Raw genomic sequence first — 111,699 nt, 5'->3', positions numbered from 1 at the left:
GGGTCGACCGCGTGCGGGGTGGGGGCGGTCGTCGTCGAGGTCATCGGCGCAGTCCTTCCGGGCGCCGGGCGGCGCCGAGGGTGGGGGAGCGGGGGAGGGCGGCGGGAGCCGTCAGAGGGCAGTCATGTCCTGGGGGCCCCAGATCGCGCGCATGGAGGTGATCCGGGCCTGCTCGTCGAAGGTCATGACGTCGATCGGGGTGAACTCCATGCCGCCGTCGGGGGTGGTGATCCGGACGGTGAACGCGAAGGCGGCGGTGTCGCCGGCGATCCGCAGCCGCTGCAGCGAGGTGGCCCGCTGCGGCGCGGCGGCGACCGTCGCGTAGAAGGCCTCGATCTCGGCGCGGCCGTTCTTCACCGGGCTGCCCACTGGGTCCTCGACCGTGGCGTCCTCGGCGTACAGGACGGCGATGTCGGCGGCCGTGCCGCCGGCGACACCGGCCAGGTAGGCCTCGACGGTCGCCCGGATCTCCTCGGTGGACGGCATGGGTCTCCTCCCCTCGTGCCCGCACCCGGCCGGTGGGGACCGTCCGACGCTAGGGAGACCGGGGGTCCGGCGCGCCGCCGGTTCCCGGACAGCGGGAGGACCGGCCGCGTCGACGGAGCACCGGGTCATTGCTCGGTAGTTCGAATAGGTATAGTTTCGCACGGAGCAGCCGACAGGTGGAAGCACCGGTCAGCTCGCCGGTCACACCGCCGTGGCCGACGCGCCGTCCCCGGGAGAACACATGACGACGACGTTCCCGCAACCCCCGCCCCGACCCGCCGCCGCACCGCGGCCCCGGCCCTCCGAGGCCGAACGGCCGACCACCGCGATCGACCGCGTCGCCACGCTGCTGGACGCCTTCGAGGGCCCGGGCCGGCTCACCCTCGCCCAGATCACCCGCCGCACGGGGCTGCCGCGCTCGTCGGCCCACCGCATGCTCGAGCAGCTCGTCGCCCACCGGTGGCTGCGCCGTACCGACCGCACCTACGAACTCGGCACCCGCCTGCTGGAGCTGGGCTCGCTGGCGGTGCACCAGGACCGGCTGCACCAGGCGGCGCTGCCGGTGCTGCACGAGCTGCAGGACGTGACCGGCCTGGTCGTGCACCTGGCCGTCCTCGACGGTCCCGACGTCATCTACCTGGAGAAGATCGGCGGCCGGTTCGCCACCCGGCTGCCCTCGCGCGTGGGCGGCCGCCAGCCGGCGCACTGCACCAGCGTGGGCAAGGTGCTGCTCGGGTTCGGTCCGCACGGCACCGTCCGCCGGGTGCTCGACGGGCAGCTGCCGCAGCGCACCACCCGCAGCATCACCTCGGTCGCCGTCCTCGAGCGGGAGCTGGCGAAGGTGCGCGAGTACGGCGTCGCCTACGACAAGGAGGAGGCGCTGCCGGGCGTGGGCTGTGTGGCGGCCCCCATCGTCTCCGGTGGTCACGCGGTGGCCGCCGTGTCGGTCTCCGGACCCATCGAGGATCTCAAGCTCGGCCCGCTGTCCAGCCCGGTCCGCATGGCGGCGCTGGGCATCATGCGCAACTCCCGGTGCAGCCCGATGCCGCTTCGCCGGGCCGCCCGCTGACCTCGCCGCACCTCGCGTGCGCGTGCAGCGGCGCCACCGAGGGGTAGCCCCTCCCCGTGCCCCCGCCGGACAAGCCGCTGCCCGACGTGATCGCCCCCGGCCTGGACGTGCTGTTCTGCGGCATCAACCCCTCGCTGATGTCGGCCGAGCGCGGGCACCACTTCGCCCGGCCGGGCAACCGGTTCTGGCCGGCGCTGCACCTGGCCGGCCTGACGCCGCGGCGGCTGACCCCCGACGAGGACCGCGAGCTGCTGCGGTACGGCATGGGCATCACCAACGTCGCCGACCGGCCGACCCGGACCGCGGCGGAGCTGACCGCCGAGGAACTGCGCGCCGGCGGGCTCGCGCTGGCCGCGCTGGTGGCGCGGTACCGCCCGCGGGTGCTGGCCGTCTGCGGCATCACCGCCTGGCGGACGGCGTTCGACCGGCCCCGGGCGGTGCTCGGCCGCCAGCCCGAGCGGATCGGCGGCGCGGACGTGTGGGTGGTGCCCAACCCCAGCGGGCTCAACGCCCACGTCCAGCTGCCCGACCTCGCGCGGCACTTCGCGCAGTTGCGGCCCGCGCCGCCGGCCTGACCGCCGGTGCGGCAGGATCGCCGCGTGCCCCGGCTGCTCGTCGTCCACCACACGCCGTCGCCGGCGCTGCAGGCGGTGCTGGAGGCGGTGCGCGAGGGCGCGGCCATGGTGGACGACGTCGAGCTCGTCGTCCGCCCCGCGCTGTCGGCCGGCGCGGCCGACCTGCTCGCCGCCGACGGCGTCCTGCTCGGCACGCCGGCCAACATCGGGTACATGTCCGGCGCGCTCAAGCACTTCTTCGACACCGTGTACTACCCGTGCCTGGACGCCACCGTGGGCCGCCCCTACGGGGTCTACGTGCACGGCAACGACGACACCGCCGGGGCGCTGGCCAGCATCGAGCGGATCACCGGCGCGCTGCGGTGGAAGCAGGTGGCCGCGCCGCTGTCGCTCACCGGCGCTCCCGGCCGGGACGACCTCGAGGCGGTGCGCGAGCTGGCGGCGACCGTCGCGGTCAGCCTGTAGCCACGGCGGTGCCGGCCTCGGCCAGGGCCTTCAGCCGGGCCACGTCACCGGCCAGGGTGCGGCGCAGCAGCGCGGCCAGCGGCCGGCGGAACAGCCGCTCGGCGCCGCGCGGCGTCACCGTCAGCTCGCAGGTCACCCGGCACCGCCGCTCGTCCAGCGGCTCCACCGTGCGCGCGCCGCGGGCCGGCGCGCCGGAGGTGGTCCGCCAGGTGAACCGCCGGCCGGGGTCGACGGTGAGCACCTCGCCGGCGTTGCGCAGCGTCCGGCCGCCGAACCGCAGCACCTCGGCGGTCGTCGTGCCGGGGACCACCGGCCCCGCGGTGCTGGGCGCCATGGTGACCACGCCGGCCCGCCACTCCGGGTCCCGGCCGTAGTCGGCGACCAGCGCCCACACCACCGCGGCGGGCCGGTCGACCACCACGTCCTCGCGCAGCCGCACCGCGCCGTCCTGCTCGTTGCCGTCCACGTCGTCCTCCCTCGGTCCGATCCGGTGCCTGCGAGCCTGGCGCGGGACCGGCGGGGCGGGCGTGGACGGAGCTGCTGCGGTAGTGGACGGACCTGCTCAGCCGGCGGCGTCGCGCAGCGCGGCCGGGGTGCGGCCGGTGGCGCGGCGCAGCACGCGGGTGAGGTGGCTGGCGTCGGCGAACCCGCAGGCCGCGGCGACCGCGGACACCGGCCGCGCCGATCCGGTCAGCAGCTCGCGGGCGCGCTCCACCCGCCGGTCGAGGACGTAGCGGTGCGGGCTGGTGCCGGTCGCGGCCCGGAACTGCCGGCTGAAGTGGAACTCGCTGACGTGCGCGACCGCGGCGAGCTCGGCCACCGGCAGCGGCCCGGCCAGCCCCTCCTCGACGTGCCGGAGGACGCGCGCCAGTTGCGCCCGCGACAGCCCCCGGGCCGGCGGGGGAGGAGGCGGCCGCCCGGCGCCGTGGTCGCGGGCCAGCGCCGCCACCAGTGCCAGGCCCAGCGACTCCACGGCCAGCCGGCCGAGGTCGCTGCGGTCGGCCAGCCCCCGCGACAGCAGGCCGGCCAGCGCCGCGACGTCCGGCGACCGGGCACCGGCCACCGGCAGCAGCTCCGCGGGCGCACGGGCGCCGGCCGCGTCGGCCAGCTCGGCGAGCACCTCCGGGGCGGCCGCGACCACCAGCGTGGCGACGTCCTGCGGCGTGCCGTCGGCCGAGCGGACGGCGAAGGGCGTGCCGGCCGGCACGACGGCGACGTCCCCGGGCCGTCCCGGGGTGGCGGCGCAGGTGTCGCCGAGGGTCTCGACCAGCCGGTAGGGGCGCCCGACGTTCACGAACACCCGGTGCTCGCCGGCCGGCGGCACGAGCGCCTCGGTCAGCGGCCCGCGCCGGGGGAGCAGCGTCAGCCCCGGCCGCAGCACCAGCGGTCCGGTCACGCGGCACCTCCCGGGGGACGTGCCCGGATCGTCCTCCCGCGGGAGCCGGCCGTCGAGGGGTCAGCCGGTCACGCGCAGCGCCAGCAGCGCGACGTCGTCGCTGGCGTCGGGCACCATGCCGGCGAGCAGGCCGTCGCAGACCTCCTCGGCGGTGCGGCCGGCCAGCCGCCCGCCGGTGTCCAGCAGCCGCGCCAGGCCGTCGTCGAGGGTGGCGTCGCGCCGCTCGACCAGCCCGTCGGTGTAGAGGACGACGGTCGACCCGACGGGCAGCGGCTGCGTGTGGTCGCTGCGCCCGGTCTCGGCGTCCACCCCGAGCAGCAGCTCGCGCGGGCGCCAGAGCAGCTCGGCGGTGCCGTCGGGGGCCAGCAGCAGCGGCGGCGGATGGCCGGCGTTGGACCAGCGCAGCTCCCACGCCCCGCGGGCGTCACGGGAGACCTGCCCGAGCACGCCGGTGACCAGCGTGGTCATGCCGAGGTCGCGCAGCGCGCAGTCCAGCGCACCCAGCACCCGCGACGGCGTGCCGTCGACGGCCATCGCGATCCCGCGCAGCATGTTGCGCACCTGGCCCATCCGGGCCGCGGCACGGCGGTCGTGGCCGGTGACGTCGCCGATCACCAGCGTGGTGGCGCGCCGGTCGGGCGTGCGGAAGGCGTCGAACCAGTCGCCGCCGACCTGCGCCTCGCGCGCCGCGGGCCGGTACCGGGCGGCGATCTGCAGCCCCGCGACGCGCGGGGGCTCGGTGAGCAGGGAGCGCTGCAGGGTCTCGGCCAGCGTGCGGGTGGCGTGCGCCGCCCGGCGCTCGGCCTCCAGCCGGGCGACCCGGTCGACGGCCTGCCCGCACTGGGCGGCGAACGCCTCGAGCACCTGGACGTCGTCCGCGTGCAGGTCGTGCGGGCGGGCCCAGCCGACGGTCAGCGAGCCCACCAGCCGCCCGCCGGCGCGCATCGGCAGCGCGACCCACGCGACCGCGCCGGGGAGGACGGCGTCGGGTGCGGCGGTGGCCGGATCCGCGACCAGCACCCGCCGGCCGCGGGCGGCGACCGCCATCGGCAGCGGGGAGGTGGCCGGCAGCCGGCGCTCGCGCTCGGCCGCGTCCGGCCCCGGGGCGCCGCTGACGGCGAGGTCCCCCTCCGGCGTGCGCAGCGCCACGGCGAGCAGGTCGGCGTCCAGCGCCGTCCGGCCCCGCTCGAACAGCACGCGGAGCAGGTCGGTGCGGTTCTCCGTGGCGGCCAGCGCCGACGCGGTGGCGGCCAGCCCGGCCAGTGCCCGTGCCGTGCGCCGCTCCCGCTCGCCGGAGGCGCGCAGTTCCCCGGCGACCTGCTCCAGCTCCCGGGTGCGCGCCAGCAGGTCGGCCTGCACCTCGGTGACCTGCTCGCGCCAGTCCCCGACGCCGGCCGCACCCTCGGCGTCCTGCCGCAGCCGCACGTAGTCGGTGACGTCGTCGGAGCGGTGCAGGAGCAGCACCACGCGGCCGTCGTCGTCGAGCACCGGGACGTTGCGCGGGCTCCAGAACCGCTCGACGAAGGTGCCGTCGGGCATCCGGATGTCGTACTTGAGGATCGGCATCGTCTCGGCCCGGCCGGAGTCGCGCACGCGGTACAGGGAGTCGCGCACCGCCTCCATCCCGTCGGCGGTGCCCTCCTCGGGGTTGATCGGGAAGACGTCGAACAGCGGCCGCCCGACCTGCTCCTCCAGCGTGGTGGCCGTGGCCTCCAGGCGGGCCTCGTTGGCGTGCACGATGACTAGGTCGGGGGTGAGCAGGAGGAACGGCGCCGGGGCGACGTCGAACACCCTCGCCCAGTCCGGCTCCGGCAACTGCTGCGCCACGATCTCCTGCTCAGGCCCGCCGCGACCGTCGGGCGCGGATGGGGTCCATCCTCCACTCAGGCCGGGCGCCACCCGAGGAGGGGTCCCAGTCGCGTCGCGATGTCGGTGAGGATCTGCTCGTAGTCGGCCGGCCGGAAGGTGAACGGCAGCGCGAAGGCCACCTCCTCGACCTCGCGGAACCCGGCGTGGGCGTACAGCGCCGCGGCGATCTCCTCGCTGCTGCCCAGCAGGTCGGGGGCGAACATCATCCGCGCCGGCCCCTGGGGGGCGGTGGTCCGCGGCGTCCGCGCCGCGACGTAGGCGGCGTAGCGCTCGCGCTGGTCGGCGGTGGCGCCGTCGGTCGGGATGACCACCAGCCCCTGGGAGACGCGGGCCTGCGCGCCGGCCGGGTGGGCGGCGCGGAAGGCCCGGACCTGCGCCTGCTGCACGTGGGCGAAGTCCTCGGACTCCTCGGCCTTGACCACGCTGCTGGTCAGCAGGTTCATCCCGTTCTCCCCGGCCCAGCGCGCCGAGCGCAGGCTGCCCGCGCCGTACCAGAGCCGGGCGCGCAGCCCGGGCGAGTGCGGCTGCACGCGGTCGGAGAACTCCTCGATGCCCTGCCGCCCGGAGAACGTGCTGGCCGGGGCGCCCTCGACCAGGCGCAGCAGGCGGGTGACGCGGCCGTGGGAGAGGTCCTCGACCTCGGCGGTGTCGGGGTAGAGCGCGGCCTTGACGTCGTCCCAGTGCATCGGCGGGCCGATGCTGACGCCGGGGTTGAGCCGGCCGCCGGAGAGGACGTCGACGGTGGCGAGGTCCTCGGCCAGGCGCAGCGGGTTCTCCCAGGCCAGCGGCGTCACCGCGGTGCCCAGCTCGATCCGGCGGGTGCGCTGGCTGGCCGCGGCGAGGACGGCGACCGGCGAGGAGATGCCGTACTGCAGGTGCCGGTGGCGGACCCAGGCGCTGTCGAAGCCGAGGCGCTCGCCCAGCTCGATCACCTGCAGCGTCGCCTCGTGGCCCGGACCGGGATCGGCCGGGTCGAAGGTGCCGATGGTCAGAAAACCCAGCTTCTGCAACGGGGTGCCGGGGGCGGGCATGCGCGAGATCCTGCCGGACCCGCCGATGAGTTCCGCGGCCGGCTGCGGTCACTGCACGGACGGATCACGACCTCGGGAGGGCACGTGGAGCGAGCGGTCTCGGCGGACGGCACGGCGCTGGCCTACGACGCGGTGGGCGACGGCCCGGTCGTGGTCGTCGTCGGCGGAGCGTTCAACGACCGCCGCACCTGGGCGCCGCTGGCCGCGGCGCTGGCGGGGGAGGGCTTCCGCGCGGTGAGCTACGACCGCCGCGGCCGCGGTGACAGCGGCGACACCGCGCCCTACGCGGTCGAGCGCGAGGTCGAGGACCTCGCGGCGGTGCTCGCGGCCGAGGCCGGCGACGGGCCGGCGTACGCCCACGGCGTCTCCTCGGGCGGGGCGCTGCTCCTGCGCGCACTGGCCGAGGGCGTCCCGGTCCGGCGGGCCTCGGTGCTGGAACCGCCCTACCGGGTGCCCGGCGCGTCGCCGCCACCGGAGCGCTACGTCGAGACCCTGGAGGCCTACGTCCGCGCGGACGACCGCTCCGGGCTCGTCGAGTACTTCCAGACCGCGGTGATCGGGTTGCCGGCCGAGATGGTCCGGTCGTTCCGGGCGACGCCGACGTGGTCGGTGCTGGCCGCCCTGGCGCCCACGCTGGTGTACGACGCACACGCCCTGGGCGGCGACGACCACGCGCTGCCGGCCGGCCTGCTCGCCCGCGTGCCGGTGCCGGTGCTGGCCGTGACCAGCACGGGCACGGCGATGCCGTGGATGGGCGCGGCGGCCGAGGCGGTCGCCGCCGCCGTCCCCGACGGCCGGTTCGCGCGGCTGGAGGGCGGCTTCCACGAGGTGCCGGCCGACGTGCTGGCCCCGGCCCTGGCCGCCTTCTACCGGGGCGGCTGAACGGGCAGGCGCGCCCGGCCCGCCGCGGTTAGGGTCGGGCCTCGTCGGACGGGCGCGGCGGACGGGGGGCCATGAACCTCGAGAAGGTCGTGTTCGGCTTCTTCGTCCTGCTGGCGGCGACGCTGAACTTCGGCTTCTTCATCGGTGACATGGACGACCCGGTGCTGCACAACGAGTACGAGCTGTTCGCCGCCGTGGTGGTCAACCTCATCGCCACGGTGCTCAAGTTCGGCGACCGGACGCAGATCGGCGCGGTGCACCTGGCCACCAGCCTGGTGGCCGACCTGCAGCTGATCGCGGCCACGATCGTCTGGGTGTCCGCGGCGCACATCTCCACCGCCGGCCTCACCCCGGGGGCGACGGCCAGCGTGGTGTCGCTGTCCGGCGGTGCGCTCCTGGCCAACGTGGTCTCGCTGGTGCTGCTGGTGGTTGAGACCGTCTCCTTCCAGCGGCGCTGACTCCCTGTCGCCCGTGCGCCGGCTGCTGAGCGTCTTCTGGCACCTGCTCACCGGGTCCGGCGGGCCGCCGCCGCGGCGGGTGCGCCGGCGCCGGGTGGCCACGACTCCCCAGGAGTCGGGCACGGTCTTCGTGATCCTGCGCCGGATGCGGGCGCCGCTGATCACGCTGGTGCTGGTCTTCGCCGTCAGCGTGCTCGGCCTGACGCTCATCCCGGGCCAGGACGCCGAGGGCCGCACGACGCCGATGAGCTTCTTCGACGCCTTCTACGTCATGAGCTACACCGCCACGACCATCGGCTTCGGCGAGCTGCCCACCCCCTTCACCCCCGCCCAGCGGCTGTGGGTCACCTTCTCGATCTACCTCAGCGTGATCGCCTGGGCCTACGCCATCGGTGCGCTGCTGGCCCTGCTCCGGGACCGGGCCTTCCGCCGCGCGCTGTCGCTGCAGCGCTTCACCCGCCAGGTCGCGCGGCTGCGCGAGCCCTTCCTGCTGATCGCCGGGTACGGGCAGACCGGCGAGGCGCTGGGCCGGTCGCTGGACGAGCTGGGCCGGCGGTTCACCGTGGTCGACCTGCTCGAGACCCGGCTGGACGCCCTGGAGCTCAACACCCACCGGGCCGACGTCCCGGGGCTGGTGGGGGACGCGCGCGATCCGCACACCCTGGCGATCGCCGGGCTGCGCCACCCGTGGTGCGACGGCGTCCTCGCGCTGACCAACGACGACGAGGCCAACCTCGCCGTCGTCATGACCGCGGCGCTGATCCGGCCGGAGCTGCCGGTGATCGGGCGCACCACCTCCGCGGTGGTGGCCGGCCGGATGCGCGCTTTCGGCACCCCCACCGTCGTCAACCCCTTCGACCGGTTCGGCGACCACCTGCGGCTGGCCCTGCGCGCGCCGTCGTCCTACCAGCTGATGAGCTGGCTGGAGGCCGGCCCGGGGGCCGAGCTGCCCGAGCGCCGCTCGGCGCCCGCGCCGGGGCGGTGGGTGGTGGCCGGGTACGGCCGGTTCGGCCGGCACTTCGCCGCCGACCTCGCCGCCGAGGGACTCGAGGTGACCACGGTCGACCCGCTCCCCGGCGACGACGACAGCGAGCTGCCGGACGTCGTCGGCGACGCCTCCCACCCGGCGGTGCTCGACCGGGTGGACCTGCCGGGCGCGGTCGGCTTCGTCGCCGGCACCGACAACGACACAACCAACCTGTCGCTGGTCGCCGAGGCGCGGCGGCGCAACCCCGGGCTGTTCGTGGCCGCCCGGCAGAACCAGCCGGCCAGCGCCGCGCTGTTCGCCGCCATGGAGGTCGACGCCCTGCTGGTGCCCTCGGCGGTGGTCGTGCACGACGCCTACGCGCAGCTGTCCACCCCGCTGCTGTGGCGCTTCCTGCGCACCTTCCCGGAGCGCGGCGACGCGTGGGCCGCGGAGGTGGTGCAGCGGCTGACCGAGACCTGCGGGCGGCACCTCGAGGCGCTGTGGCGGATCTGCCTGGACGACGACGGCGCGCCCTCGCTCGGTCCCTGGCTGGCCCGCGGCACCGTCACCCTGGGCGACCTGGTGCGCAATCCGGTGGACCGGGACGAGCGGCTGGCCGCGGTGGTGCTGCTGGTGCTGCGGGACGAGGAGTGCGTGCTCGCGCCGGCCGACGACCTCGTCCTGCGCCGGGGCGACCACCTGCTGTTCGCGGGCGAGCCGCGGGTGCGCCGGGCGGTCGAGGCGAGCCTGCTCGACGAGGCGGCGCCGGCCTACCTGGTGGAGGGCCGGCGGGTGCCGGCCGGCTGGCTGTGGCGGCGGCTGAGCCGCAGCTCGCCCGAGCCGACCACCTGATCCGCCCCCGCGCTGGCACACTGCGCCGGTGGCCGAGCTGACCCACTCCGACTCCGTCGTCGTCGCCGCGTCCCCGGAGGCGGTGTACGACCTCGTGTCCGACGTCCCGCGCACCGGCGAGTGGAGCCCGGTCTGCCGGGCCTGCTGGTGGGACGAGGGCGACGGCCCGCGGGTCGGCGCCTGGTTCACCGGTCGCAACGAGACCCCGGAGCGCACGTGGGAGACCCGTTCCCAGGTGGTCACCGCCGACCGGGGCCGGGAGTTCGCCTGGCTGGTCGGCGACGGCTACGTGTGGTGGTCGTTCTCGATGCGCCCGGTGGACGGCGGCACCGAGCTCACCGAGTCGTGGCGGGTCCTGCCCGCCGGGGTCGAGTTCTTCGCGCGGCGCTACGGCGACGCGGCCGGCGAGCAGCTCGCCGAGCGGACCCGCGCCGCGCACGCCGGCATCCCGGCCACGCTGGCCGCGGTGAAGAGGATCGCCGAGGGCGGCTGACCCGCGCAGGATGGGCGGATGGACGACGACGCGGACGGAAGCCCGGTGCCCGGCTCCGGGCTGGAGCCGGACATGGTGCCCCACCTCGACGAGTTCCTGCTGGCCCGGATCGCCGAGGACGAGCGCATGGCGCGGGACGCCGCCACCGCCGGCGGGCGTGCGGACTGGGACGCCGGCCGCCTGGGTGACCGGGCGCCCGAGGGGGCGGCGGTGCACGTCGCCCGGCACGACCCCGCCCGCGTGCTGGCCGACTGCGCGGCCCGCCGCCGGCTGGTGCTCGCCTGCCGCGACAGCCGGCCGGACCTGGCCTTCCTCGGCGCCCGGCCCCCGGGCATGGCCGGGTTCCCGCTGAGCCCCGGCGACCGGCACCAGCTGGCCGCGCTGGCCCTCGCCCTGCTCGCCGCGCCCTACGCCGGCCATCCCGACTACCGCCCCGAGTGGCGCCAGTGACGGCCGGGACGCGCCCACAGGGGGTTCCCAGCCGGCGCCCAGCCCGGTCCGGGGGGAGCGGCCGAGGCTGAGCGGCACCTGCCCCCCAGCACCCCGGAGCACCCGTGACGCCCGACCCGATCCCGTCCGCCGCCACCTACGAGGGCCGGCCGCTGCCGCGACCGGACGAGGAACTCGTCGACCAGGGCCTGGCCTTCGACGTCGGCACGCTGCTCAGCCGCCGGCGGCTGCTGGCGCTGCTCGGCCTGGGGGCCGCCACCGCGGGGCTGGCCGCCTGCGGCGGGAGCAGCGGGAGCAGCGCGGCCGCGTCGTCGTCGGCGTCGTCCTCCGGCGCCGGGACGGCACTCGGGGAGATCCCCGACGAGACCGCCGGGCCCTATCCCGGCGACGGCTCCAACGGCCCGGACGTGCTGGAGCAGAGCGGCATCGTGCGCCGCGACCTGCGCTCCAGCTTCGGCGAGTACAGCGGCACCGCCGAGGGCGTGCCGATGACCCTGGAGCTGACCGTCACCGACCTGGCCGGGGGCGGGGTGCCCTTCGAGGGCGTGGCCGTCTACGTGTGGCACTGCACCCGCGAGGGCGGCTACTCGCTGTACTCCGCGGGGATCACCGACCAGAACTACCTGCGCGGGGTGCAGGTGGCCGGCGCCGACGGCACGGTCATTTTCACCAGCGTGTTCCCGGCCTGCTACGACGGGCGGTGGCCGCACATCCACGTCGAGGTCTATCCCGACCAGGCCTCGATCACCGACTCGACGGCGGCGATCGCCACCTCGCAGGTGGCCCTGCCCCAGGACGTCTGCGAGACCGTCTACGCCACCGCCGGCTACGAGGCGTCGGTGGCCAATCTGTCGCGGGTGTCCCTCGACGGCGACAACGTCTTCGGCGACGACGGCGGCGCGAGCCAGCTGGCCACCGTGACCGGCAGCGCCGGCAGCGGCTACACCGTCCGCCTGGCCGTCGGGGTGGACACCGGCACGACGCCGTCCGGCGGGGGCGCTCCCGGCGGCGGCGTGCCGCCGGCGCCGCCGGCGAACTGACCGCGGAACCGGTCCAGGTGTAGCCCGCGGCCGGAGTGGGGACCCCTGGAGGACGGCCGGCGACGGCGCGTCGAAGCAGGGGGACGGACACCGGTGACTGCCGTCGAGGACGGATCCCTGGTCCTGGGGGACCGCTACGAGCTGCAGCAGCTCATCGCCACCGGGGGCATGGGACAGGTCTGGCGGGGCCACGACCGGCTGCTCGACCGCGCGGTGGCGGTCAAGGTGCTGCGCAGCGAGTACGCGGTCGACCCCACCTTCGCCGCCCGCTTCCGGGCCGAGGCGCAGCACGCCGCGGCGCTGCACCACCCCAACATCGCCGCCGTCCTCGACTACGGGGAGACCACCGCGGCGGACACCGGCGAGACCGTCGCCTTCCTCGTGATGGAGCTGGTCGAGGGCTCGTCGCTGTCGGCGCTGCTGTCGGCCGAGGGACGGCTGGCGCCCGACGCGGCGCTGTCGGTGCTCTCCCAGGCCGCCGCGGCGCTCGCCGAGGCGCACCGCTCCGGCCTGGTCCACCGGGACGTGAAGCCGGCGAACATCCTGGTCCGCCCGGACGGCGGGGTGAAGCTCACCGACTTCGGCATCGCCTGGTCGGCGGCGAGCGTGCCGCTGACCCGCACCGGCCAGGTGATCGGCACGCCGCAGTACATGTCGCCGGAGCAGGCGGAGGGCCACGGCGTCAGCCCCGCCAGCGACGTCTACGCCCTCGGCCTGGTCGGCTACGAGACCCTCGCCGGGCACGCCGCCTTCGACGGGGACAACCCGGTCACCGTGGCGCTCAAGCAGGTGCGCGAGCAGCCCGAGCCGCTCCCGGCCGACCTGCCGGCCCCGGTGCGCTCGCTGATCGAGTCGGCCCTCACCAAGGACCCGCACGAGCGCATCCCCGACGGGCGCGCCTTCCTCGACGCGATCGAGGAGACCATCGACCGCCCCCGGGGCGCGGCGGGACCGGCGCCCCGGCCCGGGCCCGCCCCCCCCCCCCCCGGCGGGCCGCCCCCGCCCCCCCCCCCCCCCCCCCCCCCCCCCACGGCGCTGGTCGTGCTGGCCGCCGTCCTCGCCGTGCTGGTCGTCGCCGGGCTCGGTGCGGCACTGCTGGACCGCTCGCCCGCTCCATCGGAGGGCACGGCGACCGCCGAGGAGCCCGCCGCGGCCACCGGCATCGTCCTGGACGTCGCCGATCACGTCGGCCGGCCGGCCGAGGACGTCGTCGCGCAGCTCACCGCGCTGGGTCTGGTCGTCACCACGCGGGAGCGCACCACGGCCGACCGGCCGGCCGGCACCGTCGTCGACGTCGGCCCCGCCGGCGTCCGGCTGGAGGAGGGCGACGCGGTCGTGGTGACCGTCGCGGTCGCTCCGTCCGCACCGGCGGAGGAGCCGGCCGCGCCGGCCCCGGTCGACGTCCCGGCGGTCGAGGTGGACGACGCGCAGCCGGCCCCCGCACCGGAGCCCGTCGCGGAGCCGGGGACGAGCGCACCCGCGAGCGACACCCCGCCGGCGACGGTGCCGCCGCCGACCGATGCGACGACTCCGGAGCCGGGCACCACCGCTCCCGGCACGACCGACCCGGGCACGACCGACCCGGGTACGACCGGTCCCGGCACGACCGGTCCCGGTACGACCGACCCCGGCACGACCGACCCCGGTACGACCGACCCGGGCACCACCGACCCCGGTACGACCGACCCGGGCACCACCGACCCCGGTACGACCGACCCCGGCACGACCGACCCCGGCACCAGCGCGCCGGCCGGCACCACCCCGGCACCGGGCGACCCCGCGGCTGGTTGACTGCGCGTCGGCGGCGGTGCCGCCGACGGACCCCGGGAGGACGGCCGTGCACCTCGGCGTCGACAGCTTCGTGGCGGCGGTGACCGACCCGGCGACCGGCGAGGTCGTCGGCGCGCAACAGCGGATGGCCCACCTGCTGGAGGAGATCGCCCTCGCCGACGAGGTGGGGCTGTACTCCTTCGGCATCGGGGAGCACCACCGCGAGGAGTACTACGACTCCGCGCCGCCGGTGATCCTCGCCGCGGCCGCCGCGCGGACCTCCCGCATCCGGCTGGGCAGCGCGGTGACCGTGCTGAGCGCGGCCGACCCGGTGCGGGTGTTCCAGCAGTTCGCCACGCTCGACCTGATCTCCGGCGGGCGGATCGACCTGGTCGTCGGCCGCGGCTCGTTCACCGAGGCCTTTCCGTTGTTCGGCCTGTCGCTGGCCAACTACGACGAGCTGTTCGAGGAGAAGCTGGACCTGCTGCTGCGGATCCGCGAGTCCCCGACGGTCACCTGGTCCGGCCGGCACCGCCCCGCGCTGACCGGGCAGGGCGTCTATCCGCGGCCGGTGCAGGACCCGCTGCCGATCTGGGTCGGCGTGGGCGGCTCGCCGGAGTCCTTCGTGCGTGCCGGGCTGCTCGGGCTGCCGCTGATGGTGGCGATCATCGGCGGTGAGCCGCGCCAGTTCGCCGGGCTCGTCGACCTCTACCGCCGGGCCGGCGCGCACGCCGGGCACCCGCCCGAGGCGCTGCAGGTGGGCCTGCACGTCTTCGGGTTCGTCGCGGAGACCACGCAGGCCGCGGCCGACACCATCTATCCCGGCTGGCACGAGATGTTCACGAAGGTCTCCCGCGAGCGCGGGTTCCGGCCGCCGTCCCGGGCGCAGTTCGACGCCACCAGCGGGCCGGACGGCGCGTTCTTCATGGGCGATCCGGAGACCGTCGCGGCCAAGCTGGTGCGGATCTCCGGTCAGCTCGGCGGCGTCGACCGCGTCTCGATGCAGATGACCAACCCGCGCCTGGCGCACGCCGACCTGCTGCGCGGCATCGAGCTGCTGGGCACCGAGGTCGCGCTGCGGGTGGCCGGCGCCTGACCGGTCAGACGACGACCCAGTCGGCGTGCTTGCCGGCCCGCTGGTCGCCCGACGACCGCCGGCGCAGCCGCCGCTGCACCCACGGCAGCACGTGCTCGCGGTAGTAGCGCACCTCGGTGCGCAGCCGCCGCGGCGGCTCCGGCGCCGGGTCGACCACGTGCGCGGCCACGTCGGCGCCGAGGGCGCGCAGCACCAGCCCGGCGACCCGGCGGTGCCCGGCCTCGGCCAGGTGCAGCCGGTCGGCCGACCAGTAGCCGGGACGGCGGATCTCCTCGTCGGAGAAGCAGTCGACGAAGGTCAGCCCGTAGCGGTCGGCGAGCACGCCGATCCGGCGGGTCAGCGTGGCCGCCCGGCGGTGCACGGTGCGCCCGAACGGTAGCCGCTGCGACGGGTCGGGACCGGCCAGCAGGACCAGCTCCACGCCGGCCTCGGCGCAGCGGAGCACCGCCCGCTCGGTCAGCTCCACCAGCCGGGCCTCGTCGACGCCCGGCCGCAGCATGTCGTTGCCCCCGCCGTTGAGCGTGATGAGCGTGGGCGGCGGGTCCAGCGCCAGCGCGGTCTCCAGCTGGCCGGTCACGATCGGCTCGAGCAGCCGGCCGCGGACGGCGAGGTTGGCGTAGCGCACGTCCTCGCCGGTGGTCGCCGCCAGCCCCGCCGCGACGAGGTCGGCCCAGCCCCGGACGCTGCCGTCGGGGAGCTCGTCGCCGACCCCCTCGGTGAAGCTGTCGCCGATCGCCACGTACCGCACGGTGCTGCTCTCCTGACTGGTCCCGGGTCGCCCCCGCGAGGATAGGTGGGGCCGGGGGTTCGTCCCGCCCCGGGAGCGGGCACCACCCGACCGACGGTTTCCGACGGCACGGGAGGCAGGGCGATGACCGAGCAGCGCAGCGGGACGACGGGCGGCCCGCAGGACGAGGAGGGCTCGCACGCCAGCGTCGGCGGCGGGGTCGAGCAGGCCGGCGGCGGCCGCACCGACGCCGAGGTCGGCGTCGACGAGGCGATCGGGCAGGAGCCGGCCGACCCCGCGTGAGCCGCGGTTCCCGGTCCGGCCGGCCGCCGCACGCCCGTCCCATGTCGCGCACGGTCGTCACGGCGGCGTAACCGGCCGGCAGCGCGCCCTCCCCAGGATGGCGGGACCACCCGCCGTCCCGGAGGAGCCCCGTGACCGTCCCCGACCTGACCGCCTTCACCGACCTCGGCGTGCACACCCCCGCCGACGGGGTGGACGCCGCCGCCGCGTTCTACCGCCGCTGGGGCTTCGTCGTGCTGCGCGACGTGCTGCCCCCGGAGCTGGTCGACGCGATGGAGCGCGAGTGCGTCGCCGCGCAGCAGGGGGTGCTCGCGGGCGAGCTGGACCCCCGGTACGGCTCCACGCGCTACCTCGACGACGCCGGCAAGGCCGAGCGGTTCGTCAACTACGTCGAGTACGTGGAGGAGCTGGCGCCCAGCATCGGCCGGGCGCTGGCCACGCCGGCCCTCGCCGGGCTGGTGACCGCGCTGCTCGGCGAGGGGTTCTGGCCCAGCCGCAACGGCGTCGTCTACCAGGACGCCCGGCCCGGCCGCGAGTCCGGCTACACGCGGATCGGCTGGCACGCCGACTGGCAGGCGGTGCCGCACCTGGACATCTGGCCGGGCACCGCGTTCACCGTGCACATCGACGGCACCAGCCCGGCCAACGGCTTCCTCCGCGTGGTGCCGGGCAGCCACCTGTGGGCCACGCCGTCGCCGTTCGAGAACGTCAACGGCGCCGTCGTCCCCGAGGGGGCGCCGGCCGCCCGCGGCTACACCGACACGCCCCCGCCGCAGCCGATGCCGCTGGGCTTCGAGGCCATCCGGGGCGAGCTGCCGGTGTACGTCGAGCGCGGGGACGTGATCCTGCACGACGCCTACCTGTGGCACTCCGCGGCCCGCGCCACCGACGACGACACGATGCGCCGGCACGTCCGCGGTGGCTGGCACGGCGGCGACCCGGCGCTGCGCGACGTCGAGACCGGGTTCGTCAAGAACGCCGCGCGCTGAGCGGTCCGCCCGGCTCCCGACGGCGAGGAGCCGGGCGGCGCCCGGTCAGCGGGGGAGCGCGGCGTCGACCTCGTCGAGGAAACGCTGGCGCAGCGAGGCCGGCAGCCACGCCGTCTCGAAGGCGTTGCGGGCCAGCGTGGCGACCTCCTCCACGGTGAGCGGCGTCTCGGCGTGCACCCGCTCGTAGCACTCGCCGATGTAGCCCTCGAAGTAGGCGGGGTCGTCGGAGTGCACGCTGACCCGCACGCCGGCGTCCAGCAGCCGCTTGGTCGCGCCCTCCCACGCCGAGCCGCGCACGAAGCCGTTGGAGATGGGGCAGACGGTGAGCCCGATGCCGCGCTCGACGACCTCGGCCAGCAGTGCCGGGTCCTCCAGCACGTTGACGCCGTGGTCGATCCGGTCCACGCCGATGACGTCGAGCGCCTGGCGGATGTGGTCCAGCGTGCCCGGCTGGTCCAGGTCGCAGTGCATGGTGAGCAGGTAGCCCTCGGCGCGGGCCCGGGCGAAGACGGCCGAGAACTTCACCGGCGGGTTGCCGCGCTCGTCGGAGTCCAGGCCGACGCCGATGATCCAGTCCTTGTAGGGCAGCGACTCCATGAGCGTGGCCATGGCGTACTCGGCGGAGAAGTCGCGCAGGAAGCACATGATCAGCTCGGCGTGCAGGTCGAGGGTCCGGCGGGCGTCGACGACCGCCCGCCGCAGCCCGCGGACGACGGTGCCGAACGGCACGCCGCGCGAGGTGTGCGCCTGCGGATCGAAGAAGATCTCCGCGTAGCGGACATTCTGCGCCGCTGCACGGGTGAAGTACGCCGTCGCCAGGTCGTAGAAGTCCTGCTCGGTCTGCAGCACCTGCATGTTGCGGTAGTAGCCCACCAGGAAGCTGGCCAGGTCGGAGAACGGGCTCTCGCGGCGCATCTGCTCGGCGTCGGCGAACGGCAGCTCGATGCCGTTGCGCCGGGCCAGCTCGAACACCTGCTCGCCCTCGAGGGTGCCCTCGATGTGCAGGTGCAGCTCGCACTTGGGCACGGCCGCGACGAACGCCGACACGTCGGATCCGGAAGTCATGACGCGGAGTCTCCCGCCTGCCCGTTTCCCGGCTGTTGCCGTGCGGCCGCGACGACCTCGCGCAGCGTCTCGCCGTCCCGGGCCACCCAGGCCCGCCCGTCGTCGCCCAGCACGATCGGCCGCTGGATCAGCCGCGGATGCCCGGCCAGCACGCGGATCCACACCTCGGCATCCCGCGGCAGGTCGCGCAGGCCGAGCTCACGGGCCAGCGGCTCGGACATCCGGGTGATGTCCCAGGGCTGCAGGCCCAGCGCGGTGAGGGCGTCGCGCAGCTCGGCCTCGGTGGGCGGGTCGTCCAGGTAGCGGCGCAGGGTGACCGCGACGCCGGCCCCGGCCAGCTCGTCGCGGGCGGTGCGGCACTTGGAGCACGAGGGGTTGAACCAGACCTCCACGCCCCGACCCTAGGCGGCGCCCCGGCGGGGTAGGGAGCCGCCGTGGAGTGGCTCTCGGACCCGGGCTCCTGGGCGAGCCGGCTCGTGCTGACCCGCGGCCTGGCGCTGGTCTACCTGGTCGCCTTCGTCGCCGCGCTGCGCCAGTTCCGGCCGCTGATCGGCACCGACGGCATGCTGCCGGTGCCCCGCTTCCTCGCCCGGACCACGTTCCGGCGGGCACCCAGCCTGTTCCACCTGTACTGGTCCGACCGGTTCTTCGCCGCCGTCTGCTGGACCGGCATCGCCGGCTCGGCGGCGGCGCTGGCCGGGCTGGTCGACCGGTTGCCGCCGGCCGGGTGGATGGCGGTGTGGGCGCTGCTGTGGGCGCTCTACCTGTCGATCGTCAACGTCGGGCAGATCTGGTACGGCTTCGGCTGGGAGTCGCTGCTGGTGGAGGCGGGCTTCCTGGCCATCTTCCTCGGCCCGGCCGACGTCGCCCCGCCGGTGCTGGTGCTCTGGCTGGTCTGCTGGCTGCTGTTCCGGCTGGAGTTCGGCGCCGGGCTGATCAAGCTGCGCGGCGATCCGTGCTGGCGCGACCTGACCTGCCTGCGCTACCACCACGAGACCCAGCCGATGCCCGGCCCGCTCAGCCGGTGGTTCCACCTCCTCCCGCCGCGGCTGCACACCGTTGAGGCGCTGGCCAACCACGCCACGCAGCTGGTGGTCGTCTGGGCGCTGTTCGCGCCGCAGCCGGTGGCGACCGGCGCGGCCGCCGTGGTCCTCGTGACCCAGGGCTACCTGGTCATCAGCGGCAACTTCGCCTGGCTGAACTGGCTGACCCTCGTGCTGGCCACCGGGGTGGTCGACGGCCGGGTCTGGGAGGCGCTGCTCGGCCTGGATCCGCCGGCCCGGCTGTCCGCGCCGGCCTGGCACACCTGGCTGGTCGTCGTGGTCACCGCCGGGCTGCTGGTGCTCGGCTGGCGGCCGACCCGCAACCTGTTCTCGCGGCGGCAGGTGATGAACGCCAGCTTCGACCCGCTGCGCCTGGTCAACACCTACGGCGCCTTCGGCTCGGTCACCCGGGTGCGGCACGAGGTGGTCGTCGAGGGCACCGACGACCCGCGGCCCGGGCCCGACCGGGTCTGGCGGGAGTACGAGTTCCGCGGCAAGCCCGGTGACGTGCGCCGCCGTCCGCCGCAGGTCGCGCCCTACCACCTGCGGCTGGACTGGCTGATGTGGTTCGTGGCCATCGACCCCGGCTACGGAGGGCGCTGGCTGCGGCCGTTCCTCGAACGGCTGCTGGCCGGCGACCGCGCCACCCTGCGGCTGCTGCGCTCCTCGCCGTTCCCGCCCGAGGCCCCGCCGGTGGCCGTGCGGGTGTCGCTGTACCGCTACCGGTTCACCACCCGCGCCGAGAAGCGGGCCACCGGGGCGATCTGGTCGCGCACCCCGGAGGGCGTGCTGGTGGACCCGGTCACCATGGCCGACCTCCGCCCGCCGCACCGCTGAGGCCTCCCGCGCCCCACGGGTGACACGGGAGGGCAACGCGGCCGTGGCACTGTGGGTCCGTGTCGAACGCAGCGCCCGGCGCCGACCCCCTCACCGCGCCGCCCGGTCCCCAGGACGCCACCGCGCCCCGCAGCGCCGAGCACGCCCGCCTGGCCGAGTCGTCGGACATGTCCGCGCCGTGGCGCACCTGGGGCCCCTACCTCGCCGGCCGGCAGTGGGGCACCGTCCGCGAGGACTACTCCGAGGACGGCGACGCCTGGGCCTCCTTCCCGTTCGACCACGCCCACGCCCGCGCCTACCGCTGGGGTGAGGACGGCCTGGGCGGCATCTGCGACCGCTGGGGGTTCCTCAACTTCTCCGTCGCGCTGTGGAACGGCCGGGACCCGCTGCTCAAGGAGCGGCTGTTCGGGCTGACCAACGCCGAGGGCAACCACGGCGAGGACGCCAAGGAGTACTGGTGGGCCCTCGACGGCACGCCCACGCACTCCTGGATGCAGTGGCTGTACCGCTATCCCCAGGCGGAGTTCCCCTACCGGCAGCTGCGCGAGGAGAACGCCCGGCGCACGCGGCTGGACCGCGAGTACGAGCTGGCCGACACCGGCGTGCTGGACGAGGACCGCTTCTTCGACGTCCAGGTCACCTACGCCAAGGCCGCGCCGGACGACGTCTGCATCGTCGTCTCCGCCACCAACCACGGCCCCGACCCCGCGCCGCTGCACCTGCTGCCGCAGGTCTGGTTCCGCAACACCTGGTCGTGGGGCCGCGAGCACCGGCAGGGCCTGCTCACCCAGCTGCAGCCGCCGACCCTCACCGTCGGCGGCCTGGAGGCCGTCGAGGCCGAGCACGGCTTCCTCGGCCGCTACGTGCTCACCGCCGAGGGCGCGCCGCGGGTGCTGTGCTGCGAGAACGAGACCAACGCCGTCGCCCTGTTCGGCGCCGAGCGCAACGCCAGCCCCTATCCCAAGGACGGCATCAACCGCCGCGTCGTCCACGGGGACCGCTCGGCGGTCAACCCGTCGGACTCGGGCACCAAGGCCGCGTTCTGGTATCGGTGGGACGCCGTCGCGCCGGGGGAGACGGTCAGCGTGCGGCTCCGGCTGCGCCGCTCGGACCCCGACGACGATCTGTTCGGGGCGGAGTTCGACGCCGTCCTCGCCGCGCGCAAGGCCGAGGCCGACGACTTCTACGCCTCGGTCATCCACCCGAGCCTCTCCGACGAGGACCGGCACGTGGCCCGGCGGGCCTACGCCGGGCTGCTGTGGACCAAGCAGCTCTACCGCTACGACGTGTCCCAGTGGCTGGACGGCGACCCGGCCTCGCCCGCCCCGGAGGCCCGGCGCGCCCGCGGCCGGCGCAACACCGGCTGGCGCCACCTGGCCCTGGCCGACGTCATCTCCATGCCCGACGAGTGGGAGTACCCGTGGTTCGCCGCGTGGGACACCGCCTTCCACTGCATCCCGCTGGCGCACGTCGACCCGGACTTCGCCAAGGAGCAGCTCGTCCTCATGTGCCGCGAGTGGGCCATGCACCCCAACGGGCAGCTGCCGGCCTACGAGTGGGCCTTCGGCGACGTCAACCCGCCGGTGCACGCGTGGGCGGCCTGGCACGTGTACCGGATCGACGGCTACCGCGACCAGCAGTTCCTCATCCGGGTCTTCACCAAGCTGCTGATGAACTTCTCGTGGTGGGTCAACCGCAAGGACTCCGACGGCTCCAACCTCTTCGAGGGCGGGTTCCTCGGGATGGACAACATCGCGCTGTTCGACCGCTCGGCGCCGCTGCCGCCCGGACACCGGCTGGAGCAGTCCGACGCGACCAGCTGGATGGCGTTCTACTGCCAGCAGATGGCCAAGATCGCCCTCGAGCTGTCGCGTTTCGACCAGGCCTGGGACGGCACGGCGACGAAGTTCTTCGAGCACTTCCTCTCGATCGCCCAGGCGATGAACGCGTTCGGCTCGCACGAGGTGTCGCTCTGGCACGAGGACGACGGCTTCTTCTACGACGTCCTGGTCACCCCGGAGGGGACCGCGCACCCGCTGCGGATCCGCTCGATGGTCGGGCTCCTGCCGATCCTCGGCGTCACCGAGGTGCCCTCCTGGATCGGCCGGGACGTGCCGGACCTGGCCAACCAGCTGCGCTGGCTGCAGCGCCGCCGGCCGCACCTGATCGGGCCGCTGCGCAGCCGGTCGGCGCCCGAGGGCCGCAAGATGATCCTCTCCCTGGTCAGCAAGGAGCGGCTGGAGCGGATCCTGGAGCGGATGTTCGACCCGGGGGAGTTCCTCTCGCCCTACGGCATCCGCTCGCTGTCGAAGGCCACCGGCCAGGTGGTCGCGCGCTTCGGCGACCGCGAGTTCGGCATCGAGTACGAGCCGGGGGAGTCGCGCACCGGCCTGTTCGGCGGCAACTCCAACTGGCGCGGGCCGATCTGGTTCCCCGTCAACGTGCTGCTGGCCGACAAGCTGCGCACGCTCGGCCGGTTCTACGGCGACGAGTTCACCATCGAGATCCCCACCGGGTCCGGTAACCGCCGCACCCTCGTGGAGGCCGCGGACCTCATCGACGCCAGCCTCACCGCGCTGTTCCGCCCCGTCGACGGCCGGCGGCCGGCCGACGGGCAGCGGATCGAGGCCAGCGACTCGCCGCTGTGGCGCGAGCACCCCACGTTCTGCGAGTACTTCGACGGCGACACCGGCGAAGGACTGGGCGCCACCCACCAGACCGGCTGGACCGCGCTGGTCGCCCACCTGCTCAACCCGCGGCTGCCCCCGGACCCGCGGTTCTCCTGAGCGGGAGTCGAGCCGGCCCCGCGGCCGGAATCGCGCTCCTGGCACCTGACCGGGGGATACGAGCCGCGCTCGGCTCAAGACCGGGCTCCGGGTTCCCGATGGTCGATGGGGCCGCTCCCCGCGGCCGACCGATCCGAGGAGTACACCCCCATGCGTTCCCTGTCCCGCACCGCCGCCACGGTGGCCGTCGCCGCCACCACCGTCCTGGGCCTGTCGGCCTGTGGCGGCGGTTCCGTCGAGGAGTTCTGCGCGGTGTACGCCGCCATCGAAGACGCCGACGAGGCCCGGGCGCCGGAGCTGCTGGACGACCTCGCCGACGCCGCGCCGACCGACGAGCTCGAGGAGGCCGCGGAGACCCTCAAGGAGATCTACGAGGAGAGCGACGGCGGCGAGGAGGACGTGCCGGAGAGCCGGCAGGGCGAGTTCCTCGCCGCGCTCGGCACGATCGGCAACTACGCCGACGAGAACTGCGAGGGCGGCAGCGAGGAGTGAGGTCCGGGCGCCGCGCCCCCGATCCGGGGTGCGGCGCGCGGCCGAGCAGCAGGGCCCGGACACGACGGAGCCCCCGCGGTCGCCGACCGCGGGGGCTCCGTCGCGTTCCGGTGGCTGCCGGTCAGCGCAGGCCGGTCACTCCGACTTCTCCAGGGCCTCGGCGACCCGGCGGTGCGCCGTCCAGATCTCCTCCGGCAGGCCGGCGAAGGCCGAGAGGTGCTCCTCGCGGTGCGCCATCTCCTGCCGCCACCGCGCCACGTCGATCGTCAGCAGCTTCTCCAGGTCGCCGGGCCGCAGGTCGACGCCGTCCAGCTGGAGCTCCTCCGGCGTCGGCACGATCCCGACCGGGGTCTGCGTGCCGCTGACCTCGCCCGCCTTGAGCTGCATGAGCCACAGCAGGGCGCGCAGGTTGTCGCGGTACCCCGGCCACAGGAAGTGGCCGTCCTGCGGGTCGCGCTGGAACCAGTTCACGTGGGCGAACAGCGGCTTCTCGGTCGCCGCGCCGATGATCTTCAGCCAGAGCTCGGCGTAGCGGCCCTCCGGCACGGCCATGAACGGCCGCATCGACATCGGGTCGTAGCGCAGGACGCCCTCGGTGCCCTCGGCGGCGAAGGTGGCCTCCGCGCCCAGGGTGAGGCCGTCGTAGACGCCCTCGGGCACGTCGGTGATCGCGCGGATCAGCGGCTCGCGGTCCCGGGTGCGGCCGCCGAAGATGATCGCGTCGATCGGCACGCCCTTGGGGTTCTCGTAGTCCGGCGCGATGTTCGGCACGTTGGCCAGGGTCGTGGTGAACCGGCTGTTCGGGTGGGCCCACGGGGCACCCTGCTCGCCGGCCGGCCGCTCGCTGATGAGCGCGCCGGTCCAGTCCCGCCAGCCGTCGGTGTCGGCCGGCGGCTCGGGGGACTTGCCCTCCCACCAGACGTCCTGGGTCTTCTCGTTGTAGGCGACGTTGGTGAAGATCGTGCCGGTACCGGGGGCGATCGCCGCGACGGCGGTGGGGTTGGTCGCCTCGTTGGTGTCCTTGGCGACGCCGAAGACGCCGAACTCCGGGTTGATCGCGTAGATCTTCCCGTCCTCGGGGTCGACCCGCAGCCAGGCGATGTCGTCGCCGTAGAACTTCACGTGGTACCGGTCGCCGAGGGCGTCGGGCGCCAGCGTCATCGCCAGGTTGGTCTTGCCCGAGGCGCTCGGCATGCCGCCGCAGACGTGGTACGTGTGGCCGGTCTCCTTGTCCTCGATGCCCAGCAGCAGGAACTGCTCGGCGAGGAACTCCCCGGACCGCCAGCCGTCGTAGGCGCCCTGCCGCAGGCCGTGGGCGATCTTGCCGAGCAGCGCGTTGCCGCCGTAGGACGAGCCGTAGTGCAGGATCGTCCGCTCGTCGGCGACGGTGACGAAGTAGCGCTGGTCGTCCGGGGTGCCCTGGCCCAGGCTGTCGAGGTCGCCGGTGACGTGCACGCCGCGGACGAAGCTGTCGGGGTCGGCCAGGTCGTTGACGTACTCCACGCCGACCCGCGCCATGCGGATCATGTGCAGGACGACGGTGCGGGCGTCGGTGAGCTCCACGCCGGTGGCGTAGCCCTGCAGCGGGGAACCGGGCGGCGCCATCAGGTAGGGGACGACGTACATCGTCTTGCCCTCGGAGGCGCCGCGCATGCGCTCCTCCTGGATCGCGCGCATCTCGTCGGCCGGCCGCCAGTTGTTGTAGACGCCCTTGTCGGCGGGGTCGCTGGTGGCGACCACGGTGCGCTCCTCGGAGCGCGCGGTGTCCTTGGGGTGGCTGCGCGAGTAGTAGCGCCCCTCGCCGGCCGGGAGGATCTCGCCGGCCTGCAGCGCCTCCTGGACCAGTCGGGCGTCGTCGGAGGCGTTGACCACCTCGACCCGGGCGGCACCGGTGTGCTCGGCCCACTGCCGGACGAAGTCGCGCACGCGACCGTTCGTCAGTCCTGCTTCGTCGAGCACGGCGTCAACGGCGGCCACGACCCACCCTCTTCCTCGCGGGTTCCTCCTGCCACCGCGCCTCCCGGCGTGCGCGGTGCGGCCCGCTGGAGGGGGAACCTACCGAGTCGGCCGCGGGCGCATCGCACCCGAGGGGTCAGCGGGCCGTGCCCGCTCCGGAGGCCGGTCCCGACAGGGCCCGTCCGATGCCCCGGGCGGCGGCCATCAGCACCGGCACGGTGGCCGCCGCGCGGCCGTCGTTGGGCACGATGACCGACAGCGCGGCCACGACCTCCGACAGCCCGTTGCGCACCGGGACGGCGACCCCGGTGGCCTCCTCGTGGACGTGCCCGGCCAGCAGCGCGTAACCGCGCCGGCGGGCCTCGGCCAGCGCCGTCCGGACCTCTCCGGAGGTGGTCAGCGTGGCCGGGGTGCAGCGCTCCATGGGCCGGGTGAGCACCCTGTCGACGAGGTCGTCGGCAGCGGCGGCCAGCAGGACGTGCCCCGAGGAGGAGAGGTGGGCCGGCAGTCGCCCGGCGATCCGCGAGTAGTTGACCACCGCGTCGCGGGCGGTCAGCCGCTCGATGAACAGCACCTCCTCGCCGTCGAGGACGCCGAGCTGGGCGGAGTGGCCGACGACGGCGTGCACGTCCTCGAGGTAGGGCATCGCCGCGTCGCGCAGCGACAGCGTGGGCGAGGCCCGGGAGGCCAGCTCCCACAACCGCACGCCGACCCGCACCTCCCGGTCGGGGCCGCGCTCCAGCAGCCCGTGGGAGGCCAGCTCGGCGACCAGGCGGGACGCCGTGGCGATGGGCAGGCCGGTGCGCCGGCCGATCTCGGCGACGCCGAGCGTGGTGTCCTCCGGCGTGAAGGCCGCGACGATGCGCACGGCGCGGGCGATGGAGGTCTCCCCGGTGGCGGTGCGCGGCACGGGGGAAGTGTGCCAGCGGCTGTGGGCAGGGTCACCGGGGAACTCTCGTCCATTGGAACTCCGCTTCGCCGGTCCGGTGACCGGGCCCACGCTCCTGGCATGACGTACACCCTGACCGCCGCAGCCGGCCTGCTCCCGGCCGCCGGCCCGGCGGCGGCCGCGACGCTGCGGGTCGCCGGCAAGCAGCAGGTCGCCGAGGACGTGCTCACCCTGGAGCTCGCCTCGCCCTCCGGCGGCCGGTTGCGCGACTGGGCGCCCGGCGCGCACGTCGACCTCGCGCTGCCCAACGGCCTGACCCGGCAGTACTCGCTGTGCGGCGACCGGTTCGACCCGACGGTCTACCGGGTCGGGGTGCTCCGGGAGGCCGCTGGACGCGGCGGGTCGGCCTACGTGCACGACGAGCTGCAGGTCGGCGACCTCGTCGGCGTCGGCGGTCCGCGCAACAACTTCCCGCTGGTGCCGTCGGACTCCTACCTGTTCGTCGCCGGAGGGATCGGCATCACGCCGCTGCTGCCGATGCTGCGCCAGGCCGACCTGCTGGGTGCCGACTGGCGGCTGCTGTACGGCGGCCAGCGGCGGGCGTCGATGGCCTTCCTGGACGAGCTGGCCGGCCACGGCGACCGGGTGCAGGTGGTGCCGCAGGACGAGCAGGGGCTGCTCGACCTGCCCGCCTTCCTGGGCCCGCCCCGCGAGGGGGTGCGGATCTACTCCTGCGGGCCCGCCCCGCTGCTGGCCGCCATGGAGGCCGCCTGCGCCGGCTGGCCGCCGTACACGCTGCGCACCGAGCGCTTCGTCGCCGGCGAGCTGGGTGCCCCGGCCCGGACGACGCCGTTCGAGGTGGAGCTGGCCCGCAGCGGCCGCACCGTGACCGTGCCGCCGGAGCGGACCGTCCTCGAGGCGCTCGGCGCCGCCGGCGTCGAGGTGCTGTCCTCCTGCCGGCAGGGCACCTGCGGCACCTGCGAGACCACCGTCCTGGCCGGCGAGCCCGACCACCGGGACGCGCTGCTCGACGACGCCGGGCGCGCCGCCGACGACTGCATGTACGTCTGCGTCTCCCGGGCGCGCAGCGACCGGCTCGTCCTGGATCTCTGAGACGCCCACACGCGAACCCCCGACGTCCCCGACCGGGAAGGCACGCCCGTGACCACCACCGCCCCGTCCGCCCCTCCGCTGCCCGTCGACGACAGCGACCCGTTCGCCCACGACGTGCTGGAGGACCCCCTCCCGCTGCACGCCGCGCTGCGCGACGCCGGCCCGCTGGTCTACCTCTCCCGGTACGACGTGCACGCCCTGGCCCGCCACGCGGAGGTGCACGCCGCCCTCGTGGACTGGCAGGCGTTCTCCTCGGCCGCGGGGGTCGGGCTGGCCAACTTCCGCTTCGAGGAGCCCTGGCGGCCGCCGTCCCTCCTGCTGGAGGCCGACCCGCCCCGGCACGACGCGCCCCGCCGGGTGCTGACCTCGGTGCTCGGCCCGCGGGCGCTGCGCCGGCTGCGGGAGCGCTGGCTGGCCGACGCCGAGGACCTGGTGGACACCGTGCTGGCGGCCGGCGACGAGTTCGACGGCGTCCCCGCGCTGGCCGAGGCCTTCCCACTGCGGGTCTTCCCCGACGCCGTCGGGCTGCCGCAGGAGGGGCGGGAGAACCTGCTGCCCTACGGCGACCACGCGTTCAACGCGTTCGGCCCGCCCAACGACCTGGTCGCCAAGGGCGCGCCGCGCGTGGCCGAGCTGTCGGGCTGGGTCGCCGCCCAGTGCGCCCGCGAGGTGCTCGCCGAGGACGGCTTCGGCGCGCAGATCTGGGCCGCCGCCGACCGCGGCGAGATCACCCACGCGCAGGCGCCGCTGGTCGTCCGCTCGCTGCTCACCGCCGGCGTCGACACCACCGTGCACGGCATCTCCGCCTGCCTGTACGCCTTCGCCACGCACCCCGACCAGTGGCAGCGGCTGCGCGCCGAGCCGGCCCTGGCCCGGGTCGCCTTCGACGAGGCGGTGCGCTGGGAGTCGCCGGTGCAGACCTTCTTCCGGACGGCGACCCGCGACGTCCGGATCGGCGACCACGTGGTGCCGGACGGCGGCAAGATCCTGATGTTCCTGGCCGCGGCCAACCGCGATCCGCGCCGGTGGGCCGACCCCGACGCCTTCGACCTGTCCCGCGACCCCTCCGGCCACGTCGGCTTCGGCATGGGGCTGCACCAGTGCGTGGGCCAGCACGTGGCCCGGCTGGAGGCCGAGGCGGTGCTCACCGCGCTCGCCCGCCGGGTCGAGTCGCTCGAGCTCGCCGGGCCGACCCGGCGGCATCACAACAACACCCTGCGGGCCTGGGAGAGCATCCCGGTGCGGCTGCGGGTCGCCTGACCCCCGGGGCTGCCAGCATGCGGGCATGACCGCGCCGCACCCGTCCCCGGCCGACACCGCCTTCCCCTGGGCGGACTCGCAGCAGGCGTTCGCCGACGCCGCGGGCGCCTTCGTCCGCGCCGTCGGGTCGGTCGGGGACCGCTGGTCGGCGCCAGGGCTGGGGGAGTGGGACGTGCGGGCCCTCGTGGGGCACACCAGCCGCTCGCTGCTGACCGTCGAGGAGTACCTCGGCCGGCCGGCGGCCGCGGTCGAGGTCGGCTCCGCCGCCGGATACGTGCGGGCCACCCGCGTGATGGCGGCCGGTCCCGGGGTGGCCGACCGCGGCCGGCAGGCCGGGACGGCGCTGGGGGCCGACCCCGCGGCCGCGGTGGCCGGGCTCGCGGCCCGGGTGCTGCCGCTGGTGGCGGCCGCGGACGGCGGGCAGCTGCTGACCACCGTCGCCGGCGGCATGCGGCTGGCCGACTACCTGCCCACCCGCACCCTCGAGCTGGTCGTGCACACCGCGGATCTCGCCACGGCGCTCGGCCGGCCGGCGCAGCTGCCCCCGGCAGCGGCGCGCCAGGCGCTCGCGGTCGTCGCCGACCTGGCGGTGGACGGCGAGCAGGCCGCACCGCTCCTGCTCGCCGCCACCGGCCGCGCCGGACTGCCGGCGGGCTTCTCCGTGCTCTGAGACCGGCTCAGCCGCGCTTCAGCTCCGCGAAGGTGTCGGCCACCCAGTCGGCGATCCAGGTGCTGACGAAGGGCAGGTGGTCCAGGCCGATGTGCTCGGTCGCGCCCTCCTCGGGCGTGAACACGCGCAGCTCGCGCTTGGGGGAGTTGACCGCCTGGTCGTAGGAGCGGTGGGCGTACTCCAGCGGGATCTGCCGGTCGTTGGCGCCGTGCGCGATGAGGAAGGGCACGGTGATGTTCTCGACGACGCCGTCCAGGTGCACCTGGTCGGCGAAGTCGAGGAAGGCGTCGAGGTCGTTCTCGTCGCCGGGCTGGCCCCACACCCACAGCACGTGCGACCAGTAGTGCGGCACCGGGCGCTCGCCCTCGCGCTCCTTGCGGCGGCGCTGCACCGCGCCCCAGTTGTGGTTGGCACCCCAGGCCACGCACAGCGCCAGGCGCTTCTCGAACGCCGCGGCGCGGGGGGAGTAGTAGCCGCCCAGGGACCAGCCGACGATGCCGATGCGCGCGGCGTCGACGTCGTCCCGCGTCTCCAGGTAGTCGACGCACGCGCCGGCCCAGACCTCGGTGTCGACGCGGGCGGGCAGGCCCTGCAGCCGCAGCGCCTCGCCGGTGCCGGGCTGGTCGAGCATCAGGCAGGAGATGCCGCGGGCGGCCAGCTCCGCCCAGTGGTTCGACGCGTACATGTGCTCCTTGGTGGAGTCCAGGCCGTTGACCAGGATCACCACCGGAGCGGGGCCGTCGGCGGTGGCCGGGGCCTGGGAGAAGTAGGCCGGCAGGGTGGTGCCCTCGTAGGGCACCGCGACCCGGGAGACGTCCGGGCTGTGCAGGTCGAACGCCTTCTGGGTCAGCTCGAGCAGCCGCTTGTAGGTGGGGATCCGGTTCGGATCGGAGTGGGCCAGCATCCGCTCGGCCTGGGCCAGGTAGTTGCTGGCGCGGAAGTACAGCTGGCCGGCGGTGCGGGTGTGCCCCGCCTTCTCCGCCTCCTCGGCCTGCCCGACCAGCTGGTCGGTCAGCGCCGTCCACGCGCGCAGGAACGCCGGGGTACCGGCGTCCTCGGCGCCGGCACCCCCGCCGGCCAGCGCCTCCTTGATCGGCCGGCAGGCCCGGTCGACCTCGTCGATCAGGCCACCGCTGTTGAGCGTGGCCACCACGCTGAGGTTGTAGGTGTAGGGGCCGTCGGGGAAGTACTCGAACACTGCAGGGTTCCTCTCGCGGTGGATCTCTAGGGAGCGGCGCGGACGGCGTCGCTGATGCTCTTCACGCCCCCGTGGGCGGTCATGCCGCCGTCGACGGGGATCTCGGCGCCGCTGATGAACGACGCCTCGTCGCTGACGAGGAAGACGACCAGCGGCGCCACCTCCTCGACCGTCCCGGTGCGGCCCAGCGGCGTCTCGGCGACGTTGGCGGCGCGGAACGCCGGTGCCGCCGAGGCGGTCATCGGCGTCTCGATGTAGCCGGGGTGGATCGTGTTGACCCGGATGCCGCGCGGGCCGAGCTCCAGGCAGGCGGCCTTGGCCAGGCCGCGCAGCGCCCACTTGGACGCCGTGTAGGCGACCGGGTAGTGGCCGGTCAGCGCGGCGACCGAGCCGACGACGACGACCGACCCGCCGCCGGTCATCAGCGGGGTGAGCGCCTGGATGCCCAGCAGGGTGCCGGTCACGTTGACCTCGGTGGTACGGGCGAGGTCGGCGGGATCGAGGTCGGCCAACCGGGCCCGCCAGGTGATCCCGGCGTTGGCCACGAGCCCGTCCAGCCGTCCGTGCCGCTCGCGCAGGTCGGCGGCGATCCGGGCCCAGCCGGCGGCGTCGGTGACGTCCAGACGGCAGTACTCGACCCCGGGGAGGGCCTCGGCGGGCTCCTCCCCGAGGTCGAGGGCCACCACGGTCGCGCCCTCGGCGGCCAGCAGCCGCGCCTCGGCGGCACCCTGACCCCGGCCGGCGCCGGTGACGACGACGACCTTGCCGCGGACGCGAGCCATCAGCGGGCGCGGGTACGGGCGCGCGACCGCTTGCGTGCCGGCAGGACCGGCGGCAGCTCCCGGCCGGGCACGACGCGGTTGCGGATCGTGCCGATGCCCTCGACGGTCATCTCGACCACGTCGCCGGGCTGCAGCGGAGGCGGCGCGGACCCGCCCCGGGTGTTCCAGAGCTCGGCGAGGCAGCCGCCGTTGCCGCAGGTGCCCGAGCCCAGCACGTCGCCGGCGCGGACCTCGGTGCCGCGGGAGGCGTAGGAGATCAGCTCCTCGAACGGCCAGCCCATGTTGGACAGCAGGTCGCGCCCGACCTCCGTGCCGTTCACGCTCACGCTGAGCTCGAGACCCAGGAACCCCTCGTCGTCGCGGTAGGGCTCGAGCTCGTCGGCGGTCACCAGCCACGGGCCCAGCGTGGTGGCGGAGTCCTTGCCCTTCGCCGGGCCGAGCCGGACGGCCATCTCCCGCCACTGCAGGTCGCGGGCGGACCAGTCGTTGAGCACGGTGTAGCCGAAGACGTGGTCGCGGGCCTGCTCCGGCGTCAGCGAGGCGCCGTCCTTCCCGACGACGACGGCGACCTCGAGCTCGAAGTCGAACCGCTGCGACCCCGGGGGGACGGCGACGTCGTCGTGCGCGCCGAGCAGCGCGTAGGGGTTGGTGAAGTAGAACGTCGGTGCCTCGTACCACTCCGGCGCCACGCCCTCGCCGCTCGGCGCGACCATGGCCTCGACGTGCTCCTCGAACGCGACGAAGTCGCGCACCGTCGGCGCCGCCAGCGGCGGCAGCAGCCGCACCGACTCCACCGGCACCGCGGGCCCGCTCAGCGCCCCGGCGCCGGCCTCCAGCGCGGCGGGCAGGCCTGCGCGCACGAGGTCGAGCACCGTCGTCCCCTCCGGGAGGGCGTGCAGGCCGGTGTCGCTGACGACGCCGGCCCGCACCGCGCCCCCGGACTCCCAGGTGGCGAACCGCATCAGACCGGCGGGGCCACGAACAGGCCCTTGTCCGGGTCGTTGAATGAGCGGCTGGCCACGAACTCGTTCATCGCGTTGGCGGTGCCCCACTGGTCGGAGACCTCGGGCTGGGTGAAGTCGTACACGTGCGGGTGCCAGGTGTCCTCGTCGAGGACCTCCAGCTCGGTCGTGTACTCGACGGTGTTGCCGTGCGGGTCGAGGAAGTAGCTGAAGGTGTTGTTGCCGGCCATGTGCCGGCCCGGGCCCCAGATCTTCTCGACGCCGGCGCGCAGCAGCCGGCCGGTGCCGCGCATGTACTCGTCGATGCCGCGCATCTCGAAGCTGGCGTGGTGCAGCGACGGGTGCGGACCCCGGGCGATCGCCAGGCTGTGGTGCCAGCTGTTGATCCGCATGAACCACATCATGTTGCCCATGCGGGGGTGCATCAGCGTGTCCGACAGGGCGAAGGCCAGGTGCTTCTCGTAGAAGGCCCGGGTGCCCTCGGGGTCGGCCGAGTTGATCACCACGTGCGACAGCCGCACGGGGATCGACTCGCCCTCCTCGATGGTGCGGTGCTGCCGGACGGCGACGTCCGAGCTGATCTCGACGGTGCGGCCCTCGTTGTCGAAGAACCGGAAGCCGTAGCCGCCGCCGGGGGTCTGCAGGTCGCCGGGCTCGCTGACCAGCTGCACGCCGTCCGCGGCCAGCTGTCCGGCCAGGGTGTCGACGTCGGCGGCGTCCTTCGCGCCGAAGGCGATCAGGTCGATCCGCTTGTCGGTGGCCTCGCGCAGCCGGACGACGTACTGCTCCGGGCTGCCCTCGGCGGCGAGGAAGGCCAGGCCCGAGTCGCTGTGCTCGGCCGTGAGGCCCCAGGTGCCGGTGTAGAAGTCGAGCTGCTTGCCGAAGTCGGGCACCGCGAGGTCGACGTGCCGCAGGTGGGTGATCAGGCGCTGAGGGGGCATGGTCGTCTCCTTGGTCCTACGCGGGCTGGCTGGTGAGCATGGCGATCGAGCGCATGAGGCTCGGGATGTCGCCCTGGACGTGGTCGAGCTGCCACTGGGCGAGCTGGTTGGAGGCCTCGACGACGGTCCTGGCCCGCTCGTAGCGGCGGGTGTGGAAGGCCTGCCAGAGGTCGTCGTCGAGGACGTCGCGCTCGGTGAGCAGCTCGGTGAGGACGACGGCGTCCTCCAGGGCCATGGCGCCGCCCTGGGCGATGGTGGGCGGGCAGGTGTGCGCGGCGTCACCGATGAGCACGACCCGGCCCCGGTTCCAGGGCTGGTCGAGCACGTGGGTCTCGAACCAGGTGTAGTTGACGCGGGAGGGGTCGGTCAGGGTCTCGCGGATCTCGTCCCACGGGCCGTGGTAGGCCTGCGACAGGTCCCGCATCGTGGCCAGCTGCTCCTCGGGGGACAGGCCGCTGCGGTCCTGGGCGTCCTCGACGATGTAGGCGTAGAGCGAGTCCTCGCCGGTGGGGCAGTAGCCGGCGATGTAGGACGGGCCGCCGTAGTAGAGGTCGGTGCGGGTGACGCTGGCCGGGCGGGGGCCGAAGGCCCGCCAGATGCCCATGCCGACCGACCGCGTCTCGAGGTTGACGCCCAGCGCCCGCCGCGTCCACGACCGGACGCCGTCGGCGCCGACCACCAGGTCGTAGCGACCGGTCGAGCCGTCGGAGAAGGTGACGTCGACGCCGGCCTCGTCCTGCGCCAGCTCGGTGAACGTGGTGCCCAGGCGCACCTTGACGCCGACCGCGGTGGCCCGGTCGACGAGGATGCGGGCCAGCTCGGGACGGGGCATGCCCATCGCGGCGGGGAGGTCCGGGCCGCCGGTCTTGGCGTCCGGGATCTCGGCGACGACGCTGCCGTGCGGGTCCGGCGCCCGGATGCCGGTGACGTCGAAGGCGTAGCCGGCCGCCTGCACCTGGTCCCAGACGCCGAGGGAGCGCAGCTCGCGCAGCGCGTTGCCCTGCAGCGTGATGCCCGAGCCGAGCGCGGCGACCTCGGGCTTGATCTCGACCAGGTCGACGGCCACGCCACGGGCGGCGAGGTGGATGGCGGTGGCGGCGCCGGCGAGGCCGGCCCCCACCACCAGGACGCTGTTCACTGCGGGCATCGGTGGCTCCTTCGTCACTTGACCGCGAGGGGGTTGACCGGGGCGCCGACGGCGCCGGTCACGGGGAGGGGGGCCGCGGCGAGGAAGAACTCGTAGCGCCCGTCGGCCGCGCAGTCGGCGGCCAGGGCGTCGAGGTCCCACATCTCGCCGATGAACAGGCCCATGTTGGGGATGGCGACCTGGTGCAGGGGCTGGAAGGCGACGTCGAACTCGTTGGGCCGCACCTCGAAGCCCCAGGTGTCGGTGGCGATGCCGGCGATCTCGCTGCGGTGCAGCCAGTCGGCGGTGGTGAACGACAGGCCGGGGGAGTGGCCGCCGGCGTAGTCGCCCCAGCCGCGGCCCTCGGCGATGTCCCGGCGGGCGCGGGTGAGCCGGCCGGTGCGCACGACGACGAGGTCGCCGCGGCCGACGTGGGAGGTGCCGCCCTGGGCGGCGATCGTGGCGTCGAGGTGCTCGGCGGTGATGGCGAAGCCGTCGGGGAGCTCGCCGTCGGTGCCGATCGCCCGGCCGACGTCGAGCAGCACGCCGCGGCCGGCGAAGCGCGCGGCGGTGGTCTCGATGCCGGTGACCTTGTCGCCGTCGCTGGTCACCACGTCGCCGGCGCGGCGGCCGTTCCAGGCCATGCCGTGGTCGAAGATGTGGCCGAGGCCGTCCCACTGGGTCGAGGCCTGCAGCGGCATGGCGATGACGTCGTCGGCGCCGCCGAGGCCGTGCGGGAAGCCCTGCACGCCGCGCTCGGCGTCGGTGCCGGTGTCCAGCATCGTGTGCACCGGGTTGGTCCGCCGCCGCCAGCCCTTCTGCGGGCCGTCCATGTCGAAGGACTGCGACAGCGAGAAGCTCACCCCGCGCCGGATGCAGGCCGCGCCCTCGAGGCGCTTGGCCTCGTCGAGGAAGTTCAGCGTGCCCAGCACGTCGTCGGCACCCCAGCGGCCCCAGTTCGAGCACCGCTGCGCGGCGGCGGCGATGGCGCCCTCCGGATCGGAGCGGTCGAGCCGGTCGGCGGCGGGCCGGGATGGAGCAGGCAGCACGTCGGGTCCTCCTCGAAGCGACGTGCACCACAGTCCCGGGCGGTGGCCTATCACGGAAGAGGCAATCGATGATGGGTGTCATCAATGCCGTCGATACCCTCGGCCGGTGAACCTGAGCAACCTCGACCTCAACCTGCTGGTCTCCCTCGACGCCCTGCTCGAGCAGCGCAGCGTCACCCGGGCGGCGCAGCAGCTAGGGCTCAGCCAGCCCGCGCTGTCGGCGTCGCTGGCGAGGTTGCGCCGGCACTTCGGGGACGAGCTGCTCTCCCGGGTCGGCAACGCCTACCGGCTCACCCCGCTGGCGGCCCAGCTCCGCCCGCGCGTCCGGCTGGCGCTGGACGGGGTGGAGCGGGTGTTCACCGCGCAGCCGGACTTCGACCCCGCCGAGTCGACGCGCGAGTTCTCCGTCCTGCTCAGCGACTACGGCTGCGCCGTCCTCGGCGACACGCTGGCCCAGCTGCTGGCCGAGGAGGCCCCCGGCGCCCGGCTGCGCCTCCTGCACAACACGCCCGATGCCGTCGACCAGGTGCAGGAGACGCTGCTCAACCGCGACCTCCTGGTGCTCCCGCACGGCTTCATCAGCGACCTGCCGCACGCCGACCTGCACCAGGACCGGTGGGTGCTCGTCGTGTCCGCCGACAACCCGGTGGTGGGAGAGGAGGTGACCGTCGAGCACCTGGAGTCGCTCCCGTGGGTCGCCACCTACCACGGGCCGACGGCCTCCACGCCCGCCGCCCGGCAGATGCGGATGCTCGGCATCGAGCCGCGGGTCCAGGTGGTCACCGAGAGCTTCCTCACGGTGCCCGGTCTGGTCGCCGGCAGCGGCCGCATCGCCTTGCTCCAGGAGCGGCTGGTGCGGTCGCTGCCGCTGGACGCCGGCGTGCGGGCGCTGCCCCTCCCGTTCGACGCCGGACCGCTGATGGAGGCGATGTGGTGGCACCCGGTGCACGACGGCGACCCCGAGCACCGGTTCTTCCGCGACCTCGTCACGCGGGCCGCGCGGCAGGCGACCGAGCCGCTCGCACCCTGACCCCGGATACACCGCCCGCCCGCGCGGCGACCGCCGCGACACGCATCACGCTGACGAAACGCCGGTCTCCGATTGTCACGAGTCCATAACGACGACTACCGTGTCGGCGTCCGACCGGTCGTCACGACCCCTGCCGGGGGAGTCCGGGCGGACGCCGCCGAGTCGCCCTCCGGGGCGAGCCGGGGACCCACCGCACCACTGGGGTGAATCCCGCGTCGCAGGACCTCGCGTCCCGCGCCGGGTAGGGCTGCTTCCCGCCCGAACCCGTCAGCTGACTCGGTAGGCGGCCTTCTGGGAGAAACGGAGAGCCGCCCGATGGCGCGCCCTGCCACTGCTGCACGTCCTCGATCGACCCGGCACTGCCGGCCCCTGGTGCGCCCGCGGATCTGACCGCCGGCCGGGCCCGTCCCCGCCGCCGCCGTCCCCGCACCCATCCCACGGCCCCCGCGCCCCTGGCGCCGCCGTGCCCGCACCGCTCGGAGCACCCCCCTCGATGGATCCCCGTACGACCACGTCCGGCCACGCCGCCGGCCGCCGCACCCGCACCGCCCGCCGCCGCGTCCTCGCCGGCCGCCGTCCCGGTCTCCTGCTGGGGGTCGCCGTCGCCGGCGCCGTCCTCGGCAACGTCGTCCTCGGCGTCGACCCCGGAGCGCAGGCCGAGGCCGGCGCGTCGGAGACCGTGAGCGTCGCCCAAGCCCTCGGCCTCAGCGCCCAGAGCGGTCCCGTCGACGTCACCGAGAACCTCCAGCCGCTGGAGGACCTCGCGGCCAGCCGCAGCACCCGCGAGGCCGAGGAGGCCGCCGCGCAGCAGGCGCAGGCCGCCGCCGACCAGGCCGCCCTCGACGCACAGCGGGCCGCGGCCGAGGCCGCCGCCCGCGCCGAGGCGGAGGCCGCCGCGGCTGCGGCCGCGGCCGCGGAGGCCGCCGCGGCGGCCGAGGCGGCCGCCGAGGAGGAGTCCTCCTCCGGCGGCTCCGGCTCCTCTGGCGGCTCCGGCGGCGGCGGGGCGTCGGCCAGCACCGCGGCCACCTCGGTCGCGCAGATCCGCAACACCGCCGGACCGGTGTCGTCGCGGGTGCAGGCGGCCGCCGACGCCGTGGTGAGCAACGTGCCCGGCGCCGGGGGCATCACCCTCGGCGGCACCCGCGCCAGCGCCACCGACCCGGACGGGCACCCGTCGGGGAACGCGCTGGACTACATGGTCATGTCCGACGCCGCGCTCGGCGACGCGATCGTGGCGTACCACATCGCGCACTGGGACGAGCTCGGCGTGGCCTACATCATCTGGGAGCAGCGGATCCTCCAGTCCCCGGGCGGCTCCTGGTCGACCATGGAGGACAGGGGCGGCGTGACCGCGAACCACTTCGACCACGTCCACGTCAACTACCGGTGAGCGCGGGCGGTCCGGGCCGCCGTAGCGTCAGCGGCGTGGCACGCGAGTACGACGACGGCGAGGACGACCGCGCTCGGGACGGCGCACCGCCGGCCCCGGAGATCCCCTCCCTGGCCTCCCTGCGGTCGCCGGCCCGCCGTTCGGCGCTCGACCTGCTGGTGCCCGAGCGGCCGGCCGGCCCGCCGGCGCGACCGGCGCGGCCGGCGCCCCGGCCGCCGGAGTACGCCGACCTGCTGCTGCTCGGCCGCGTGGTCGTCCGCTCGCTCGCCGGGCTGCCCGGCCGCTGCCTCCGGCGGCTGCTGACCCGCTGACGGTCCGCCCGTCCCGCTCCTCCTCGGCCCGACCCGCGCCTCCCGGCGCCGGTCGGGCCGAGTGCTGTCCGGGCACCGCGCGCCGCGATCCGGCCCGCCACCTCGGCGATCAGGTAACAGAACGGTCAGCGTCGTTGACGCCGCTCTCGTGATCCACCTAACATCCGGCGGCAACCAAGCACTTGCTTGGGAGCACGCCGGCTGCCTTCCAGACGGCGGTTCCGCACGCGTACGGGCACCACCCCCATCCGACCGGCCACACCCCGAGGAAGTGGTATGCGGACATCCCGGACCCGAATCGCCGCCGTGACGGCGGCCGCCTCGCTCGCCCTGGCGACCGCCGCCTGCGGCGGTGGCGACGACGAGCCCAACCGCCCCGAGGCCAACGCCGAGCTGACCGGGGAGCCGATCATCATCGGCCTCGACGAGGACAGCACCGGCCCCGGCGCCTCCTACAGCGTCATCGCCGGCAACGCGATCCGTGCGGCGATCGACCAGCTCAACGCCACCGACGGCATCCTCGGCCGCCCGGTCGAGCTCGTGGTGGAGAACGACGAGAGCGACCCCACCAAGACGCCCTCGATCGTGCGCAAGCTGATCGACCAGAACCCGGCGTTCCTCATCCTGCAGAGCTCCGGCGCGGCGATCGCTCAGGCCAAGCCGGTCGTCCAGCAGGCCGGGATCCCGGCGATCGCGCCGACGTCGATCTCCCAGTCGGTCGCGCTGCCGCCCGACGCGGACTTCACCTACACCCTGGCCAATCCGCTCAACGACTTCGTCGAGACCTACTGCGGCGCCTTCGAGGAGGCCGGCATCGAGACCCTCGCCGTCCTTTCCGACGCCTCGCCGACGATCGACGGCGTCAACGGCCTGCTGCTGCCCGGTCTCGGCGAGTGCGTGGAGTTGATCGCCGAGGAGGAGGCGCCGGTCGACACGTCCGACCTCAGCGCCCAGGTCGCCCGGATCGAGGACGCCGGCCCCGACGCGGTGCTGGTCTCCAGCGTCGGCGGCAACTTCGAGGTGCTCGCACACAACACGCTGTTCGAGCAGCTGCCCGACGTCCAGCGGTTCTCGCTGGCCTCGATCGGCAACCAGGCTGCGTCGTGGGAGCTGGCCAACCCCGGCGCTCTCGAGGGTCTGGTCTTCATGGGTTCGCTGGATCCCGACAACGAGCGGACGGCGGAGCTGCAGGAGACCCTGCGCGAGGCCTACGGCGACGACGAGTTCCAGGTGTCGGCCTACGACGCGAACGGCTGGGACACCGTCATGCTGATCAAGCAGGCCATCGAGGCCGCGGGCACGGACGAGCCGCTCGCCGTCCGCGACGCGCTGAACCAGATCACCGGGTACGAGGCGTCGTTCGGCCAGCCGGGCTTCACGCTGTCCTTCGCCCCGGACAAGCACCTCGGTGCCGACGGACTCTGCGGGCTGGTCCTCACCGTGTTCGGCGAGGACAACCGCCCGGCCGGTGCGTGGGAGACCTACCAGCCCCCGTGCGACTGACCTCGTCGTCCGACCGACCGGGTCGGGCCGTCCGCGGCCCGGCCCGGTCCCCGAGGGGAGAACGATGAGCGACCCCCAGCTCTGGCTGTCGGCACTGGAGATCGGCTGCTTCTTCGGCCTGATCGCGCTGGGATACCAGCTGATCCTCGTCGGCGCCGGCTTCTTCAACTTCGCGCTCGGGCCCTACGCCATGGTGGCGGGCCTGGGCACCTCCTACCTCGTCATCCGCGAGGACATGGACGTCTGGCTCGGCGTGCTCTGCGGCCTGCTGATGGCCGTGGGCCTGGCCGTGGTCACCGAGCTGCTGATCGTGCGTCCGGTGCAGGCCAAGTCCGGGTCCGGCGAACTGCCGGCCCTGGTCGCCGTCGCCGCGGTGCTCTTCGCCATCCAGCAGGCGGCGGGTGCGGTGTTCGGCCGCGTCTCGCTGCCCGGCCAGCGGCTGCTCGACGTCCCGCCGTGGCGGTTCGGGGAGGTCGTGCTCAACGGCTCGACCGCCCTGCTGCTGGGCACGACCGTCGTGGTGTTCGTCCTGGTCGGGCTGTGGGTGAAGCTCACGGTGACCGGCCGGCTGCTGCGCGCCGTCGGCGACAACCCGCGCGCGGCCGGCCTGCTCGGGCTGCCCGTCGGGCGGGTGCGCCTGGTGGCGTTCATCCTGGGCGGCCTGATCGCGGGCATCGCCGGCATCCTGTTCGCGCCCAAGGCCGGGGTGAGCTTCACCAGCGGCCTGAGCTGGACGCTGGTCGGCTTCCTGGCCCTCGTCATCGGCGGCACCGGCCGGATCTGGGCCCCGCTGGTCGGCGGCCTGGTGCTCGGCGCGGTGCAGGTCTTCACGCCCTTCTACCTCGCCGAGCTGGGCCCGCAGACGGTCATCCTGGTGCTCGGCCTGGTCTTCTTCGCCTTCAAGCCCGAGGGCATCTTCGTCCGGAGGGTGCGCGCATGACCGCCTCCACTGAGCGGGCGGCGCCCGGGGCCACCGACGTCCCCGGGCCCCGCCGTCCCGGCCGCGTGATCGACCGCGGCCCCGACATCTGGCCGCCGCTGATCGCCGCCGCCTGCACCGTCGCGGTGCTGGTGTGGGCGCACGGCAGCGACTACAAGGCCGACCTCGTCGTCCTGGCCTGCACCTACGCGCTGATCGCGCTGGGCATGTACATCCCGTTCGTGCTGGCCGGGTCGCTGTCGCTGGCCTACAGCGCCTACGCCGGCATCGGCGCCTACGCGGTCGGCATCATCTCCGACCGCACCGGGCTGTCGCTGTGGTTCGGCTGGGTGATCGGCGCCGTCGTGGCGATGGCCGTGTCGGTCGTGCTGAGCCTGGCGACCCGGCGGCTGTCGGGCTTCTTCCTCGGCGCGGTGACCCTGCTGTTCGGGACGGCGTTCGAGACCTGGCTGATCAGCGCCAACTGGCTGACCGGCGGCTCGGGCGGCATCGGCGGCATCCGGACGCCGACCTTCTTCGGCTGGGACCCCAGCCGCACCGTCCAGGTGATCATGGCCTGCGTCCTGGTGCTGATCGTCGCGGTGCTGGTCGACCGGCTGCGGCGCAGCCCGTGGGGGGTCGTCGTCCGCACGCTGCGGGAGGCGCCCCTGCCGGTCGAGGCCTCCGGGGTCCGGGTGGCCAACATGATCACCGTCTCGCTGGCCTTCGGCGCGGCCATCGCCTCGATCGGTGGGTCGCTGTTCGCGACCTTCGTCCGCGGCGTCACGCCGGAGACCTTCACGGTGGCGGTGGTCTTCCTGACCATCTTCATCCCGCTGGTCGGCGGCCGCGGCACCGCGTGGGGCAGCGTCCTCGGCGCGGTCGTCGTGGTCGAGCTGACCGTCGACTTCGACGCCTGGGAGATCAGCGGCTCCCTCATCCTGTCCATCGCGGTGCTGGTGATCATGCTGGTGGCGCCGTCGGGGCTGCTCGGCTACCTCGACAAGCTGCGGCACCTGGTCCTGGCCCTGCTCACCTCGAGGCGGTCACGCGGTGGTTGACACGAGCAGCCGGGCCGGCCGGTCCGGGACGGGCGCATCCGGGGGAGACGCCGCCGGGGCGCCGCTCCTGGAGGCCGTTGGCCTCACCAAGCACTACGGCGGCGTCGTCGCGGTCTCCGACGTCAGCTTCACCCTCCGGCCCGGGGAGATCCTCGGCCTGGTGGGCCCCAACGGCGCCGGCAAGACCACGCTGGTCGACATCATGACCGGGGCGCAGACCTCCGACGGGGGCACGCTGCACCTGGCCGGCCGGCCGGTGACCGGATCGCCGGCCCGGCGCGCCCTGCTGGGCCTGGCGCGCACCTTCCAGCACCCGCTGCTGGCCGCCGAGCTGACCGTCCTCGACAACATCGTCGCGGGCATCTCGGCGCACCGGTACGGCAGCGTCTGGCAGATGATCCGCGGCGCGGTCGTCGGCATGGTCACCGGCGCCGACCGCGACTACGTCCGCGCCGCGGCCCTGGCCGAGGAGCTGGGCGTGGGCGACCTCGACCGGTTGTGCGAGGACCTCTCGCTGGGCGAGCAGCGGCTGGTCGAGGTGGCCCGGGCCCTGGCCCAGGACCCCCAGGTCATGCTGCTCGACGAGCCCTTCGCCGGAGCCGACGCGCACGGCATCGCGGGCATCATCGACGCGATCCGGCAGGTGCAGGCGCGCGGGCACGGCGTGGTCCTGGTCGACCACAACGTCGACCTCATCGCCAGCCTCGCCGACCGGGTGCTGCTGCTGAACTTCGGCGAGGTCGTCTTCGACGGCGATCCGCAGGCCTGCCTGGCCAGCCCGGAGATGCGCGCCGTCTACTTCGGAGGCAGTGACGATGACTGACGCCGTGCTCACCGTCCGCGGGCTCACCGTCCGCTACGGCAAGGCCGTCGCCGTCGACGGGCTGGACCTCGTGGCCCCGGCCGGGCAGGTGACGGCACTCGTCGGCCCCAACGGCGCCGGCAAGAGCAGCACCCTGCTCGGCATCTACGGCTCGGTGCCCGCCCAGGGCACCGTGCTGCTCGAGGGGGAGGACATCGGCAGGATGTCGGCCACCCGCCGGGCCCGCGCCGGGCTGATGCTGGTGCCGCAGGGCCGCCAGCTGTTCCCCAAGATGAGCGTCGAGGAGAACCTCCGGCTCATGGCCGAGCTGCTGCGGCTGCCGGGGAAGGTCGTGGGGGAGGCGCTCGACCGGTTCCCGATCCTGCGCGAGCGCTCCCGCTCGCTGGCCGGTGTCCTCAGCGGCGGCGAGCAGCAGATGCTGGTGGTCAGCCGCGCGCTGATGAGCTCGCCGAAGGTGCTGCTGCTCGACGAGATGATGACCGGGCTGGCGCCCAAGATCGTCTCCGGGCTGGCCGACACGGTGGCCGAGCTGGCGCGCAAGGACGGCGTCGCGGTGGTCATGGCCGACCCGTCGCTGGGCCCGGTCCGCCGGGTCGTCGACCGCGGCTACGTGCTGCTGCGCGGCCGGGTCGTGGCCGAGGAGGCCGACGCCGTCGCGCTGGACCGCGCCTACCAGCGCACGATGGGCGTGGTGCAGGAGGAGGTCGAGGCCGAGGCCGAGGCCGGCCCCGCCTGACCGCCGGCGGCGGCCGCGCTCAGCGCGCGGTCGCCGCCAGCAGGTCGGCCCGCACGCGGGCGCGCATCACCTGGCCGGTGGCGCTGGTGCGCGGGATGGCGCCGGCGACCTCGACCCGGCGCGGGTGCTTGAACGGCGCCAGGCCGGTCAGCCCGGCCCGCAGCGTGGCCACGTCGGGCACCGGCGCGCCGGCCTCGGGGACGACGACGGCGCAGACCACCTCCCCCCAGCGGTCGTCGGGCAGCCCCACCACCGCGGCGTCGGCGATGCCGGGCAGCGCGCGGATGGCCGCCTCGACCTCCGCGGGGGCCACCGTCTCACCGGCCGAGCGGATCACCTCGCGCTTGCGGCCGGTGATGGTGAAGAAGCCGTCGTCGTCGCACTCCCCGAGGTCGCCGGTGCGGTACCACCCGTCGCGCAGCACCTCGCCGGTCTGCTCCGGCAGGTCCAGGTAGCCGTTCATGAGCATCGGGCCGCGGGCCAGGATCTCGCCGTCCTCGGCGAGGGCCAGCACGCCCGGGCCGATCGGGCGGCCCACCGACCCGGGCCGCTCGTCGAGCTGCCAGTGCCGCAGCGCGGCCATCGGGCCGGCCTCGGTGGCGCCGTAGAGGACGGTGGTCGTCGCCCCGGGGGTGCGCTCGCGGAGCCGGCCGAGGAAGTCCGCCGAGATCTGCGAGGTGCCGGTGTCGGCGTGCCGGAGGCAGCCCAGGTCGCCGGGCGCCTCGAGCACCCGCTCCCACACCGCGGGGATGCAGTACATCGCCGAGGGACGACGGCGGGCCACCGCCGCGTGCAGCGAGTCGGCGTCGGCGCGGTCGACCAGGTGCACCGCCGTCCGGTGCAGCCAGGCCTCCACCACGTAGTGCCAGCCGCCGTAGTGGAACAGGGGGAAGCTCGACAGCACGCCGCCGTCGCCGTGCACCGTGCCCGCCCAGGTGCCGGCGCCGGGGCTCGAGCGCAGCCAGGTGGCGCGGTGGCTCACCAGCACGCCCTTGGGGCGGCCGGTGCTCCCGCTGGTCAGGAACACCACGTGCGGATCGCGCTCGTCGAGCGGCCGGTCCGGGCGGACCGGCGTCGCGGCGGCGGCCCCGGCCCGCACGTGCAGGTCGTCGCCGGCGCCGGTGGCCACCGTGGCCAGCGCGACGTCCGCGGGGTCGGCCAGCGCCCGCCGCGGCCCGTCGGTGACCAGCAGCCGCGGCTGCAGGTACGCCAGCACCGGCGCGGCCTCGGCGGCACCCAGGGTCGGCGGGACCGGGGCGAAGACCGCGCCGAGCCGGGCGCAGGCGACGAAGCCGGACAGCGACCGCAGCGTGCTGCCGGCCCACCAGGCGACCACGTCGCCGGCCCGCACGCCCAGGCCCTGCAGCACGTGGGCGACCCGGTTGCTCTCGGCGTCGAGGTCGGCGAAGGAGATCGACTCCTCGCCCAGGGTGGCCGCCGCGGCCCGCGGCCGGAGCACCGCGGCGTCGGCGACCGCGTTGCCGATGAGCAGGTGCACTCGGGTCCTCCGGGAGGGGTCGTTGACTTCGGCGGCAGTTTGGATCAAAAATCCAATCCGTGGCAAGCAGGCGTCCCGGGGACGCGGAACCCGCACCGGCCGAGTTCGGCGTGCTCCTCGCCGGCATCGGCGGGCAGGGCATCCAGCTGATCGGCAAGACCCTCGCCCTGGCGGCGACGGCGGAGGGCAAGCACGCGATGCTGGCCGCCGACTACGGCGGGGAGATGCGCGGCGGCCCGTCCAACGCCGCCGTCGTCATCGGCGCGGCGCCGCTGCGCGCGCTGCCGATCCTGCCCAGTGCCGAGGCGGCCATCGTCGCCAACCACAAGTTCAGCGGCGTGGTGCCCGAGCGGCTGGCGCCCGGCGGCCTGCTGCTGCTGAACTCCTCGATCGTCGACCCGGCGCAGGCCGGGCCGGCCTGGCGGGTGGTCGCGGTGCCGGCCACCACGATGGCCGCGGAGCTCGGCGCGCCGCAGTCCGGCGGCTTCGTGCTGCTCGGTGCCTTCAACCGGCTGACCGGCCTGGTCGCCGAGGAGTCCCTGGTCGCGGCGATGACCTCGCTGCTGCCCCCCTACCGCCGCGAGCACGCCGCCAAGAACGCCGAGGCGCTCGCCGCCGGCGCGGCCGCGGTCGACCAGACCCTCCTGGAGGTCGCCCGGTGAGCGTGCCCGTCGAGACCCGGCCCGAGGCCGCGCCCCTGCAGCTGCTGGAGGGCGCCACCGCGATCGCCGAGTCGGCGATCCTCGCCGGCTGCCGCTTCTTCGCCGGCTATCCCATGTCGCCGTTCACCCCGCTGCTGGAGCACATGGCCCGGGCGATGCCGCGGGTCGGCGGCGTCAGCATCAACGCCGAGAGCGAGATCGAGGGCGTCAACATGGCCCTCGGCGCCGGCTCCACCGGTGCCATGGCGGCCACCGGCTCCTGCGGCCAGGGCATCGCGCTGATGCAGGAGGCGATCGCCGAGGCGGCGCTCAACGAGACGCCGATGGTCGTGTTCAACCTGGCCCGCAACCAGCAGGACTACTTCCAGTGCACCCGCGGCGGCGGCTGGGGCGACTACCGCACCATCACGCTGGCGCCCAAGGACATCCCCGAGGCCGTCGAGCACACCCAGCTGCTGTTCCACCTGTCGCAGCTGCACCGGGCGCCCGTCGTCCTCTACGGCGACCCGCTGCTGGCCCAGACCCGCGTCGGCGTGCGGCTGCAGAAGCTCGACTTCGGCCCGCTGCCGCCCCAGGACTGGGCGCTGGACGGCACCGGCGGCGGCACCGGCAACTCCCGGCAGATCTGGACCTGGGCGATGGGCAAGGCCACCGCGCCGGGGCTGGGTCCCGACGGGCACTGGCGCAAGATCGCCGAGAAGTTCGACCGGATCGCCGAGCTCGAGCAGCGGTGGGAGAGCGCCCACACCGACGGCGCCGACACCGTCGTGGTCTCCTTCGGGTCGGCGGCCAAGTTCGTCGAGCACGTGGTCGACGAGCTGCGCGCCGACGGCCACCGCATCGGCTGGTTCCGCCCCATCTCGCTGTGGCCGTTCCCCGGGGCGGCGCTCGAGGAGGCCACCCGCGGCGCCCGCCGGGTGCTGGTCTACGAGCTCAACGGCGGCCAGATGCTCGACGACGTCCGCATGCACGCCGCCGACCGCAGCGCCATCCGCTTCATCGGGGGCGTGAGCATCTCCGAGTCCGGCCTCAGCTTCGGCCCGCTGCTGGACGCCCCCGTGATCCGCGACCGGGTCCTGGCCGCGATGCAGGACGACACCACCCCGAGGAGCCGGGCATGACCCCCGTCGACGTGCAGATCGTCCCCACCGACGCGCCGCCGGAGGGGGAGGCCCGCAAGGTCGCCGACTTCCGCCCGTCGCTCATGCTCGGCGAGCACTCGCTGTGCCCGGGCTGCGGCGAGCCGGTCGCGCTGCGGCTGCTGCTGGAGACCCTGCAGGAGCTGGACGTCGTGCAGCGGTCGATCGGCGTGGTCGGCCACGGCTGCTACGGCAGCTTCGTGCGGATCATGGACGTCGACGTCCTCCAGTGCCTGCACGGGCGGGCGCCGTCGTGCGCCACCGGGATCAAGCGGATGCGCCCGGACACCGCCGTCTTCACGCTGCAGGGCGACGGCGACATGGTCAACGAGGGCCTGCAGGAGGTCATCCACACCGCCGCCCGCGGCGAGAACGTGACCGCGATCCTGCTGAACAACGGCGTCTTCGGCGACACCGGGGGCCAGCAGACCACGACGACGGTGCTCGGCCAGCGCACCAAGACCAGCCTCGAGGGCCGCGACGCCGAGCAGCACGGCCACCCCATCCCGATCGCCGACATCGTCGCCGGCCTGGACGGCGTCGCCTACGTCGCCCGCGGGGCGGTCGGCACGGCCGGCAGCGTGGCCCGGACCAAGCGCATGATCCGGACGGCGTTCGAGAGCCAGCTGGCCGGCGAGGGCTTCAGCCTCGTGGAGATCCTCACGATGTGCCCCACCGGCTGGTTCGTGACCGCGCCGCAGGGCCCGGACTACATGGCCGAGTCGATGGAGCAGGTCTACCCGCTGGGCGACCTGCGGCCGCGCACGCCGGCGGCGGGCGCCTGATGCCCGGCGGCACCACCGGCCGGCTCACCCCGGCCGAGGCCCGCTCCCGGCTGGTGCGGGTCAAGACCAGCGCGACCGTCGCCGAGCACGTGCTCGACCTGCTGTTCGCCGGCGAGCTGCGGGCCGGCGACCGCATCGACATCGACGCGCTCGCCACCTCGCTCGGCATCAGCCGGGCGCCGGTGCGCGAGGCGCTGGTGTCGCTCGAGCGCGACGGCGTGGTGGAGATCCGTTACCACCGCGGCGCGTTCGTGGCCGACTTCGACGCCGACGCCATCGCCGAGGGGTTCGAGCTCTACGGCGTCCTGTCCGCGCTGACCAGCCGGCGGGCCGCCGGACGGCGCGATCCGGCGATGCTCGCCGACCTGGCCGCGGCGCTGGCCGACGTCGAGGACACCGAGGACTCCGCGGAGTTCGAGGAGCGGGCCCGGGAGTTCCGGCGGGTGCTCAACGTGGCGGTGGCCGGCCCGCGGCTGCGGGCGATGCTGCGCAGCTTCGAGGGCCTGGTGCCGGTGGCCTCGCGGCTGTCGATCCCCACCTCGCTGGACGAGGAACGCCGGCTGCTGCGCGAGGAGCACGACGCGATCGTCCGCGGGGACGGCGCGGCGGCGGCCGCCGCGGCGGCCGAGCACGTGCGGCTGCTCGGTGAGCGCGCGGTGCGGGCGCTGCGCGAGCGCGGGGTGCTGGGCGCCCGCGAGGAGACCCCGGCCGGCGACGCGCCGGCGGGGGAGACGACGACGGAGAGGCCGGCCCCATGAACCCGTCCCGCGGCACCCTGGTCATCGACCGCGAGCGGTGCAAGGGCTGCGAGCTGTGCATCGCCGCCTGCCCGCCGTCGGTGCTGGTGATGAGCGACGACGTCAACGAGACCGGCTACCGCTACCCCCTGCTGGAGCCGGGCTGCACCGGCTGCACCGCGTGCCAGATGGTCTGCCCCGACCAGGTGTTCGAGGTCTACCGCTTCGGCGCCGCACGCGGCGGCCGCGCCTGACCGGCCAGCGCCGGCACCTCGGCCAGCCCGCGCAGGGCGTCGTTCAGGTGGGTGCACCCGGCGACGCCGGGGAGCACCGCGGCCACCCGCCGGCGCAGCTCCGGCACCGGCTCGCCGGCCAGGGCGGCGACCTGGTCGGCCGCGGCCGGGCAGGTGCCGAAGGGCAGCACCCGCGGCTGCGCCGCCACCTCGGTCAGCCGCCGGGCGACGGGGTCGACGACGGCGGTGACGAGGTACTCGTGGACGACGGTCTCGACGCCGTCGGGGGTCCAGATGCTGTCGCGGAAGAACGCCTCGGCCACCAGCGCGCCGTCGGCCCGCGGCGCCACGTCGACGCGGCGGCGGCGCCGGAAGCGCGTCGTCCCCGGCTCGTGCGCCGGCAGCGCGTGCCAGGCCAGCGGATCGCCGGGATCGGCGAGGTCGGGGGCGGGCACCAGGCTCTGCTGCAGGTCCTCCCCGCGCAGCAGCCGCTGCGCCGGCGGACCGTCGGCGCGGAACCCGGTGCAGACCCCGGCCACCGCGGCCGCGGAGCGCTGCAGCCCCTCGCCGCGCGCCAGCGACCCCGCCGCCTGCGGGCGGTAGCGCCAGGCGTACGGCCCGACCAGCGTGACCCCGGGCAGGTCGTCGAGCAGCAGGCCGGCCGGGGTCGCCGGGTCGGCGGCCGGCAGCTCGGCCAGCCGGGCGCGGAAGCCGCTGCCGCCGCGGGCGCCCACCAGGGCGGACAGTTCCGGGACGACGGGGTCGGCGGTCAGCGCGACCACCTGCCGGGCGCGGTCCACCAGCACCCGCAGCCCGGCGACCGCGAGCGGCTCCGCCCGGCCGGCGTCACCGGTGGCCAGGTCGCGGAGCGCGGCGTCCACCTGCATCTCCCCGGAGGTGCCGGCCGGCCAGGTGACGTCCCACGACGCGGTCCGGCGCACCGAGCCGGGCGCGCGCGGCGGCGTGCCGGCGCAGGGGTCGGCCGGCGCCGACGGGAGGTCGGCCAGCAGCGGCAGGGCGGGCCGGAGGACGGGTGCCACCCCGCCGAGGGTGCCAGGCCCGGCCGCGCCGCGGGAGCGCGGCGACCGGTGCGCGGGAGGCCGCCGTGCGGCGGGACCGCCGGACCGGTGGCGCCTACGATGCGCGCGGCGGACCCGACCACCCGCCGGACGGGAGCGGACCAGGTGAGCACCGAGGGCAGCCCGGGGCCACGCCCGGTGCGCTTCCAGCGGCTCGCGGAGCAGGTCGCCGACGACCTGCGCCGGCGGATCCTGCTCGGCGACCTCGGCGACGACGCTGAGCTGCCGGTGGAGGAGGAGCTGCGCCGCCAGTACCCGGTCAGCAAGCCCACGCTGCGCGAGGCCATGCGGGTGCTGGAGGCCGAGGGGCTGGTCAGCGTGCGGCGCGGCAGCATCGGCGGGGCGGTGGTGCACCGGCCGGCCGCGACCAACGTCGCCTACACGCTCGGGCTGGTGCTGGCCGCCGAGCGGGTGCCGCTCGGCGACGTCGGCGCCGCGCTGCGCGAGGTCGAGCCGGCCTGCGCCGCCGCCTGCGCCGAGCGGGCCGACCGGGCCGAGGCGGTCGTGCCGCGGCTGCGCGAACTGCAGCAGGCGGCCCTGGACGTGGTCGACGACCTGGTCGCGGTCACCGCGGCCAGCCGCGAGCTGCACGAGGCGATCGTCGCGCTGTGCGGCAACGACACCCTGCGGATCATGGCCGGCGCCCTGGAGGCGGTGTGGTCCAGCCACGAGTCGGCCTGGGCGCACCGCGCGGGCGGCGTGCCGGTGCCGCGCGAGGAGCGGCTGGAGGCCCTCGAGGAGCACCGCGTGCTCGTGGACCTGATCGAGGCCGGCGACGTCGACGGCGCCCGCCGGGCGGCCGCGACGCACCTGGTGCACGCGCAGTCCTACCCCGACGACGGCACGGTGCGGATCGACCCCGACGCGGTGCGCGCGGCGTTCGTCGACCGGACCGCCACCGCGTCCCGCTGATCGGTCCGCGGGCATTGACCCGGAACGAGCAAATCTTATAGAACTTACCCCGTCGCAACGAAGCGGAGGGGCACGTGCAGCGTTCGCAGCCGAGCATCGACCCGGAGGTCGCGCGGGCCTACCGCGACGCCGGCTGGTGGTCCGACGGCACGGTGGCCGACGCGGTCGCCGGGCACGCCGCGGCCCGCCCCGAGGAGCTCGCCTACGTCGGCGACGACCAGCGGCTGACCTGGCGGGACCTGCACGAGGGCGCGTGCGAGCTGGCCGGCGCGCTCGCCGCCGCGGGGGTCGGCCCCGGCGACCGGGTGGCGGTCTGGATGCCGGACACCCCGCTGCTGCACCTGTCCTTCCTCGCCGTGGAGCACGCCGGCGGCGTGGTGATCGGTCTCGGCGCGCGGGCCGGTGCCCGGGAGCTGGTGCACCTGCTGGGCCAGACCGGGGCCGCCGTCCTGGTGACCGAGCCGGCGCAGGCCCAGGCCGCCGCGCCGGTGCTGGCCGGGCTGGCCGACGCCGGCCGCACCGTGCGGCACGTCGTCGTCGACCCCGGCGCCGGCCGGCCGGTGTCCGCCACCGTCGACGGCGCGCCGCTGCCGCTGGCCCCGCTGGGGGACGACGAGCGCGCCCGCCGCCGGATCGGCCCCGACGACCTGTTCCTCATCAACTCCACCTCGGGCACGACCGGGCTGCCCAAGGCCGTGCTGCACACCCAGAACCGCTGGTACTACTTCCACACCCAGGCCGTCGCCAACGGCCGCCTCACCGCCGACGACGTCTTCCTCGGCGCGGTGCCGGCGCCGTTCGGCTTCGGCATCTGGACCGCGCACGTCTCGCCGCTGCTGCTGGGTGCCAGGACCCTGCTGACCCGGCGGTTCCGCCCCGAGACCGCCTTCGAGCTCATCGAGCGGGAGCGGGTGACGGTGCTCTGCGCGGTGAGCACGCAGTTCATCATGATGCTGGCCTCGCCCGAGCTGCGCCGGCACGACCTGTCGTCGCTGCGGGTCATGTTCACCGGCGGCGAGGCGGTGCCCTACGAGCGGGCCCGCGACTTCGAGCGGCTGACCGGCGCGGCGATCCTGCAGTTCTACGGCTCCAACGAGACCGGGCTGCTCAGCGGCACGACGCTGGAGGACCCGCCGGAGCGCCGGCTGCGCACGGCCGGCCGGATCGTGCCCGACATGCGGGTGCGGCTCTACGACGGCGACCGCGAGGTGCCGATCCCCGGCCGCGGCCGGCCGGCCTGCAAGGGGCCGGCCACCAGCATCGGCTACCTCGACGACGCCGCGGCCAACGAGGAGCTGTTCACCCCCGACGGCTGGATGCTGATGGGCGACATCTGCGAGATCGACGACGAGGGGTACCTGACCGTCGTCGGCCGGACGTCGGACTTCATCATCCGCGGCGGCAAGAACATCAGCGCCCCGCAGGTCGAGGCCGACGTCGCCACCCACCCGGCGGTGGCGCACGCCGCGGCCGTCGCCATGCCCGACCCGGTCTTCGGCGAGCGGGTCTGCGTGTACGTGGAGCTCGTCGAGGGCGCCACCCTCGACCTGCCCGGGCTGCTCGAGCACCTGGCCGCCCGCGGCATCTCCAAGGAGCTCTACCCCGAGCGGCTGGTCGTGGTCGACCAGCTGCCCCGCTCCTCCGGCGCCAAGGTCGCCAAGGGGGAGCTGCGCGCGGACATCCGGCGACGGATCGCCGAGGAGCAGGACGAGCGCGCCGGATCCCGCACCACCCCCGACACCGTAGGAGCCCCGTCATGACGGTCCTGTCGACCGGCACCGCAGCAGCCGAGAACGCCGCGCTGGACATCGCCGGGCTGCCGCCCGTCGTCGCCGACGACGCCCCCCGCCGCGGCGGGCTGGAGGTGTGGGCGCCCACGGTGACCCCGCCGATCGGCGTCGACCTCACCGAGGCCCAGGCGCTGGCGTGCGCCTTCCGGCTGCTGGCGGCCGACGGCTTCAGCGAGAACATGGCCGGCCACATCACCTGGCAGCTGCCCGGGCAGACCGACATGCTGGTCAACCCCTGGGGCCTGTGGTGGCGGGAGCTCTCGGCGTCCGACATCTGCACCGTCGACGAGGACGCGAACGTCGTCGCCGGCAAGTGGGACGTCACCCCGGCCATCCACCTGCACACCGAGCTGCACCGGATGCGTTCCGACGCTCGCGTGGTGATCCACAACCACCCGTACCACGTCTGCGTCATGGCAGCGCTGGGCGTGCTGCCCGAGCTGGTGCACCAGACCGGCTCGCTGTTCCTCGACGACCTCGTCTTCGTGCAGGAGTACGCCGGCGAGATCGACACCCCGCGGCTGGCCGCGGACCTCGCCGCCCAGATCGGCCCGGCGAACACCGCGATCCTCGGCAGCCACGGCGTCGTGGTCACCGGCGCCACGATCGCCGAGGCGGTCTACCGGGCCGCCTCCATCGACCGGGTCTGCCGGCTGGCCTACGACGTCATGGTCACCGGCCGGCAGCCGCTGGAGATGCGCCGCGCGGCGATGCTCGGCATGAAGCAGTCGCTGGTCGAGCGTGCCGCCGACGTCTACTGGGCCGGCGCCGTCCGCGCCCTGATCCGCACCGAGCCCGACGTCCTCGACTGAGGCCGTCCGCACCACGACACCGAACACCCGCACCCGAACGGAAGCTCCCGACCCAGCGCTCGACCCACCCCGAGGGGACCCCATGAAGTCGCTCGACGATCTCGCCACCGACCTCTCCTTCACCAAGGCCGCCGTCGGCGACCAGCGCGCCGTGACGTTCCTGCCCGAGCCGGAGAAGGCCGAGCGGCTCTACACGCTGATCTCCGTCGACGACCACATCGTCGAGCCGCCGCACACCTTCGAGGGCCGGGTGCCGGCGCGGTTCGCCGACCGCGCCCCCCGGGTCGTGGAGAAGACCGCCGGTGGTGCCGAGACCTGGCTCTACGACGGCGCTGAGCTGCCCAACGTCGGGTTCAACGCCGTCGTCGGCCGGCCGGTCAGCGAGTACGGCTTCGAGCCGGCCCGCTTCGACGAGATGCGCCGTGGCGCGTGGGACATCCACGAGCGGATCCGCGACATGGACATCAACGGCGTCTACGCGTCGCTGAACTTCCCCTCGTTCCTGCCCGGCTTCGCCGGCCAGCGGCTCCAGATGACCACCAAGGACCGCGACCTGGCCGAGGCGTGCGTGCGGGCCTGGAACGACTGGCACATCGAGGAGTGGGCCGGCACCTACCCGGGCCGGATCATCCCGTGCCAGATCCCGTGGCTGCTCGACCCCGAGCTCGGCGCGAAGATGATCTACGAGAACGCCGAGCGCGGCTTCCACTCGGTCACCTTCAGCGAGAACCCGGCCAAGCTCGGCCTGCCGACGATCCACTCCGGCTACTGGGAACCGTTCATGCGGGCCTGCGCGGAGACCGACACGGTCATCAACCTGCACATCGGCTCGTCGGGCTCCTCGCCGTCGACGACCGACGACGCGCCGCCGGACGTCGTGGGCGTGCTCTTCTTCGCCTACGCCATCTACGCCGCCGTCGACTGGCTGTACTCCGGCATCCCGGTGCGCTACCCGAACCTGAAGATCTGCCTCTCCGAGGGCGGCATCGGCTGGGTGGCCGGCCTCATGGACCGGCTGGACCACATGCTCAGCTACCACGAGATGTACGGCACCTGGGCGGCGTTCAAGGAGGAGCTGACCCCGGCCGAGGTGTTCAAGCGCAACTTCTGGTTCTGCGCCGTGGAGGACCAGTCCTCGTTCGTCCAGCGCGACCGGATCGGCGTGGAGAACATCCTGCTCGAGGCCGACTATCCGCACTGCGACTCGACCTGGCCGCACACCCAGAGGACGGTGCACGAGGAGATCGGCGGCCTGCCGGCCGACGTCATCCGCAAGCTCACCTGGGAGAACGCCTCGAAGCTCTACCGCCACGAGGTCCCCCTGGCCGTGCAGAACGACCCGAACGCCTACTGAGCGCCGTGCTCCCGGGCCCCGCGTCCCTCCTCGGTGAGGGGCGCGGGGCCCTCACGGTGTCAGGGGCAGCGCCAGCGCGGCCGCGGCGGCCGCCCGGTCGCCGGTGACGGCCAGGCGCCGGTCGTCCAGCGGGATCCGCCGCCACAGCAGCAGGGCCAGCGCCGGCGCCGGGCCGGTCACCTCGGCGACCGCCTGCTCGCCGACCAGCCACTCCCGGCCGGGGGCCTGCAGCCGGATCCCGTCGCGCAGCGCCGGCATGCGGCCCAGGCGCATCTGCCGCGGCTGCATGGTGTCGACCACCTCGGCGACGCAGTCGGCGGCGATCCGCGGATCCAGCTCGGCCGCACCGCCGAGGGCGCTCTCGAGGTCCCACCGGTGCACGAGCGTCTCGTGCAGCTGCCGCCGCGCCCACCAGGAGGCCGTGCCCGGCCCGGTCAGCGTGGCGCACGGCCGCTGGGGGTCCGCGGTGAGTGCGGCGCGCAGGTCGGCCGCAGCGCGGGCGTACTCCCCGGCTCCGGCCGGGGCGGCGAACGCCTCGTCGTCGGGCAGGTCGGCGGTCGGCCGCAGCGCCGCGCAGACGGCGGCCCACCGGTGGATGCCGGTCAGGTGGGCGAGCAGGTCGGCGACGGTCCACGGCGCGCAGGCGGCGACCGGCCGGTGCGGGTCGGCGGTCGTCGCGAGCCCGAGGAAGCGGTCCTGCTCGGCGGCGAGGTGGGCGAGGAGGTCGTCGGGGCTCACGGTGCGCAGCATGGCGGCCGGCTTCAGCTCCCGGCGAGCAGGGCCCGCACCGCGTCGATCGTGTCGGCCTCGGCCGCGGTCTTGTCCGGCCGGTAGCGCACCACCCGGGCGAAGCGCAGCGCCACCCCGCCGGGGTAGCGCGGGCTGCGCTGGGCGCCGTCCAGGGCGATCTCCACGACCAGCTCCGGCCGCAGCCGCACCCCCCAGCCGGTCTCCTCGGCCGCGTGCTCGGGAAAGGTGCGGGTCTGCCACTCGAGCAGCTCGTCGGTCATGCCCTTGAACGTCTTGCCCACCATGACCGGTTCGCCCCCGTCGGGATCGCGGGCGCCCAGGTGGATGTTCGACAGCTTCCCGGCCCGCCGCCCGTAGCCCCACTCCGCGCCGAGCACGACCAGGTCGAGGGTGTGCACCGGCTTGACCTTCTGCCACGCCCGGCCGCGGCGGCCGGCGGCGTAGGGCGCGTCCAGCGCCTTGACCACGACGCCCTCGTGCCCCTCGGCCAGCGCCCCCGCCAGCACGGCGGCCGCCTGCTCGGCAGTGGGGCGCCGGACGCCGGGCATCCGCAGCGGCGCGGCGTCGTCGGCGGCGAGCAGCCCGGCCAGGGCGTCCAGCCGCACCCGCAGCGGCTCGTCGAGCAGGTCGGTGCCGTCCAGGTGCAGGACGTCGAACAGGAAGGGGCTCAGCAGCACGCCGGCGTCGGCCGCGGCGCTGCCGAAGCGGCTCATCGTGTCCTGGAAGGCGCGCGGCCGGCCGTCGTCGTCGAGGGCGAGGGTCTCGCCGTCGAGGACGGCGGTGCGGCAGGGCAGCGCCCGGATGCGGTCGACCAGCTCGGGGACGCCGTCGGTGATCTCCCGCAGCGTGCGGGTCCAGACCCGGACGTCGTCCCCGTCGCGGTGCACCTGGATCCGCGCGCCGTCGAGCTTGTACTCGACGGTGACGTCCCCGCCCAGGTCGGCGAGGGCGTCGTCGAGCGAGGAGCCGGGGCTGGCCAGCATCGGGCGCACCGGCCGGCCCACCTCCAGGCGGACGGCGGCCAGCGCGGCCTCCCCGCCCGACAGCGCCGTGGCCGCGGTCTCCGGAAGGCTGCCCGACAGCATGAACGCGCGCCGGACGACGGCCGCGGGCACGCCGGCCGCGGCGGCGACCGCGTCGAGCACGACGCCCTCGAGCGCCCCCTGCCGCAGTTCCCCGGTGAGCAGCCGGACGAGGAAGCGCTGCTCGTCGGCGGTGGCCGCGGAGAAGAGCCCGGCCAGCACCTGCTGCCGGCGGGCGGTGGAGCCGGCGCCGGAGGTGGCCGCCAGCGTGGCCAGTGCCGCGTCGACGTCGGTGACCGTCAGGCGCGGTGCGGCCGCGGGGTCGTGCGCCAGGGCCGACAGCGTCCGCCAGCCGACGCCGAGCCGGTCCTGCCGCGGCTCGCCGGACAGCCAGGCGGTCACGGCCGGCACCTCGCCGCCGCCGGCCCGGCCGAGGACCGCGGCGATCGCCGCGGCCTTGGCGGTGCGCGCGCGGGTGCCGGCGACCTCGGCGGAGGCGGTGACGACCTCGGTGAGCAGCACGGCGGCCATCCTGCCCGCCGCGGGAGCGTCAGTCCTCGGCGATCCAGACGGCGGTGTCGGCCGGCAGCGCGATCCGCCGTCCGGAGGCGTGCACCGACGGCGCCGAGGCCAGCAGCACGGTGCCCGAGGAGCGGACCAGCGCGGTGCCCTCGCCCATGTTCACCACGCAGCGCACCGCCCGCTTGCCGGCCGTGCAGCGGATGGTGAGGACGTCGCCGTCCCGCCGGACCGTCGCCTCGCCGGAGCCCAGCGCCGGGTGCTCCTCGCGCAGCGCGAGCGCGCGCCGGTAGAGGGAGAGCATCGAGCCGTCGTCCCGGCTCTGCTTCGAGACGGCGTGCTTGCGCCACTGCGCGGGGATCGGCAGCCACGGCTCGACCGAGCCGCGCGGGGAGAACCCGACGCCGGGCGTGGCGTTCCACGGCATCGGCACCCGGCAGCCGTCGCGGCCGGACCGGGCGCCGCCGCTGCGGTGGAAGATCGGGTCGCGCTTGGCCTCGTCGGGCACGTGCGCCTGGGGCAGGCCCAGCTCGTCACCGGCGTAGACGTAGACCGAGCCCGGCAGCGCCAGCTTGAGCAGCGCCGCGGCGCGGGCGCGCGCGGTGCCGACCTCGCCGCCGCCGAAGCGGGTGACCAGCCGGTCCTTGTCGTGGTTGCCGAGCACCCACGGCACCGAGGCGCCGACGGGGGAGAAGGCGTCCAGCGCGGAGCGGATGCCGTCCTCGAAGGCCTCGGCCGACCACGGCGACTTCAGCAGCCGGAACGCGAAGGCCTGGTGCAGCTCGTCGGGACGGGCGTAGCGCGCGACCTCGTCGAGGTCGGCCAGGCAGACCTCGCCGACCAGCATGGTGTCGGGGTACTCGTCGCAGACCGACCGCCAGCGGCGCCACACGTCGTGCACCTCGGGCTGGTTCCAGGTCATCGCCTGCTCCGGCCCGTGGCCGAAGAGGGTGGGGGAGTAGGTGCCGGGGTTGTCCCGCAGCTCAGCGTCCTTGAACAGGCCGTAGGCCACGTCGACGCGGAAGCCGCTCACGCCCCGGTCCAGCCAGAACCGCAGTGTCCGCTCGAAGTCGTCGGCCACCGCGGGGTCGCGCCAGTTGAGGTCGGGCTGCTCGGGGGCGAACAGGTGCAGGTACCAGCGGCCGTCCGGCGTACGAGACCAGGCCGGGCCGCCGAACAGCGACTGCCAGTTGTTCGGCGGCTCCTCCGACGGCGGGGCGAAGTGGTACCGCTGCGCCTCGGGGCAGTCGGGGTCGGCCAGGGCGGCCTGGAACCACGGGTGCCGGTCGGAGGTGTGGTTGGGGACGACGTCCAGCACCACCCGCAGGCCCAGCCTGCGGGCGTCGGCCACCAGCGCCTCGACGTCGGAGACGTCGCCGTACTCGGGGTCGACCGCGCGGTAGTCGATGACGTCGTAGCCGCCGTCGGCGCCGCCGGAGGGATAGTGCGGGTTGATCCACAGCGCGTCGACGCCGAGCCAGGAGAGGTAGGGCAGGCGGGCGCGCAGGCCGGCCAGGTCACCGATGCCGTCGCCGTTGCCGTCGGCGAACGAGCGCAGGTAGACCTGGTAGACGACCGCCGTGCGCCACCACGGCGTCGAGTCGGCCGTGGAGGGAGCCGCAGCCGGGCGGGAGAGCGCGGCGGTGCGGCGGGCGGGGACCAGCCGGACGGTCATGTCCGAAGCATCGGGGCGCGCGCCGCGTTGCCCGTTGAGCGCGGTTGCCGATTCCCGGCGGCGTCTTGGTCAGGAGTCGCCGGACCCGTCCCCTCGCGTCCCGCCGGTCACACGCGTCGCGCTCAGGCCCGCCCGTACACCGGCACGTGCGCGCCGCTGACCGCCGAGGCGGCGTCGGTGGAGAGGAAGTGCACGACCTCGGCGATCTGCTCGGGGCGCACCCAGCGGGAGTGGTCGGCGTCGGGCTGGCCGGCCCGCTGGGCCGGGGTGTCGATGACGCTGGGGAGCACGGCGTTGACCCGGACGCCGTCGGCCAGGTACTCCACGGCCATCGCGTCGACCAGGCCGAGCACGGCCAGCTTGCTGGTGACGTAGCCCGCGGCCCCGGAGAAGGGGCGCACCGCCGCACGGCTGGAGACGCAGGTGACCGCGCCGCCGCCGGCGGCGACCAGGTGCGGGATCGTCGCCTGGCTGACCAGGTAGGTGGCGCGCAGGTTGACCCGCAGCTGGGCGTCGAACTCCTCGACCGGGGTCTCGTGCACCCGGCTGCCGGCCGCGAAGCCGCCGACCAGGTTGACCACCGCGCGCAGCGGGCGGCCGGCGTCGCCGGCCGCGGCCTCGGCGCAGGCCCGGGCCGAGTCCGGGTCGAACAGGTCGGCCTCGAGGAGCTCCAGGCCCTCCCGCGGCGCCATGCCGTCGCGCTCGGCCGGCACGACCCACGGGACGACGACCCGCCAGCCGGCGGCGAGGAACCGGTCGACCACGGCGCGGCCGAGCCCGCCGGTGCCGCCCGTCACGAGCACGCTGTCCATGGGCCGTCCTCCTCCTCGGATCGGGTCGGCGGCGCCGCCCGGCACCCGACGCTAGGGCACGCCCGCCCCTGCGCCCGCCGGGCCGCGCGTCAAGCGCCGTCCGGCCGCGGCGGCACCAGGCCGTGCATCCCGCGGTAGCGGGCCGGTTCCGGCTGCGACCAGCCCGCCAGCAGGGCGGGGTCGACGTCGAACACCTGGATGCCGATGGGGTGGCAGGTCTCCAGCGGATCGCGGGCGTCGGGGCCCCACAGGTCGATCGAGAGGTCGCCACCGGGACACGTGGACAGCGCGCACAGCAGGTCGATCTCGGCGAAGAACTCGAGGAAGTCGCCGGGCCGCGCGGGGCAGGCCTTCATGAAGTACTGGTCGTCGTCGTTGAGGCCCGTGCACTGGAAGACGTTGAGCACGTCGTGGACGTCGAACTCGGTCAGGCCGTAGGGGAGCACCGCCCGCGTCAGGTTCGAGTGGCAGTGCAGGTCGAAGTCCTCGCCGGTCAGCATGCGGTTGACGTAGGGGTCGCACCGGGTGCCCAGCAGGTCGTGCACGCGGCCGCCCTCGGCGTCCTCCCCGTAGCCGGCCAGCGTGTCGTGGGTGATGGTCAGGAGCGGGCGCAGGTAGGGCAGCGTGGACCAGAGGCGGTCGTGGGTGCTCACGTGGGCCCGCTGCAGCTGCCGGGTGCGCGACGCCCATAGCCGCTCCCGCGGGTTGTGCCGGTTCCAGACGTTGAGGTCGCCGACCTGCGGGCCGTCGACGGTGAGGATCCGGCAGACCTGCCCGGCCTTCACCTCCCAGGCCCGCCCGGTGCGGATCGGGATGACGAAGTCCTCGACGAGGTCGCGGCTCCCGGTGGCCGACGCCAGCCGGTCGTAGAACGCGCGGTCCAGGTCGAGGGCGCCGCCCTCGGTGGCGCGGTAGGCGGCAGCCGGCGATGTCACGTGTCTCCTCCAGGGACGGCGACCGGAGCCGGGCGGCGGCCCGGTCGACGGGGGGCGGCCGGCCGGAGCTCGGCCAGGCGGACGACGTCGAGGACGGACTCCTCGGAGTCCTCGAGGTAGCGGCGCAGCGCCTCACGGGCCTCGGCGCGCCGCCCGGCGAGCAGCAGGTCGGCCAGCTCGCGGTCGCGCGCGACCCACGGCGCCTGGAAGCCGGCCTCGTCGCGCGCGCCGCCGAAGGCCAGCCGCAGCTGGGCCACGACCTGGGCGAAGAACTCGTCCAGCACGTCGCTGCCGAGCAGGCCGACGACGGCCTGGTGGAAGCGCAGGCTGGCCGTGCCGACCTCCTGCCACTGGCGCCGGGCCACGGCCTGCTCGGCGGCGGTGGCCGCGGTCGCCAGCGCGGCGAACCGGTCGTCGCCGGCGCGGGCGCTCTCGTCGACGGCGTGCAGCTCGAGGGCGCGGCGGGCGGTGTAGATGCTGCGCAGCCGCGCGGTCGTGATGGTCTCCACGACGGCTCCCCGGTACAGCTGCTGGCTGACCAGGCCCTGGGCGGTCAGCAGCCGCAGCCCCTCGCGCAGGGTGTTGCGGGAGACGGCGAGCTCGACGGCGAGGGCGGTCTCGCGCAGGGGGGTGCCCGAGGGCAGCTCGCCGGCGACGATGCGGTCGCGGAGCACGGCGGCCACCCGCTCCGCCGTGGTCACCGAGGGCGCATCCGGGTCCGGTGCGGTGGCCATGCCCGGAGAGTAGCCGACGCCTCGTTCAACGAAAATGGCCGAACAGGCCCTGTGGTTACGCGTGTGTTTCCAGTCGAGCCCACGTCTTGACGCGGATCGTTGAACGAAAATACCGTCCACTCGCCATCCCGTCGGAGTCCGGCCCGCACCGCGAGGACCGGAACTCCACCACCCGCACTGGAGAGCCAATGGCGCGCGAGGACACGGCAGGGGCGGCCACGGGCGTGCCCGTGGAGGCCCACTCGATCGACTACGTGCCGCTGGCCGAGCGTCACGGCAAGGTGTGGCACCAGGCGCCGTTCTGGTTCATGGGCAACGCCAACCTGACCACCGCGTTCACCGGTGTGATCGGGCCGGCCCTGGGACTGGGCTTCCTCTGGACCCTCGTGGCCATCGTCGTCGGCACGCTGTTCGGCACCTTCTTCATGGCCTTCCACGCCGTGCAGGGGCCGCGGCTGGGGCTGCCGCAGATGATCCAGTCCCGGGTCCAGTTCGGCGCTCGCGGGGCCATCGTGCCGCTGGTCGTGGTGCTGTTCGTGTACCTGGGCTTCAGCGTCTTCAACACGATCATCGCGGCCGACTCGCTCGGCCAGATCACCGCGCCGCACGGCTCCCTCTACGCCGGGCTCATCCTGCTGGCCTGCGCGGTGATCGCCATCGTCGGCTACGACCTGCTGCACGCCGTCCAGCGGTGGCTGTCGATCCTGCTGGTGGTGAACCTGGCGGCGCTCACGGTGGCGATCGTGGCCGAGGTGCCGCTGGCCGAGGCCCTCGACGTCGGGTCGTTCAGCTGGATCGCGCTGCTGGTCCAGTTCGGCGCGTCCGCGGGCTACCAGATGGCCTTCGCGCCCTACGTGTCCGACTACACCCGCTACCTGCCGCGCGACGTCCCGACGCGTTCCGTCGTCGGCTGGACGTACCTGGGCGTCATGGCCTCGGCGATCTGGCTGGAGGGTCTGGGCGCCCTCGTCGCCACGGCCTTCCCCGACCTGGACGCGGTCACCGCGCTGTACGAGCACGGCAACGAGTTCGGCCTGGCACTGGGCACGATCAGCATGGCGCTGGCCGTGCCCGCGTTCATCGGCGTCACCGCCGTGGCGCTCTACGGCGGGATGCTCACCGGGCTGAGCATCCTCGACTGCTTCCGGCCGGTGCCGCCGTCGCGCCGGCTGCGGGCGGTGGGGGTGCTGGCGGTGGCGGCCGTCGCCTACCTGGCCATCCTGGTGCTGCCGGAGGACTACCTCAGCAGCTTCAACAACTTCCTGCTGCTGCTCCTGTACTTCCTCGTGCCGTGGACCGCGGTGAACCTGGTCGACTTCTACTTCGTGCGGCACAGCGCCTACGCGATCGGCGAGATCATGGCGCCCGACGGCGGGGTCTACGGCCGCTGGGGCGGGGCGGGGCTGATCTCCTACTTCCTCGGCCTGCTGGCGATGGTGCCGTTCTTCAGCACCACCCTCTACACCGGTCCGGTGGCCGAGGCGCTGCAGGGCGCCGACATCTCCTTCCTGATCGGCCTGCCGGTCGCCGGTGCCTGCTACTTCTGGCTGACCAAGGGCCAGGACCGCAGCGCCGAGCAGGCGCTGGTGGCCGAGGAGGAGCGGCGCGGCGGGCCGGCCCCGCGCTCGGCCCTGCAGCCGACCGCGTGAGCCGGCCGGCGCGGGACGCGGTCGCCACGGCGGTCGCGTTCCGCACCGGCGAGCTCACCCCGGCACACGTGCTCGAGGAGACGCTGGCCGCGATCGACCGGGTGGACCCGGTGCTCAACGCCTTCACCGTCGTCGACGCCGACGGCGCCCGGGCGCAGGCCCGGGCGGCCGCCGAACGGATCGCCGCCGGCGACCCGTCACCGCTGCTGGGCATCCCGGTCACGGTCAAGGACGCCATCTGGGCCGCCGGCCTGCCGGCCACCAACGGCAGCCGCGCCTACGCCTCCTTCGTGCCCGAGCGGGACGCGACCGTGGTGGCGCGCCTGCGTGCCGCCGGCGCCGTCGTGGTCGGCAAGACCAACAACCCCGAGTTCCTCTACCGCACCTTCACCGACAACCTGCTGTTCGGGCCGACGCGCAACCCCTGGGACCCGTCGCGGACCGCCGGTGGCTCCAGCGGCGGCTCGGCGGCGGCGCTGGCGGCCGGCCTGGGGCTGCTGTCGCTGGGCTCGGACAGCGGGGGGTCGGTGCGCGTGCCGGCGTCCTTCTGCGGCGTGGTCGGGCTCAAGCCGACCCTCGGGGTGGTGCCCGGGGCGCCGGGCTTCCGCGGCTGCCCGAGCCTGTCGAGCGTCGGGCCGATGGCCCGGACCGTCCGCGACACCGCCGTCCTCCTCGACGTCATCGCCGGGATCGACCCCGAGGACCCGGGCAGCGTGCCCTGGGCGGGATCGCCGCGGCTGACCGGGACGGACCTGGCGGGTGCCGATCTGACCCGGCTGCGGATCGCCTACTCCGTGGACCTGGGGCAGGCCGTGGTCGATCCGGAGGTGGAGCGCGTCTTCCGGGCGGCGGTCACGCGGCTGGCCGACCTCGGCTGCCGGGTGGAGGAGCGGCACGTCGCCGGTCCGGAGCTCGTGCCGCTGTGGGGCGCGATCGCCGGCCCCGAGTGCTTCGCCTCCGAGGGGCCGCTGCTGGACCGGTGGCGCGCCGAGCTGGCGCCGGGCACCGAGGCGCTCGTCGAGGCCGGCCGCGCCGTGTCCGCCGCCGAGTACCTGGACGCCCAGCACCGCCGCGCGCTCCTGCAGCGGGACTGGGAGGCGTTCCTGTCCGCGGAGGCCGACGTCCTGCTCACCCCGGTGGCCGAGGTGCCGGCCTATCCGGTCGACGAGGGCCCGCCCGCGACCATCGGCGGCCGGCCCTGCGGGGACCCCGATGCCGAGGAGTGGACCCGCCTCGCGCTCCTGCCCAACCTGACCCGGCAGCCGGCGCTGGCCGTGCCGGTGGGACACACCGCCGGCGGCCTGCCGGTGGGCATGCAGATCGTCGCCCGCCGGTTCCGGGACGACCTGTGCCTGCGCGTCGGCGCCGCCTGGGAGGCACTGACCGGGTTCCCCGCGGAGGTGCCGGGCATCCGCGGCCGCTGACCGGCCCCGGCCTGTCGGCCGTCTCGGCGAGACTGCGGGGGTGGACCGGGTCGTGCTCGTGCGCCGCGGCGGGGACGCCGAGGGCCCGGCCGGGGTCGAGGCCGTCGACTGCGCCGACGACGGGTCGGTCCGGTCGGTCGCCCGGCTGCCCGCGGCCGGGCTGCCCGCCTACGTCCGCGACCGGGAGCGGGGCGGCGTGCGCTGGGTGTGGGACGACACCACCCGCTGGTACCCGGCGCTGCTGGCCGCCGGCGTGCGCGTCGAGCGCTGCAGCGACCTCCGGCTGGCGCACGCCCTGCTCCGGCGCGCGCCGGCCGCCGACCGCGCGCTGCTGGCCTCCGCCGACGCCGCGGGCTGGGCGGCGCTGGCGCCGGTGACCGGCGCCGACCCGGCGCTCTTCCCGCTCGCCGACCCCGCCGACCGGCTCGACCCGGTCGCCGAGGCGGCCCGCCAGCAGGCCGTCGTCGCCGCCTCGCCCGAGCGGGGGCGGCTGGGCCTCCTGGTCGCCGCGGAGTGCTCCGGCGCGCTGGCCGCCGCGGAGATGACCGCCGCCGGGCTGCCGTGGCGGGCCGACGTCCACGACGGGCTGCTGACCGGCCTGCTCGGGCCGCGACCGGTGCTGGGCGCCCGGCCTTCGACGCTGGAGCGGCTGGCCGGGGAGATCCGGGCGGCCCTGGGCGCGCCCGACCTCAACCCCGACTCGCCCGCCGCGGTGCTGCGCGGGCTGCACGCCGCCGGGCTGCCGGTGCTGGACACCCGCTCGTGGACCGTCGAGCAGCTCGACCACCCGGTGGCGGCGCCGCTGCTGGAGTACAAGCGGCTGGCCCGGCTGCTGGTCGCCAACGGGTGGGCCTGGCAGGACACCTGGGTGCGCGAGGGCCGGTTCCGGTCGGCGTTCCTGCCCGGCGGCGTCGTCACCGGGCGGTGGTCGGCGACCGGCGGCGGCGCGCTGTCCATGCCGGTGCAGGTGCGGCCCGCGGCGGTCGCCGACGAGGGATGGCGGCTGGTCGTGGCCGACGTCGCCCAGCTGGAGCCGCGGGTACTGGCCGGGATGAGCGGCGACACCGCGCTGGCCGCGGCCGCCCGCTCGGCCGACCTCTACCAGGGCATGGTCGACAGCGGGGCGGTCGCCACCCGGGCGGAGGCGAAGGTCGGCGTCCTCGGCGCCATGTACGGCGGCACCCGCGGGGAGAGCGGGCGGATGATGCCGCGGCTGACCCGCCGCTACCCCCGGGCCATCGGGCTGGTCGAGGGCGCCGCCCGCGCCGGGGAGCGTGGCGAGCAGGTGCGCACCCTGCTCGGCCGCGGCTCGCCGGTGCCCAGCGACCCCGACTGCGGCGACGCGGCCGGCCTCGGCGATCCGCCCGACGCCGCCGACCGGTCTCCGGACCGCGACCGGCGGCGGCGCGCCTGGGGCCGGTTCACCCGCAACTTCGTCGTCCAGGGCACCGCGGCCGAGTGGGCGCTGTGCTGGCTGGCCGACCTGCGCAACCGGCTCTGGCGGCTGGGCGCCGAGGGCCCGCTGGAGGCGCGGCCGCACCTGGTCTTCTTCCTCCACGACGAGGTGGTGGTGCACGCGCCCGAGCACCTGGCCGAAGCGGTCGTGGCGGAGGTGCGGGCGGCGGCGGCCGAGGCCGGGCGGCTGCTGTTCGGCGGCTTCCCGATCGACTTCCCGCTCGACGTGGCCGTGGTGCGGTCCTGGGCCGAGGCGGGGTGAGCGCTCGGTGCCGGGGCATGATCGGACACGTCGTGACGCAGCGGGAGGAGGCGCGGGTGGACCGGACCGGGACGGTCGTCGTCGGGGTCGACGACTCGCCGACGTCCCTGCGCGCTCTCGCCTACGCCGCCGGCGTGGCCCGGCGCCTGGGCGGCCGGCTGGTCGTCGTGCACGTCCGCACCGTCCACTCCGTCGGTCCGGAGCTGGATCCGCTGGGGGTCGCGGTCCAGGCCGCGCACGAGGCGCGGGAGCAGCTGGAGGCCGAGATCCGCGAGGAGGCCGCCCGGCTGGCGCAGGACACCGGCATGGACGTCCGCTTCCTGCTGCGCACCGGTGACCCGCTGCGCGAGCTCACCGCGATCGCCGACCGCGAGCAGGCCGACGTCGTGGTGGTGGGGGCGTCGACCCGCCCGGCCCACCGGCTGGCCGGGTCGCTGGGCGCCCGGCTGGTGCGCAGCTCCGGCTGGCCGGTGACCGTCGTCCCCTGAGCCGGCGTCGGTCGGCCCGGCGGGCCGGGCATCATCGTCGGAGTGACCGACGCCCTCCTCCCGGACGGGCTGACCCCCACCGTGCTCGCGTTCGTGCTCGTCGCCGCGCTGGCGGCCGGCTGGATCGACGCCGTCGTCGGCGGTGGCGGGCTGCTGCAGCTGCCGGCGCTGCTGCTCGTGCCGGGGATCGCGCCGGTGCAGGCGCTGGCGACGAACAAGCTGTCGTCGGTGTTCGGCACGACGACCGCCGCGGTCACCTACCACCTGCGGGTGCGCCCGGACCTGCGCACGGCGCTGCCCATGGCGGCGGTGGCGCTGGCCGGCAGCTTCGGCGGCGCGTCGATCGCCGCCCTGCTGCCGGCCGCCGTCTTCAAGCCGGTGATCGTCGTCGCGCTCGTCGGGATCGCGCTGTTCACCGCGCTGCGGCCGTCGCTGGGCGAGGTGACGGCGCTGCGGCACACCGGACGCCGGCACACCACCGTGGCGCTGGCCATCGGCGCGGTCATCGGCTTCTACGACGGCATCCTCGGGCCCGGCACCGGGTCGTTCCTCGTCTTCGCGATGGTCTCGCTGCTGGGCTACGACTTCCTCAACGCCAGCGCCAAGGCCAAGATCGTCAACGTCGCCACCAACCTCGGCGCGCTGCTGTTCTTCGTGCCGCACGGATCGGTGTTCTGGGGGCTGGGCGTGCTGCTCGGCGCGGCCAACATGCTGGGCGGGTTCCTCGGCTCGCGGACGGCGACCACGCGGGGCAGCGGCTTCATCCGGATCGCCTTCCTCGTCGTCGTGACCGCGCTCGTCGTCCGCGTGGGCTGGGACGTCTGGACGGAGAACCTGCGTCCCCTGCTGGGCTGACGAACCCGCCGTACCGTGGGAGAGATGACGGTCGCGCCCGCCTCCACCCCCGTCCTCGACAACCGCTTCGCCCGCGAGTTCCCGGAGCTCTCGATCGCGTGGCAGGCGGCGGAGACGCCGCGGCCGGAGCTGCTCGCCCTGAACGACCGGCTGGCCGAGGAGCTCGGGCTGGACGCCGGCTGGCTGCGCAGCGACGCCGGCATCGCCTTCCTGACCGGCACCGCCGTGCCCGAGGGCGCCACCCCGGTCGCCCAGGCCTACGCCGGGCACCAGTTCGGCGGGTACTCGCCGCGGCTCGGCGACGGGCGGGCGCTGCTGCTCGGCGAGCTCGTCGACGCCGAGGGCCGGGTGCGCGACCTGCACCTCAAGGGCTCCGGGCGCACGCCGTTCTCGCGGGGCGGCGACGGCTTCGCCGTGATCGGGCCGATGCTGCGCGAGTACGTGATCAGCGAGGCGATGGCCGCGCTCGGCATCCCGACCACCCGGTCGCTCGCGGTCGTGGCCACCGGCCGCCCCGTGCGCCGGGAGACCCTGGAGCCCGGCGCCGTCCTGGCGCGGGTGGCCAGCAGCCACCTGCGGGTGGGCAGCTTCCAGTACGCCCGCGCGACCGGCGACGTCGACCTGCTGCGCCGGCTCGCCGACGCCGCGATCGCCCGGCACCACCCGGCCGCGGCCGACGCGGAGAACCCGTATCTCGCGCTCTACGAGTCGGTGCTCGCCGCGCAGGCCGACCTGATCGCCCGCTGGATGCTGGTGGGCTTCGTGCACGGCGTCATGAACACCGACAACATGACGATCTCCGGCGAGACCATCGACTACGGGCCCTGCGCGTTCCTCGACGTCCTCGACCCGGCGGCGGTGTTCAGCTCCATCGACACCGGTGGCCGCTACGCCTACGGCAACCAGCCGGTGGTCGCCGAGTGGAACCTGGCCCGCTTCGCCGAGGCGCTGCTGCCGCTGGTCGACGAGGAGCAGGACCGCGCCATCGAGCAGGTGGTGGGGGTGCTGGAGACCTTCCGCGGCCGCTACAGCGACGCGTGGTCGGCCGGCATGCGCGCCAAGATCGGGCTGCCCGAGGGGCTCGCGGACGACGTCGCCGAGCCGCTCGTCGACGACCTCGTGGTGCTGCTGACCAGGAACCGCGTCGACGCCACGCTCTTCTTCCGCCGGCTGTCGGCCGCCGCGCGCGGGGACGCCGAGCCCGCCCGGGAGCTGGTGCTGGACCTGGCCGCCTTCGACGAGTGGGCGCAGCGGTGGCGCGCGGTCGGTCCGGACGCCGACGCGATGGACCGGGTCAACCCCGTCTACATCCCGCGCAACCACCTGGTCGAGGAGGCGCTGTCGGCCGCCACCGGCGGCGACCTGGCTCCCCTCGAGCGGCTGCTCGAGGCGGTCACCCGCCCGTACGACGAGCGGCCGGGCATGGAGCGCTACACCGAGGCGGCGCCGGACTCCGCCGGGCCGTACATCACCTACTGCGGCACCTGATCCGCCGGCCGCCGCGCGGCGGAGGCCGCCTGCCGGAAGCGCGCATCGAGCCGGTCAGCCGTCCTCGCGCTGCCGCTCGATGTCCCGGAGCACCGTCTTCCGGGCCTTGCCGAGCTCCCGCTCGGCCCGCTCGGCTCGGTCGAGCTGGCTGTCGCCGGACATCCCCGCGACCCGGCGGCGTGCCTCGGCAGCGGGCAGGTCGACCAGCTCGGCGGCGCGGCGGGCCTCCTGGGCGGCCTCGGTGTTGGGCACGTGCTGCTCGTCGCCGGAGCGCTTCTTCCTCTCGGTGGCCCGCTGCTCGGCGGGGCTGAGCAGCTGCCAGGCCGCGTCGGGCAGGTAGCGCGAGGTGCCGTCGGCGGAGCGGGCGTCGGTGCTGCCCTCGGCGGTGTGCCAGTCCTGCTCGGTCCACTCCTGCAGGTGGCGCTGGCTGTCGGTGCGCTCGCCCTCGTGCACGTAACCGCCCCCGGCCTTCTCGTACTCGGTGGTCAGCAGCTGGCTCTTCCGCGCGCTCCACTGGCCGGGCCGGCCGCCGCGGTCACCTGCCTTGATCTCCTCCTTGAGCCGGGCGCGCAGCTCCGGCTCGGTGTAGTCGCCCTCGTAGTCCGCCGCCGACTTCCCGCTCATGGTCTCCACCGGTACCCGCGCGGGCGGACGGTCAGGCGCTGATCCGCGCGGCCACGTCGGCCAGCCGGTCGACCTCGGAATCCGGCTGCGGCCCGGCGGGGTCGACCTGATGGCCCGGCCGGCGCAGCCGGACCGTCCGGATCCCTGCCTCCAGCGCGCCGCGCACGTCGCGCGCCGACGAGGCGACGTGCACGTACCCCGGTCCGGCCCGCTCGGCGGCGGCACGGTAGATCCGCGGCGCGGGCTTGTAGGCGCGCAACCGCTCCGAGGTGAGGACGGCGTCGGGGTGCACGAGGGCGGCGACCCGGGTGCGGGCGAAGACGTCGTCGTCGACGTTGGACAGCACGCCGACGCGGGCGACCGTGGCCAGGGCCGCGAGGCCGTCGGCGCTGTCGTCCCAGAGCGGCCAGTCGCCGACGGAGGCGAGCAGCGCGTCGGCGTCGGCGGTGGGGTCGCCGGCCAGCCGGTGGTGCCCGTAGACCTCCCCGAGCGCGGCCGCGGCCAGCTCCCGGAACGGCACCCAGGTCGTGCACCGGCGGTGCTGCTCCTTGTTGGCGGCATCCCAGGCGTCGTAGAGCTGTTCCCCGGTCAGCAGCCACGAGCGCTCGGCGGCCAGGCCGGCCAGGACCGCGCTGCCCCCGGTGCGGGAGTCGACCAGGGCGCTGAAGAGGTCGACGGTGACCAGGGGCAGCACGGGCCGACGGTACGACCCGACGATGCGGTGCCGTCCTGTCGCTGCCATGACGTGCCTCCCATCAGAACGGCGGTGGTTCGGCGGCGGCGATCGGCTGGGGTGCAGCGCCGGGGAGGCCGGGTGGTGCGGGGCCGGGGTACCAGTCGGGCCCGGGTGGTCGGGTCACCCGGGTGATGCCGCTGGGTGTGGTGACGGTGAGTTCGCCGTCGTGAGTCATCGAGAACGACCAGCCGCGGGCGTGGGTCTTGAGCCGGTGGTGCCGTCGGCACAGGCAGCAGAGGTTCTCGCAGGAGGTGGCGCCGCCGGAGGCGTGCGGGATGACGTGGTCCAGGTCGGCCCAGCCGGCCCGGTGGTGGCAGCCGGGCATGCGGCAGTGCTGGTCGCGGGTGCGCACGAACCGGTCGGTGGGGTTCGGTGGCCGGTAGGCGTCGACCGGCTCGGGTCTGTCCAGGACCGGGCAGCCGCAGTGACCGTCGTCGAGATGCTGAGTGCAGCCCCGCCGGGCGAGGCGTTCGAGCTCGGCGCGGGTGAGGGTGGCCCGCAGCTCGCCGGTGCCGGGGTCGACCAGGCCGATGTCCAGGCCCCCGCCGCCGGGCGCCTGCAGCCCGCCGGGGCACAGCGCGTCGAGCTGCTCGAGCACCTGCCGCAGGTGCGCGGCGGTGATGGGCTGCCCGTCGACCGCGCCGACCGAGCCACCGCCATCGGCCTGCAGTGCGGGCAGTGGGGCGAGCACGGTGATGTGCGCGGTGACCGGTGGGCGGGTGTCGTCCCAGGGCCGGGTGATCAGGGCGTGCAGGGCCGCCACCCGGAGGACGCCGATGGGTCGGTCGTCCCCGTCGGCTTTGGCGGCGCGGGCCAGCTGGTCGACCGTCGCCCGCATCGCGGCGACCTGCTCGACGGTGCCGGTGACCTCCAGCCGCGCCATCCCGTCACCCAGAGCCCGGTGCTCCACGTTCGCGGTCTTCTTCGCCTGCTCCCGCCGCCGGTCGGCGGCCTGCCGGTCCAGCCGTTGCAGCTCCCGCTGCACCGCCGCCCGCACCCCGCTGACCGACAGCTCCATCGCCTGCGGCAGCACCAGCGCCTCCACCGCCCGCACGACATCCGGGGCGATCTGGCCAGCCTTCTCCACCCCCAGCTCCTGGGCGATGACCCGGGCGCGCGGCCAGTCCAGCTCCCCATCGGCCAGCGCCGCCCAGGTCACCGGCAGCCGGTGCACCAGGTCCAACGACAACCCCAGCAACCCGGTCGCAGTCGCCCGATGACAGCGCAGCACCAACGCCAGCTCGTCGGGGAAGAACTCGCTCACCGCACCCGGCGCCGGATCACCGGCCCAGCCCGGAGACGCCGCACCCGGAGTGTTCGGCGCCGGGTCGTCGTCCACCGGCCGCCGCGCGGCCAGCTCCGCCACCAGCCCCACCTCGTAGCCGGCCAACCGCGACCGCAACTGCTGCACCCGCTCCAGCTCCACGGCCAGCTCGGCATCGGTGCGCGTCTCCGGAGGCAGCACGTCGGACAACCGCGCCGGCCGCTGCCCGGCCAGCAGCGGCGGCTGCGCGGCGGCAGGCAGCACCTGCGCCACGGTCAGCCCGACCCCGAACCCTTCGAACACGTGATCGATGATGCCCGACGGGTACGACAGGAAAGCCCACCTCAGCCGGCTGTGGACAGGCGATCCGGTTGTGGATGGGGGAGGACGTCTCGGCCCCCGGGGGTGGCCCGACCGATGACTTTCCCGCCTCCCGCCGGTCCCTGCACCGGACACCCACTCACGAGAGGCGACCCCGTGCGGCGACTGACCTTCGGCATGAACGTGAGCCTGGACGGTTACGTCGCCGCGCCCGGCGGCGACCTCGGCTGGGGGGTGCCGAGCGACGAGCTGTTCCAGTGGTGGTCCGACCGGGTGGGGGCGACCGGCCTGGCGCTGTACGGGCGCAGGCTGTGGGAGGGGATGAACGCCCACTGGCCGACCGCCGATCAGCAGCCCGGCGCCACACCAGCCCACGTCCAGTACGCCCGCCGCTGGCGGGAGATGCCGAAGGTCGTGTTCTCCTCGACGCTCCGCGCGGTCGACGGGAACGCCCGCCTGGTCACCGGCGACGCGGTCGCCGAGATGGCCCGGCTCAAGGCCGGGGCCGGCGGCCCCATGGACGTCGGCGGCGCCACCCTCGCCGCGGCGGCCATGCGGGCCGGGCTGGTCGACGAGTACGCGGTCGTCACCCACCCGGTGCTGGTGGGCGGCGGTACCCCGTTCTTCACGGCCCTGGACGACCGGGTGGGCCTGGACCTGGTGGAGACCCGGACATTTCCCGGCGGCGTGCTCCTGGCCAGGTACGAGACCAGGCGCTGAGCCCGGACGCCGCTGCCCTCGTCAGCCGGAGCACCCCACCGACGGCAGACTGGCCGCCGTGAAGGTCCTGCTCCCCGACTCCCTGCCGCTCGCCCCGACCCTTCCGGAGGGCGTCACCGCCGTGTCCTACGCGGTGGATGCGCCCGTGCCCGACGAGCACCTCGACGCCGAGGTGCTGGTCGTCTGGGGCAACGCACCCGCCGACCTGGCCACCGCGGCCGGCCGGATGCCGCAGCTGCGGTGGGTGCAGACCCTCGCCGCCGGGCCCGACGCCGTGCTCGCCGCCGGGTTCCCCGAGCACGTGGTCGTCACGTCGGGACGTGGGCTGCACGACCGCACGGTGACCGAGCACGCGCTGGCCCTCGTGCTCGCTCTCGTGCGGCGGCTGCCCGCCGCGGGCCGGGCGCAGACGGAGCACCGGTGGGCACGGGAGCTCGGCGGCCTGCAGCCGCTGCACCCCGACGGAGCGGTCACCACGCTGCTGGGCGCCCGCGTCCTGATCTGGGGCTTCGGCTCGATCGCGGCGACCCTCGCGCCGCTGCTGCGCGACCTCGGCGCACGCGTGCGCGGTGCCGCCCGCACCGCGGGGGAGCGGGCCGGCGTCCCGGTGGTGGGGGAGGCGGACCTCGCGCGGGAGCTCGCCGACACCGACGTCCTGGTGATGCTCCTGCCGGCGACCGAGGCGACGACGCGGGCGCTGGACGCCGATCGGCTGTCGGCCCTGCCGCCGCACGCCTACGTGGTGAACGTGGGCCGGGGGGCGACGGTCGACGAGGCCGCCCTGGCCGACGCCCTGCGGGAGGGCCGGCTGGCCGGCGCCGCGCTGGACGTCACCGCGACCGAGCCGCTGCCCGAGGACTCGCCGCTGTGGGACGTGCCCGGTCTGCTGCTGACCCCGCATGCCGCAGGTGGACGTCCGGTGGGGGCCGACGAGCTGCTCTCGGCCAACCTGGCCGCGTTCGTCGACGGGGGAGAGCTGCGCAACGTGGTGCCCCGCTGAGGAGGCGCCGGCTCACCAGCGCAGCGGGTCCACCGACCGGGACTGCGCGGTGCGGCAGGCCCGGCAGTTGCCCCAGGTGAGCAGGCGGGCCGGCGTCGTCGGCTCGCCGCACTCGGGGCACTCCACCGACTCGCTCTCCTGGGCGCGCGCCGCGGCGAGGTCGCGGGCGTGCTGCTCGTGCACGGCGCCGTCGCCCCGGCAGGTACAGCCGAGGTGGGCCGCCGAGCAGCCTCCGTTGTGCATCCCCATGAGATCTCCCTGCGCCGGGCGGACGGGCCGCGTGCGTGCGGCCCGCGAGAGACAGAAGGGGCCCGGCGAGATCGCCGGGCCCCTCCTCGTTGCTCAGATCGCGCGGACGTTCTCCGCCTGCGGGCCCTTCTGGCCCTGCGTGATGTCGAACTCCACGCGCTGCGCCTCCTCGAGCGACCGGTAGCCGCTGCCGGAGATGGCGGAGAAGTGGCAGAAGACGTCAGCGCCGCCGCCGTCCTGCTCGATGAAGCCGAAGCCCTTCTCCGCGTTGAACCACTTCACTGTGCCCTGAGCCATGTCGTTCTCGTTCCGTGCTGGGAGGTGTCCGGCCCGACAGTCGTCGGTCCGGGGTCGCCGCACCGACCGGAAGCACCGGGGAGGAACGTCAGGCAGAGACGACTGCGGACGTCCGGGAACGAGGCAGAAGCGCAACAGCGACCGGCTACCACAGTACGGGGTTCGCGGCCCGTCGTGGTGGGCGGTCGTCGATCAGGCGCTCAGCGCGTCCCGGCGGGCCAGGCGCACCCGGCGCCGCTCACGCTCGGACAGGCCGCCCCAGATGCCGAAGCGCTCGTCGTTGGCCAGGGCGAACTCCAGGCACTCGGCCTGCACCGAGCAGCCGTGGCACACGCGCTTGGCCTCGCGGGTCGAGCCGCCCTTCTCCGGGAAGAAGGCCTCGGGGTCGGTCTCGGCGCAGAGCGCGTCCAGCCGCCACGACTCGTCGCCGATCGGCGCCTGCCCCCAACCGGTGGCCGGCGTCGCGTCGACGTCGGACCAGGTGGTCGGCTCGGTGATCAGGCTCAGGTGACTGCGGGAGAAGGAAGGCACGGGGGTCTCCTCGGGACGACGGTGGCGTACGGCCGGTGTGACGGACGGGTACGCCCTGGCTGCTGCCGGTGACGTTACGGATCCGAGACCTGTGCGGGCATCGGCAGGAACTAGCGAAACCGCTCCGTCCGTTTGGCGGAACCTGCGCCCGCCGCGCTCGCCACGCCGTCCGGCGCGACCGCCGGCTGGTAGGACCCCACCGCGGCAGCCCGAGAAAAAGTTCCGGCCGGGTTGTCGATCCGGCCCGGGCAGGCGTGTCGGAGTGATGACGGGCCCGAACGGCGGGCCCGGCCACCAGGAGGACGAGATGGCCCAGTACATGATCCTGATCTACGAGGACGAGGCGCAGTACGCGACCGCCACCCCCGAGGTCATGGGCGAGATCATGCAGGAGCACGACGCCTTCACGGCCGGCGTGCCGGCGCTCGGCGCGAAGATCCTCGGCGGGGAGGCACTGGAGCCGACGTCCACGGCCACCACCGTGCGGGGCGGCGCCGAGGTCACCGACGGGCCCTTCGTCGAGACCAAGGAGGCGCTGGGCGGCTACTACCTCGTGGAGGCCCCCGACCTCGACACCGCCCTCGCCGTGGCCAAGACGGTGCCGGCGCGGTTCGGCGGGGTCGAGGTGCGCCCGGTGATGACCTTCGACTGACATGCCTGCCGCCGCCGACGCCGTCGCGGCCGCGGTCGCCGACGCGCACCGTCGCGAGTGGGCCTTCGTGCTCGCCGCGACGGTGCGCGTCACCCGCGACATCGACGTCGCCGAGGAGTGCGTCCAGGAGGCCTTCGCCTCGGCGCTCACCGACTGGCGCACCTCGGGGGTTCCGGCGCGCCCGGGCGCCTGGCTGACCACCGCGGCCCGGCGCCGCGCGCTGAACGTGCTCCGCCATCGCGGGGTCGAGCAGCGTCACCTCCCGCTCCTGGTCGAGGACGACGTCGCGCCCGAGCCCGCCGGCGACGAGGAGCACGGCTTCCCCGACGACCGGCTGCGGCTGGTGGTCACCTGCTGCCACCCCGCGCTGGACCGGCCGGCGCAGGTCGCGCTGACCCTCCGGCTGGTGTGCGGGCTGACCACCGCCGAGGTGGCCCGCGCCTTCCTGGTCAGCGAGCCGACCATGGCCGCCCGGATCACCCGGGCCAAGAAGAAGATCGCGCGGGCCCGCATCCCGTACCGGGTGCCCTCGGCCGCGGAGCTGCCCGCGCGGGTGGATGCCGTGCTCACCGTCGTCCACCTGCTCTTCACGACCGGGCACGCGTCACCCGCGGGGGAGGAGCTGGTGCGCCGCGACCTGGTCGAGCGGTCGGTGCAACTGTGCCGGATGCTGCGCGGGCTCCTGCCGCGGGACCCCGCCGTGGCCGGGCTGCTGGCCCTGCTCCTGCTCACCGACGCCCGCCGCGAGACCCGCACCGCCCCGGACGGCCGGCTGCTGCTCCTGGAGGAGCAGGACCGCTCGCGGTGGGACCGGGCGGCGGTCACCGAGGGCGTGGCGCTGGTGCGGGAGGCGCTGCGGGTCCGGCCGCCGTCCCGGTACGCGCTGCAGGCGGCGATCGCCGCGGTGCACGCCGAGGCGCCGACCTGGGCCGACACCGACTGGGCGGAGATCGTGGCGCTCTACGGCGTCCTGACCGAGGTGTGGCCCTCGCCGGTGGTCGCGCTCAACCGCGCCGTCGCCGTCGGCTTCGCCTCCGGCCCGGCGGCCGGGCTGGAGGCCCTCGACGCGCTCGCCGCCGAGCCGCAGCTGGCCGGCTACGGGTACCTGCCCGCGGCTCGCGCGGACCTGCTGCGCCGGCTGGGCCGGTACGAGGAGGCACGGCTCGCCTACGGCGAGGCGCTGCTGCTGACCGGCAACGCCGTCGAGCGGGAGTTCCTGGCCGCCCGGCTGGCCGCCCTCGGGTGAGCGGTCAGCCGAACGCGGCGACGGTGCGGTCGAGGAAGTCGTTGCCGAACGCCCCGCGCGGGTCGTACCGCCGCACCAGTGCCCGGAAGTCGGCCATCCGCGGATAGCGCTCGGCCAGCTCCGCGGCGCCGGTGGTGAACAGCTTGCCCCAGTGCGGCCGGGCTCCGAACGGGCGCAGCGCGGCCTCGATGTCCGGCAGCAGCGCGGTCACCCGCGGCTGGTCGGGCCGCCAGGTGAAGTGCAGCGCCAGCACGTCCTGCCCGGAGGCGGGGCTGAGCCACAGGTCGTCGGCCGCGACCGTGCGCAGCTCGCTCACCATCAGCAGCGGCGCGATCCGGTCGGCCAGGGCCCGCAGCGCCTCGCAGGCGGCCCGGCCGTGCCGGCGCGGCACGAACCACTCGCTCTGCAGCTCGTCGCCCCTGCTCGGGGTGAACTCGGCGCGGAAGTGGGGAAGCCGCTCGTGCCACTCGCCGGGCACCCCCAGCTGCTCGGTCAGGTTCTCCACGGGAGTGTCCGGCAGCATGTGCGTCGGCTCGGTCGCCGCCCGCGCGCCGAAGAAGTCCTCCGGCGCGACGTCGAGCTCGTCGGGGCGGGACTTGACCCACACCGAGGTGACCGCCGTCCAGTCGGTGAAGACGCTGACGCTGTACGCCGCGTCGGTGACGGCGTCGAGGTCGGCGAACAGCCGGTCCCAGGTCATCCCGACGTAGACGGTGTTGCGGACGTCGAAGGTCGGGCAGAACCGCAGCCCGATCCGGGTGACCGCGCCGAGCGCGCCGAGGTGCACGACCGCCCCGGGCAGGTCGGGATGCCCGGGCCCGAGCCGCACCAGCTCGCCGTCGGAGCGCACCAGGTCCAGCCCGGCGACCGAGGTGCTCAGCGAGCCGTTGCGGTTGCCCGAGCCGTGCGTGCCGGTGGCGGTGGCCCCGACGACGGTGATGTGCGGCAGGGAGGCGAGGTTGGGCAGCGCGCGACCGGTGCCGGCCAGCTCGCGGACCAGCGCGCTGTACTGCATGCCGCCGGGCAGCCAGACCACGCCCGAGCCGTCCGCGTCGACCTCGTACTCCACGGGGCCCGCCAGCCGGTCGAGGACGACGTGGTCGGCGGTGGTGTCGGCGATGTCGTTGAAGCAGTGCCGCGAGCCGAGCACCTTGACCCGCTCGGCGCCGGCGACGACGGCCTGCACCTCCTCGACCGACGCCGGCCGGTGCACGCGGGCGGACCGGTAGGTGAGGTTGCCCGCCCAGGTGCGCAGCGGAGCCGGGGCGGTCACCGGGCGGCCGCGAGCGACGGGCTGAGGACGACGGGCAGCGACTCGTACCCGCGCAGGATGATCGTGCTCCTCCGCGTCCCGGCGCCGGCCGCGGCGAGGTCGGGGAACCGCTCGAACAGCGCCTGCAGCGCCACCTCGCCCTCCATCCGGGCCAGCGCCGCGCCCAGGCAGTAGTGGATGCCGCTGGAGAACGCGACGTGGTCGCGGGCGTTGGCCCGCGTGACGTCGAAGGCGTGCGGATCGGCGAAGACCCGCGGATCGCGGTTGGCGGCGGCCAGCACGAGGAGCACCAGCTCGCCCTCGGCGACCGGGACGCCGGCGATCGTCGTGGCGGTGCGGGCGCGCCGTCCGGTGCGCTGCACCGGGGACTCCACGCGGAGCACCTCGTCGACCGCGTTCGGCCACAGCGCGGGGTCCTCGGCGAGCAGCCGGCGCTGCTCCGGGGCGGCGAACAGCAGCGCGGCGCCGTTGCCGATGAGGTTGACCGTCGTCTCGAAGCCGGCGCCGAAGACGAGCGCCGCGGTGGCGAGCAGCTCCTGCTCGGTGAGCCCGGCGCCGTCCTCGTCCGCCGCGGTGACCAGCGAGGAGAGCAGGTCGGCGCCCGGGGCGCGGCGCAGGCTGCGCAGGTGGCCGCGGAACCACGCGTCGAGCTCGCCGAGGTTGCGCTCGACGCTGCGGTGGGTGCGCCAGTCCAGCCCGATGTCCAGGCTCGGGGTGGCGCCGTCGCCCCACGCGAGGAACTGCTCGCGCATGGCCACCGGAACGCCGAGCACCTCGGAGATGACCGTGACCGGCAGCAGGCTGGCGTAGCGGGCGACGAGGTCGACCGGGGCGCCCGTCGCCGCCTCGCGCTCGAGGTCGTCGAGCAGGTCCTCGGCGATCTCCCGGGTGCGCTCGCGCAGCCGGGCCACCGCCCGGGCGCTGAAGGCGCGGCTGACCAGCTTCCGGTAGCGGGTGTGCTCCGGAGGGTCGACGGCGAGCATCGACGGCGGGTCGATCGGGCCGACGCTGCGCCGGGGGCCGGCCAGCCGCAGCAGCGCCCGGAGCACCGGCGGCAGCCCGTCGGTGCGGTTGCCGCCGATCTGGCCGAACGCGTCACTGCGCAGCACCTCGGTGCAGACGTCGTGGTGGACGCTGACCCGCGCGAAGGCGCCGCCGGCGAACGGGCGCGGGGTCCGCAGCCGCTCGTAGTGCGGATACGGGTCCTCCCGGACCTCCCGGCTGAGGAGCACCTCCGCGTCGGCGTTGCCCTTCCGGGCCCGCGCGCGGATCGCCAGCCGCATCGCCCCGTGCGTCGCCGCCCACCGCACCGCGCTGCGCACCGTCTCGTCCACCGGCCCCCGCTCCCCGCCGTCCCTGCCGGGCCCATCCTCACCGGCGTCGCGGCCGGTCACAACGGGCGCCCGCGGATCCAGTCGACGACCAGCTCGGGCTCGACGTAGGGCTCGCCCGGCACGGCCTTCTCCGGGAAGTCGAAGACGGCGAGCATCGTCTGCATCGGGTAGTCGGGCGTGACCGCCACGGTGCGCACCGGCTCGCCGTCCACGAGGAAGACCGCCCCGTCCGGCCGCCAGTCGACGGCGTAGGTGTGGAACTGCGCGACGTCGATCGGCAGCCGCGGCGCGGCGAAGTCCTCGACCATCCGCGGATCGCGGAACGGGTGCGTGCCCATGCCCACGGCCGCGCTCGGGTCGGCGTCGAGCGCGTCGCCGAAGACCTCCATCACGCAGATCTCCGCGCACCGCTCGGGGCGGTCCTCCAGGCCGACCAGCCACCACGCGGCCATCGACCGCGGGGTCAGCGTGGCGCGGGCGCGCATCTCCAGCCGCCCGTAGCGCGGCGTCCAGCCCCACATCGCCGGCTGCTCCTCCCGGACGACGGCGCCCGGGCGCACCGGCTGCTGGCCGATCGTGCTGCCCACCGGCCCGGAGAACACGCCGGACTGGACGCCCGACACGCGCAGCGGCGGGTGGTCGTCGGGGCACCAGAGGGGGTGCTCCTCGGGCAGGCGCAGGCGCAGGCAGGAGCCGGCCACCTCGTACGCGGCCGCGGCGGCGGCCCGCGAGCTCCACTGCGGCAGGTAGGCCGGCACCCAGACGTCGGGGTCCAGGCCGGGGGAGTCGAAGGAGTCGTCGAACGCCGTCACCGCGCCAGGATCACCTGCCGTGCCCGGTGGCGAAACTGCCGGGCGTCATCGAGGTGACCGCGGCGAAGTCGCGGGTGAAGTGCGCCTGGTCGGCGTAGCCCAGGGCGGTCGCCACCTCGGCCAGGGTGGTCGACCCGGCGCGCAGCCGCCCGGCCGCCTCCTGCAACCGGCGGCGCTGGATCAGCCACTTCGGGGTCAGCCCCAGCCGGCGCTGCACCAGCCGCTGCAGGGTCCGCTCGGGCAGGTCGAACGCCGCGCAGATCTGCGCCACCCGGGTGACCTCGGGGGAGGACTCCACGAAGGCGACCAGCCGGTTGACCAGCTCGCCCTCCGGGTCGACGGGCAGGTACGGCCGCAGCGCCTCGCCGTAGGCAGCCATCGCCGCGGCGTGCGCGCCGGGGGAGGTGGGGTCCGGCGTCATCGCGGCCCGGACCCGCTCGGCCAGCAGCCGGCCGGCGTCGCCGAGCACGTCGGCGACGTCGACGTACCGGTCGGTGTACCCGGCCATCGACGAGCCGGTCAGCAGCGACCCGGCCGCGGGCTCGCACATCACGCCGACCGCCCAGCCGTCGCCGGTGAGGGTCGTCGTGGACAGCCCGGCCACGACGCCGTAGAAGCGCGCGTAGTCCGGTGCCACGACGATCAGCGCGACGGGGTACTGCAGCACCTGCTGCGGGGCCTCCTGCCCGGCCGGCACCGACCACACCGGGATCCAGAAGCGCTGCAGCAGCCCGGCGAACTCCGGGCCCGCGTCGTAGCGGTGCATGACGTGCGAGGTGTCGCCGGCGCGGCGCAGGTGCGCCCGCTCGATCCGGTCGGTGTCGGGTTTCATCAAGACCGACGGTGCCCTGTTCCCTAGCGTCCCGTCCATGACCGACACCGCATCGACCGACATCGCCACCCGCTACGCCGAGGTCTCCGGTGCCCTGCTCGCCGTCCTCGACGCCGTGCCCGCCGACGCGTGGTCGCGGCCGTCCCCGTGCGAGGGCTGGACCGCGCGCGACGTCGTGGCGCACCTGCTCGACACCCAGCGCGAGTTCCTCGCCGGCCGGGGCATCGACCCGGGCGCGGCTCCCGACGTCGCGGCTGACCCGGCCGCGGCCTGGCGCGACCACGCCCGGCGGGTCGCCGGCGTGCTGGGCGACCAGGCGGTCGCCGGAGCGCCCTTCGAGGGGTTCTTCGGACCGACGACGGTCGGCGAGACCCTCGACCGGTTCTACGTGTGGGACATGGTGGTGCACCGCTGGGACGTCGCCCGCGCGGCCGGCCTGGACGCGGGCCTGACCGACGCCGAGCTCGACGGGATCGAGGCCGGCGCCGACGGCTTCGGCGAGGCGCTGTACATGGAGGGCATCTGCCGGCCGGGGCCCGCCGTCGGTGACGACGCGCCGCGCGAGGCCCGGGTGCTGGCGCGGCTCGGGCGCAGCGTCTGAGCCCCCGGGCTCAGTCCAGCGGGGTGTACCCGGGGACGGAGCCGGCGAGCCATGCCCGCCAGCGCGGCGCCTCCCGGGCGGCGACGGCCTCGCCGCCGGCGCCGAACAGGTACTCCCGCACCGCCACCGTGCCGCCGGCGTGGTCGAAGGCCGCGATCTCGACCACGCCGGGGTGCGGCCGGTCGGCGCGCAGGGTGACGCCGCGCGGCTGCACGTCGACGACGGTGCCGGCGGTGGCGGGGGCGCCGCCGTCCAGGTCGACGGTGTCGCCGGCGGTGACCGCCGCCAGCCCCAGGGCGGTGAGCAGCTCGCGGGCGACGTCGTCGGGTGAGCGGCCGGGCACCGTCCCGAAGACCGCGACCTGGGCGGCGGTCTGCCCCGGGAAGTGGGTCAGGGCCAGGCGCAGGTTCTGCAGGGCGGCCCGCCAGCCCTCGTCGGTGCCCTCGAGCTGGTCCTCCCAGCCCTCGCCGTCGTGGAAGAAGCCGCTGACCAGCCGCACCACGCAGGTGCCGCCGTCGCGCGCCTCGACCAGGAGCTCGGTCGCCCACGGCGGGGCGTCGGGCGCGTCGGGGTTCCAGTCGCGCTCCTCGTAGGCGAACCGGTGCGGCGGCTCCCAGGCGGTGACCACTCCCTCGGAGCTGCCGAAGGGGCCGTGGTAGGTGGTGATCCGGCCGCCCTCGCGCTCCTCCACCTCGGCGGGGACGAACCAGGTGGCGATGCCCGGCCCGGTGGCGATCGCCTGCCACACCAGTGCCGGGTCGCCGGGGACCTCGACCTCGTGCGCGGAGATCCGCGCGGTCGGCTCGTCGGGGTCGTAGCGGGTCACGACGGCTCCTCGGGGGACGGGCCGGCGGGAACGCCGGCGGGAACGGGGTGCAGGCCGACGAGCACGCGCTGCCACCGGCCGTCCGGGGCCCGCTCGTCGTGGTACCGGGCCACCAGCCGGGTGACCGCGGCGGCCAGCTCGTCGGCGAAGGCGGCGCGGTCGGCGGGGGAGGCGAAGCGGACGTCGGCGTCCAGGGCGAACACCGGGAGGGCGGTGCCCGACCGCCGTGCCCGGGCGGCCATCCCGCCCACCTCGCGCAGCACCCGGCCGGCGAGGGCGAGCAGGTAACCGGCCGACAGGCGGTCGCGCACGCGACCGGCGTCGGCGGCCGCGCTGCCCAGGGCGTCGGGGGAGACCAGGTACCCGGCCGCGGTGGCGACGACGAGGCGCTCGGTCAGCCCGCCCCACTGCCGGGTGCCGCTGGGCTCGACCAGGCCGTGCTCCTCGAGCCGGCGCAGGTGGTAGTTGACCTTCTGCCGGGTGAGGCCGACCCGCTCGGCCAGCGTGGCCGCGGAGGCCGGGGTGCGGAGCTCGGCCAGGAGCCGGGCGCGGACCGGGTCCAGCGCCGCGGCGGCCGCGGCGGGCTCGGTGATGACGTCGACCGATCGCACGTCGCCAGCGTGCGCCCTGACAAGAAAAACTGTCAAGAGAGCCGCCCGCCGACGCCCGAGCGCCCCCGGGCCGCGCTCCGCGACGGTCCCCGGAGGCGCCCCGCGCCGGTCAGTAGGTGAAGCGCCCCACGCCGGCCCGCAGCCCGGCGGCCATCCGGGCCAGCTCCTCGACGGCGATCCGCGTCTGCCCGAGCGCCTCGGTGGTCGACTGGGCGGCCGTGCTGACGCCGGTGACGTTGCCGGCGATCTCGCCGGACCCCTCCGCCGCCTCCGCCACCGACCGCGACATCTCGGCGGTGGTGGCGGTCTGCTCCTCGACCGCGCCGGCGATGGTCACCTGGAAGTCGTTGATGGAGCCGACGACCTCGGTGATCCGCCCGATCGCGGCCACCGCCGAGTCGGTGTCGCCCTGGATGGCCGCGACCCGGGCGGTGATGTCCTCGGTCGCCCGCGCGGTCTCCCGGGCCAGCTCCTTGACTTCGTTCGCGACGACCGCGAAGCCCTTGCCCGCGTCGCCGGCGCGGGCGGCCTCGATCGTGGCGTTCAGGGCCAGCAGGTGCGTCTGCTCGGCGATCGCCGTGATGGCCTTGACCACCGTGCCGATCTCCCGGCTGGAGGTGCCGAGTGCCTCGACCGTCCGGCCGGTCTCCCGCGCCTCCTCCACCGCCGCCGCGGCGACCCGGGCGGCCTCCGTGGCGTTCCGGCTGATCTCGCGGATCGACGCCCCCATCTGCTCGGCACCGGCGGCCACGGTGGCGACGTTGCGGCTGACCTCCTCGGCGGCGGTCGACACGACGCCGGACTGGGCCGCGGTCTCCTCCGCGGCGGCGGCGATCTGCGCGGAGGAGGCGCTCAGCTCCTCGGAGGAGGCGGCGACCGCGTCGGCCGAGCCGGCCACCTCGCCCATGACCTGCCGGAGCTCGCCGAGGGCGGCGTCCAGCGCCGCGGCGGTGCGGCCCACCTCGTCGCCCGAGTCGACGTCCGCCGGCCGGGTCAGGTCGCCGGTCGCGAGGGCCTCGGCCGTGGCCTGCACGCGGCGCAGGCCCCGGGTGATCGCCCGGGCGACCAGCGCCCCGACGGCGAGGGCGGCGGCGGTGCCGGCGAGCAGGACGCCGGCCAGCAGCCACGCCGTGCGCTCGTACGCGGCCGTGGCCTCCGCGGCGCTCGCGGCGGCGTTGGCCTGCCGCCGCTCGACCAGCTGGTCGATGTCGGCCATCACCTGCGTGGCCACTGGCGTGACCGTGGCCTCGCGCGCCGCGGACCAGCCGGCCAGGTCGCCGGCGTCGGCCAGGGCGTCCAGGGCGGGGAGCTGCTGCTCGTAGTCGGCGACGCCGTCGAGCACGTCCTCCATCAGCTGCTGCCCGGCCGCGGAGGGGGCGGTGTCGAGGTAGCGCTGCGCGGCGGCGGCCAGCTCGTCGAGGGCGGCCTCGCGGGCGGTCATGTACCGGGCGCGGTCGGCGGGGTCGGTGGCCACGGCGTAGTTCGTGGCGGCCAGGCGCAGCGCGTAGAACTGCCCGCGGACCGTCTCGACCTCGGCGGTGCCCACCAGCTCCTTGCGGTACATCTCCTCGGTGGCCGCGGCGGTGGCGCCCAGGCTGCGCAGCCCCAGGACGCCGACGAGCACCGCGACCAGCACGGCCACGCCGACGGCCAGGAGGATCTTGGTCCGGATGCCCGCGTCGCGGATCCGGCGGGTGGGTACTGCACGCACTGGGGGCCTCCGTGGCTTCCATGGGGTCGAGCGGGCTCGGTGCGAGCCGGCACGCTGTGTGTGCGTTGCGCAGCACTCCGTGATGCACGACCGATTCCCCGTCTCACCCCGAGGGGTGAGGCCCCGCCCGGCGGCTCAGCGCTCGCCCGGGTAGGGCGGCGTGCTGTCGGCGACCACCGCGCCGCGCCGGCCCGGCGGCTGCTCGGGGCCCACGGTCGAGTCGCGGTGGGTCTGGCGCTCGATCTCCGCGTTGAACGCCGCCCCGAGCAGCACCAGGAAGACGGTGACCCACAGCCAGACCATGCTGATGGCCACCCCGGCCAGCGAGCCGTAGGTCGCCGCGTAGTCGCCGAGGCCCTGCACGTAGGCGAAGAACCCGAGGGTGGTGCCCAGCCACAGCACGGTCGCGAACACCGAGCCCCCGGTGATCCACCGCCAGCGGGCCTGCCGGCGGTCCGGCCCGACCCGGTAGAGGACGGCGAGCACCCCCACCATGAGCACCGCGAGGGCCGCGATCCGCGCGACCGCCAGGACCGGTCCCGGCGCGCCCTCGAGCGCGGCGGACAGGACGCCGGCCATGGCCGTGGCGCCGGCCAGCAGGACGGCGCCGCCGAGCACGAGCACCAGCGCCAGGCCCATGCGGCGCAGCAGGCCCCGCGTCTCCGTCTCGTGGTAGGCCGCGGTGAGGCCGTCGATCAGGTACGTCATCGCGGTCGTCGCCGTCCACAGCGCCAGCACCAGCCCGGTCAGCCCGCGCACCGTGAGCACCTGCGCCGAGGCGGTGGTGATCGTCGTCAGCTGGTCGGCGACGACGGTCTCCAGCTCGGCCGGCAGCATGCCGGTCACCGCCGACAGCTGGGCCAGGGCGCCCTCGGGGGTGTTGATGACGCCGTACACGGACAGGGCCGTCACCAGCACGGGCGCGACCGACAGCAGCGCGAAGAACGAGACCGCCGAGGCCTGGACCATCAGCCGGTCGCCGCCGGCCTGGGCGAGCACCCGCCGCGTGACGTGCCACCAGCGGCGCGGCCGGACCCGGCGCGCCGGACCCGCGTCGTGGGCCATGGCTCATCAGACCGCTCCGCCCGGCGGCCCGCAACGCGCACCCGGGGACACGCCCTGCCCGCGCGGGCCGGCCGGGGGAGACTCGCGCCATGACCAGGGTCGGGCTGGTGCTGGGTGCCGGTGGGGTCGTCGGGCAGGCCTACCACGCGGGCGTGCTGGCGGTCCTCGAGCACGACCACGGCTTCGACGCGCGGACGGCGCACACGGTCGTGGGCACCTCGGCGGGCTCGATCACCGGCACCCTGCTGCGGCTGGGCGTCTCGGCGGAGGACCTCGCCGCCTGGACGGTCAAGGCACCGCTGTCCGGCGACGACGACGTGCTGCGCCAGATGGCCGGCACCGACGTCCCCGAGCTCGCGCCGTTCCGCCCGCTGGAGCTGCTGCGGCGCCCGATGCGGCTGCCCGGGCCGCGGATGGTGGGCCGGGCGCTCACCCGCCCGTGGGCGTTCCGCCCCTTCGCGGCGGGGATGGCCCTCGTGGCCCCGGGCCGGCACGACGTCGTCGAGCAGCTGGCGGCCCTGCGGGAGCTGGAGCAGCCGGAGTGGCCGGAGCAGGCGCTGTGGATCTGCGCGGTGCGCCGCCGCGACGGGCGCCGGGTGGTGTTCGGCCGTCCCGGTGCCCCCGAGGCGCCGGTGCACCTGGCGGTCGCCGCCTCCTGCGCCGTGCCCGGCTACTTCGCCCCGGTGGCCATCGGCCGGCACACCTACGTCGACGGCGGCGTGCACTCGCCGACCAACGCCGCGGTGCTGCGCGGACGCGGGCTGGACGTGGTGGTCGTCGTGTCGCCCATGAGCGGGCCGCCCGGCGCGCGTCCCGACGTCTACGCCGCGTCCCGCCGGCACTCCGCCCGCCTGCTGCGGCGGGAGGTCCGCGCCCTGGAGGCCGCCGGGATCAGGACGGTCGTCTTCGCACCCGGCGCGGACGAGCAGGCGGTGATGGGCAACGACATGATGTCGCGCGCCCGCCTCGACGAGATCATCGCCCGGTCGTTCCTCGCCGCCGGCGCGCAGGCGGCCCGCCCCGAGGTCGCCGAGCTGCTGCGCATCGCCGCCGGGTCCGGGTGATCCGGCAAGCTCCAGGCGTCGCCGGCGTCGCGCCGGGGTAGTCCCGCGCCTGTTCCACGCATGCCCTGCGACGGAGGAGGACCAGCGGTGAGCACGAGGGTGGAGAGGTCGATCCAGGTCGACGTCCCGGTCCGTACGGCCTACGACCAGTGGACCCAGTTCGAGGACTTCCCGCACTTCATGGACGGGGTGCGCGAGGTGCACCAGCACGACGACCAGCGGCTGCACTGGGTGGCCGAGATCGCCGGCGTCCGGCGCGAGTGGGAGGCGACGATCCTCGAGCAGATGCCCGACGAGAAGATCGCCTGGGCCGCGACGGAGGGCGCCACCAACGCCGGCGCCGTCCGCTTCCAGGCCGCGGGGCCCACGTCGACCGTCGTCCACCTGTCGCTGGAGTACGAGCCCGAGGGGCTCGTCGAGCAGGTCGGCGACAAGCTCGGCATCGTCGAGCGGCGGGTGCGCGGTGACCTCGAACGGTTCAAGGCGCTGGTCGAGAGCGAGGGCTACGCCAGCGGCGCCTGGCGCGGGGCGATCAACCCGCACCTCGACGCCGGCACCCCCGGCGCGGACGCCGCCTTCGCCTCCCGTGGCGACAGCGGCAAGGCCGGCGTCTCGACGGCGGGCGTCGTGGCCGGTGTCGCGGCGGTCGCCGGGGCCGCGGCCGCCGGGGTGGCCGCCGCGGCCTCCGGTGGCAAGGAGGAGCCGGCGCCGCGGGCGGAGGGCGTGGTGCAGCCCCAGGAGGTCACCGTCGTCGACCAGCCGCCGCCCGACGCGGTGCGCGACGACGTGCTGGTGGAGGAGTCCGACCCCGAGGGCTACACCAGCCGCGGCTCGACGGAGGGCGTCGAGAAGGGCGTGCGGGAGGGCGGGGACGACCCGATGGTCGGCGGCGGCAGCCGCTGACGCCCACCGCTCGAGGGGCCCGCGGTCGGTGACCGCGGGCTCCTCGTCGTCCCGGCCGTCTCCTTGACCTCGAGCGCGGTCGAGGTCCGAGGCTGGGCGGGCGACGGGGCGGGACCCTCAGGAAATCGGTCGCCTCCGGTGAGTTCCGGGGCCAGGTTCTGTCGTAGCTCCCGGACATGCTCCCCGGACCCGACACACGAGGACCGCCGATGACCGCAGCCACACCGCTCGCCATCGAGGCGAGCGGGCTCAGGAAGTCCTACGGCACCACGCGCGCCGTCGACGGGGTCGATCTCGCCGTGCCCACCGGCACCGTGTACGGCGTGCTCGGCCCCAACGGCGCGGGCAAGACCACCACCATCCGCATGCTGGCGACGCTCATCGCCCCGGACGGCGGCTCCGCCCGGGTCCTGGGCCACGACGTGGTCACCGAGGCCGACACCGTGCGGGGGCTGGTCAGCCTTACCGGCCAGCTGGCCTCGGTCGACGAGGAGCTGACCGGGCGCGAGAACCTCGTGCTGCTCGGCCGGCTGCTGGGCTACTCGCGCGCCGCCGCCCGAGCCCGCGCCGACGAGCTGCTCGAGGCGTTCGACATCGCCGAGGCCGCCGGCCGGCTGGTGAAGCACTACTCCGGCGGCATGCGCCGGCGGCTGGACATCGCCGCGAGCATCGTCGTCACCCCGCGGCTGATGTTCCTCGACGAGCCCACCACCGGGCTGGACCCGCGCTCCCGCAACCAGGTGTGGGAGATCGCCCGGGCGCTGGTCGCCGAGGGGACGACGATCCTGCTCTGCACCCAGTACCTGGAGGAGGCCGACCAGCTCGCCGACGGCATCGCCGTGATCGACCGCGGCCGGGTCATCGCCGAGGGCACCCCCGGGCACCTCAAGGCCTCGGTCGGCACCGGGTCGCTGCACGTCCGGCTGCTCGACCCCGCCCGCCGGGCCGAGGCCGCCGACCTGCTCGAGCGCACCGTGGGCTCGGTGGTCCTCGAGGCCGATCCGGCGGCGCTGTCGGCCACCGGTGCCGACGCCGAGCGGGCCGCGACCGGCGTCGCCGCGCTCGCGCAGGCGGGGCTGCCGCTGGCGCACTTCTCGCTCGAGCAGCCCAGCCTCGACGAGGTCTTCCTCGCCCTCACCGGGCACGCGGCCGAGGAGCCCGCGGCCGGCGAGGCGCCCGCGTCCGCCACCCTGCAGGAGACCCGGTCATGACCGCCACGACCCGTCCCGTCGACACCACCGACACCGCCGCGGTACGGCGGGCCATCTCCTCCACCGCCCGGCCGCCCCGGCCCGGCCCGCTGTCGACCGCGCTCGCCTTCGGCTGGCGGGGGATGCTCAAGGTCAAGCACGTGCCCGAGCAGCTGCTCGACGTCACGGTCACGCCGGTCATGTTCCTGCTGATGTTCACGTACCTGTTCGGCGGCGCGATCGCCGGCTCCACCAGCGCCTACCTGGACTACACGCTGCCGGGCCTGCTGGTCATGTCGGTGCTGTTCACCACCGTCTACTCCGGGATCTCGCTGAACACCGACCTGACCAAGGGCGTCGTCGACCGGTTCCGGTCGCTGCCGATCTGGCGGCCGGCGCCGCTGCTGGGCGCGCTGCTGGGCGACAGCGTCCGCTACGTGGTCGCCGGCACGGTGATCATCGTCGTGGGCGTGGCGCTGGGGTTCCGGCCCGACGGTGGGTTCGCCGGCGCCGTGGCCGCGCTCGCGCTGGTCGTCGTCTTCTCGTTCGGGCTGTCGTGGGTGTTCTCGGTGCTCGGTCTGCTCCTGCGCTCGCCGAACGCGGTGATGAACGCCGGTTTCATGGCGATCTTCCCGCTGACGTTCCTGTCCAACGTCTTCGTCGACCCCGCGACCCTGCCGGGCCCGCTGGAGGCGTTCGTCGGGGTCAACCCGATCTCGGTGCTGGCCACCGCGTCGCGGTCGCTGATGGCCGGCGAGCCCGACGGCACCGCCATCGGGGTCTCGCTGGCCGTGGCCGCGGCGCTGGCCCTGGTGTTCCTGCCGCTGACCACCCGGCTGTACCGCAGCCGCTGACCGGGCTCCGGTTGATCCTGGCGACCGCTGCGCGCAGCCTCGTGCCATGGCGCGCAGCGGGACGTCGGTCGGCACGGTGGTCCGGTGGGACGAGCAGGCCCACGGCGCGCTCATCGAGGTGCCCGACCTCGACGGCGGGGTGTGGGCGGAGGAGGCCGTCGTGGCCCGCGACACCGCCGGCGGCGCGCTGCGGGCCGGGCAGGTGGTGACCGTGGAGTGGACCGAGCCCGGCGCCGGCGGGCGCCCCTACCGGGCCGTGCGGGTGCAGCGGCGGGAGGACCTGCAGGCGACGCCGGGCGCCTGACCGCGCCCGGTGGCCGGTCAGCCGGCCGGCGGGGCCGCGGCAGACGCCTCTCGGCATCGGGGCCGGCTCAGGTCCCCGGTGGCCGGTAGCGGACCTCCTGGGCTCGGCGCATCGCGGCCATGGTGTCGTCGACGCTCATCAGCACCGTCGTCTCCGACGGGCTCAGCGCGCCGCCGGCCGCGATCGCCAGGGCGACGGCGGCCATGGAGACGTCGTCCGGCGCCTCCCAGAGCGTGTAGCCGTCGTACCGGCCGAAGGCGTACCAGAAGCCGTGCAGCGTTCCGCCGACCGACTCGATGTAGGCCCGAGCGGCGTCGCGGCGGTCCTCGGGGTGCGCGAGCAGCCGGGCCCACGTCTCCGGGGTGTAGCTGAACCTGGTCAGGTAGAGCGGCATCGTCCGGCCCTCCGCCTCGGCCCCCGTGCGGCGCCGAGGCTAGCCCTCGACGACCCGCGCCAGGGGCCGGCAGACCCCGGCTACGCCGAGGAGGGAGCGTCGTCGTCGAAGCGCAGCGGCTCGGTCCGGCGGGGCATGACCGCCACCGCCACCGCGATGACGACCGCGGTGACCGCGCAGCCGATGAACACCCCGTGCGAGGCCGCGTGCAGGCTGGCCCGGGCGAACTCCGCCACCGCGCCGCCCTGGGCGAGCGCGGCGGTGGTGCTGTCGACGTCGGTGGGCACCTCGCCGGCCAGTCCCGCCGGCGGCGAGGCGAACCGGGCGGCCAGCGTGGCGTTGGCGACCGCGCCGAACACCGCGGCGCCGACCGCCGACCCGATCGACCGGGCGAACATGTTGGTGGCGGTGACCGTGCCGCGCCGGTCCCAGCCGACCACCGACTGCACCGCCACGATCAGCGGTGACGAGCACAGGCCCAGCCCCACCCCGGTCAGGAAGACCGTGGCCGCCACCTGCCAGAGGTGCGTCCGCTGGCCCAGCAGCGCGGTGCCCACCGTGCCGGCGATGACCAGCACGACGCCGATCAGCGCCGTGTTCCGGAAGCCGATCCGCAGGTACAGCCGCCCCGCCTGGCTGGCCGCGATCGGCCAGCCGAGGGTGAGCGCGGCGAGCGCGAACCCGGCCTCCAGCGCGCTGGCGCCCAGGACGCTCTGCGCCCAGGTGGGCAGGTAGGAGCTCAGCCCGATCAGCAGCGCCCCCAGCGCGATCGCGGCCACGTTGCCGCTCACCAGCACGCGGCGGCGCAGCACCCACAGCGGCAGCACCGGTTCGGCCGCCCGCCGCTCGACGAGGGCGAAGACGACCAGCAGCGCGGCCGCCGCGCCGAGGACGGCGATCGACGGCGCCGACGACCAGGCCCAGGCGCTGCCGCCCTCGAGCAGCCCGAGGATGAGCAGCGCGCAGCCCGCCGAGAGCAGCACCGCGCCGGCGACGTCCAGCCGGTGCGGCCGGCGCTCGACCTTCTCGGAGAACCGGCGCATCAGCACGACCAGCGCCACCGCGCCCAGCGGCAGGTTGACCAGGAAGATCCAACGCCACGACAGGTAGTCGCTGAAGACGCCGCCCAGCGTCGGCCCCAGCACCGACGAGATGCCCCACACCGACGCCAGGTAGCCCTGCACCTTGGCCCGCTCCGCGACGCTGTAGATGTCACCGATCACCGTCATGCCGATCGGCTGGACCGCCCCGGCGCCGATGCCCTGCAGCGCGCGGCCGACGATCAGCGCCGGCATGGACCACGCCAGGCCGCAGAACAGCGACGCCGCGACGAACACCGTGATGCCGAACAGCAGCAGCGGCTTGCGCCCGTAGACGTCGGCGAGCTTGCCGTAGACCGGCACGGTGACCGCCTGAGCGAGCAGGTAGACGCTGAACAGCCACGGGAACTGGCTGAAGCCGCCGAGGTCGTCGACGACGGCCGGGACGGCGGTCGCGATGATCGTGCTGTCCAGGGCGATGAGGGCGGTGCTGAGCATCACCGCGCCGAGAACCGGCCCGCGCTCGGAGCGCAGCCCGACCGACGCGCGGGTCACGGTGGTCACGCCAACCAACTATCCCCGCGGCATGCCGGTACTTCCCGCGCAGGGCCGGAGGAGAGCAGGCTGGGACCCTCGCCGCGGACCGGGAGCGACGCGATGCGCCTGCGCTGTGCCTTCTCCACCGACGCCACCCCCGAGCAGGTGCTCGACGCCTACACCGAGTTCGGCCCGCGCCGGCTGGAGATCTGGCGCGACACGCTGCGGCCGGAGCACTACGAGCTCCGGGAGCGCGGCGACACCTGGGCGGTGGTGCGGGAGGGCAGCCTGCGCATGGGGGTGGTCCTCCGCTACGACTGGAGCACGCCCGGCACGGTGACGTGGACGCTCCTGCAGAGCACCTTCTGCGACCGCGGCGGCGGTCGGCTCGAGGTCCGGCCGGACGGGGACGGCGGCGCGCGGGTGCAGATCGTCATCGAGGAGCACGGCGGCCGGGGCCTCGCGGGCCGGGCCGTCCTCGGGCTCAAGGGCCTGCTCGGGCCGACGGTCCTGCGGCGGGCCTCGAAGCGCTCCCTCGACCGGTTCGCCGCGGAGGCGCGCCGGCCCTCCTGACAGACTCGCGGTCTGGTTCCCGACGTCCAGGAGGACACGTGCGCGCCGCCCAGATCGCCCGCCTCGACGGCCCCTCGGCCATCTCCGTCGTCGACCTGCCCGAGCCCGACGGCGAGGGCAAGGTCGTCATCGACGTGCACGTGGCCGGCGTGACGTTCCCCGAGGTGCTGCTCAGCCGCGGCGAGTACCAGATCAAGCCGCCGGTGCCGTTCGTGCCCGGCAGCGAGGTGGCCGGCGTCGTCCGCAGCGCCCCGGCCGGCAGCGGGCTGGCCGCCGGCCGGCGGGTCGCGGCCTTCCCCGGGTTCGGCGGCTTCGCCGAGGTGGCCGTCGCCGACCCGGGCTTCGTCTTCCCGCTGCCCGACACGGTCTCGTTCGAGCAGGGCGCGGCGCTGCCGATGAACTACCTGACCATGCACTTCGCGCTGCGCCGTCGCGGGCAGCTGCGCGAGGGGGAGACCGTCCTGGTGCACGGCGCCGCCGGCGGCCTGGGCACGGCCGGCGTCCAGCTGGCCAAGGCCTACGGCGCCCGGGTGTTCGCGGTGGTCTCCAGCGAGGACAAGGGGGAGGTGGCCCGCGCCGCCGGCGCCGACGAGGTGCTCCTCGCCGAGGGCTTCCGCGACCGGGTGCGGGAGCTGACCGGCGGGCGGGGCGTCGACGTCGTGGCCGACCCGGTGGGCGGCGACCGGTTCACCGACTCCCTGCGCAGCCTGGCGCGCGAGGGCCGCCTGCTGGTGCTCGGCTTCACCGGCGGCGAGATCCCCACCGTCAAGGTGAACCGGCTGCTGCTGAACAACGTCTCGGTGGTGGGCGTGGGCTGGGGTGCGTTCTGGATGGGCGAGCCCGGCTTCGTGGCCGAGCAGTGGACCGACCTGCTGCCGCTGCTCGAGGCCGGCCGGCTGCAGCCGGTGCTCGGCTCGGTGCACGCCCTGGACGACGCCGCGGCCGCGGTCGCCGAGCTGGACGAGCGGCGCGCCACCGGCAAGGTGCTGGTCCGGGTCCGGGCCTGAGACCGGGCATGACCGCCGTCGGCCGGACCGGGGGTGCACTCCTGGTCGTCGCCGTCCTGCTGGCCGGGCTGAACCAGCGCGGCGCCATCGCCGCGGTCTCGCCGGTCCTGCCGGAGGTCCGCGCCGACCTGGGGCTGTCCGCCCCGGTCGCCGGGCTGCTGACGACGCTGCCGGTCCTCTGCTTCGCCGTCCTGGCCCCGCCGGCGGCCTGGCTGGGCCGCCGGCTCGGCCTCGAGCGGGGGGTCCTGGCCGGGCTGGCCCTGCTGACCGCGGGCACCGCGCTGCGCGTGCTCGACGGCACGCCGGTGCTGGTCGCCGGCACGGTCGCGGTGGGTGCCGGGATGACGATCGGCAACGTGCTCATCCCCGCGGTGGTGAAGCGCGACCTGCCCGGGCGCGCCGGCACGGTGACCGGGCTCTACACCGCCGCCCTGGCCGCCGGTGCCGCGGCGATGGCGGCGCTCACCGCGCCGCTGGCCGGAGCGGCCGGCTGGCGGGCGGCGCTCGCCGGCTGGGCGCTGCTGGCCCTGGTCGCCGTCGCCGCGTGGACGGCGGTCGGTCGCTCCGGGCGCGCGGACCCGCCCCCGCCGGTCGCCCCGGGACGGCGCGGCGGGGCACCGCTGTGGCGTCAGCCGGTGGCGTGGGCGGTCAGCGGCGTGCTGGCCCTGCACTCGGTCCTCTACTACACGGTGACCGCCTGGCTCCCCACCATCGCGGTGGAGGAGCTCGGCATGGGGCTCGAGCGCGCCGCCCTGGCCACGTCGGTGTTCCACGTGCTGGGCATCGCCGGCACCCTCGTCGTGCCGCTGGTGGCCGGCCGGGCCCCCGGTCAGCGCGCGCTCGGCGTCGCGGTCGGAGCGGCCTGGGCGCTGCTGCCGGCGGGGCTCCTGCTGGCCCCGGGCGCCTGGCCGGTCTGGGTGACCGCCGGCGGCCTGGCGCAGGGGATGGGCATCTCGCTGGCCTTCACCCTCATCGTGCTGCGCGCGGCCGACGGGGCGGCCGCCGTCCGGCTGTCGGGCATGGCGCAGCTGATCGGCTACTCGGTCGCCGCGGCCGGGCCGCCGGTCGCCGGCCTGCTCAGCACGGCGACCGGCGGCTGGACGGTGCCGCTGGTGCTGCTGGTCGCGCTGGCCGCGCTGCTGGGCGCGGCCGGCCTCGTCGGGGGCCGGCCGGTCGGCCTCGGCGGCGCCGCACCCGCGCCCGCGGAGGTCAGCCGGCCTGCAGCGTGAGGGGCGGCGGACCGCCGCCGGCGTCCTCGAACCGCCGGTACCCGACCAGGCCGCTCAGGTGCTCGCCGTGCGGCGCCAGCAGCTGCCGCACCCGGAGGGCGGCCAGCGGGCCGAGCTCCTCGATCACGTCGGCGAACAGCTGCCGGGCCGCGGGCCGCGGCCAGTCCGCGGGCAGCAGCTCCCTCGGCAGGTCGGGGTCCTTCGCGCGGAACGCGCGCCACTCGTCGATCACCGTCGCCCGGTAGCGCAGCGCCTCGGCCGGGGAGACCAGCCCGGCGACGACGCGGTGCCGGACGGCTCCGTAGGCGTCCAGGAAGGTGCAGTAGTCCTCCGCCAGCTCCTCGAGCTTCCAGGCGGTGACCGGATGACCGCCGGCCGGTCCGCTGACGTCGCCGACGACGATCGTGGCGTTGCGGATGTCCAGGGCGTCGAGGACGTCGGCCACCGGTCGACCCTGGTCGCCGACGGCGACCCACACGCCGTCGTGCAGCGGCGCGAACCCGTGCCAGCGCAGCCGGGTGCGCAGCAGGTGCCGGGTCTCCCGGCGGGCCTCCGGGACGGAGAAGCTGACGACGGTCCACCGGCCGTCCCAGTCGTCGCGGGCCTCGCCGAAGCTGAAGATGCGGCCGTAGCCGTCGCGCAGCACCGTCGCGCCGCGGTCGCTGATCCGGTACGAGGTGAAGCGGCCCTGCCGGCTGGCCTCCAGCAGGCCGCGGCGGGCCAGCCGGCCGACCGTCGCCCGCGCGTTGTGCACCGAGAGCCCGACGTCGGCGAGCAGGTGCACGAGGAAGGCCGACGGCAGGGCACCGTGCTCGGGCTCCCAGAAGTCGCCGAGCAGCGTCAGCAGGAGCCGTTGCGGCTGCGCGCGGGACGCACGCGGGGTGTCGCCACCCTCCTCGACGGACATGCGCCGATCCTCTCCGTCAGGGTGCCGGCCGCGTCCGCCGCGGCCCTCGAACGGCACCGGCATCCGCAGAGGTCACAGGCCGATGTCGACACTCGACTGTCGCCTTTACGAGCGACACTCGCTTAGCCTACTGTAGCCGCGGTCACATCCGGCCGGACGCACGCGCCGAGACGGGGAACTCGGTGCAGACAGCGCGTTGACCAGCGCCTTCGTCCTACCTTGCGCGCCATCACAGGCAGCGCGCGATCGACACCCGACGGTACGAACGTCGTCCATGCAGTCGACAGAGGAGTGGTGGAGTGGACAGCGGTTCGACGACCGACGGCCCCGGCGCAGCCGGTGCCCCCGGCGCGACCGGCACGGCGACGGCCGAGCGGGACGCCCTCCTCGAGGTACGCGACCTGAAGGTCACCTACGCCGGCGCGGTGCAGGCACTGCGGGGCGTGTCGGTCTGGGTCCCGCGCGGCGGCATCGTGGCGGTGCTGGGCAACAACGGGGCCGGGAAGAGCACCCTCCTGCGTTCGATCTCCGGGACGATCGGCCGGGAGGGCGGGGCGATCGAGAGCGGCTCCATCACCTTCGACGGGCAGCGGATCGACGGGCGCAGCGCGACCGACGTCGTCCGCCGGGGCGTGCTGCACGTGCCCGAGGGACGCCGGGTCTTCGGCCAGCTCAGCGTCGAGGACAACCTGCGGGCCGGCGGGGTCGCCGCGCGTGACAACGCCGCGCGGGAACGGGCCCGCGCGCGGGTCTACGACCTGTTCCCGATCCTGGCGGAGCGGCGGCGCCAGCGCGCCGGGCTGCTCTCCGGCGGCGAGCAGCAGATGCTGGCCATCGGGCGCGCCCTGATGGGCAATCCGCGCGTGCTGCTGCTCGACGAGCCCTCGCTGGGCCTGGCCCCGATGATCGTCGAGCAGATCGGCGACGTCATCACCGAGATCAACCGGCAGGGCACGGCCGTGGTCCTGGTCGAGCAGAACGCTGCGATGGCGCTGCGGGTGGCCGACACGGCGTTCGTCCTCGAGGTGGGCCGCATCGCGGTGTCGGGCGCGGCCGCCGAGCTCGCCGCCACCGACGAGGTGCGCAACCGCTACCTGGGGATCGGCACGGAGGCCGTCGACCCGGAGGTCACCGCCGCGCCGCCGCCCGGGCCGGTCGTGCAGGAGGCGGCCCCGCGAGAGGTGCATCCCCTGGTGGTCGAGGGGCTGACCGTCCGGTTCGGCGGCATCAAGGCCCTCACCGACGTCAGCTTCACGGTCGCCCCCGGCTCGCTGCACGCCCTCATCGGCCCCAACGGAGCGGGCAAGTCCACCTGCCTGAACGTGCTCAGCGGCGTCTACGCCGCGACCAGCGGGTCGGTCCGGTACGGCGACCACGACGTCACCCGGCTGCCCCGGCACCGCATCGCCGCGCTCGGGGTGTCGCGCACCTTCCAGAACATGGCGCTGTCGCCGACGGCGACGGTCCTCGACAACCTGCTCGTCGCCCGCCACCGGCACATGCGCTCGGGGTTCGTGTCCGCCGCGCTCCGGCTGCCGCGCGCGCGGCGGGAGGAGGCCGAGCAGTCGCGGTTCGTGTCCGGCGTCGCCGGGCTGGTCGGGCTGGAGGGCGTGCTCGACCACAGCATCAGCGAGCTGCCCTACGGCGACCGCAAGCGGGTGGAACTGGCCCGCGCGCTGTGCGCGGAGCCGGGGCTGCTGCTGCTCGACGAGCCGGTCGCCGGCATGAACTTCAACGAGTCGGTCGCCATGGAGGCGGCCATCGGCGCGGCCCAGCGGGAGCTCGGCATCTCCATCGTGCTGGTCGAGCACGACATGCGCTTCGTCATGGGCCTGGCCGACCGGGTCACCGTCCTGGACTTCGGCCGGCGGATCGCCGACGGGACACCCGCCGAGGTGCAGGACGACCCCGAGGTGCTGCGCGCCTACCTCGGCACCACCCAGGAGGAGAACCGGTGAGCCAGCTGTTCGGCTACGTCGTCAACGGCCTGTCGCTGGGCGCGATCTACGCGCTGATCGCCCTCGGTTTCGTGGTCATCTTCAAGGCCACCCGGGTGCTGAACTTCGCGCACGGCTCGGTGCTGCTGCTGGGCGCCTTCGTCGTCGGGTCGACGCACGAGACGCTGGGCTTCTGGCTGGCCGCGCTCCTGGGGATCGCCGTCGCCGCGGTGGCCGCGATGCTCGTCGACCTCGTGATCCTGCGCCACGTCCGGGCAGCCGACCTCGGCACGCTGGCGATCCTGACGATCGGCGTCGACGTCCTGATGCTGACCGAGCTCACCCGGCGCATGGGTTCGGACATCCTCGACCCCGGCAACCCCTGGGGCACCGCCACCGTCTCCATCGGCGGCGCGACCATCCCGCAGACCCGCGTGGCCGCGGCGGTGATCGCCACCGTCGTCGTGCTCCTGCTGTGGGCGGTCTTCCGGTTCACCAGCTGGGGGGTGGCGATGCGGGCGGCCGCCGAGGACGGCGGCACCGCGGCCCTCATGGGCATCCGGCTCAACCGGGTGGCCGCCACGGCCTGGGGCGTGGCCGGTGCCCTGGCCGCGATCGCCGGCATCTTCCTCACCTCCTTCCCCTCCCCGGGGATCAGCCCGACCGTGGCCTTCACGGCGCTCGCCGCGATCCCGGCCTGGGTGCTGGGCGGATTCGACTCCTTCCCCGGAGCGGTGGTCGGCGGCCTGGTGATCGGCGTGGTCAGCGCGCTGGCGTCCGGCTACCAGGCCGAGCTGTCCTTCCTCGGCCGTGACCTGGGCAGCGTGGCGCCCTACGCGGTGATGTTCGTCGTCCTGCTCATCCGGCCCTCCGGGCTGTTCGGCACCAAGGAGGTCGCCCGTGTCTAGCGCGGCTACCGGTGTTCCCACGGGGAGCGCCCCCACCGGCGACCGGTCGCGTCCGGCGACGGCCGTCTGGCTGCGCCGGGCGCTCATCGCCGCCGCCGTCGTCGTCCTGCTCCTCGCGCCGCTGAGCCTGCGCGCGTTCTGGCTGCAGGCGGGGCTGTTCGTCATGGCCTCCGTCGTCGGCGCGATCGGGCTCACCCTGCTGGTGGGGCGGGCCGGGCAGCTGTCGCTCGGGCACGCGTTCTTCGTCGCCATCGGCGCCTACGGCTACTGCTTCCTGGCCGGCGAACCGGCGGCGCGCGAAGGGCAGCCCTCGGGCCTGGGCCTGCCGCCGCTGCTGGCCCTGGTCGGGGCGGTCGCGCTCGCCGGCCTGGCCGGCGCGCTGTTCAGCCCGATCTCCGGCCGGCTGCGCGGCATCTACCTCGGCCTGGCGTCGCTGGGCCTGGTGTTCCTGGGCCAGCACATCCTGCTCAACGCCACGCCGGTGACCGGCGGGTACAGCGGGCGCAACGCCGAGGCCTTCGGCCTGTTCGGCTTCACCTTCGCCAACAGCGACCCGGCCGACCTCGTCGTCCTCGGCGTGCAGTACGGCGGCCTGGAGCGGCTCTGGTACCTGTTCCTCCTGCTGGCGGCCATCGCCTGGTGGTGCGCCCGCAACCTGGTGCGCAGCCGCCCTGGACGGGCGATGGAGATCATCCGCGACAGCGAGGTCGCCGCCGGCGTGATGGGCGTCAGCGTGACCCGCTACAAGGGCGCTGCGTTCACCGTCTCCTCGATGTACGCCGGTCTGGCCGGCGTCATGACGGCGCTCGCCTTCGGACGCATCGTCCCGGAGAGCTTCGGCCTCGGGATGTCGGTCGACTTCCTCGTCATGATCACGATCGGCGGGATCGGCTCGGTCGGGGGAGCGGTGGCCGGTGCGGCGTTCGTGACCCTCCTGCCGCTGCTGCTCAACCACTACAGCGACCTCCTGCCGTTCCTGGCCCAGCCCGGGTCCGGCGGCCTCAGCGCCGCAGACCTGTCCGCCTTCGTCTACGGCCTGGCGATCGTGCTGGTCCTGCTCTTCGCCCACGACGGACTGGCCGGCCTCGGTCACCGCCTGGGCGTGTCCCGCCGCCGTCCGCCGGACAGCGGTGCTCTCCCCGAGGTCGCGATGCGCGCGACCACGACGACGAAGGAGTCCGCTCGATGAGGAGACCACTGGCGATCAGCACCGCGCTGGCGCTGGCCCTCGTGGCCACCGGCTGCGGCAAGGCCGAGGAGCAGTCGGGGGGCGGCGGAGGCGGCGGTGCGGCCGGGCCGGGGGTCACCGACGACACCATCACCCTCGGCGCGCTGGTCGACCTCACCGCCGTCTTCGCGGCCAACAGCCGGTCGATCCTCGAGGGCAGCAACCTGTACTGGGACCAGGTCAACGCCGACGGCGGCGTCTGCGGCCGGCAGGTCGAGCTGCGGGTCGAGGACCACCAGTACGACCCCCAGACGGCGGTCTCGCTCTACCGCGAGATGGCGCCCGAGGTGCTGGGCATCGCCCACCTGCTGGGGTCGTCGGTGATCACCGCCCTGCAGCCCTCCATCGAGGAGGACGGCATGGTGACCGGCATGGCGGCCTGGACCTCGGACGTCCTGCCCAACCCCTACTTCCAGATCACCGGGGCCACCTACGACATCGAGACGATCAACGCGATCGACTGGCTGACCCAGGAGCAGGGTCTGGCCGAGGGCGACTCGATCGGGATCGTGCACTTCGAGGGCGACTACGGCGAGAACTCCCTGGCCGGAGCCGAGTACGCCGCCGAGGAGCTGGGGCTGGAGGTCGTGGCCCAGCAGGTCACCCCGGCCGACACCGACCTGTCGTCGCAGGTGGGCGCGTTCCAGAGCGCCGGTGTCTCCGCGATCATCGTCGCCGGCGCCTCGCCGCAGACCGCGTCGGTGGCCAGCGTCGCGGCCTCGGTCGGCCTGGACGTGCCGATCGTGGGCAACTCGCCGTCGTTCACCCCGCAGCTGCTCGGCACCCCGGCCGGTCCGGCGCTGGAGGCGAACTTCTACACGTCGTCCTCGCTCGCGCCGCCGTCGCTCGGCGAGGGCCGGGTGACCGAGTTCCTCGAGGCCTACCAGGCCGAGTACCCCGACCAGCAGCCGATCCAGAACGGCTCGATGTTCGGGTACGCGACCGCGGGCATCCTGCACGAGGCGCTCGAGGGGGCCTGCGACGACCTGAGCCGCGAGGGCCTGCTGGCGTCGCTGCGGTCGATCGAGAACTACGACCCGGAGGGCACCGTCGCCGGCACGCTCGACTACACCGACGAGTCCGTGCCGCCGAGCCGCACCACCTACATCTCCAAGGCCGACTCGGCCGCGCCGGGCGGGCTGACCGTCGTCGGTGAGCCGGTCACCTCGGAGCTGGCGGAGAGCTACACCTTCGACTGACCCCGTCCGACGTCGCCGGCCCGGTCCCCGTGCGGGGGCCGGGCCGGCGTGCGTCCGGGGCCGGTGTGCTCCCCGAGGACGTCGCCGGGACCTACGGTGCGGCGGCATGACGCACCGATCCCTGCTGGCCGCGGCCGCCTCGGCGCAGCTGGCCGCCCAGCTGGCCGGCCACGTGGTCGCGCTCCGGCGTGGCCGGCACTTCGACGTCCCGTTCATGACCGGCAGCCCGGAGCACCTGGTCCGCGACTGGCTGTGGTTCGGCACCGCCTACAGCGCGCCGCCCTACCTGGTCCTCCCGCAGGTCTGGGCGGTCGCCCGGCTGCTGCGCGGGCCCGACGACCGCGCCCGCTGGGTGCTGCGGTGGATCGGCACCGGCCTGTCGTTCGGCTATCCGAGCGAGCGGTGGACGCGGCTGCGGCTGCGCCGCCGGGGCGCCGATCCGGTGGAGACGCCGGTGGTGGCGGTCGGATGGGGCGGCGCGCTGGCGATGGCGGTGCTGGGCCGGCGCTGAGCGCGGGCCGCTACCGCGCCTCGACCAGCACGCCGGCGAGGAAGTCGGTCAGCTCGTCGTGCGCATCCAGCGGCAGCACCGCGGCCACGTACTGGTCGGGGCGGACGACGACCACGCAGCCGGCGTCCCGGTCGATGCCGCGCAGGTCGAAGACGTCGGCCGCCGGATCCGCGCAGAACGCCTTCTCGTAGTCGACCAGGCCCAGCCGGCCCTTCCGCGGCAGCAGCACCGCCGGCAGCGCGTCGACGGCCACGTCGCGGTGGCCCTGCTGGAACACCGCCCGGACGTCGACCACCGAGTCGGGGTCGGCGCCGGCCGGGGTGAACCGGGCGATCGGCGACTTCTCCGAGGCCAGGAACGCGCACAGCTGCCGGGCGCGGGAGTCCGGCGTCGCCGGGTCCGGCCGGTCGGCCAGGACGTACAGCCGCCAGGCGCCGTCGGCCCGGGCGGCGTGGCCCAGGTGCACCGGCTTGGCGTCGGCGAGCCGGACCACCGGTGCGGAGTGGAACCGCATGCCGACCGGCAGGCCCGCGGCCAGGTGCTGGTGGGTGGCCGCGGCGGTGATCATCGACGGCGCGTACCGGGTGGCGACGCCGGCGGTGAAGCGTCCCTGCTGCACGAAGTAGCGCTGGAACTCCTCGGGGTCCACCCCCTCGCCGGTCCCGCCGTCCTCCTTCGGCGCGGCGCTGAACATCCGGGCGAACTCGCGGTCGAAGTCGATGAGCTCCTGCGCGACCGCCTGGCGCTCCTCGGTGTAGGTGGCCAGCAGCTCCGGGCGCGCGGTGCCGCGCAGCACGGTGGCCAGCTTCCAGCCCAGGTTCCAGGCGTCGGCCATCGACACGTTCATGCCCTGGCCGGCCTTGGCGCTGTGGGTGTGGCAGGCGTCGCCGGCGATGAACACGCGGGGCAGCCGGGTGCCGGCCTCCTCGGCGGGGACGTCGTCGAACCGGTCGCACAGCCGCTGGCCGATCTCGTACACCGACCACCAGCCGACGTCCTTCACGTCGAGGGTGTAGGGCGCCATGATCCGGTTGGCCACCGCGGCGAGCTTCTCGGGCGTGACGTCGCGGTTCTCGAGCATCTCCCGGTCGTGGACGGCGTCGAGCTCGATGTACAGGCGGACCATGTAGCCGCCCTCGCGCGGGATGATCAGCACGTTGCCCTGGTTGGCCGAGTGGATCGCGCACTTGAGCCGGATGTCGGGGAAGTCGGTCACCGCCAGCACGTCCATGACGCCCCACGACTGGTTCATCGGGTCGCCGGCCAGCTGCCGGCCGATCGCGGTGCGCACGCTGCTGCGCGAGCCGTCGCAGCCCACCACGTACCTGGCGCGGACGGTGGACTCCTCGCCGGTCTCCTGCCCGTCGCACAGGTGCCGGAGGGTGACGGTGACCGGGTGGTCCGAGGAGCCGTCGGGATCGACCCGCACGCCGGTGACGTGCAGCCCGTGGTGCGTGTCCGGCCGGGCGGCCGAGCGCTGCACGTACTCGCGCAGGTAGGCCAGCATCCGGGCCTGGTTGACGATCACGTGCGGGAACTCCGAGAGGCCGTCCTCGACGTCCTGCACCCGCCCGGTGCGCGTGATGCGGCTGCGGTCGGCGGGGTCGGGCCGCCAGAAGGACACCTCGTTGACCCAGTAGGCCTCGGCGACGAGCTGGTCGGCCAGGCCGAAGGCCTCGAACATCTCCACGGTGCGGCAGGCGACGCCGTCGGCCTGCCCGACCGCCAGCGGCCCGTCGCGCCGGTCGACGACCGCCGTCCGGATCTCGGGAAAGGCGGCCAGCTGCGCCGCCAGCACCATCCCGGCCGGCCCGGCGCCCACGACGAGCACGTCCACCTCGTCGGGCAGCCCGGCCGGGCGCTGGGCCACCGACGGGTGCGGGTCCTGCACGAACGGATCGCCGGGCCGGTAGCCGTCGAGGTAGAACTGCATGCCTGCCATGCTGGCCGTCGTCCGCCCTCGGGAACGAGACATTCTGTGCAGCAGAACGGGGGAGGCCGTGGACAAGCCGCTCAAGACGCCGCCGACCTACGCCATCGCCAGCGTCGACCACGCCCTGCGGCTGGCCGCCGTGCTGCAGCTGGAGGGCGAGCTGACGGTGAGCGCGGCCGCCGCCCGGCTGGGCGTCGCGCGGTCGACCGCCCACCGGCTGCTGTCGATGCTGGTCTACCGCGACTTCGCCGTGCAGGACGAGAACCGCGTCTACCGCGCCGGCCCGGTGCTGGAGCTCGCCGCCCACTCGCGGTCCCGCGCCTCCCGGCTGCGGTCGGCGGCGCTGCCGCACCTGCAGCGGCTGGTCGCGCTGCTCGACGAGTCGGCCAACCTCGCCGTGCGGACCGGGGAGACGGTGCGGTTCATCGCCAGCGTCGAGTCCGGCCGCTCGCTGCGGGTGGGCTCGCGCGAGGGCATGGTCTTCCCGGCGCACCGCACCACCGGCGGGCTGCTGATGCTCGCCGAGCTGCCGGACGACGAGCTGGCCGACCTCCTCGCCGAGGAGCGGTACGCCGACCGGCCGCACGAGCGGCCGGACCCGGTGGCGTTGCGCGCGGACCTCGCCCGCGTCCGCCGCACCGGCTTCGCCGTCAACGACGGCCGCTCCGAGCGCGGGGTGGTCGCCGTCGGGGTGCCCGTGCGCGGGGAGGCCGGCGAGACGGTGGCGGCGCTGTCGGTGTCCATGCCCAGCGTGCGGTACGACGCCGCCGGCCTGCCCGGGCTGGTGGCCACGCTGCGCGCGGCGGCCGCGGCGGTCGAGGCCGACCTCGCCGGCTGACCGGGGACCGAGGGCCCTTCCGGCCGGTGCGGTCCGGGAGCAGCCTCGCCCCGTCCGTCGGGGACTGGGGGAGGAGCGGTCATGTCCGCTGTCCGGGAGCACGCCGTCGTCATCGGGGCCAGCATGGCCGGGTTGCTGGCCGCCCGGGTGCTGAGCGAGACCTCCGAGCGGGTCACGGTGATCGACCGGGACCTGCTGCCCGGGGAGGCCGGCGCCCGGCGGGGGGTGCCGCAGGGCCGGCACCCGCACGCGCTGCTGGTCCGCGGCAAGGAGGTGCTCGAGGAGCTCTTCCCCGGTCTGGCCACCGACCTGCTGGCCCGCGGCGCCCTCACCGGCGACATGCAGGCCGACGTGCGCTGGTACAACGACGGCCACCTGCTGCGGCAGCAGCCGATCGGCATCGGCGGGCTGGCCATGAGCCGGCCGCTGCTGGAGGACGCCGTCCGGGCGCGGGTGCGGGCGCTGCCCGGCGTGCAGATCTGCGAGGGCACCGACTCCGCCGGTCCGGTGCTGGACGGCGACCGGGTGACCGGCGTCCGCGTGCTCACCGCCACCGCCGGTGCGCCCACCGAGACCGTGCTCCCCGCCGACCTCGTCGTCGACGCCGGCGGCCGCGGCTCGCACACGCCGCAGTGGCTGGCCGCGCACGGCTACCAGGCGCCGGCCGAGACCCGTATCCGCGTGGACGTGCGGTACGCGACGTGGGTGCTGCCCCGGCACGCCGACGACCTCGGCGGGGACGTCGCCTGCGTCATCGCCGCCACCGTGGCCGCCCCGCGGTTCGGGGTGGCGCTGCCGATCGAGGGCGACCGGTGGCTGGTCACCGCCGGCGGCTACTCCGGCGAGGCGGCGCCGGCCGACCGCGACGAGTTCCGGGCGTTCCTGACCCGGCTCCCCGCGCCGGACCTCGCTCCGCTGCTGGACGGGCGCGAGCCGCTGGAGCCCCCGCGCCGCTACTCGTTCCCGCACAGCATGCGGCGGCACTACGAGCGGCTGGACCGGTTCCCGGCCGGCCTGGTCGTCATGGGCGACGCGCTGAGCAGCTTCAACCCCGTCTACGGGCAGGGGATGACGGTGGCCGCGGTCGAGGCCCTGCAGCTGCGCCGGCTGCTGTCGGCGGGCACGCCCGACCTCCCCCGGGCCTTCCACCGGGGCGCCGCCCGCGTGGTCGACGTCCCGTGGGACATGGCGGCCGGCGCGGACCTCCGGCTGCCCGGCGTGGTCGGCGACCGGCCGCTGCGCGCCCGGCTGGTCAACGGCTACCTGGCCCGGCTGCAGGCGGCCGCGGCGGTGGACGGCGAGCTGGGTGCGGCGTTCCTGCGGGTGGTCAACCTGCTCGACCCGCCGCCGGCCCTGCTCCGGCCGGCGGTGGTGCGCCGGGTCCTGCGGGCCGGCCGGCAGGCATCCGGCCGGGCGCCGGCCGCGCACGAGGCGGCTCGGGAGCGGGCCGGGATGGGCAGAACTGCGTAGAGACGGGCGGGCGGGGTGGTCTCCAGGATCGGGGGAGCCGGTCGCCACCGCCGCCAGGGGGAACGCCATGTCACTGCTCGTCATCCACCTCTGCTGGGACGACGCCGGGCCGAGGGAGCACGGCGGCCTCCAGCAGCTGCTGCCACCGGTCCGCCTCGCCGCGGAGGGCCCGTGCCTGCACCGGCGCACCTGGCTGTCCGGGCGCCGAATGCTCGGCATCGAGGTGTGGGCCGACGACGACGCCGCCCGCACGCACCTGGACGAGCTGGCGCCCAGCTCCGCCGCGGCCGGGCTGGCGGCGCCGACCGTCGTCGTGCTGGTGTTCCCGGACGCCTACCGCTCGGTGCTCCCGCTCCTGGTCGGGACGCCGGACCCGGTGGCGGTCGCGACCTCCTGAGCGGGCGGGGCCAGCACCCCGAGGCGCTGGCCCCGCAGCACCGCGGTCACGCGGTCGTGCACGCCGAGCTTCCGGTACACCGCGGCGGTGTGCTTCTCCACCGTCCGCGGGGAGCAGCCCAGCCGGTGGGCCACCGCCCCGGCGGTCAAGCCCTCGGCGAGCAGCACCAGGACGGCGGCCTCGCGGGCGGTCAGCCCGGTGCCCGAGGCCCGCTCCGGGGCGTCCGGCACCGCGGCGGTCCAGCGGGCCACGAGGCGCACGTGCCGCTCCACCGCCTGCAGCAGCGGCTGCACGCCGGCCAGCAGGCGCAGCTGGTCGTCGGTGAGGTCCCGGCCGCGCCGGCCGAAGGCCAGCCCGCACACCACGGTGGGACCGCCGGTGAGGCCGACCGAGCCGATCTGGTCCCACCCGCCGAGGTCGCGCAGGAACACCCGTGCCGGATGGCGGCGCCAGCCGGCGGCGCCGCAGACGCGCGCGGCGGTGGTGGGACCGAGCGCTCCGGTGGCCGCCGCGGCGAGCAGGGGGTGCTCCTGCCGCCGCATGCGGGTGGCCTCGGCCAGCGGCGCGATGAGCTCGGGTGACCAGCCGAACGGCACGAGCTCCGTCGTCCCCTCGCGCCAGGCCACCCGCTGGTAGACCCCGTACGGGGCGTCCACGGCCTCGCAGAGCAGCGGCAGCACCGCGCCCGCGGGGAACTCCGGCGCCACCATCGCGTCGAGGACGTGCACCGCCAGCGCGGTGACGTCGGGCACCGTCGTCCTCATCCCGGGCCTCCTGCGACCGCGGCGGCCCGGAGGCAGCCGCGTTCCCCCTCGCGGTCGACCGGTCTCCCGCTGTGCCGGGAGCCCCTCGGTCCCCACGGTGCCAGCGGCGCCGGGAGGGGTCCACGGACCTACGGCCCTGGGGTGGGCGTCCCGTTCCGGCCGCGGGTCTCGGCGGCGATCCGCTCGCCGAGCGCGGCCATGGCGTCGGCCAGCAGCTCGAGCTGCTCGGGCAGGGCGTAGGACGGCTCGGCCTGGGCGGTGATGAAGGCCCCGTCGAAGCCCACCATGCCGAAGAAGTCGAGCCGGTCGGCGACCGCGGCGGCGACCGCCGGGCCCTCGCCGGCGAACGCCGAGGCGATCATCCGGTTCATCTGCACCCGGCCGTCCCGGCGGACCTGCAGGATCATCTCGCCGACCTCGGCCTCGGTGGCCTCGGCGCTCATCAGCAGCAGCAGGTGCAGGCGCAGGAAGTCCGGCCGGGCGAGGAACACCTCGCCGGTGCGCTGCAGGTACCAGCCCAGCCGCTCGCGCGGGCTGCCGCCCTCCGGCGGATCGCTCTGCGCCGCCCGCATGGCCTCGAAGAAGTCGTAGGCGCCACGGGCCATGACCGCGGACAGCAGCCCGCCCTTGGAGTGGAAGTGGTGGTAGATCGCGGACTTCGGCAGGCCGGTCGCCTGGCTCAGCGTCGAGAGGGACGTGCCCGCGTAGCCGCGCTCGGCGAGGATCCGCGCCGCCACGCCGAGGATCTCCTCGCGGGACCGCTCGCCGCGCCGGTTGCGGCCGCGCGGTGCGCCTCGGCTGTCGTCCACGGCGCGAAGGATAGGCGCCACGCCATCCGGTTCTGCTTTGCAGAAACCGTGCTCAGCCGGCGACGGCCCGTGTGAGGGTGCTCACGATCGAACCGAACGATCGGTACAAAACTTCATCGAGGTGGCCTCATGAGCACGGACTACGACACCGACGTCGTGATCGTCGGCTACGGCCCGACCGGCGTCGTCGCCGCCCTGACCCTCGCCCGGCACGGCATCCGCGCGACGGCGCTGGAGCGCGACCGGGACATCTATCCGCGCGCCCGCGCGGTCACGGTCAACGACTGGACGATGCGGATCTTCCAGGGCCTGGGCATCGACCGGCGGATCGAGCGGGTGGTCGAGCCCCAGCGGGCACTGCGGTGGGTCCGCTACGACGGCACCGGGATCATGCGGATCGCGCACCCGCCGTCGGCCCTCGGCCGCACGCCGCGCTTCTACAACATCTACCAGCCGACGATGGAGGCCGAGCTCCGCGCGTGCGCCGAGGAGCGCGGCGACCTGATCGACGTCCGCTACGGCACCGAGGTCGTCGACCTGGTCCAGGACGCCGACGGCGTGACCGTCACCGGCCGCGACGTGGCGACGGGGCGGACCTCGACGGTGCGGGCCCGCTATGCCATCGGCGCGGACGGCGGGTCCTCGCAGACCCGCGCCCGGATCGGGGCGGTGCTGGAGGGCGACACCCTCGACGTGACGTGGGTGGTCGTCGACTGCCGCGCCAAGCGCTGGTGGCCCGACCGCAACCTGCTCACCTTCTGGTCGGACCGGGAGCGGCCGGTCGTCGACATCGCGCTCTCGGCCGGCAACCACCGCTGGGAGCTCCCGCTCAAGCCGGGGGAGACCCCCGCGGACTACCCGACCAGCGCCGAGGTGTGGCCGCTGCTCAAGGCGATCGGCGTCACCGAGGACGACGTCGAGATCCACCAGCACGCCTTCTACAAGCACCACACCCGGATGGCCGACACCTGGCGGTCCGGCCGGGTGTTCCTCGCCGGGGACGCCGCGCACCTGATGCCCCCGTGGGCCGGGGCCGGCATGCAGACGGGCATGCGGGACGCCCACGACCTGTGCTGGAAGCTCGCCGGCGTCCTCCGGGGCGAGCTCGGCGAGGAGTGGCTGGACACCTACGAGGCCGAGCGCCGGCCCGACGCCGAGCACTACACCGCCCTGTCGGTCCACCTCGGCCGGGTCATCAAGCAGGAGCTCACCGCGGCGGAGCAGGCTGCGCTGGACGCGCCGCTGCCCGAGGGCGTCGAGCCGCCGCTCATCGCCCCGCCGGTGCTCACGGCCGGCTGGCTCCGCGGCCCGGTCGGCGACGGCAGCATCGTCGGCCGGATGGTCCCGCAGCCGGTGGTCGGCGACACCGTCGGCCGGATGGCGCGGCTGGACGAGCTCACCGGGAACGGGTTCGTGCTGCTCGGTGCCGACGTCGACCCCGCGACGCTGCTCACCGCAGCCGAGCGGGCGCGGTGGGACGCCCTCGGCGCCCGGTACGTCGCCGTCCGTCCCCAGGACGCCTACACCCAGGGCCCCGACGAGCTGGTCGACCTCGACGAGGTCCTGCTCCCGTGGCTGCGCCGCCACGGCGCCCGGGCCGTGGCCGTCCGTCCCGACAAGTTCGTGGCCGCCGCCGACGTCAGCGGCCTGGCCGTCCCCGTTCTCTGATCCACCCCTGAAGGAGGAGCACATGTCCGGAGTGCAGGAGCTCGCCTACGTCGTCTACGAGGTGAGCAGCCTCGACGACTGGGAACGCTTCGCCGTCGGCCTGCTCGGCATGCAGGTCGCCGACAAGGACGCCGACTCGATCAGCTTCCGCACCGACGGCAAGGCCTACCGCTGGTCCTGCCGGCAGGGCCCCGCCGACGACCTGGTCGCCAGCGGCTACGCCGTCGAGTCCGACGCCGCGCTCGACGCGCTCGTCGAGCGGCTGCGGGCCGCCGGCGCGGGGGCCGTCGAGGGCGACCGCGCCCTGGCCGCCGCCCGCCAGGTGGACCGCGTCGTGCTGACCACCGACCCGATGGGCAACCGCATCGAGCTGGTGACCGGCTTCGCCGACGCGCCGACCCCGTTCACCTCCGACGTCCTGCTCGGCGGGTTCGTCACCGGCACCGGCGGCGCGGGGCACCAGGTGCTGCTGGCCCGGGGCGTCGCCCGCGAGACGTACCTGGCCTTCTACGAGGACCTGCTGGGCTTCCGGATCAGCGACGTCATCGTCGAGGAGCTCGCCCCCGGCATCGTGGCGGACCTGGTCTTCCTGCACTGCAACCCGCGGCACCACTCCGTGGCCTTCGGCGACATGCCGCATCCGAAGCGGACCCACCACTTCATGGTGGAGGTCACCGACATCCGCGACGTGGGCCTGGCCTACGACCGCTGCATGGACGCCGGGCAGCCGTTCGAGATGACGCTGGGGATGCACCCCAACGACCACATGTTCAGCTTCTACGTCCGCACTCCGTCCGGGTTCAGCGTGGAGTACGGCTGGGGCGGGCTGCTCATCGACGACGCCACCTGGGAGGTGCAGACCCTCGACCGGCTGCACAGCTGGGGCCACCGGCTCCCGGAGCTCGTCGCCGAGCTGCTCGGCCAGGCGCCGTCGACCGACGGGATGCCGGCGTGAGCGCCCTGACCGCTGAGAGCACGGCCCGCACCGTCCGGACCACCGACTGGAAGCTGCGCTACCACGAGGCCGGCACGGGCCACCCGGTGATCCTCCTGCACGGCAGCGGCCCGGGGGCGACCGGCTGGAGCAACTTCTCCGGCAACATCGGCGCGCTCGCCGAGCACCTGCACGTCCACGCCGTGGACATGCCCGGCTGGGGCGGTTCCGACGCCGCGACCGTCGACCGGCTGGACCACGTCGACGCGGTCCTGCAGTTCATGGACGCGCTCGGCATCGCGAAGGCCGCGTTCGTCGGCAACTCGATGGGCGGGCACACCGCGCTGCGGCTGGCCACCCTGCATCCCGAGCGGATCACCCACCTGGTCACGATGGGGCCGCCGATCGGCAGGGTCCCCACGCTCTTCGGTGCCGGCGACGGCCCCTCGGAGGGCCTGAAGGTGCTCATCGAGGCCTATCGCGACCCGAGTCCGGAGAACATGCGCCGGCTGGTCGAGGTGATGACCTACGACAAGGCCCGGTTCGCGACCCCGGAGCTGGTCCGGGCCCGTTCCGACGCGGCGCTGGCCCGCCCCGACCACCTGCGCAACTACGTCGAGGGGCTGGGCCGGGGCGCGCCGATCCCGGTGTGGGTGGACCGCGCCCGGCTGGCCGACATCCCGGTGCCGACGCTCCTGATCCACGGCAGGGACGACCGGGTGGTCTCCTACGAGACCACCCTCCAGCTGCTGGCCCACATCCCCGACAGCCGCGCCGTGCTGCTCAACCGCTGCGGCCACTGGGCGATGATCGAGCACGCCGAGGAGTTCAACCGGCTGGTCCTCGACTTCGTGCTCCGCACCTGAGCGGGAGCGCCACCGGGACGGCCGGCCCGGTGGCGCCCCCGGAGGTCCGCATGCCCGGCAGCCCCACCCCGCCCGTGGGCGGCGTCGTCGACCTGTCCCACCCGATCGGCACCGGCATGCCGGTGTACCCCGGCGATCCGGAGGTGGCGGTCTGGCCGGCGGCGACGCTGGGGGAGCACGGCTACAACGTGCGGCACGTGCGGATGGGCTCGCAGTCGGGGACGCACGTGGACGCGCCGTACCACCTCCTCGAGGACGGCGCCCGCATCGACCAGCTGCCGCCCGGGCTCTTCCTCGGGCCCGCGGTCGTCGCCGACGTCCGGGGGAAGCCGCCGCGCGCGGCGATCACCTGGGCCGACCTGGCGCCCGTCGCCGGCCGGCTGGCGACGGGCGTGGTCCTGCTGCTGCACACCGGCTGGGCCGCGCACTGGGGCACCGACGCCTACCTCGACCACCCGTTCCTCGACCGCGACGCCGCCGAGCGGGTGGTCGCCGCCGGGGTGCGCACGGTCGGCCTCGACGCGCCGAGCCTGGACGAGACCGTGCCCGACGGTGGGGGCGGGTACGCCGCACACCTCGCCGTCCTCGGCGCGGGCGGGGTCATCGTGGAGAACCTGCGCGGGCTGGAGCAGATCACGGCCGCCGACCCGGTCGTCAGCGTGCTGCCGCTGCGCCTCGCGGGCGCCGACGGGGCCCCGGTGCGGGCGGTCGCCTTCGAGGTCGGGCCCCGGGGCGGCGACCACCCGGGCCACGACACCTAGGCCAGCCGGAAGACCGGCCAGCCGATCTCGGTGCGCCAGGCCGCCTCGTCGTCGGTGTCGCGGGGGCCCACCAGGTAGGTCTCCCGCACCGGCCCGGCCACGGCGAGCAGGTGCTCGACCACCCAGGCGCCGAGCTCCCCGTAGGTGACGTCGATGTCCTCGTGCCCGCCGGCGTGGGTGGCGACGGCCAGCTCGACCGCCGGCAGGGTGACCGGGTGCACCCGGCCGCTGGCCGGGGGATCGGCGACCGGCCGGTACACCAGCACCGGCCCCCGGCCGGTCTCGAACAGCGCATTGTCGTACGAGCCCCCCGGCGGGCCGGCCGGCTCGCGCACCACGGCGTCCAGCTCGGCCATGGCACCGGCGTACCAGTCGAGCACCTCCTCCAGCGACACCTCGCCGGCGACCGCGGCCACGACGGTCGCGGGCACCTGGCGGAGCTCGACCGCCGGCCCGGCCGGCTCGGGCCGCAGCAGCCGGCGCAGCGAGGTGACCGCGGCGCGGGTCCGGTCGAGCTGGGCCTCCAGGCGGGCCAGGTGCTCGGCGACGAGCGCGGCCCGGGCCTCGGGATCGGGGGAGCCCAGGATCCGCTGGACGTCGGCCAGCGGGACGTCGAGCTCACGGAGCCGGTGGATGACCTGGGCGGTCGGGATCTGCTCGCCGGTGTAGTAGCGGTAGCCGCTGGCCGGGTCCACCGCCGCGGGCGCCAGCAGACCGGCGTCGTGGTACCGGCGCAGCGTGCGCACGCTGAGATGGGTCAGCCGCGAGAACTCGCCGATCGACAGCACCCGGGCACTGTGTACCCTCCCCCCGGGGGAGGGTCCAGCGCTGGACCCTCCC

113 protein-coding genes and 1 riboswitch (1 of these 114 only partly in view) are annotated in these 111,699 nt (G+C 75.2%); of the genes, 67 read left to right on the top strand and 46 right to left on the bottom strand.

Features of this window, described 5'->3' with window-relative positions:
• Both ACI79R_RS14955 and ACI79R_RS14950 read right to left on the bottom strand, forming a co-directional pair.
• On the bottom strand, window positions 1–44 hold the beginning of the coding sequence (locus ACI79R_RS14955) for a class I adenylate-forming enzyme family protein (RefSeq protein ID WP_456574434.1). Its footprint begins 1,612 nt before the window's first position; 44 of the gene's 1,656 nt are visible here — the first part of the coding sequence; it begins with the start codon at window positions 42–44; the stop codon falls past the left edge of the window.
• Between the two features lie 67 nt (window positions 45–111).
• Complete coding sequence (locus ACI79R_RS14950) at window positions 112–486, bottom strand: nuclear transport factor 2 family protein (RefSeq protein ID WP_456574433.1); 375 nt, start codon at window positions 484–486, stop codon at window positions 112–114.
• A 241-nt stretch (window positions 487–727) separates the two neighbouring features.
• Between ACI79R_RS14950 and ACI79R_RS14945 the strand changes: the two genes are divergently transcribed.
• The 3 genes from ACI79R_RS14945 to ACI79R_RS14935 are packed head-to-tail and all read left to right on the top strand — an operon-like array spanning window position 728 to window position 2,595.
• Window positions 728–1,555: an IclR family transcriptional regulator gene (locus ACI79R_RS14945; RefSeq protein ID WP_456574432.1), complete on the top strand. Its 828-nt coding sequence runs from the start codon at window positions 728–730 to the stop codon at window positions 1,553–1,555.
• A 56-nt stretch (window positions 1,556–1,611) separates the two neighbouring features.
• Window positions 1,612–2,130 (top strand): G/U mismatch-specific DNA glycosylase, encoded by a 519-nt coding sequence (gene mug, locus ACI79R_RS14940; RefSeq protein WP_456574431.1) that lies wholly within the window; start codon window positions 1,612–1,614, stop codon window positions 2,128–2,130.
• A gap of 24 nt (window positions 2,131–2,154) precedes the next feature.
• A complete protein-coding gene (locus ACI79R_RS14935) occupies window positions 2,155–2,595 on the top strand; it encodes an NAD(P)H-dependent oxidoreductase (RefSeq protein ID WP_456574430.1) in 441 nt (146 codons plus the stop codon).
• Here the strand turns inward: ACI79R_RS14935 and ACI79R_RS14930 are convergent.
• From ACI79R_RS14930 to ACI79R_RS14915, 4 genes are all read right to left on the bottom strand, one after another.
• Complete coding sequence (locus ACI79R_RS14930; protein ID WP_456574429.1) at window positions 2,585–3,061, bottom strand: SRPBCC family protein; 477 nt, start codon at window positions 3,059–3,061, stop codon at window positions 2,585–2,587. The genes ACI79R_RS14935 and ACI79R_RS14930 overlap by 11 nt on opposite strands.
• Window positions 3,062–3,157: 96 nt before the next feature.
• The gene (locus tag ACI79R_RS14925) at window positions 3,158–3,991 is read right to left on the bottom strand and encodes a helix-turn-helix domain-containing protein (protein WP_456574428.1); all 834 of its coding nucleotides are present in this window, start codon (window positions 3,989–3,991) and stop codon (window positions 3,158–3,160) included.
• 60 nt (window positions 3,992–4,051) lie between these two features.
• Complete coding sequence (locus tag ACI79R_RS14920; RefSeq protein ID WP_456574427.1) at window positions 4,052–5,818, bottom strand: SpoIIE family protein phosphatase; 1,767 nt, start codon at window positions 5,816–5,818, stop codon at window positions 4,052–4,054.
• A 56-nt stretch (window positions 5,819–5,874) separates the two neighbouring features.
• Window positions 5,875–6,891, bottom strand: a complete 1,017-nt coding sequence (locus tag ACI79R_RS14915) for an LLM class flavin-dependent oxidoreductase (protein WP_456574426.1) — start codon at window positions 6,889–6,891, stop codon at window positions 5,875–5,877.
• 84 nt (window positions 6,892–6,975) lie between these two features.
• On the opposite strand from ACI79R_RS14915, the gene ACI79R_RS14910 reads away from it, so the two are divergent.
• From ACI79R_RS14910 to ACI79R_RS14875, 8 genes are all read left to right on the top strand, one after another.
• On the top strand, window positions 6,976–7,773 hold the full coding sequence (locus tag ACI79R_RS14910) for an alpha/beta fold hydrolase (protein WP_456574425.1): 798 nt from the start codon (window positions 6,976–6,978) through the stop codon (window positions 7,771–7,773).
• 71 nt (window positions 7,774–7,844) lie between these two features.
• The gene (locus tag ACI79R_RS14905) at window positions 7,845–8,231 is read left to right on the top strand and encodes a DUF6394 family protein (protein WP_456574424.1); all 387 of its coding nucleotides are present in this window, start codon (window positions 7,845–7,847) and stop codon (window positions 8,229–8,231) included.
• 13 nt (window positions 8,232–8,244) lie between these two features.
• On the top strand, window positions 8,245–10,050 hold the full coding sequence (locus ACI79R_RS14900; RefSeq protein WP_456574423.1) for a potassium channel family protein: 1,806 nt from the start codon (window positions 8,245–8,247) through the stop codon (window positions 10,048–10,050).
• A 28-nt stretch (window positions 10,051–10,078) separates the two neighbouring features.
• Window positions 10,079–10,543 carry an SRPBCC family protein gene (locus ACI79R_RS14895; protein WP_456574422.1) on the top strand — a complete coding sequence of 155 codons (465 nt, stop codon included), beginning with the start codon at window positions 10,079–10,081 and terminating at the stop codon, window positions 10,541–10,543.
• 18 nt (window positions 10,544–10,561) lie between these two features.
• Window positions 10,562–10,993 carry a DUF6221 family protein gene (locus ACI79R_RS14890; protein WP_456574421.1) on the top strand — a complete coding sequence of 144 codons (432 nt, stop codon included), beginning with the start codon at window positions 10,562–10,564 and terminating at the stop codon, window positions 10,991–10,993.
• A gap of 104 nt (window positions 10,994–11,097) precedes the next feature.
• On the top strand, window positions 11,098–12,033 hold the full coding sequence (locus ACI79R_RS14885; RefSeq protein ID WP_456574420.1) for a 3,4-dioxygenase subunit beta: 936 nt from the start codon (window positions 11,098–11,100) through the stop codon (window positions 12,031–12,033).
• Between the two features lie 93 nt (window positions 12,034–12,126).
• Window positions 12,127–13,824, top strand: coding sequence for a serine/threonine-protein kinase (locus ACI79R_RS14880; RefSeq protein WP_456574419.1), 1,698 nt, complete (start codon window positions 12,127–12,129; stop codon window positions 13,822–13,824).
• Window positions 13,825–13,870: 46 nt separating this feature from the next.
• On the top strand, window positions 13,871–14,899 hold the full coding sequence (locus ACI79R_RS14875; protein ID WP_456574418.1) for an LLM class flavin-dependent oxidoreductase: 1,029 nt from the start codon (window positions 13,871–13,873) through the stop codon (window positions 14,897–14,899).
• A 4-nt stretch (window positions 14,900–14,903) separates the two neighbouring features.
• On the opposite strand, the gene ACI79R_RS14870 is transcribed toward ACI79R_RS14875, so the two are convergent.
• Window positions 14,904–15,647: an SGNH/GDSL hydrolase family protein gene (locus ACI79R_RS14870; RefSeq protein WP_456574417.1), complete on the bottom strand. Its 744-nt coding sequence runs from the start codon at window positions 15,645–15,647 to the stop codon at window positions 14,904–14,906.
• Window positions 15,648–15,770: 123 nt separating this feature from the next.
• On the opposite strand from ACI79R_RS14870, the gene ACI79R_RS14865 reads away from it, so the two are divergent.
• The gene (locus tag ACI79R_RS14865) at window positions 15,771–15,929 is read left to right on the top strand and encodes a hypothetical protein (protein WP_456574416.1); all 159 of its coding nucleotides are present in this window, start codon (window positions 15,771–15,773) and stop codon (window positions 15,927–15,929) included.
• Between the two features lie 131 nt (window positions 15,930–16,060).
• Complete coding sequence (locus ACI79R_RS14860; RefSeq protein ID WP_456574415.1) at window positions 16,061–16,918, top strand: phytanoyl-CoA dioxygenase family protein; 858 nt, start codon at window positions 16,061–16,063, stop codon at window positions 16,916–16,918.
• Between the two features lie 45 nt (window positions 16,919–16,963).
• Here ACI79R_RS14860 and add read toward each other — a convergent pair whose 3' ends face one another.
• Entirely contained in the window at window positions 16,964–17,983 is a 1,020-nt protein-coding gene (gene add, locus ACI79R_RS14855) for an adenosine deaminase (RefSeq protein ID WP_456574414.1), read from the bottom strand.
• The gene (locus tag ACI79R_RS14850; RefSeq protein ID WP_456574413.1) at window positions 17,980–18,375 is read right to left on the bottom strand and encodes an ArsC/Spx/MgsR family protein; all 396 of its coding nucleotides are present in this window, start codon (window positions 18,373–18,375) and stop codon (window positions 17,980–17,982) included. The genes add and ACI79R_RS14850 overlap by 4 nt, the downstream gene beginning before the upstream one ends.
• A gap of 42 nt (window positions 18,376–18,417) precedes the next feature.
• On the opposite strand from ACI79R_RS14850, the gene ACI79R_RS14845 reads away from it, so the two are divergent.
• The 3 genes from ACI79R_RS14845 (at window position 18,418) to ACI79R_RS14835 (ending at window position 23,141) form a co-directional block, all read left to right on the top strand.
• Window positions 18,418–19,863: a lipase maturation factor family protein gene (locus ACI79R_RS14845; RefSeq protein WP_456574412.1), complete on the top strand. Its 1,446-nt coding sequence runs from the start codon at window positions 18,418–18,420 to the stop codon at window positions 19,861–19,863.
• 59 nt (window positions 19,864–19,922) lie between these two features.
• Window positions 19,923–22,649 carry an MGH1-like glycoside hydrolase domain-containing protein gene (locus ACI79R_RS14840; RefSeq protein WP_456574411.1) on the top strand — a complete coding sequence of 909 codons (2,727 nt, stop codon included), beginning with the start codon at window positions 19,923–19,925 and terminating at the stop codon, window positions 22,647–22,649.
• 150 nt (window positions 22,650–22,799) lie between these two features.
• Complete coding sequence (locus ACI79R_RS14835) at window positions 22,800–23,141, top strand: hypothetical protein (RefSeq protein WP_456574410.1); 342 nt, start codon at window positions 22,800–22,802, stop codon at window positions 23,139–23,141.
• 135 nt (window positions 23,142–23,276) lie between these two features.
• On the opposite strand, the gene ACI79R_RS14830 is transcribed toward ACI79R_RS14835, so the two are convergent.
• Window positions 23,277–25,118 (bottom strand): phosphoenolpyruvate carboxykinase (GTP), encoded by a 1,842-nt coding sequence (locus tag ACI79R_RS14830; protein ID WP_456574409.1) that lies wholly within the window; start codon window positions 25,116–25,118, stop codon window positions 23,277–23,279.
• 115 nt (window positions 25,119–25,233) lie between these two features.
• Window positions 25,234–26,007, bottom strand: coding sequence for an IclR family transcriptional regulator (locus ACI79R_RS14825; protein WP_456574408.1), 774 nt, complete (start codon window positions 26,005–26,007; stop codon window positions 25,234–25,236).
• A gap of 99 nt (window positions 26,008–26,106) precedes the next feature.
• Between ACI79R_RS14825 and ACI79R_RS14820 the strand changes: the two genes are divergently transcribed.
• Genes ACI79R_RS14820 through ACI79R_RS14810 form a run of 3 tightly spaced genes read left to right on the top strand, consistent with a single transcriptional unit; the run spans window position 26,107 to window position 29,029 of the window.
• Window positions 26,107–27,099 (top strand): PDR/VanB family oxidoreductase, encoded by a 993-nt coding sequence (locus ACI79R_RS14820; protein ID WP_456574407.1) that lies wholly within the window; start codon window positions 26,107–26,109, stop codon window positions 27,097–27,099.
• Between the two features lie 48 nt (window positions 27,100–27,147).
• The gene (locus ACI79R_RS14815; RefSeq protein ID WP_456574406.1) at window positions 27,148–28,359 is read left to right on the top strand and encodes a cytochrome P450; all 1,212 of its coding nucleotides are present in this window, start codon (window positions 27,148–27,150) and stop codon (window positions 28,357–28,359) included.
• A 25-nt stretch (window positions 28,360–28,384) separates the two neighbouring features.
• Window positions 28,385–29,029 (top strand): maleylpyruvate isomerase family mycothiol-dependent enzyme, encoded by a 645-nt coding sequence (locus tag ACI79R_RS14810; protein WP_456574405.1) that lies wholly within the window; start codon window positions 28,385–28,387, stop codon window positions 29,027–29,029.
• 7 nt (window positions 29,030–29,036) lie between these two features.
• Here the strand turns inward: ACI79R_RS14810 and ACI79R_RS14805 are convergent, their stop codons facing one another.
• The 6 genes from ACI79R_RS14805 to ACI79R_RS14780 are packed head-to-tail and all read right to left on the bottom strand — an operon-like array spanning window position 29,037 to window position 35,087.
• Window positions 29,037–30,227 (bottom strand): alpha/beta hydrolase family protein, encoded by a 1,191-nt coding sequence (locus tag ACI79R_RS14805; protein WP_456574404.1) that lies wholly within the window; start codon window positions 30,225–30,227, stop codon window positions 29,037–29,039.
• 26 nt (window positions 30,228–30,253) lie between these two features.
• Entirely contained in the window at window positions 30,254–31,009 is a 756-nt protein-coding gene (locus ACI79R_RS14800) for an SDR family NAD(P)-dependent oxidoreductase (protein ID WP_456574403.1), read from the bottom strand.
• A complete protein-coding gene (locus ACI79R_RS14795) occupies window positions 31,009–31,971 on the bottom strand; it encodes a fumarylacetoacetate hydrolase family protein (protein ID WP_456574402.1) in 963 nt (320 codons plus the stop codon). Before ACI79R_RS14795 ends, ACI79R_RS14800 begins: the two co-directional genes overlap by 1 nt.
• On the bottom strand, window positions 31,971–32,912 hold the full coding sequence (locus tag ACI79R_RS14790; RefSeq protein WP_456574401.1) for a VOC family protein: 942 nt from the start codon (window positions 32,910–32,912) through the stop codon (window positions 31,971–31,973). Before ACI79R_RS14790 ends, ACI79R_RS14795 begins: the two co-directional genes overlap by 1 nt.
• 16 nt (window positions 32,913–32,928) lie before the next feature.
• A complete protein-coding gene (locus ACI79R_RS14785) occupies window positions 32,929–34,059 on the bottom strand; it encodes an FAD-dependent oxidoreductase (protein ID WP_456574400.1) in 1,131 nt (376 codons plus the stop codon).
• A 14-nt stretch (window positions 34,060–34,073) separates the two neighbouring features.
• A complete protein-coding gene (locus ACI79R_RS14780; protein WP_456574399.1) occupies window positions 34,074–35,087 on the bottom strand; it encodes a cyclase family protein in 1,014 nt (337 codons plus the stop codon).
• A gap of 106 nt (window positions 35,088–35,193) precedes the next feature.
• On the opposite strand from ACI79R_RS14780, the gene ACI79R_RS14775 reads away from it, so the two are divergent.
• The 8 genes from ACI79R_RS14775 (at window position 35,194) to ACI79R_RS14740 (ending at window position 42,860) form a co-directional block, all read left to right on the top strand.
• Entirely contained in the window at window positions 35,194–36,117 is a 924-nt protein-coding gene (locus tag ACI79R_RS14775) for a LysR family transcriptional regulator (protein ID WP_456574398.1), read from the top strand.
• A gap of 145 nt (window positions 36,118–36,262) precedes the next feature.
• A riboswitch (cyclic di-AMP (ydaO/yuaA leader) is annotated at window positions 36,263–36,418 on the top strand.
• Window positions 36,419–36,610: 192 nt separating this feature from the next.
• Complete coding sequence (locus ACI79R_RS14770) at window positions 36,611–37,507, top strand: hypothetical protein (protein WP_456574397.1); 897 nt, start codon at window positions 36,611–36,613, stop codon at window positions 37,505–37,507.
• Between the two features lie 35 nt (window positions 37,508–37,542).
• The gene (locus ACI79R_RS14765) at window positions 37,543–37,818 is read left to right on the top strand and encodes a hypothetical protein (RefSeq protein WP_456574396.1); all 276 of its coding nucleotides are present in this window, start codon (window positions 37,543–37,545) and stop codon (window positions 37,816–37,818) included.
• Between the two features lie 306 nt (window positions 37,819–38,124).
• The gene (locus ACI79R_RS14760) at window positions 38,125–39,321 is read left to right on the top strand and encodes an ABC transporter substrate-binding protein (protein WP_456574395.1); all 1,197 of its coding nucleotides are present in this window, start codon (window positions 38,125–38,127) and stop codon (window positions 39,319–39,321) included.
• A 64-nt stretch (window positions 39,322–39,385) separates the two neighbouring features.
• Entirely contained in the window at window positions 39,386–40,261 is an 876-nt protein-coding gene (locus ACI79R_RS14755) for a branched-chain amino acid ABC transporter permease (RefSeq protein WP_456574394.1), read from the top strand.
• Window positions 40,258–41,301, top strand: coding sequence for a branched-chain amino acid ABC transporter permease (locus ACI79R_RS14750; RefSeq protein ID WP_456574393.1), 1,044 nt, complete (start codon window positions 40,258–40,260; stop codon window positions 41,299–41,301). The genes ACI79R_RS14755 and ACI79R_RS14750 overlap by 4 nt, the downstream gene beginning before the upstream one ends.
• The gene (locus tag ACI79R_RS14745; protein ID WP_456574392.1) at window positions 41,294–42,124 is read left to right on the top strand and encodes an ABC transporter ATP-binding protein; all 831 of its coding nucleotides are present in this window, start codon (window positions 41,294–41,296) and stop codon (window positions 42,122–42,124) included. The genes ACI79R_RS14750 and ACI79R_RS14745 overlap by 8 nt, the downstream gene beginning before the upstream one ends.
• Window positions 42,117–42,860: an ABC transporter ATP-binding protein gene (locus ACI79R_RS14740; RefSeq protein ID WP_456574391.1), complete on the top strand. Its 744-nt coding sequence runs from the start codon at window positions 42,117–42,119 to the stop codon at window positions 42,858–42,860. Before ACI79R_RS14745 ends, ACI79R_RS14740 begins: the two co-directional genes overlap by 8 nt.
• Window positions 42,861–42,879: 19 nt before the next feature.
• Here the strand turns inward: ACI79R_RS14740 and ACI79R_RS14735 are convergent, their stop codons facing one another.
• Window positions 42,880–44,358, bottom strand: coding sequence for a class I adenylate-forming enzyme family protein (locus ACI79R_RS14735; RefSeq protein ID WP_456574390.1), 1,479 nt, complete (start codon window positions 44,356–44,358; stop codon window positions 42,880–42,882).
• A gap of 59 nt (window positions 44,359–44,417) precedes the next feature.
• Between ACI79R_RS14735 and ACI79R_RS14730 the strand changes: the two genes are divergently transcribed.
• From ACI79R_RS14730 to ACI79R_RS14710, 5 genes are read left to right on the top strand one after another with little or no spacing between them, the layout of a single operon-like run.
• The gene (locus ACI79R_RS14730; RefSeq protein ID WP_456574389.1) at window positions 44,418–45,020 is read left to right on the top strand and encodes a 2-oxoacid:acceptor oxidoreductase family protein; all 603 of its coding nucleotides are present in this window, start codon (window positions 44,418–44,420) and stop codon (window positions 45,018–45,020) included.
• Complete coding sequence (locus ACI79R_RS14725) at window positions 45,017–46,141, top strand: hypothetical protein (RefSeq protein ID WP_456574388.1); 1,125 nt, start codon at window positions 45,017–45,019, stop codon at window positions 46,139–46,141. Before ACI79R_RS14730 ends, ACI79R_RS14725 begins: the two co-directional genes overlap by 4 nt.
• The gene (locus ACI79R_RS14720) at window positions 46,138–46,944 is read left to right on the top strand and encodes a thiamine pyrophosphate-dependent enzyme (protein ID WP_456574387.1); all 807 of its coding nucleotides are present in this window, start codon (window positions 46,138–46,140) and stop codon (window positions 46,942–46,944) included. The genes ACI79R_RS14725 and ACI79R_RS14720 overlap by 4 nt, the downstream gene beginning before the upstream one ends.
• Window positions 46,944–47,702, top strand: a complete 759-nt coding sequence (locus tag ACI79R_RS14715) for a GntR family transcriptional regulator (protein WP_456574386.1) — start codon at window positions 46,944–46,946, stop codon at window positions 47,700–47,702. Before ACI79R_RS14720 ends, ACI79R_RS14715 begins: the two co-directional genes overlap by 1 nt.
• Window positions 47,699–47,935, top strand: coding sequence for a 4Fe-4S dicluster domain-containing protein (locus ACI79R_RS14710; protein ID WP_456574385.1), 237 nt, complete (start codon window positions 47,699–47,701; stop codon window positions 47,933–47,935). The genes ACI79R_RS14715 and ACI79R_RS14710 overlap by 4 nt, the downstream gene beginning before the upstream one ends.
• Here ACI79R_RS14710 and ACI79R_RS14705 read toward each other — a convergent pair.
• Complete coding sequence (locus ACI79R_RS14705; RefSeq protein WP_456574384.1) at window positions 47,899–48,954, bottom strand: DUF2889 domain-containing protein; 1,056 nt, start codon at window positions 48,952–48,954, stop codon at window positions 47,899–47,901. The two genes, ACI79R_RS14710 and ACI79R_RS14705, sit on opposite strands and share 37 nt — an antisense overlap.
• A gap of 144 nt (window positions 48,955–49,098) precedes the next feature.
• On the opposite strand from ACI79R_RS14705, the gene ACI79R_RS14700 reads away from it, so the two are divergent.
• The 4 genes from ACI79R_RS14700 (at window position 49,099) to ACI79R_RS14685 (ending at window position 53,861) form a co-directional block, all read left to right on the top strand.
• Entirely contained in the window at window positions 49,099–49,905 is an 807-nt protein-coding gene (locus tag ACI79R_RS14700) for a FadR/GntR family transcriptional regulator (RefSeq protein WP_456574383.1), read from the top strand.
• 74 nt (window positions 49,906–49,979) lie between these two features.
• Entirely contained in the window at window positions 49,980–51,665 is a 1,686-nt protein-coding gene (locus tag ACI79R_RS14695; protein WP_456574382.1) for a class I adenylate-forming enzyme family protein, read from the top strand.
• On the top strand, window positions 51,662–52,507 hold the full coding sequence (locus ACI79R_RS14690) for a class II aldolase/adducin family protein (RefSeq protein WP_456574381.1): 846 nt from the start codon (window positions 51,662–51,664) through the stop codon (window positions 52,505–52,507). Before ACI79R_RS14695 ends, ACI79R_RS14690 begins: the two co-directional genes overlap by 4 nt.
• A gap of 82 nt (window positions 52,508–52,589) precedes the next feature.
• Window positions 52,590–53,861, top strand: a complete 1,272-nt coding sequence (locus ACI79R_RS14685; protein WP_456574380.1) for an amidohydrolase family protein — start codon at window positions 52,590–52,592, stop codon at window positions 53,859–53,861.
• A gap of 51 nt (window positions 53,862–53,912) precedes the next feature.
• Here the strand turns inward: ACI79R_RS14685 and ACI79R_RS14680 are convergent, their stop codons facing one another.
• The 6 genes from ACI79R_RS14680 to ACI79R_RS14655 form a co-directional block, all read right to left on the bottom strand.
• Window positions 53,913–54,599, bottom strand: a complete 687-nt coding sequence (locus ACI79R_RS14680; RefSeq protein ID WP_456574379.1) for a maleylpyruvate isomerase family mycothiol-dependent enzyme — start codon at window positions 54,597–54,599, stop codon at window positions 53,913–53,915.
• Between the two features lie 23 nt (window positions 54,600–54,622).
• Window positions 54,623–56,164, bottom strand: coding sequence for an ATP-dependent DNA ligase (locus tag ACI79R_RS14675; RefSeq protein ID WP_456574378.1), 1,542 nt, complete (start codon window positions 56,162–56,164; stop codon window positions 54,623–54,625).
• A 19-nt stretch (window positions 56,165–56,183) separates the two neighbouring features.
• A complete protein-coding gene (locus tag ACI79R_RS14670) occupies window positions 56,184–57,827 on the bottom strand; it encodes a glycoside hydrolase family 13 protein (RefSeq protein ID WP_456574377.1) in 1,644 nt (547 codons plus the stop codon).
• A 122-nt stretch (window positions 57,828–57,949) separates the two neighbouring features.
• Window positions 57,950–58,639, bottom strand: coding sequence for an SDR family oxidoreductase (locus tag ACI79R_RS14665; protein ID WP_456574376.1), 690 nt, complete (start codon window positions 58,637–58,639; stop codon window positions 57,950–57,952).
• An 89-nt stretch (window positions 58,640–58,728) separates the two neighbouring features.
• Window positions 58,729–59,574 carry an urea carboxylase-associated family protein gene (locus ACI79R_RS14660; protein WP_456574375.1) on the bottom strand — a complete coding sequence of 282 codons (846 nt, stop codon included), beginning with the start codon at window positions 59,572–59,574 and terminating at the stop codon, window positions 58,729–58,731.
• A complete protein-coding gene (locus ACI79R_RS14655) occupies window positions 59,571–60,308 on the bottom strand; it encodes a GntR family transcriptional regulator (protein WP_456574374.1) in 738 nt (245 codons plus the stop codon). The genes ACI79R_RS14660 and ACI79R_RS14655 overlap by 4 nt, the downstream gene beginning before the upstream one ends.
• 188 nt (window positions 60,309–60,496) lie before the next feature.
• On the opposite strand from ACI79R_RS14655, the gene ACI79R_RS14650 reads away from it, so the two are divergent.
• From ACI79R_RS14650 to ACI79R_RS14625, 6 genes are read left to right on the top strand one after another with little or no spacing between them, the layout of a single operon-like run.
• Window positions 60,497–61,957 (top strand): purine-cytosine permease family protein, encoded by a 1,461-nt coding sequence (locus ACI79R_RS14650; RefSeq protein ID WP_456574373.1) that lies wholly within the window; start codon window positions 60,497–60,499, stop codon window positions 61,955–61,957.
• Entirely contained in the window at window positions 61,954–63,381 is a 1,428-nt protein-coding gene (locus ACI79R_RS14645) for an amidase (RefSeq protein WP_456574372.1), read from the top strand. The genes ACI79R_RS14650 and ACI79R_RS14645 overlap by 4 nt, the downstream gene beginning before the upstream one ends.
• A 40-nt stretch (window positions 63,382–63,421) precedes the next feature.
• Window positions 63,422–65,098: a bifunctional 3'-5' exonuclease/DNA polymerase gene (locus ACI79R_RS14640; RefSeq protein ID WP_456574371.1), complete on the top strand. Its 1,677-nt coding sequence runs from the start codon at window positions 63,422–63,424 to the stop codon at window positions 65,096–65,098.
• Window positions 65,099–65,115: 17 nt separating this feature from the next.
• Window positions 65,116–65,586, top strand: a complete 471-nt coding sequence (locus tag ACI79R_RS14635; RefSeq protein WP_456574370.1) for a universal stress protein — start codon at window positions 65,116–65,118, stop codon at window positions 65,584–65,586.
• 42 nt (window positions 65,587–65,628) lie between these two features.
• Window positions 65,629–66,441, top strand: coding sequence for a sulfite exporter TauE/SafE family protein (locus ACI79R_RS14630; RefSeq protein WP_456574369.1), 813 nt, complete (start codon window positions 65,629–65,631; stop codon window positions 66,439–66,441).
• A 24-nt stretch (window positions 66,442–66,465) separates the two neighbouring features.
• A complete protein-coding gene (locus ACI79R_RS14625; protein WP_456574368.1) occupies window positions 66,466–67,929 on the top strand; it encodes a protein adenylyltransferase SelO in 1,464 nt (487 codons plus the stop codon).
• A 54-nt stretch (window positions 67,930–67,983) separates the two neighbouring features.
• Here the strand turns inward: ACI79R_RS14625 and ACI79R_RS14620 are convergent, their stop codons facing one another.
• The 3 genes from ACI79R_RS14620 to ACI79R_RS14610 all read right to left on the bottom strand — a co-directional run bounded on the left by ACI79R_RS14620 (window position 67,984) and on the right by ACI79R_RS14610 (window position 70,856).
• A complete protein-coding gene (locus tag ACI79R_RS14620; protein ID WP_456574367.1) occupies window positions 67,984–68,553 on the bottom strand; it encodes a hypothetical protein in 570 nt (189 codons plus the stop codon).
• Window positions 68,554–68,584: 31 nt separating this feature from the next.
• Window positions 68,585–69,247 (bottom strand): HAD family hydrolase, encoded by a 663-nt coding sequence (locus ACI79R_RS14615; RefSeq protein WP_456574366.1) that lies wholly within the window; start codon window positions 69,245–69,247, stop codon window positions 68,585–68,587.
• A 61-nt stretch (window positions 69,248–69,308) separates the two neighbouring features.
• On the bottom strand, window positions 69,309–70,856 hold the full coding sequence (locus tag ACI79R_RS14610; RefSeq protein ID WP_456574365.1) for a DUF222 domain-containing protein: 1,548 nt from the start codon (window positions 70,854–70,856) through the stop codon (window positions 69,309–69,311).
• A 174-nt stretch (window positions 70,857–71,030) separates the two neighbouring features.
• On the opposite strand from ACI79R_RS14610, the gene ACI79R_RS14605 reads away from it, so the two are divergent.
• Entirely contained in the window at window positions 71,031–71,594 is a 564-nt protein-coding gene (locus tag ACI79R_RS14605) for a dihydrofolate reductase family protein (protein WP_456574364.1), read from the top strand.
• Between the two features lie 58 nt (window positions 71,595–71,652).
• On the top strand, window positions 71,653–72,594 hold the full coding sequence (locus ACI79R_RS14600) for a phosphoglycerate dehydrogenase (RefSeq protein ID WP_456574363.1): 942 nt from the start codon (window positions 71,653–71,655) through the stop codon (window positions 72,592–72,594).
• A gap of 12 nt (window positions 72,595–72,606) precedes the next feature.
• On the opposite strand, the gene ACI79R_RS14595 is transcribed toward ACI79R_RS14600, so the two are convergent.
• From ACI79R_RS14595 to ACI79R_RS14585, 3 genes are all read right to left on the bottom strand, one after another.
• On the bottom strand, window positions 72,607–72,843 hold the full coding sequence (locus ACI79R_RS14595) for a hypothetical protein (protein ID WP_456574362.1): 237 nt from the start codon (window positions 72,841–72,843) through the stop codon (window positions 72,607–72,609).
• Between the two features lie 93 nt (window positions 72,844–72,936).
• Window positions 72,937–73,140 (bottom strand): cold-shock protein, encoded by a 204-nt coding sequence (locus ACI79R_RS14590; protein ID WP_456574361.1) that lies wholly within the window; start codon window positions 73,138–73,140, stop codon window positions 72,937–72,939.
• Window positions 73,141–73,332: 192 nt separating this feature from the next.
• A complete protein-coding gene (locus tag ACI79R_RS14585; RefSeq protein ID WP_456574360.1) occupies window positions 73,333–73,671 on the bottom strand; it encodes a WhiB family transcriptional regulator in 339 nt (112 codons plus the stop codon).
• Window positions 73,672–73,936: 265 nt separating this feature from the next.
• Between ACI79R_RS14585 and ACI79R_RS14580 the strand changes: the two genes are divergently transcribed.
• Together ACI79R_RS14580 and ACI79R_RS14575 are read left to right on the top strand one after the other, a co-directional pair.
• A complete protein-coding gene (locus tag ACI79R_RS14580) occupies window positions 73,937–74,323 on the top strand; it encodes a YciI family protein (RefSeq protein ID WP_456574359.1) in 387 nt (128 codons plus the stop codon).
• Between the two features lies 1 nt (window position 74,324).
• Window positions 74,325–75,569 (top strand): RNA polymerase sigma factor, encoded by a 1,245-nt coding sequence (locus tag ACI79R_RS14575; RefSeq protein WP_456574358.1) that lies wholly within the window; start codon window positions 74,325–74,327, stop codon window positions 75,567–75,569.
• A 4-nt stretch (window positions 75,570–75,573) separates the two neighbouring features.
• On the opposite strand, the gene ACI79R_RS14570 is transcribed toward ACI79R_RS14575, so the two are convergent.
• The 4 genes from ACI79R_RS14570 to ACI79R_RS14555 are packed head-to-tail and all read right to left on the bottom strand — an operon-like array spanning window position 75,574 to window position 79,820.
• Entirely contained in the window at window positions 75,574–76,842 is a 1,269-nt protein-coding gene (locus ACI79R_RS14570) for a D-arabinono-1,4-lactone oxidase (RefSeq protein ID WP_456574357.1), read from the bottom strand.
• On the bottom strand, window positions 76,839–78,176 hold the full coding sequence (locus ACI79R_RS14565; protein ID WP_456574356.1) for a cytochrome P450: 1,338 nt from the start codon (window positions 78,174–78,176) through the stop codon (window positions 76,839–76,841). Before ACI79R_RS14565 ends, ACI79R_RS14570 begins: the two co-directional genes overlap by 4 nt.
• Before the next feature lie 56 nt (window positions 78,177–78,232).
• Entirely contained in the window at window positions 78,233–78,988 is a 756-nt protein-coding gene (locus ACI79R_RS14560) for a glycoside hydrolase family 16 protein (RefSeq protein ID WP_456574355.1), read from the bottom strand.
• 10 nt (window positions 78,989–78,998) lie between these two features.
• Window positions 78,999–79,820: a helix-turn-helix domain-containing protein gene (locus tag ACI79R_RS14555; protein ID WP_456574354.1), complete on the bottom strand. Its 822-nt coding sequence runs from the start codon at window positions 79,818–79,820 to the stop codon at window positions 78,999–79,001.
• A gap of 37 nt (window positions 79,821–79,857) precedes the next feature.
• Here ACI79R_RS14555 and ACI79R_RS14550 point away from each other — a divergent pair, with 37 nt between their 5' ends.
• Entirely contained in the window at window positions 79,858–80,421 is a 564-nt protein-coding gene (locus tag ACI79R_RS14550; protein WP_456574353.1) for a maleylpyruvate isomerase family mycothiol-dependent enzyme, read from the top strand.
• A 10-nt stretch (window positions 80,422–80,431) separates the two neighbouring features.
• Here the strand turns inward: ACI79R_RS14550 and ACI79R_RS14545 are convergent, their stop codons facing one another.
• From ACI79R_RS14545 to ACI79R_RS14530, 4 genes are all read right to left on the bottom strand, one after another.
• A complete protein-coding gene (locus ACI79R_RS14545; RefSeq protein WP_456574352.1) occupies window positions 80,432–81,247 on the bottom strand; it encodes an SRPBCC family protein in 816 nt (271 codons plus the stop codon).
• A complete protein-coding gene (locus ACI79R_RS14540) occupies window positions 81,244–81,858 on the bottom strand; it encodes an ArsR/SmtB family transcription factor (RefSeq protein WP_456574351.1) in 615 nt (204 codons plus the stop codon). The genes ACI79R_RS14545 and ACI79R_RS14540 overlap by 4 nt, the downstream gene beginning before the upstream one ends.
• Window positions 81,859–81,967: 109 nt before the next feature.
• The gene (locus ACI79R_RS14535) at window positions 81,968–83,569 is read right to left on the bottom strand and encodes a methyl-accepting chemotaxis protein (protein ID WP_456574350.1); all 1,602 of its coding nucleotides are present in this window, start codon (window positions 83,567–83,569) and stop codon (window positions 81,968–81,970) included.
• A gap of 135 nt (window positions 83,570–83,704) precedes the next feature.
• Window positions 83,705–84,634 carry a YihY/virulence factor BrkB family protein gene (locus tag ACI79R_RS14530; protein WP_456574349.1) on the bottom strand — a complete coding sequence of 310 codons (930 nt, stop codon included), beginning with the start codon at window positions 84,632–84,634 and terminating at the stop codon, window positions 83,705–83,707.
• 89 nt (window positions 84,635–84,723) lie between these two features.
• Between ACI79R_RS14530 and ACI79R_RS14525 the strand changes: the two genes are divergently transcribed.
• The 5 genes from ACI79R_RS14525 to ACI79R_RS14505 all read left to right on the top strand — a co-directional run bounded on the left by ACI79R_RS14525 (window position 84,724) and on the right by ACI79R_RS14505 (window position 88,949).
• A complete protein-coding gene (locus ACI79R_RS14525) occupies window positions 84,724–85,698 on the top strand; it encodes a patatin-like phospholipase family protein (protein WP_456574348.1) in 975 nt (324 codons plus the stop codon).
• Between the two features lie 87 nt (window positions 85,699–85,785).
• A complete protein-coding gene (locus tag ACI79R_RS14520) occupies window positions 85,786–86,601 on the top strand; it encodes an SRPBCC family protein (protein WP_456574347.1) in 816 nt (271 codons plus the stop codon).
• A gap of 209 nt (window positions 86,602–86,810) precedes the next feature.
• Window positions 86,811–87,812: an ATP-binding cassette domain-containing protein gene (locus ACI79R_RS14515; protein WP_456574346.1), complete on the top strand. Its 1,002-nt coding sequence runs from the start codon at window positions 86,811–86,813 to the stop codon at window positions 87,810–87,812.
• Window positions 87,809–88,645 (top strand): ABC transporter permease, encoded by an 837-nt coding sequence (locus ACI79R_RS14510; RefSeq protein WP_456574345.1) that lies wholly within the window; start codon window positions 87,809–87,811, stop codon window positions 88,643–88,645. Before ACI79R_RS14515 ends, ACI79R_RS14510 begins: the two co-directional genes overlap by 4 nt.
• A gap of 46 nt (window positions 88,646–88,691) precedes the next feature.
• Window positions 88,692–88,949 carry a hypothetical protein gene (locus tag ACI79R_RS14505; protein ID WP_456574344.1) on the top strand — a complete coding sequence of 86 codons (258 nt, stop codon included), beginning with the start codon at window positions 88,692–88,694 and terminating at the stop codon, window positions 88,947–88,949.
• 67 nt (window positions 88,950–89,016) lie between these two features.
• On the opposite strand, the gene ACI79R_RS14500 is transcribed toward ACI79R_RS14505, so the two are convergent.
• Together ACI79R_RS14500 and ACI79R_RS14495 are read right to left on the bottom strand one after the other, a co-directional pair.
• Window positions 89,017–89,343 carry a GYD domain-containing protein gene (locus ACI79R_RS14500; protein WP_456574343.1) on the bottom strand — a complete coding sequence of 109 codons (327 nt, stop codon included), beginning with the start codon at window positions 89,341–89,343 and terminating at the stop codon, window positions 89,017–89,019.
• A gap of 80 nt (window positions 89,344–89,423) precedes the next feature.
• Window positions 89,424–90,947 (bottom strand): MDR family MFS transporter, encoded by a 1,524-nt coding sequence (locus tag ACI79R_RS14495; RefSeq protein WP_456574342.1) that lies wholly within the window; start codon window positions 90,945–90,947, stop codon window positions 89,424–89,426.
• Between the two features lie 93 nt (window positions 90,948–91,040).
• On the opposite strand from ACI79R_RS14495, the gene ACI79R_RS14490 reads away from it, so the two are divergent.
• Genes ACI79R_RS14490 through ACI79R_RS14480 form a run of 3 tightly spaced genes read left to right on the top strand, consistent with a single transcriptional unit; the run spans window position 91,041 to window position 93,729 of the window.
• Window positions 91,041–91,493, top strand: a complete 453-nt coding sequence (locus ACI79R_RS14490; protein WP_456574341.1) for an SRPBCC family protein — start codon at window positions 91,041–91,043, stop codon at window positions 91,491–91,493.
• 38 nt (window positions 91,494–91,531) lie between these two features.
• Window positions 91,532–92,500, top strand: a complete 969-nt coding sequence (locus ACI79R_RS14485; protein WP_456574340.1) for an NADPH:quinone oxidoreductase family protein — start codon at window positions 91,532–91,534, stop codon at window positions 92,498–92,500.
• 8 nt (window positions 92,501–92,508) lie between these two features.
• On the top strand, window positions 92,509–93,729 hold the full coding sequence (locus ACI79R_RS14480) for an MFS transporter (protein ID WP_456574339.1): 1,221 nt from the start codon (window positions 92,509–92,511) through the stop codon (window positions 93,727–93,729).
• On the opposite strand, the gene ACI79R_RS14475 is transcribed toward ACI79R_RS14480, so the two are convergent.
• Window positions 93,710–94,636 carry a PaaX family transcriptional regulator gene (locus ACI79R_RS14475; RefSeq protein ID WP_456574338.1) on the bottom strand — a complete coding sequence of 309 codons (927 nt, stop codon included), beginning with the start codon at window positions 94,634–94,636 and terminating at the stop codon, window positions 93,710–93,712. The genes ACI79R_RS14480 and ACI79R_RS14475 overlap by 20 nt on opposite strands.
• 299 nt (window positions 94,637–94,935) lie before the next feature.
• Here ACI79R_RS14475 and ACI79R_RS14470 point away from each other — a divergent pair, with 299 nt between their 5' ends.
• The 5 genes from ACI79R_RS14470 to ACI79R_RS14450 all read left to right on the top strand — a co-directional run bounded on the left by ACI79R_RS14470 (window position 94,936) and on the right by ACI79R_RS14450 (window position 100,419).
• Window positions 94,936–96,594, top strand: a complete 1,659-nt coding sequence (locus ACI79R_RS14470) for an ATP-binding cassette domain-containing protein (protein WP_456574337.1) — start codon at window positions 94,936–94,938, stop codon at window positions 96,592–96,594.
• Window positions 96,591–97,481 carry a branched-chain amino acid ABC transporter permease gene (locus tag ACI79R_RS14465; RefSeq protein ID WP_456574336.1) on the top strand — a complete coding sequence of 297 codons (891 nt, stop codon included), beginning with the start codon at window positions 96,591–96,593 and terminating at the stop codon, window positions 97,479–97,481. The genes ACI79R_RS14470 and ACI79R_RS14465 overlap by 4 nt, the downstream gene beginning before the upstream one ends.
• Window positions 97,474–98,670: a branched-chain amino acid ABC transporter permease gene (locus tag ACI79R_RS14460; RefSeq protein ID WP_456574335.1), complete on the top strand. Its 1,197-nt coding sequence runs from the start codon at window positions 97,474–97,476 to the stop codon at window positions 98,668–98,670. The genes ACI79R_RS14465 and ACI79R_RS14460 overlap by 8 nt, the downstream gene beginning before the upstream one ends.
• Window positions 98,667–99,908 carry an ABC transporter substrate-binding protein gene (locus ACI79R_RS14455; RefSeq protein WP_456574334.1) on the top strand — a complete coding sequence of 414 codons (1,242 nt, stop codon included), beginning with the start codon at window positions 98,667–98,669 and terminating at the stop codon, window positions 99,906–99,908. Before ACI79R_RS14460 ends, ACI79R_RS14455 begins: the two co-directional genes overlap by 4 nt.
• A gap of 106 nt (window positions 99,909–100,014) precedes the next feature.
• On the top strand, window positions 100,015–100,419 hold the full coding sequence (locus ACI79R_RS14450) for a hypothetical protein (RefSeq protein WP_456574333.1): 405 nt from the start codon (window positions 100,015–100,017) through the stop codon (window positions 100,417–100,419).
• A 10-nt stretch (window positions 100,420–100,429) separates the two neighbouring features.
• On the opposite strand, the gene ACI79R_RS14445 is transcribed toward ACI79R_RS14450, so the two are convergent.
• Window positions 100,430–102,352, bottom strand: a complete 1,923-nt coding sequence (locus tag ACI79R_RS14445; protein ID WP_456574332.1) for an FAD-binding monooxygenase — start codon at window positions 102,350–102,352, stop codon at window positions 100,430–100,432.
• A 67-nt stretch (window positions 102,353–102,419) separates the two neighbouring features.
• Between ACI79R_RS14445 and ACI79R_RS14440 the strand changes: the two genes are divergently transcribed.
• The 3 genes from ACI79R_RS14440 to ACI79R_RS14430 all read left to right on the top strand — a co-directional run bounded on the left by ACI79R_RS14440 (window position 102,420) and on the right by ACI79R_RS14430 (window position 105,057).
• On the top strand, window positions 102,420–103,190 hold the full coding sequence (locus ACI79R_RS14440) for an IclR family transcriptional regulator (protein WP_456574331.1): 771 nt from the start codon (window positions 102,420–102,422) through the stop codon (window positions 103,188–103,190).
• An 81-nt stretch (window positions 103,191–103,271) separates the two neighbouring features.
• Window positions 103,272–104,660 carry an FAD-dependent oxidoreductase gene (locus ACI79R_RS14435; protein ID WP_456574330.1) on the top strand — a complete coding sequence of 463 codons (1,389 nt, stop codon included), beginning with the start codon at window positions 103,272–103,274 and terminating at the stop codon, window positions 104,658–104,660.
• Between the two features lie 67 nt (window positions 104,661–104,727).
• Complete coding sequence (locus ACI79R_RS14430) at window positions 104,728–105,057, top strand: hypothetical protein (RefSeq protein ID WP_456574329.1); 330 nt, start codon at window positions 104,728–104,730, stop codon at window positions 105,055–105,057.
• On the opposite strand, the gene ACI79R_RS14425 is transcribed toward ACI79R_RS14430, so the two are convergent.
• Both ACI79R_RS14425 and ACI79R_RS14420 read right to left on the bottom strand, forming a co-directional pair.
• A complete protein-coding gene (locus ACI79R_RS14425) occupies window positions 104,994–105,821 on the bottom strand; it encodes a LuxR C-terminal-related transcriptional regulator (RefSeq protein WP_456574328.1) in 828 nt (275 codons plus the stop codon). The two genes, ACI79R_RS14430 and ACI79R_RS14425, sit on opposite strands and share 64 nt — an antisense overlap.
• Before the next feature lie 128 nt (window positions 105,822–105,949).
• Window positions 105,950–106,630 (bottom strand): TetR/AcrR family transcriptional regulator, encoded by a 681-nt coding sequence (locus ACI79R_RS14420; RefSeq protein ID WP_456574327.1) that lies wholly within the window; start codon window positions 106,628–106,630, stop codon window positions 105,950–105,952.
• Between the two features lie 129 nt (window positions 106,631–106,759).
• On the opposite strand from ACI79R_RS14420, the gene ACI79R_RS14415 reads away from it, so the two are divergent.
• Genes ACI79R_RS14415 through ACI79R_RS14400 form a run of 4 tightly spaced genes read left to right on the top strand, consistent with a single transcriptional unit; the run spans window position 106,760 to window position 110,859 of the window.
• A complete protein-coding gene (locus tag ACI79R_RS14415; RefSeq protein ID WP_456574326.1) occupies window positions 106,760–108,298 on the top strand; it encodes a bifunctional 3-(3-hydroxy-phenyl)propionate/3-hydroxycinnamic acid hydroxylase in 1,539 nt (512 codons plus the stop codon).
• Between the two features lie 22 nt (window positions 108,299–108,320).
• A complete protein-coding gene (locus tag ACI79R_RS14410) occupies window positions 108,321–109,253 on the top strand; it encodes a VOC family protein (protein WP_456574325.1) in 933 nt (310 codons plus the stop codon).
• The gene (locus tag ACI79R_RS14405; RefSeq protein ID WP_456574324.1) at window positions 109,250–110,098 is read left to right on the top strand and encodes an alpha/beta fold hydrolase; all 849 of its coding nucleotides are present in this window, start codon (window positions 109,250–109,252) and stop codon (window positions 110,096–110,098) included. The genes ACI79R_RS14410 and ACI79R_RS14405 overlap by 4 nt, the downstream gene beginning before the upstream one ends.
• A 50-nt stretch (window positions 110,099–110,148) precedes the next feature.
• The gene (locus ACI79R_RS14400; RefSeq protein ID WP_456574323.1) at window positions 110,149–110,859 is read left to right on the top strand and encodes a cyclase family protein; all 711 of its coding nucleotides are present in this window, start codon (window positions 110,149–110,151) and stop codon (window positions 110,857–110,859) included.
• Here ACI79R_RS14400 and ACI79R_RS14395 read toward each other — a convergent pair.
• A complete protein-coding gene (locus ACI79R_RS14395) occupies window positions 110,856–111,647 on the bottom strand; it encodes a MerR family transcriptional regulator (RefSeq protein WP_456574322.1) in 792 nt (263 codons plus the stop codon). The genes ACI79R_RS14400 and ACI79R_RS14395 overlap by 4 nt on opposite strands.
• Window positions 111,648–111,699 lie beyond the last annotated feature (52 nt).

Source organism: Blastococcus sp. SYSU D00820, assembly GCF_054050695.1.
This window is presented reverse-complemented; position numbering and strand designations above follow the sequence as displayed.

Bases quoted from the DNA above. Each gene is read 5' to 3' on its own strand.
- ACI79R_RS14455 (WP_456574334.1), top strand. From the start codon at position 98,667: ATGAGGAGACCACTGGCGATCAGCACCGCGCTGGCGCTGGCCCTCGTG.
- ACI79R_RS14575 (WP_456574358.1), top strand. From the start codon at position 74,325: ATGCCTGCCGCCGCCGACGCCGTCGCGGCCGCGGTCGCCGACGCGCAC.
- ACI79R_RS14400 (WP_456574323.1), top strand. From the start codon at position 110,149: ATGCCCGGCAGCCCCACCCCGCCCGTGGGCGGCGTCGTCGACCTGTCC.
- ACI79R_RS14915 (WP_456574426.1), bottom strand. From the start codon at position 6,891: ATGCCCGCCCCCGGCACCCCGTTGCAGAAGCTGGGTTTTCTGACCATC.
- ACI79R_RS14950 (WP_456574433.1), bottom strand. From the start codon at position 486: ATGCCGTCCACCGAGGAGATCCGGGCGACCGTCGAGGCCTACCTGGCC.
- ACI79R_RS14650 (WP_456574373.1), top strand. From the start codon at position 60,497: ATGGCGCGCGAGGACACGGCAGGGGCGGCCACGGGCGTGCCCGTGGAG.
- ACI79R_RS14720 (WP_456574387.1), top strand. From the start codon at position 46,138: ATGACCCCCGTCGACGTGCAGATCGTCCCCACCGACGCGCCGCCGGAG.
- ACI79R_RS14655 (WP_456574374.1), bottom strand. From the start codon at position 60,308: ATGGCCACCGCACCGGACCCGGATGCGCCCTCGGTGACCACGGCGGAG.
- ACI79R_RS14795 (WP_456574402.1), bottom strand. From the start codon at position 31,971: ATGCGGTTCGCCACCTGGGAGTCCGGGGGCGCGGTGCGGGCCGGCGTC.
- ACI79R_RS14740 (WP_456574391.1), top strand. From the start codon at position 42,117: ATGACTGACGCCGTGCTCACCGTCCGCGGGCTCACCGTCCGCTACGGC.
- ACI79R_RS14595 (WP_456574362.1), bottom strand. From the start codon at position 72,843: ATGGGGATGCACAACGGAGGCTGCTCGGCGGCCCACCTCGGCTGTACC.
- ACI79R_RS14905 (WP_456574424.1), top strand. From the start codon at position 7,845: ATGAACCTCGAGAAGGTCGTGTTCGGCTTCTTCGTCCTGCTGGCGGCG.
- ACI79R_RS14770 (WP_456574397.1), top strand. From the start codon at position 36,611: ATGGATCCCCGTACGACCACGTCCGGCCACGCCGCCGGCCGCCGCACC.
- ACI79R_RS14505 (WP_456574344.1), top strand. From the start codon at position 88,692: ATGGCGCGCAGCGGGACGTCGGTCGGCACGGTGGTCCGGTGGGACGAG.
- ACI79R_RS14425 (WP_456574328.1), bottom strand. From the start codon at position 105,821: ATGAGGACGACGGTGCCCGACGTCACCGCGCTGGCGGTGCACGTCCTC.
- ACI79R_RS14670 (WP_456574377.1), bottom strand. From the start codon at position 57,827: ATGACCGTCCGGCTGGTCCCCGCCCGCCGCACCGCCGCGCTCTCCCGC.
- ACI79R_RS14475 (WP_456574338.1), bottom strand. From the start codon at position 94,636: ATGTCCGTCGAGGAGGGTGGCGACACCCCGCGTGCGTCCCGCGCGCAG.
- ACI79R_RS14510 (WP_456574345.1), top strand. From the start codon at position 87,809: ATGACCGCCACGACCCGTCCCGTCGACACCACCGACACCGCCGCGGTA.
- ACI79R_RS14635 (WP_456574370.1), top strand. From the start codon at position 65,116: ATGATCGGACACGTCGTGACGCAGCGGGAGGAGGCGCGGGTGGACCGG.
- ACI79R_RS14490 (WP_456574341.1), top strand. From the start codon at position 91,041: ATGCGCCTGCGCTGTGCCTTCTCCACCGACGCCACCCCCGAGCAGGTG.
- ACI79R_RS14790 (WP_456574401.1), bottom strand. From the start codon at position 32,912: ATGCCCCCTCAGCGCCTGATCACCCACCTGCGGCACGTCGACCTCGCG.
- ACI79R_RS14515 (WP_456574346.1), top strand. From the start codon at position 86,811: ATGACCGCAGCCACACCGCTCGCCATCGAGGCGAGCGGGCTCAGGAAG.
- ACI79R_RS14525 (WP_456574348.1), top strand. From the start codon at position 84,724: ATGACCAGGGTCGGGCTGGTGCTGGGTGCCGGTGGGGTCGTCGGGCAG.
- ACI79R_RS14820 (WP_456574407.1), top strand. From the start codon at position 26,107: ATGACGTACACCCTGACCGCCGCAGCCGGCCTGCTCCCGGCCGCCGGC.
- ACI79R_RS14800 (WP_456574403.1), bottom strand. From the start codon at position 31,009: ATGGCTCGCGTCCGCGGCAAGGTCGTCGTCGTCACCGGCGCCGGCCGG.
- ACI79R_RS14450 (WP_456574333.1), top strand. From the start codon at position 100,015: ATGACGCACCGATCCCTGCTGGCCGCGGCCGCCTCGGCGCAGCTGGCC.
- ACI79R_RS14715 (WP_456574386.1), top strand. From the start codon at position 46,944: ATGCCCGGCGGCACCACCGGCCGGCTCACCCCGGCCGAGGCCCGCTCC.
- ACI79R_RS14890 (WP_456574421.1), top strand. From the start codon at position 10,562: ATGGACGACGACGCGGACGGAAGCCCGGTGCCCGGCTCCGGGCTGGAG.
- ACI79R_RS14945 (WP_456574432.1), top strand. From the start codon at position 728: ATGACGACGACGTTCCCGCAACCCCCGCCCCGACCCGCCGCCGCACCG.
- ACI79R_RS14710 (WP_456574385.1), top strand. From the start codon at position 47,699: ATGAACCCGTCCCGCGGCACCCTGGTCATCGACCGCGAGCGGTGCAAG.
- ACI79R_RS14620 (WP_456574367.1), bottom strand. From the start codon at position 68,553: ATGAGCGGGAAGTCGGCGGCGGACTACGAGGGCGACTACACCGAGCCG.
- ACI79R_RS14785 (WP_456574400.1), bottom strand. From the start codon at position 34,059: ATGCCCGCAGTGAACAGCGTCCTGGTGGTGGGGGCCGGCCTCGCCGGC.
- ACI79R_RS14445 (WP_456574332.1), bottom strand. From the start codon at position 102,352: ATGCAGTTCTACCTCGACGGCTACCGGCCCGGCGATCCGTTCGTGCAG.
- ACI79R_RS14410 (WP_456574325.1), top strand. From the start codon at position 108,321: ATGTCCGGAGTGCAGGAGCTCGCCTACGTCGTCTACGAGGTGAGCAGC.
- ACI79R_RS14690 (WP_456574381.1), top strand. From the start codon at position 51,662: ATGACGGTCCTGTCGACCGGCACCGCAGCAGCCGAGAACGCCGCGCTG.
- ACI79R_RS14530 (WP_456574349.1), bottom strand. From the start codon at position 84,634: ATGGCCCACGACGCGGGTCCGGCGCGCCGGGTCCGGCCGCGCCGCTGG.
- ACI79R_RS14555 (WP_456574354.1), bottom strand. From the start codon at position 79,820: ATGAAACCCGACACCGACCGGATCGAGCGGGCGCACCTGCGCCGCGCC.
- ACI79R_RS14625 (WP_456574368.1), top strand. From the start codon at position 66,466: ATGACGGTCGCGCCCGCCTCCACCCCCGTCCTCGACAACCGCTTCGCC.
- ACI79R_RS14835 (WP_456574410.1), top strand. From the start codon at position 22,800: ATGCGTTCCCTGTCCCGCACCGCCGCCACGGTGGCCGTCGCCGCCACC.
- ACI79R_RS14480 (WP_456574339.1), top strand. From the start codon at position 92,509: ATGACCGCCGTCGGCCGGACCGGGGGTGCACTCCTGGTCGTCGCCGTC.
- ACI79R_RS14415 (WP_456574326.1), top strand. From the start codon at position 106,760: ATGAGCACGGACTACGACACCGACGTCGTGATCGTCGGCTACGGCCCG.
- ACI79R_RS14550 (WP_456574353.1), top strand. From the start codon at position 79,858: ATGACCGACACCGCATCGACCGACATCGCCACCCGCTACGCCGAGGTC.
- ACI79R_RS14810 (WP_456574405.1), top strand. From the start codon at position 28,385: ATGACCGCGCCGCACCCGTCCCCGGCCGACACCGCCTTCCCCTGGGCG.
- ACI79R_RS14865 (WP_456574416.1), top strand. From the start codon at position 15,771: ATGACCGAGCAGCGCAGCGGGACGACGGGCGGCCCGCAGGACGAGGAG.
- ACI79R_RS14755 (WP_456574394.1), top strand. From the start codon at position 39,386: ATGAGCGACCCCCAGCTCTGGCTGTCGGCACTGGAGATCGGCTGCTTC.
- add (WP_456574414.1), bottom strand. From the start codon at position 17,983: ATGACTTCCGGATCCGACGTGTCGGCGTTCGTCGCGGCCGTGCCCAAG.
- ACI79R_RS14580 (WP_456574359.1), top strand. From the start codon at position 73,937: ATGACGGGCCCGAACGGCGGGCCCGGCCACCAGGAGGACGAGATGGCC.
- ACI79R_RS14500 (WP_456574343.1), bottom strand. From the start codon at position 89,343: ATGCCGCTCTACCTGACCAGGTTCAGCTACACCCCGGAGACGTGGGCC.
- ACI79R_RS14750 (WP_456574393.1), top strand. From the start codon at position 40,258: ATGACCGCCTCCACTGAGCGGGCGGCGCCCGGGGCCACCGACGTCCCC.
- ACI79R_RS14430 (WP_456574329.1), top strand. From the start codon at position 104,728: ATGTCACTGCTCGTCATCCACCTCTGCTGGGACGACGCCGGGCCGAGG.
- ACI79R_RS14685 (WP_456574380.1), top strand. From the start codon at position 52,590: ATGAAGTCGCTCGACGATCTCGCCACCGACCTCTCCTTCACCAAGGCC.
- ACI79R_RS14675 (WP_456574378.1), bottom strand. From the start codon at position 56,164: ATGGCCGCCGTGCTGCTCACCGAGGTCGTCACCGCCTCCGCCGAGGTC.
- ACI79R_RS14435 (WP_456574330.1), top strand. From the start codon at position 103,272: ATGTCCGCTGTCCGGGAGCACGCCGTCGTCATCGGGGCCAGCATGGCC.
- ACI79R_RS14665 (WP_456574376.1), bottom strand. From the start codon at position 58,639: ATGGACAGCGTGCTCGTGACGGGCGGCACCGGCGGGCTCGGCCGCGCC.
- ACI79R_RS14590 (WP_456574361.1), bottom strand. From the start codon at position 73,140: ATGGCTCAGGGCACAGTGAAGTGGTTCAACGCGGAGAAGGGCTTCGGC.